Below are 115,343 nucleotides of genomic sequence, written 5' to 3'. Positions count from 1 at the left end.
GGGTTGGGCGTCCGCCCTGCGGCGTACTCACCCACGAAGGTCTCCACGACCTCCTCGGTGAACCGCTCGGCGAAGTCCCACACGTAGAACGGGATGCCGAGGATGTCGGCGGCGCGGCGGGCGTCGCGGGAGTCCTCGATGGTGCAGCAGCCCCGCGCACCCGTGCGGAGCGTGCCGGGCTTCGCCGACAGCGCCAGGTGCACACCCGTCACGTCGTGCCCGGCCTCGACGGCACGCGCCGCCGCCACCGCCGAGTCGACACCTCCGCTCATCGCGGCCAGTACGCGCATGACCTCATGCCTCCTGCTTCTGCTTGCGCATGCCGGCGAGGCCCGCCTGGCGTGCCCTGTCGACGGCCCCGCGCAATTCCCGCGCCAGCGCGTCGACGTCGTCCTGGGTGGATGTGTGGCCCAGCGAGAACCGCAGCGAACCGCGGGCCGCCGAGGCGTCGGCGCCCATCGCGGTGAGCACGTGGCTCGGTTCGGCCACGCCGGCGGTGCACGCCGAACCGGTGGAACACTCGATACCCTTCGCGTCCAGCAGCATCAGCAGGCTGTCGCCCGCGCAGCCGGGGAACGTGAAGTGCGCGATGCCGGGCAGCCGGTCGGCCGAATCGGCGGGAAGGCCGTTCAGCACGGCGTCCGGCACGGCCGTCCGCACGGCGGCGATCAGGTCGTCGCGAAGCTTGACCGTGCGCTCGGCGACCTCGGTGCGGTGCTCGACAGCGACCCGCACGGCCGTGGCGAACGCCTGGATACCGGGGACGTCCAGCGTTCCGGACCGCACCTCACGTTCCTGTCCGCCGCCGTGCAGGAGCGGGACGGCCGGGGTGGACCGGTCCAACAGCAACGCTCCGACGCCGTACGGCCCGCCGATCTTGTGGCCGGTGAGAGTGAGTGCCTGTGCGCCGGATGCGGCGAAGCCGACCTCGACGCCTCCGACGGCCTGGACGGCATCGGTGTGCAGCGGGACGTCGTACTCTGCGCAGACGGCCGCGAGCTCGGCGACCGGGTTGACCGTACCCACCTCGTTGTTGGCCCACATCACGGTCGCGAGGGCGATGTCGGCATGGCCGTGCTCGAACGCGGCCCGCAGTGTCTCGGGGCGGACGCGCCCGTGGTCGTCGACCTCGAGCCAGGTCAGCTCGGCCCCCTCGTGCTCGGCGAGCCAGTGGACGGCGTCCAGCACGGCGTGGTGCTCGACGGCACTGACCAGGATCCGGCGGCGCGCCGGATCGGCGTCCCTCCGTGCCCAGAAGGTGCCCTTGACGGCGAGGTTGTCGCTCTCCGTCCCGCCGCCCGTGAAGATCACCTCGGACGGCCTGGCGTCGAGGGCCTCGGCCACGACCTCCCGGGCCTCCTCGACGACGCGCCGCGCGCGGCGTCCCGAGGAATGCAACGATGACGCGTTGCCCACGGTGGACATCGCGTCAGTCATCGCCGCAATGGCGTCCGGCAACATGGGGGTGGTCGCCGCATGGTCGAGGTAGGTCATCGCCGTTCCAGGGTAGTCGGGCCCTCACGGCGAACGCTGCGGCGTCGGCCACGAGCCGTCGGCCCGCCGTCGCGCACCGGCCAGCACGCCGCCCACCGCGGCCAGCACCGTCAGCGACGCGGCGAGCACCACGACCGGCGTACCGGGGGCGGCCGCGGAGCCGAGCACACCCAGCAGCACCCCGCCGAACCCGATGACCAGCGCCGATGTCACCCAGTCGCCGAGCTGCATGGCCGAGCTGGCGAATCCGCGTTCCGATTCGTCCGCGCGCCGCAGCATCAGGACCTGCACCGACGGGAAGGCCATGCCCATACCCGCCCCGCCGACGATCGCCGCCGCGAACGCCACCCATCCGGGGCATCCCGGGAGCGCGACGCAGCCGAACAGCGCCACGGCGGCGCCGACCAGCGCGAACCCTGCCCGCACCAGCCGGTCACGATCCCAGTGCGGGAACCGCCCTTGCAGCGCCGATCCCAGCGACCAGCTCAGCGCCGTGACGGTCAGGGGCAGCCCGGCCAGGGCGGGACCGTAGCCGTGCACGCCGGTCATCGTCAGGGGCAGGAACGCCTCCATGCCTGCGAACGTGCCGGCCAGTAGCGCCCGTGAACGCACCAGCCCGCCCAGTCCGCCCCGATCGGTGACCGTTCCGGCGGGCAACAGCCGGCGCAGTGCGAGTGCGACCGCGGCCAGTCCCGCCGCGCCGTAGGTGAGCGCGAACCCGGACGGGTGCTGCGAGGCCCAGGTAAGCGCGGCCACTCCCACGGCGGCCGCGACGGCGGCGGGCACGCTCGCCGCGCGTCCGCGCGGCGGCGGACGATAGGCCGCGATGCTGCGCACCACCGGCACCAGCAGGGCGAGCCCGACGAGCACGAGCGGGACCAGTCCGTGGAACACCCATCTCCACCCGACGGTGTCGGTGACCAGTCCGGCCACCGACGGCCCGAGCACGGCGGGCAGTACCCAGGCGGCGGCGTTGGCCGCGTAGATCACCGGGCGTTCGGCGTCGGTGAACACGAGCGCGATCAGCAGCGACGTCGCGACCAGCACGGTTCCCGTTCCGAGGCCCTGCAGGAAGCGCCCCGCCAGCAACACGGCCATGTTCGGCGCGAACCCGGCCGCCAGCAGGCCAACCAGGAACACCAGCGGCCCGCCGAGCAGCGAGGGCGCCGGACCCCGCCGGTCACAGACACGACCGGACAGGACCGTCGCCACCACGCTGGCGACCAGGAACACAGTGAACGGCCACGAGTACAGCGCCCCGCCGCCGAGATCGGCGACCATCGTCGGCATCGCCGTGGCGACTCCGAGGTTCTCGAACGCCATCAACGTGACCAGCAGCAGCACTCCCGCCGTGGTCGTCCGGTGCTCGGGACTCCAGAGCACGCTCGGGCGCCGTGCCCGCCCTTGCCGCAGCTCCGGGGAGCCCGGATACGCAGAGTCCGGATGCGGGGAGCCCTGGTGTGCGGGGTCCGGGCTCTCCGGCTCCGGCGCGGTCGTCGTCATGCCGGCAACGATGCAACCTCGAGCACACTCGAGGTCCAGTGGCGATCTTCCGCGGTCGGGGTCCGGGCCTCGGACCCCGGCGCGGCGGGACCCGGAATCACCGAAATCGCTCGTGCGGCCGCATGCGCCGTCGTAGCCTGCGCGGGTGGACTCCTTCCCCGTCGCGGCGGCGTGCGCCCGCGAAGGCCTCGCCGACCTTCCGGTGCAGCCGTTCCCCACCGGTTCGCTGCCGGTCTTCGCGATCGGCGACGCGCTCGTGCTCAAGGCCTACCCGGCCGACGACGTCGACGAGGCGCTCACGGAACTGGCGGCACTCACGGCGCTGGACGGCGTGCTCGACGTCACGACTCCCCGCGTCGAGGGCGAGGGAGAGCTCGACGAATGGCGCTACGTCCTCATGCGGCGGCTGCCGGGAGTGGATCTCCCGACGGTCTGGCCCACCATGTCCACATCGGATCGCCTCCGGCTGATGCACCGCCTCGGCGCGCTGCTGGCGCAACTCCACGCCGTCCCGCCTCCGGATCTGTGGCCCGCCGACTGGTCGCGGTTCCTGTCCGGCCGCCGCGGTGAGGTGATGGCGCACCAGTCCGGGCTCGGGCTGGCCGCGGACTGGCGCGCGCAGATACCGGAGTTCCTGGACGGCGTCGAGCTGGGCGATCCGGACCCGGTGCTGCTGCACACCGAGGTCATGCCCGAGCACGTGTTCGTCGACCCCGACACGTTCGCTCCCACGGGGCTGCTCGACTTCGAACCCGCGATGCGGGGCGCGCCGGAGTACGAGTTCTCGGCCGTCGGCGTGTTCCTCACCGCGGGCGAGCCGGGGCTGTTGCGGGAGCTGCTGCTCGGGTACGGCTACGGCACGGCCGAACTCGACGAGGATCTGGCACGCCGCCTGCTGGCGTACACGCTGCTGCACCGGTACTCGAACCTGTCGTCGTACCTGCGGCTGCTGCCCGCCCCGGACACCCCGACGCTCCCGGCATTGGCCCGCCGTTGGTTCCTTCCGACCTGAACCCCCCGCCCCCAGGGGCACTTTGGTTGCATTGAGCGCAACCAAAGTGCCCCTGGGGGCGCCCGAGGACCGCAACCCTTCGGCTCGGCGGTTGATCAGCGGGCGCGGGGGTGCGAGGCTCGGATTCGTCCGCAACGGAGCGCGATGCGGCGGCCGACTGCCGCGCGATGAACCTGGAGCTCGCCGATGACCGAGTGCTCGCCGACGATCGAGTGCCCGCCCGTGACCGCACCCGGCGTCACCGCACCCTCGCGCACGACGAGGCGGCCGGCATGACCGAGTATCTCAACGAAACGGTCTTCACCTGGGGTGCGACGCCGCTGAAGTTCGGTGCGGGCGCCGTGGACGAGATCGGCTGGGACCTCGCGCAGCTGGGCGCCCGGCGCGTGCTGATCGTCACCGACCCGGACGTCGCCGCCACCGGCGTGCCGCAGCGCGTCGCCGACGCGGCCAAGGCGGGTGGGCTGACCGTCGAGATCTACGACCGGGTGCACGTCGAGCCGACCGACCGGAGCATCCGTGATGCGATCGACTTCGCCGGCGAGTCCACGTGGGACGGTTTCATCGGCGTCGGCGGCGGTTCGGCCATCGACACGGCCAAAGCCGTCAACCTCTTCACGACGTACCCGGCGGACCTCTACGACTACGTCAACAAGCCGATCGGCCAGGGCAAGGCACCGGAGGGGCCGCTGAAACCGCTCGTCGCGGTGCCGACGACGGCGGGCACCGGCTCCGAGACGACGCCCGTGTGCGTCATGGACTTCCTCGACCTGCAGGTCAAGTCAGGTATCAGCCACTCGCACCTGCGGCCGAACCTCGCCGTGATCGACCCGCTGCTGACCCTGTCGATGCCGCCGGAGGTCACCGCGGCGAGCGGCATGGACGTGTTGTGCCACGCCCTCGAGTCCTACACCGCGCGCCCGTTCCACTCGTTCCCCCGGCACACGCCGGAGACACGGGTGGCCTACAACGGCTCGAATCCCATCTCGGACGCGTGGACCGAACAGGCGCTGCAGCTGCTGGCCCGTTCGTTCCGCAAGGCCGTCCTCAACGGTGGTGACCTCGAAGCGCGTACCGACATGATGCTCGCCGCGACGTTCGCGGGCATGGGCTTCGGCAACGCGGGCGTGCACGTGCCGCACGCCTGCGCGTACCCGATCGCGGGCCGGGTGCGCGAGTACCGGCCCGCGAACTATCCGCAGGACGCCGCCCTCGTGCCGCACGGCGAGTCCGTGTCGCTCACGGCGCCCGCCGCGTTCCGCTTCACCTTCCCCACCGACCCGGGCAAGCACCTGCGCGCCGCCGACATCCTCGATCCGCGCGCGCAGCAGGCCACCACCGACGACCGCGAGCGACTGCCCGCGGCGCTGACGTCGCTGATGCGGGACATCGGCATCCCCAACGGGCTGTCCGGTGTCGGCTACGGCCGCTCCGACATCGGTGCGCTCGTGGCGGGGACGATGCAGCAGCAGCGGTTGCTGGCCGTCGCACCCCGCACCGTGCGGGAGGAGGACGTCGAGGCGGTTCTCACCGAGTCGCTCGAGAATTGGTAGGCCGGGGGCGCCTACGGTGGGCGCCGTGAGCGATCCCGTCAACGAAGCCGCAGCAACGCCCACCGACGCACACCGACCCGGCACGGACCGGTCCGGCACCGGCGCCGCGCCCGCAGGCGCCGACTCGCTCGCCGCCCGGCTCCGTGCCGCGGTCACCGGCGACGTCGAGGCCGATCCGACCGCGCGCGCCGTGTTCAGCATGGACGCGTCGAACTACCGCCACGTCCCGCGTGCCGTCGTGTTCCCGCGCGATGCCGGCGACGTGCGGGCGACCCTGCGCGTCTGCCGGGAACTCGGCGTGCCGATCACGGCGCGCGGAGCGGGCACGAGCATCGCGGGCCAGGCCGTCGGCGAGGGTGTCGTACTCGACCACACGCGGTATATGAACCGCATTCTCGACATCGACCCCGAGGAGCGGACGGCACGGGTGCAGCCCGGCGTGGTGCTCGACACGCTGCGCGCCGAAGCGGCCCGGTACGGGCTCACGTTCGGGCCGGATCCGTCGACGCACAGCCGCTGCACGCTCGGCGGCATGATCGGCAACGACTCGTGCGGTTCGCACTCGGTGGCATGGGGCCGCACGACGCACAACGTCGTCGCACTGGACGTGCTTGCCGCCGACGGCACGCCGATGACGTTCGGCCACGGCGAGGCACCCGACAACGCCCACACCCGGGCGCTGCGGGCGCTCGTCGACGACAACCTGGCCACCATCCGGCAGGGCTTCCCTTCGCTGCCGCGCCGTGTGTCCGGCTACGCGCTGGACCGGCTGCTGCCCGAGAACGGGTTCGACGTCGCCCGCGCACTGGTGGGCAGCGAGGGCACCTGCGCGCTGCTGACCGAGGCGACGGTGCGCCTGGTGCCCGCACCGGCCGTGCGGGTGCTGCTCGTCGCCGGGTACGCCGACGACGTGGCCGCCGCCGACGCGGTCCCCCACGTCCTCCCGCTCGAACCGCTCACGCTGGAGGGCATGGGCTCGGACATGATCGACGCCCTGCTGGTGCGGGGCCGCAGGCCCGCCGCGCTCGACCGGTTGCCCGAGGGCGGCGGCTGGCTGTTCGCCGAGATCGGCGGGAACGACCTCGCCGACGCACGGGCCCGCGCGGAACGGATCGCGGCCACGCTGACGACCGAAACGGGCGCCACGACGTCGATCGCCGACGACCCTGCGGACCAGAAGCAGCTGTGGTCGATCCGCGAGGCCGCTTCCGGCATCGCCACCCGCATCCCGACGCCGGAGGGCAGCGCCGAGGCATGGCCGGGCTGGGAGGACGCCGCGGTGCCGCCGGAGCGGCTCGGCGCCTATCTGCGGGAGTTCCGGCGGTTGCTCGCCGACCACGGGTTGCGCGGCATTCCCTACGGCCATTTCGGCGAGGGCTGTGTCCACGTGCGCATCGACTTCACGCTCACCGACGACGAAGGGCGAGCACGGTTCCGCTCGTTCATGGAGGACGCGGGCGATCTCGTCGTCGCGCACGGGGGTTCGTTGTCCGGCGAGCACGGGGACGGGCATGCCCGTGCGGAACTGCTGCCACGCATGTACTCGCCGGAGGTGCTGCGCCTGTTCGAGGCGTTCAAGGCGATCTGGGACCCCGACGACCTGCTGAATCCGGGTGTGCTGGTGCGCCCGCACGCGATGGACGCCGACCTGCGGTTCGACGGTCCGGTGCGCGAGCTGCCGCTCACGCTGAAGTATCCGCACGACGGGGGCAGTCTCGCCGTCGCGGCGCGCCGCTGTGTCGGTGTCGGCAAGTGCATCGACACCTCGACCGGGGTGATGTGCCCGAGCTACATGGCCACGGGCCGCGAGGAGCACTCCACGCGCGGGCGCGCGCGGATGCTGTCGGAGATGATGCGCGGTGAGACGGTGCCGGACGGCTGGCGTTCCACCGAGGTGCGCGACGCCCTCGACCTCTGCCTGGCGTGCAAGGGATGCCTGTCCGACTGTCCGGTCAATGTGGACATGGCCTCGTACAAGGCGGAGTTCCTCCACCAGCACTACCGGCGCCGCGTCCGGCCCGCGGCGCACTATTCGCTCGGGTTCCTGCCGCTGTGGTCGCGGCTCGCCTCGCTGGCACCGCGAGCGGCCAACGCGGTGCTCGGCTCATCGCGTCTGTCACGGGCGCTGACCCGGCTGGGCGGCATCGCGCCGGAACGCTCGCTGCCCCGCTTCGCGCGCCGCACGTTGCGCCACCGCCTGCGGACCCGCGCCGAAGCCGTGCCGGCCACGTTCACGCGCCCGCGCGTGGTGCTGTGGCCGGACACGTTCACCGACCACTTCTCCCCCGACGTCGGCCTCGCCGCGGCCCACGTACTCGATCACGCGGGTTTCGACGTCGTGCTTCCGCGTTCCTCGGTCTGCTGTGGACTGACGTGGATCTCCACCGGGCAGCTCGGCGTCGCCCGCACGGTGCTGCGGCGGACGCTGAAGGTGCTCGGCCCCGAGATCGCCGCGGGCACGCCGATCGTCGCGCTGGAACCGAGCTGCCTGGCCGTCCTGCGACACGACATCCACGACCTGTTCGACCCCGCCGAGATCGACGGCGGCACCGGCGACGGGATCAACGCACTGACCCTGGCCGAGTTCCTGGAGAAGTACGCGCCCGACGTCGACTTCCCCGAACTCGACTCCGACGGCCCTGTGCCCGCGATCACACAGCAGCACTGCCACCAGCACGCCGTCGCGGGCAACGCCGCCGACCAGCGGGTGCTGGCCAGGGCGGGCATCAACTGCCGCACACTCGACTCCGGCTGCTGCGGACTGGCGGGCAACTTCGGGATGGAGCGCGGCCACTACGACGTCTCCGTGGCCGCCGCGGAGCGGGTGCTCGTCCCCGAGGTGGAGGCCGCGTCCGACGACACACTCGTGCTCGCCGACGGCTTCAGCTGCCGCACCCAGATCGCGGACCTCACCTCCCGGCGGGCACTGCACCTGGCGGAGATCCTCGACCGCGCCCTGCGCGCCCGTCACAGCCGATCGTCCCGTTGACCGGAACGACATCCTTGCCGAAGGTGACCCCCGACTCGGAACGTGAGCCCATGAACGCCATCGACGCCGCCACCGTCGGAGACCTCGCGAAACGCCTGCAGCAGGCTTACGAGACCGGCACCCCGATCGACCCGCTCGTGGCGCAGTGGCCGGACCTGACGATCACCGACGCGTACCGCATCCAGCAGGAACAGGTCCGCGGCTGGGTCGAGGCCGGTGAGATCGTCAAGGGCCACAAGGTCGGCCTGTCCTCGCCCGCGATGCAGCAGCAGATGGGGGTCGACCAGCCGGATTTCGGCCACCTCACGAGTGGCATGTTCCACCTCGAACACCAGCCGATCACGGCACGATTCCTGCAACCGCGCATCGAACCGGAGGTGGCGTTCGTGCTCGGCCGGGAGCTGCGCGGACCGGGCGTCACCACGGCGGACGCGGCAAGGGCGGTCGAGTTCGTGCTGCCCGCGCTGGAGATCGTCGACTCCCGGATCCGGGACTGGCGCATCTCCATCGCCGACACGGTGGCCGACAACGCCTCGTCCGGAGGTGTGGTGCTCGGCACGAAGCCGACTCCGCTGTCGGCCGTCGACCTGCGGCTGATGGGCTGCAGCCTGCAGCGGTCGGGCGAGCTGCTGGCCACCGGCACGGGCGGTGCCGTGCTGGGCTCACCGCTCAACGCCCTCGTGTGGCTGGCCAACACGATCGGGCCGCTGGGCATTGCGCTCGAACCGGGACACGTGGTGCTGCCGGGGACGATGACGCAGGCCTTCTTCGTACATCCGGGCGAGACGGTGGTGGCCCACATGCACGGTCTCGGTGACGTCACGGCGACCTTCGGCCCCTCACCGGCGTGATCGTGGTCCGCACCTGCCGAGATCACCATCGTCGTCGCAGGTCACAGCAGAAATTGCGGAATCAACCAGTTGACTTCCCGGCCGTCAATCCCGCAGTGTTGTATCCCACGAGCGCTCACTGAGAAGTCCCTATAACGGCGATTTCACATTACTGTCATAAGACCGGCTAACCCCGGGATGTTCAGCGCGCGCCGGACGCGGCAGGCGAACCCTGCCCGTGTACGGCGCGTGTCTGCGCACCAGCGCCGTTCGCCACCACGGACTGCGCGCGCCGGCTCATCGGAGAGCCAACCAGGATCCACACAACGGCGTGTGGTCGACGTTTCGGTGCCATGCCCGCCGCCGGAAGGTGGACGGGACGCCATCGACGAGTCCCCTACTGACCATCGCACCACCAGGCCGCACCGTTAGCCGACCGGAACGCCCCGGCCGGCTGGCAGCGCGGCCTGGCTGTGCCGAGCCAAGGAGGGCGGCAAGCCGTGACCCGCCACGCCCCGCGTAAGCCGAACACCGGTCTCTACGACGAGCAGTACGAACACGACGCCTGTGGCGTCGCGTTCGTCGCCGACCTGTCCGGCCGTCCCGACCACGAGATCGTCCGTCAAGCCCTGGTCGCCCTGAGCAACCTCGAACACCGTGGCGCGCGCGGCGCCGAAACCGAAACCGGCGATGGCGCAGGCATCCTGATCCAGATCCCGGACGCGTTCTTCCGCGAGGTCACCGACTTCGAACTGCCCGAACCCGGCACGTACGCCGCAGGCACCGCGTTCCTGCCGACCGACGAGGCCGCACGCGACAAGGCGATGTCGGCCATCGAGCGCATCGCGGCCGAGGAGCACCTCCGCGTGCTCGGCTGGCGCGACCTGCCGGTCCGGGCCGAACACGTCGGCCCGAGCGCCCGCGAGGCGATGCCGTACTTCGCGCAGGTGTTCCTCGGCTCGCAGCGCGACGGGGACCACACCCTGACCGGCCTCGAACTGGAACGGGCCGCCTTCGTCGTGCGCAAGCGCGCCGAGCACCAGCTCGAAGAGTCCGGCGTCTACTTCCCGAGCCTGTCGGCGCGCACGATCGTCTACAAGGGCATGCTCACCGAACCGCAGGTGCCGAAGTTCTTCCCCGACCTGACCGACGAGCGCGTCGTCAGCGCGATCGGCCTCGTGCACTCGCGGTTCTCCACGAACACGTTCCCGTCGTGGCCGCTGGCACACCCGTACCGCTACGTGGCGCACAACGGCGAGATCAACACGCTCAAGGGCAACCGCAACTGGATGGACGCCCGCGAGTCCCAGCTCGACACCGACCTCATCCCCGGGCCGCTGCGCCGGATCTACCCGGTGATCACGCGCGGCGCGAGCGACTCGGCCTCGTTCGACGAGGTGCTCGAGATGCTGCACCTCGGCGGCCGCTCGCTCCCGCACGCGGTGCTGATGATGATCCCGGAGGCCTGGGAGAACCACGCCGAGATGGACCCGGCCCGCCGCGCGTTCTACGAGTTCCACGCCACGATGATGGAGCCGTGGGACGGCCCGGCGCTGGTCTCGTTCACCGACGGCACGCAGATCGGCGCCGTGCTCGACCGGAACGGGCTGCGGCCCGCGCGGTACTGGGTCACCGACGGCGGTCTCGTCGTGCTGGCCAGCGAGGCCGGGGTGCTCGAACTGGACCAGGCGTCGATCGTGCGCAAGGGCAGGCTCGAGCCCGGCCGCATGTTCCTCGTCGACACGGCCGAAGGCCGGATCATCGACGACGAGGAGGTCAAGGGCCAGCTCGCGGCCGAGAATCCCTACGCCGAGTGGCTCGATGCCGGCAGGCTGAAGCTCGACGACCTGCCCGAGCGCGAGCGCGAGGTGCCCACTCATGCCTCGCTCGTGCGCAGGCAGCAGGCGTTCGGCTACACGGCCGAGGAACTGGACGTACTGCTCGAGCCGATGGCCCGCACGGGTGCCGAACCGATCGGGTCGATGGGCAACGACTCCCCGGTCGCCCCGCTCTCGAGCGGCCAGCGCCCGATCTTCGACTACTTCACGCAGCTGTTCGCCCAGGTGACCAACCCGCCGCTCGACGCGATCCGGGAGGAGCTCGTCACGGCGCTGGGCACGCAGCTCGGCTCGGAACCCAACCTCCTCGAAGCGGGTCCCGAGCACGCGCGCAAGATCGTGCTGTCGTTCCCGGTGCTCGACAACGACGACCTGGCGAAGCTCGTCCACGCCAACGACGACGGCAACCTGCCCGAGTACTCCTCGTACACGGTGCACGGCACCTACGAGGTCGCGGGCGGCGGCGAGTCGCTGCAGCGCAGGCTGGACGAGATCCGCGCCGAGGTGTCGGAGGCGATCGCCGACGGTGCGCGGCTGATCGTGCTGTCGGACCGCGGCGTGGACGCCGACCATGCGGCCATCCCGTCGTTGCTGCTGACCGGCGCGGTGCACCACCACCTGGTGCGCGAGAAGAGCCGCACGCAGGTCGGGCTGATCGTCGAGTCCGGTGACGCCCGCGAGGTCCACCACATCGCGCTGCTCATCGGTTACGGCGCCGCGGCGGTCAACCCGTACCTGGCGATGGCCACCGTCGAGGAACTCGCCGAGCAGGGAAGGGTCGCCGGCGTCAGCGCCAAGGAGGCGACGACCAACCTCATCAAGGCGCTCGGCAAGGGTGTCCGCAAGACGATGTCGAAGATCGGTGTGTCCACGGTGGCCTCGTACACCGGTGCGCAGATCTTCGAGGCGATCGGCCTCGGCTCCGATGTCGTCGACACGTGCTTCACCGGCACCACGTCGCGGCTCGGCGGCGTCGGGTTCGACGTGCTGGCCCGCGAGGTCACCGAACGGCACCGGCGCGCCTTCCCCGCCGACGGGGTGCGGCCCAGCCACCGCGAACTCGCCACGGGCGGTGACTACCAGTGGCGCCGCGAGGGCGAACCGCACCTGTTCAACCCGCAGACGGTGTTCAAGCTGCAGCACTCCACGCGGTCGGGCAAGTACGAGATCTTCAAGGAGTACACCAAGTCCGTCGACGAGCAGGCCGAGCAGCTGATGACGCTGCGCGGGTTGTTCAAGTTCAAGGAGGGCGAGCGCCCGCCGGTGCCGATCGAGGAGGTCGAGCCGGTCTCGGAGATCGTGAAGCGGTTCGCCACGGGCGCGATCTCGTACGGGTCCATCTCGGCCGAGGCGCACGAGACCCTCGCGATCGCGATGAACCGGCTGCAGGGCAAGTCCAACACCGGTGAGGGCGGCGAGGACTCGGAACGCCTGTACGACCCCGAGCGCCGCAGCGCGATCAAGCAGGTCGCGAGTGGACGGTTCGGGGTGACGAGCGAGTACCTCGTCAACGCCGACGACATCCAGATCAAGATGGCGCAGGGCGCCAAGCCCGGTGAGGGCGGCCAGCTGCCGGGCGGCAAGGTGTACCCGTGGATCGGCAAGACCCGGCACTCGACGCCGGGCGTCGGGCTCATCTCCCCGCCGCCGCACCACGACATCTACTCGATCGAGGACCTCAAACAGCTGATCCACGATCTGAAGAACGCCAACCCGGCCGCGCGCATCCACGTGAAGCTCGTGTCGGAGGTCGGCGTCGGCACGGTCGCCGCGGGTGTGTCGAAGGCGCACGCCGACGTCGTGCTGATCTCCGGCCACGACGGCGGCACCGGCGCCTCCCCGCTGTCGTCGATCAAGCACGCGGGCGGACCGTGGGAGCTGGGCCTGGCCGAGACGCAGCAGACGCTGCTGTCGAACCGGCTGCGCGACCGGATCGTGGTGCAGACCGACGGTCAGCTCAAGACCGGCCGTGATGTGCTCATCGCCGCGCTGCTGGGTGCCGAGGAGTTCGGCTTCGCCACCGCGCCGCTGGTGGTCTCGGGCTGCATCATGATGCGGGTGTGCCACCTGGACACCTGCCCGGTCGGGGTGGCCACGCAGAACCCCGCGCTGCGGGAGAAGTTCAGCGGCAAGGCCGACTACGTGGTGAACTTCTTCGAGTTCATCGCCCAGGAGGTGCGCGAGTACCTGGCGGCGATGGGCTTCCGCTCGATCGCCGAGGCGGTGGGCCACGCGGAACTGCTCGACACCCGCGACGCCGTCGACCACTGGAAGGCCGAGGGCCTCGACCTGTCGCCGATCTTCGACGTGCCGGACATCGAGCCGGGCGCCGCCCGGCACCAGGTCGTCGAGCAGAACCACGGACTGGACTCCGCGCTCGACAACACGCTGATCCAGCTGTCCGAGGGCGCGCTGCGTTCCGGCGACCATGTGACGCTCGACCTGCCGGTGCGCAACGTCAACCGCACGGTCGGCACCATGCTCGGTCACGAGCTGACGAAGCAGTGGGGCGGCGAGGGCCTTCCCGACGACACGATCGACATCACGTTCACCGGCACGGCCGGGCAGGCGTTCGGGGCGTTCGTGCCGAAGGGCATCACCCTGCGGCTGCTCGGTGACGGCAACGACTACGTCGGCAAGGGCCTGTCGGGTGGGCGCATCACGGTGCGGCCGCCGCACGACTCGCCGATCGTGGCCGAGGACCACATCATCGCGGGCAACGTGATCGGCTACGGCGCCACGGGCGGCGAGCTGTTCCTGCGCGGCAAGGTCGGCGAGCGGTTCTGCGTGCGCAACTCGGGCGCGCTGGCCGTCGTCGAGGGCGTCGGCGACCATGGCTGCGAGTACATGACAGGCGGGCGCGTGATCGTGCTCGGGAGGACGGGCCGTAACTTCGCGGCGGGCATGTCGGGCGGTGTGGCCTACGTGCTCGACCTCGACCCGGTCCGCGTCAACGGTGAGATGGTCGACCTGGACGGTCTCGACGAGGAGGACGTCGAAGTCCTGCTCGACGCCGTCGAGAAGCACTACACCGAGACAGGGTCGGCCGTGGCGCACGCGCTGCTCACCGACTGGGAGTCCGCACTGCCGCGGATCACCAAGGTCATGCCGAAGGACTACAAGCGTGTTCTGCAGGCGCGCGCTCAGGCCGAGCGCGACGGCAGGGACGTGAACGAGGCGATCATGGAGGCGGCTCATGGCTGACAATCGCGGAGTTTACGAAGCGGCAGCGATGGACGCGGACCGGGATGGGCCCCCGCTGTGGCATGTCTTTTCGCCACAGCAGGGGAGGGTGTCCCACAAGACACAGGAGGCGGCTCATGGCTGACCCCAAGGGTTTTCTGAACACGAAGCGGGAGACGCCGAAGTCTCGTCCCGTCGACATCCGGATCAAGGACTGGCGTGAGGTCTACGAGGACTTCGAGCGCACCAAGCTGAAGGACCAGGCGGGCCGCTGCATGGATTGCGGCATCCCGTTCTGTCACCAGGGCTGCCCGCTGGGCAACCTGATTCCGGAGTGGAACACGCTGACGTGGCGCGACGACTGGGCCGACGCGATCGAGCGGCTGCACGCCACGAACAACTTCCCGGAGTTCACCGGAACGCTGTGCCCCGCACCGTGCGAGACGGCGTGCGTGCTCGGCATCAACGACGACCCGGTGACGATCAAACGCGTCGAGATCTCGATCATCGACCGTGCGTGGGAGGAAGGCTGGGTGACGCCGCAGCCGCCGACCACGAAGACGGGTAAGAAGGTCGCGGTCGTCGGCTCGGGCCCGTCGGGCCTGGCTGCCGCCCAGCAGCTGACGCGCGCCGGGCACGACGTCGTCGTGCTCGAGCGGGCCGACGCGATCGGCGGGTTGCTGCGGTACGGCATCCCCGAGTTCAAGATGGAGAAGCACCGCCTCGACCGGCGGCTCGACCAGATGCGCGCGGAGGGCACGGAGTTCCGCACCAACGTGGACGTCGGCGTGGACGTCACCGCGGACGAGCTGCGGTCGCAGTACGACGCGGTGGTGCTGGCCGGCGGTGCGACGGCGTGGCGCGACCTGCCTGCACCCGGCCGTGAGACCACAGGCGTCTACCAGGCGATGGAGTACCTGCCGCCGGCGAACAAGGTGGCGAGCGGCGAGCTGGACGTCTCCCCGATCGACGCCGCGGGCAAGGACGTCATCGTGATCGGCGGCGGCGACACCGGCGCGGACTGCGTGGGTACTGCCCACCGGCAGGGCGCGAACTCGGTGACACAGCTGGAGATCATGCCGAAGCCGCCGGAGTCGCGGTCGGAGGCGCACCCGTGGCCGACGTACCCGATGATCTACCGGGTCTCCTCGGCACACGAGGAGGGCGGCGAGCGGCTGTACTCGGTGAACACCCGCGAGTTCGTCGCCGACGCCGACGGCAACCTGCGGGCGCTGCGGATCGTCGAGGTGCAGCGCGCCGAGAGCGGTGGGTTCGAACCGGTCGAGGGCACCGAGCAGGAGCTGCCCGCACAGCTGGTGCTGCTGGCGATGGGCTTCGTCGGGCCGCAGCAGGCGGGCCTGGTCGAGGACCTGGGCGTCGAGCTGGACGAGCGGGGCAACGTCGCGCGTGACGCGGAGTTCCGGACGAGTCTGGACAACGTGTTCGTGGCCGGTGACATGGGCCGTGGGCAGTCGCTGATCGTGTGGGCGATCGCCGAGGGCCGTTCGGCGGCCGCAGGCGTCGACGCGTACCTCACCGACCGGGACATGCTGCCGTCGCCGATCGCGCCGACGGACCGCCCGATGTCGTAACACCACAGGGTCGACACCCCGCGGCGGGTGGGCGCGGTTCCGGCGGAGCCCGCGCCCACCCGCCGCGCGTGTCCTGCACCCCGTCCCGCGTGTCCTGCGTTCGTGCCCGCGTGTTCTGCACCCGGGATCGCGTGTTGCGGATTCCGGGACCCGTGTTGCGGGTTCCGGGGGTCGTGTTGCGGGTTCCGGGGCCCGTGTTGCCGGTTCCGGGGGTCGTGTTGCTCCCGCCCGTCGGCCGAGCGCCGCGTGCCCGGCCCCCCGTGGTCCTGCAGCTGCCGAACGCCGCCGGGCTGCCGCCCGAGCCCTGCTCACAGGTCTCGACCCGGCCACGGTGGACGCGAGAATGTTCAGCGTTGCTCAACATCCGTGCCACCCGGCGTCCAACGGGGACGGCGAGACTGCGACGTATGTCCCCTTCCGGAGTATCCCGACGTTCCGTCCTGTCCGCCGCCGCGGTCACCCCGGCGGTCGTGGCGGCATCCGGCGCCGTCACCGCGGCGCCGGCACAGGCCGCCCCGCACGGCCACCCGTCCCCCGAGGGCGCCAGGTTCACCGTCGCCGCCCTGCCCGACGTCCAGTACCTCATCGACGAAGGCGGTTCGGACCACGAACCGGTGCGCGAGAGCCTGCGGTGGGCAGTGCGGGAGCGGCGCAACCACAACATCGCGTTCCTCGCCCAGCTCGGCGATCTGACCGAACACGGCACCGAAACCGAGATGCGCATCGCCGACACGCTCTTCCGCACCGGCATCGACGGCAGACTGCCCTACAGCGTGCTGGCGGGTAACCACGACGTCACAGGCGACGACCAGCGCGGCGACACGCCGTACCTGCGCACGTTCGGGCCCGAGCGGTTCGCGAAGTCGGACTCCTACGGCGGTTCGTCCCCTGACGGCTACAACAGCTTCCACACCTTCGAAGGCGGCGGCCGCACGTGGCTGGTGCTCGCCTTCGACTGGCGCGTCTCCGACGCGGGGATCCGGTGGGCGCAGGGTGTTCTCGACCGGCACCCGACGTTGCCGACGATCCTGACGACGCACGACATCGTGTGGGCCGACGAATCCGGCGACGCCACGCTGTCCGAGCACGGCAGGCACCTGTGGGACGGGCTGATCCGCGGCAACGACCAGATCTTCCTCGCGCTGGGCGGGCACTACTGGCCGTGCGGTCGCACGACGCTCACCAACGACGCGGGAAACCCCGTCCACGTGCACATCACGAACTACCAGGACCGCTACTACGGCGGTGCGGGCATGCTGCGGACGTACGCGTTCGACCTCGCCCGCGACCGCATCGACGTCGAGACGTTCTCGCCGTGGCTGCTGGGCAAGAAGGACCGTACGCCGTTGGAGGCCGAGACGGTGGAGCTGACCGGTGACGTCGACCGGTTCAGCATCGAGATTTCGTTCACCGAGCGGTTCGCGGGGTTCGCCCCGCCCGCGAACCCGCCGTCGCGGCCGGCCTCGGAGGTGCTCGTCGCGGGCACGGCGGCGTACTGGCGGTTCGACGACGAGGGGTTCGCCGGCGCGGGCGAGGACGGCGCACCGGTGGCGCATCACGCCGTGGCCCGTGACCTGTCCGGTAACGGCAACGATCTCGTCGCGCAGCGCCTCCACGACGGTCCGGCCGACGTGCTGACGTGGTCGGCCGATCACCACGTCGGCGCGCCCGCCCACGCCGGCGTCCGATTCGACGGTGGCAAGAACCCGGATCGCGGCGCGGTGCTGCACACCCGTTCGGGCGCACCGCTCAACACGGCGACGTTCGAACGTGGCTACACCATCGAAACGTTCTTCCGCCTGCCCGAGCCGTTCGAGGGCGACCACGCGTGGATGGGCATCCTCAGCTGGGAGGGCCGCGCCGGTGACGCGGGCAAGGACGGCGGCTACTCCACCGACGACGCCGTGTGCAGCCTGAACGTGACGAGCGAACGCTTCCTGCAGTACGTCGTCTATCCGACGTCGATCAACGACGACCCGACCTGCTGGAGTCACGCCGTCCCGGTCGGACGGTGGACACACGTCGCGATCGTCAACGACGGCGCCCGCACGGTGGTCTACGTCGACGGGTCGAGGATCACCCGCAACGCGGCGCAGCGGTCGAAGGGCATTTCGACGGTCGGCAAGCCGTTCGCGATCGGCGGCACCCAATCGGGCGGTCGCTTCGGGCAGGGCTTCTACGGTCAGGTGGGCGGTACGCGCATCGTGTCGAGGGCTCTGCCTCCGAAGGATTTCATGCTGCCCGGCTGAGTGCGGCCCCGTGCCACGTGGCCCGCGCCCGCCCCGTGTCCCGTTCGGACGGTGATGCGGTCGCACGGCCGGAATGCGGGCCCTGCGCCGTCGCGTCGGCCCGGACGAGGTGCCGACGACGGGCCAACGACGGGAAACGGCGGCGCTGGTGCGCGGGGTGGCAGCCGTGGGTCAGCGCCTCGTCGGGGTCGTGGCCGGGTGACGCGGGCAGCACAACGGGGTACCGAATGCAGGACACGCGCGTGGACGCAGTCGTGCGGCAGCACGGCGTTGGGGGGTGGTGGTCGGGCGACGGGCGGGCGCAGGACACACGATGGGAAGGGCGAGCGGTGCGGGCCACATCGCGTTGACTTCCCGCGCCGGGCGGGCCTAACCTCGAACGGCTCATGCGATGACGGCTGGAAGCCGGTGAGAACCCGGCACGGTCGCGCCACTGTGATCGGGCGTGTGCTCAGGCAGCACACCCCGTAGTCAGACCCACCGTCATCGCCTCCGCCGCCGATCGGGCCGCGACAAGCCCCAGGAGGTACACGCGATGTCGCAGACGAACGTCGTCTCCGTTCCCCGCCCCACCGCCGTCCGCATTCCGTTGCGGGAGATCGTGCCGTGGGCGGTCTTCACCACCGTGCTGGCGCTACTCGTGCTGCTGTTCGTCACCACCGAGGCGGGCGCCGTCTCGCTGGTGTCGGACGGCCTGGTGCACGAGTTCGTCCACGACGGCCGGCACCTGCTGGCCTTCCCCTGCCACTGATCGGGAGGGGACACATGATGAAGACGTTGCTGGTCCGCGGCATGCTCGCGGGCCTCGCCGCCGGGCTGCTGGCCGCCGTGTTCGCCTTCTTCGTGGGCGAACCATCGGTCGAGAACGCCATCGCGCTCGAGGAATCGCACAGCCACGCCGCACCCCACGACCACGGCTCCGGCTCCGGCTCAGGTGGGGCCGAACCGCACGGCCACAGCGGGGAATCCGGTGCCGCGCCGGAAGCAGGCCATGGCCACGGTGACGACGCGCTCGTCGGCCGCGGCGTGCAGCTCACGCTCGGCCTGCTGACCGGGACGACCGGGTACGCCGTCGCCATGGGCGGACTGCTCGCGATCGCGTTCGCCGTGGCACAGGGCCGCGTCACCACGTTGCGGCCACGGATGTCGGTGACGCTGTTGGCCGCAGGCGGATTCGCGGTCGCGGTGCTGGTGCCGTTCCTGAAGTACCCGGCGAATCCACCGGCGGTGGGCCAGGCCGGCACGATCGAGGATCGCACCGCGCTCTACTTCGGATTCCTGGCACTGTCGGTGGTCACCGCGATGGTGGCGGTCGCCGCGGGCCGGGCCGTCGCCGACCGCATCGGTGCCGCCGGCGGCGGCCTGCTCGGTGTGGGCACGTACGTCACGGTGATGGCCGTGGCCGGGGCACTGCTGCCCGCGGTCGACGAGGTACCCGGCGACTTCCCCGGATCGCTGCTGTGGGACTTCCGGCTCGCCTCGCTCGGCACGCAGGTGGTGCTGTGGTGCGTCCTCGGACTGGTGTTCGCGGTGCTGACCGAGAAGGCACTGGCAGGGAAGACACGGGGGCGTGGCAGCCGTGACGGCCTCGCGGTGACGGTGGGTCAGTGACGCCGAGCCGCGGCGACACCGGCGGTGACGCCCAGCGACACCAGTCCGACGAGCCGCGACAGGCGCACGGATCGTCCCAGGTCGGAAGCGCTCGGCGACGGCCCGTCACCGAGCGTGCCGCGGTTCTCGGCACGCCCGCCGTAGACGTTGGTGCCACCCAGCCGCACCCCGAGCGCGCCCGCGAACGCGGCCTCGACGGGGCCGGCGTTCGGGCTCGGATGCCGGTGGGCGTCGCGGCGCCACGCCCGCACCGCTCCGCCGGGCCGTCCGCCGACGCCGGGTGCGGCGAGGGCGGCGGCGAGTGCCGAGAGCCGCGACGGCACGAGGTTGGCGACGTCGTCGGCCCGGGCAGCCGCCCAGCCGAAACGCTCGTACCGGGTGCTGCGGTGCCCGACCATCGCGTCGAGCGTGTTCAGTGCGCGGTAGCCGAGCAGCCCCGGCAGGCCGGCGATCCCGCCCCACACGAGCGGCGCGACGACCGCGTCCGAGGTGTTCTCGGCGATCGACTCGGTCGCGGCGCGGGCCAGGCCCGTCCCGTCGAGCTCGGTGGCGTCGCGTCCGCACAGGTGCCCGAGCCGGGCACGGGCCGCGGACAGGTCCCCGGACTGCAGGTGCCCTGCCATGACGTCGCCTTCGCGGGCCAGTCCGGTGCCGCCGAGCACGGCCCATGTCGCGGCGGTCGTGACGGCGAACCTGGCCAGCGGGCTGCGCCGGGTGGCGGCCGCCGCGCACGCGCCTGCCGCGGCCGCTCCCCCGGTGCACACCGCTGCGTAGGCGGCACCGCGCAGGCGGGAGTCGGCCCACATGCGGCGTTCGAGAGCGGCCGCCGCGGTGCCGAACAGCGCGACGGGATGTCCCCGGCGGGGATCTCCTGCGAGGACGTCGGCCGCGTACCCGGCGACGATGCCTGCGGCGGTGACAGCTTGAACACGGACCACAGCGCTCACCCTATCGAGTGGTCCAGAATGCCCTGCATGACGAACGATGCGAAGAGGCGCCTCGCCGAGTTCGCGGCGAACCGCCTCGAAGCCGCGGCCTCGGCGCTCCGCGGCCACCGGCAACCGGTGGCCCGGGCCGACGACGCCGTCGGCGGAGGCAGGACGCTCGTGCTCGGCGGTGTCCGTTCGGGCAAGTCGCGCTACGCCGAAGGGCTCGCGAACCGGCATCCCGCGGTGACCTACATCGCCGCCGGGATGCCGCCGAGCGACGACGACCCCGAGTGGAGCGCCCGCGTGGCCGCGCACCGCGAACGCAGGCCGTCACACTGGGCCACGGTGGAGACGGGCGACGTCACGGCCGCATTGCGCCAGGCCGAGTCCCCGGTGCTCATCGACTGCCTCGGCACGTGGCTGACGCGCGTGCTCGACGAGTCCGGGGCGTGGGAACAACGCGAGGGCTGGCAGCAACGCGTGGACGAACGGCTCGGTGCGTTCGCCGACGCGTGGCGGCAGGCCACCGTGCCCGCGATCGCGGTGAGCAACGAGGTCGGCAGCGGTGTCGTGCCCGCGTCGGCGTCGGGGCGCATCTTCCGTGACGTGCTGGGGGCCCTGAACACCGCCGTGGCCACGCATTCCGACGCGGTCCGGCTGATCGTCGCCGGCCGTGTGCTGACGCTGGAATAGGAGAACGCCGTGCAGATCCCCCCACTCGACGACCATGCCCGCGACGAGGCGCTGCAGCAGCTCGACGGCCTGGTCAAACCGGTCGGCGCGCTCGGCAGGCTCGAACACCTGGCCGCGTGGCTGTGCGCCGCCCACAGCCAGGTGCCGCCGCGCCCGCTGGACGACGTGCGCGTCGTGGTGTTCGCGGGCGACCACGGGGTGTCGGCTTCCGGATCGGTGTCGGCGTACCCACGGCATCTGACGGCGGCGATGGTGCGCGTGTTCCTGGCCGGCGAGTCCGGCGTGAACGTCCTCGCCCGCGAGGTGGGCGCGCACGTGCGCGTGCTGGACCTGGCGGTGGACGATCCGCTCGACGACGTGCCCGAACCGGTGCGGCGGCACAAGGTGCGCCGGGGCTCGGGGTCGATCGACGTGGCCGACGCGCTCGAACCCGGTCAGGCGCGGCAGGCGTTCGATGCGGGCACCACGGCCGCCGACACCGAGATCGACGACGGGGCGGACCTGCTCATCCCGGGTGACATGGGCATCGGCAACACGACCATCGCCGCGGCACTCGTGGCGTCGGTACTGGGCCTGCCGGCCGACGACGTGGTCGGCACCGGCACCGGCGTCGACGACGACGGCCGTGCCCGCAAGGTGGCGGTCCTCGACCAGGCTCTCGCGCGCGCGGCCGCCGACGACCCGTTCGCCGCGCTGACCTCGCTGGGCAGTGCGTGTGCGGCGGCGACCGTCGGGTTCCTCGTGCGGGCGGCCGAGCGGAAGGTGCCGGTCGTGCTGGACGGCGTATTCCCGTGCGCAGCCGCGGTCGTGGCGCGGGAGGTCGCGCCCGGTGCCGAGCGGTGGTGGGTCGCCGGGCACCGGTCCACCGAACCTGCGCAAGCGTTTGCGCTCAAGGCGCTCGGCCTGGAACCGATCCTCGACCTGGGCCTGCGACTCGGCGAGGGCAGCGGCGCCGTGCAGGCCGTTCCGGTACTCCGCAACGCCCGCGCCGTGCTCGCCGGCATGGGACGGCTGGCCGACCTTGGCTGAGCACGAGCAGGTGGGCGGCACCGCTCCCGGTTCCGGCGACGATCCGTCACCCGGGCACGCCGCCGGTGACGGCCTGCGCATGGCCTTCGGCACGCTGACGGCGTTGCCGGTGCCCGCACCCCGCACGGTCGACCGCCGCATCGCGGGCGTCGCCATGACGGCGGCACCGCTCGCGGGACTGGCGCTCGCCGTGGGGGCCGGCGTCGTCGTCTGGCTGGGCGGGCTGCTCGGCCTGCCCGCGTTCGCCGTGGCGGCACTGGCGCTCGCGACGACGGCACTGGCGACCCGCGGACTGCACCTCGACGGCCTGGCCGACACCGCGGACGGCCTCGGCGCGTCCTACGACCGCGACCGCGCGCTCGACATCATGCGCCGCGGCGACGCAGGACCGACCGGGGTCGCCACGCTGGTGCTGGTCCTGCTGGCCCAGACCGGCGCGCTGGCGAGCGTGGTGGCCACGGGTGCCGGCGTGACGGGCCTCGTCGTGGCCGTGGTCGCGAGCCGCGTGGTGCTGCCGCTGTGCTGCACCCGGTTCGTCCCGTCGGCGCGGCCGGAGGGTCTGGGTGCCGCCGTGGCCGGAGCGGTTCCGGTGCCGGTCGCCGCGGCGATCGCACTGTCGGTCGCGGCGCTGTCGGTGCTGGCCGGATTCGACCCGGCCGTCGCGTGGTGGCAAGGCCCGGTCGCCGTGCTGACCGGCTGGTGCGCGGCTGGCGTGCTGCTGGCGCGATGCGTGCGCAGGCTCGGCGGCGTCACCGGCGACGTCCTCGGCGCCTGCGTCGAGACCGCCCTCGCCGCAACGCTGGTGATCCTCAGCATCTGACCCGGGACGACACCCGCGTGTCCTGCACTCGACCACGCGCCGCCACCCGGTCCTCCCCACCTGGACGCGGCTCCGACCGCGTCAGCCGTTACCTCGGAGGTCATCGACATGCGTCGTCACCGGCACCGATCATGGTGCCGGGAAGAGAGGTGCAGCGATGACCACGACCGCATCGTCCGAGTTCGACACCGACACCGCCGTCACCGCATCCGGGGACGGCCACTACGCCACGACCGTCTCGGACCGCTGGGCGATACGCGATGGCGTGGCCAACGGCGGATATCTGCTGGCGTTGTGCGTCCGGGCGCTGGGCGAGCAGCTGGCGATGCCCGACCCGCTGGTGGTGTCGGCACACTTCCTGCGGCCCGGCACGCCCGGCCCTGCCGAGATCGCGACCGAGGTCGTGAAACAGGGCCGCCGAACCGCGACCGGCTCTGCCCGGCTGTCCCAACAGGACGGTGCGGTGGTGCTCGCACAGGCGACCTACGCAGACCTCGACGGGGTGTCCGCTCCGGCTGCGGGCAACGGCCCGGTCGCCCCGCACGACTCCGTCGCTCCACACGAATCGGTCGCGTTCAACAACGCCGCGCCCGCGCTGGCCGACCCGGAGACCTGCACGGATCCGCTGACGCTGAGCGAGCAGCCCGGCGCCACCGTCGCCGCGCGCGTCGACTACCGGCTCGATCGGGTCCCCGGTTTCTGGTACGGCACGCCGTCCGGGGAGCCGGTCTCCGAGTTCTGGCTGCGGTTCGCCGACGGGCACGACGCCGACACGACCGCACTCGCCATGCTCGTCGACGCGGCGGCACCGGTCGTGCTGGACCTGGGTGTCGGCGGGTCCTCGACGATCGAGCTGACCGTCCACCTGCGCGCCAGACCGGCACCGGGGTGGCTCGCCTGCCGCGCGTTCACCAGGCACCTGTCCGGCGGCTACCACGAAGAAGACTTCGAGATCTGGGACTCGGCCGGCGTGCTGGTCGCCCAGTCCCGGCAGCTCGCACTCGTGCGGTGACTGCGCCGCCCGGACGCGGCACACCACGGCGCACACACGCGGCAGCGCGGCGTCGGGATGCGGCGGCCGGGCGACGGGTGTGGGTGCAGGAAACGCGGGTGTGGATGCAGAACACGCGGGGCTGGGTGCAGGACATGCGGTTACAGGAGGGCCGCCAAGGCGTCGAGGAAACCGTCCATGTCGGAGCGCACGGCGATGCGCAACCAGTCCGGCCCGAGGCCGGGGAAGGTGTCCGCGCGCCGCACGGCGTAGCCCACCTCGCGCAACGCCAGGCGGATCTTCTCCCCACGCGGCACGCGCACCAGCACGAACGGTGCCCGCGGCGTGCCCGCCACCTCGACGCCGAAGTCCCGCAGCCGCGTGACGAGCCGCTCACGGTCGGAATCGGCCTCGCGGGCCAGCGTCTCGGCCTCGGCGACGGCACCAGGTCTGCTGCACGCCGCCATCGCCACCGCCGCGGGAGTCGACACCGACCACGGCGGCTGCAGCCCGCGCAACCGTTCGACGACCGCAGGCTCGGCCAGCACGTACCCGGCGCGCAGCCCGGCGATGCCCCACGTCTTTGTCAGACTGCGCACCACGGCGACGCCCGGGATCCGTTCCGGAGCAAGGGTTTCCGGTTCACCCGGCACCGCGTCGAGGAACGCCTCGTCGACGACCACCAACCTGCCCGGCCGCACCAGCGCGCGAATCGACGCCGCCGGATGCAGCACCGATGTGGGGTTCGTCGGGTTGCCCACGAACACGAGGTCGGCATCGGCGGGAACCAGCTCGGCGTCGAGCGCGAACCCGCCGGATTCGGGCAACTCGACCCGCGTCACGTCGTGGCCCGCCGCGAGCAACGCGGCCTCCGGCTCGGTGAACTGCGGATGCACCACGACCGGTCTGCATCCGGGCCACGCCCGCGCCAGCAGTGTGAACGCCTCGGCGCCGCCCGCGGTCGGCAGCACGTCGTCGGCCTCGCGGCCGTGCCGCGCCGCGATCGCGTCCCCGGCGCCGGCAACGTCGGGATAGGCCGCCACTGTGGACAGACTGTCGCGCAGCTCGGTCAGCAACCACTCCGGCGGTTGCGGCACCCGGACGTTCACCGCGAGGTCGACGAGGCCGTCGCCGACCTCGCGGTCGCCGTGATGCCACAGGTCGACGTCGCGGACGTGGTTCTCGCCGTCGGCGCGGTCGCCTCCGGTCATGGCCCCGCTCTCCGGTGCACCGCGGCCGCGAACGCCCGCGCCAGCTCGGGATGCCCCGCCCAGTGGACGTGCAGGTAGGACGCGTGCAACGTCGGCGTCGCGAATCCTTCCGGTTCACCGTCCCAGCGCCACGCCGCCGTCTCCCCGGCTCTCGGTTCGACGACAGTGCGATGGAACTCGTGCCCGCGCGCCGTGTCCCCGCGTGCGGCGAGGACGTTGTCACCGGCGGCGGTCGCCGTGCGGTAGCCGAGTGCGCCGCGCCGGGTCATCCGGGCCGTCGCGTCGAGCGCACCGACCATCGGCAACCCGTCCAGCTCGCGGCACAGGTACAGCAGACCGGCGCATTCGGCCACCGCGGGCATACCGTCGGCGACGGCGTCGCCGATCGCGGTGCGTAACGGTTCGTTGGCCGACAGTTCCTCGAGGTGTGCCTCGGGGAATCCGCCGCCGAAGTACATGCCGGCACACTCCGGCGGCAACGCCTCGTCCCGGAGCGGATCGAAGTCCACGACGTCGACGCCGTGGGCGGCGAGCAGTTCCACGGTCTCGGTGTACCGGAAGGTGAAGGCAGCTCCGGCCGCGGCGGCCACCACGGCTCGCGGCCCACTGTGGACCGGACCCGGCGACCACGGGTCGGCGGTCAGCGGCCGCGCCCCCCACGCGACCCGCACCACGGCGTCGAGGTCGACCCCGCCGGCGATCCACTCGGCCAGTTTGGGCAGCAGTTCCCGAGCATCGGTCTCCCGTTCGTCCGCGGGGACGAGGCCGAGGTGCCTGCTCGGCGCGTGGATGTCGTCGCTGCGCCGGAGCGCACCCAGCACGGGAATGCCCGTCGGTGCGAGTGCCCCGCGGATCTCGTCCTCGTGCCGCTGCGAACCGAGCTTGTTGAGGATCACGCCGGCCAGCTCGATGTCCGGGTCGTACCGCGCGAACCCCAGCACCAGCGCGGCCACACTGCGGCTCGCCGCACTCGCGTCGACCACCAGCACGACCGGCGCGTCGACGAGCCGCGCGACGTGCGCCGTCGAGGCGTAGCCGTCGGTGCCGAGCGCACCGTCGAACAAGCCCATCACGCCTTCGATCACCGCGACGTCGGCGCCGCTCGACCCGTGCTGCAACAACGGGACGACGCGGTGTTCACCCTGCAGGAACGGGTCGAGGTTGCGCGCGGACCTCCCGGTGGCCATGGCGTGATAACTCGGGTCGATGAAGTCAGGGCCGACCTTGTGCCCGGACACCGCGGTGCCGCGGGCACGGAGCGCCGCCATCAACCCGGTGGCGACGGTCGTCTTGCCGTGCCCCGAACCGGGCGCGGCGATGACGACGCGGGCTACCACTCGATGCCCCGCTGGCCCTTTTGCCCAGCATCCATCGGGTGCGTGACCTTCGACATCTCGGCGACCAGGTCCGCCGCATCGACGAGCGGCTGCGGCGCGTTGCGCCCGGTGATCACCACGTGTTGCCTGCCGGGCCGGCTGCGCAGCGTCTCCACCACGTCGTCGACGTCGACCCAGCCCCAGTGCAGCGGGTAGGTGAACTCGTCGAGCACGTAGAAGTCGTGCGTCTCCTCACCGAGCCTGCGCTTGATCTCCGCCCAGCCCTCGCGGGCGTTCTCGGCGTGGTCGTCGTCGGTGCCCTTCTTGCGGGACCAGCTCCAGCCCTCGCCCATCTTGTGCCACTCGACGGGCCCGCCCTGACCGGTCTCGCCGAGCGTGCGCAGTGCGTTCTCCTCGCCCACGCGCCACTTGGCCGACTTGACGAACTGGAACACGCCGATGTTCCAACCCTGGTTCCACGCCCGCAACGCCATGCCGAACGCGGCGGTGGACTTGCCCTTCATGGGTCCCGTGTGGACGGCCACGATCGGGCGGTTCCGCCGCTGCCGCGTGGTCAGTCCGTCGTCCGGCACCACGGCCGGCTTCCCCTGCGGCATCAGGCCGCCCTCCGTTTCACCTCGTCGGTCAGCTTCTCCGCGGCCACGTCCCCGACGGCCACGTGCTCGGCGCCGAGCCTGCCCGCGAGGGTCTTCGCCAGGCCGAGCCGCATGCGGCCGGTCTCACAGTCCATGACCACGGCCGACACTCCGGTGCGTGCCAGGCCGTCCGCGGCGGTGTGTGCCCGCTCCAGTGCCTCCGGCCCGCTGGTCGCCCGCCCGTCGGTCACCACGACCAGCAGCGGCCTGCGATCGCCGTCCCGCAGCGCCTCGACCCGCAGCACCTCGGCGGCACGCGTCAACCCTTCGGCCAGCGGGGTCCGCCCACCGGTCGGCAGCTCCTCCAGCCGCGTCGCCGCAACGTCGACGCTGCTCGTCGGCGGCAACGCCACCGCGGCTTCCGACGCCCGGAACGTGACGAGCCCGACCTTGTCCCGGCGCTGATACGCGTCCAGCAGCAGCGACAGGACCGCGGTCTTCACCTCTCGGATGCGGGTTTTCGATCCCATGGACCCGGACGCGTCGACACACAGCAGGACGAGGTTGCCCTCCTTGCCCTCCCGCCGGGCGAAACGCAGGTCACGGGGCAGCACGACGGGTCCGGCACCGTCGGCGCGCGGACCCCGGTGCGGCCGGTGCCGGGCCGCGGCACGCAACGTGGCGACCAGGTGCGGCGATCCGCTCCGCTCGCCGTCGGGACGGACGCCGACGATCCGGCCGCGCTCCCCTTCGGAACGGGAACGCCTGCCGTCGGCACCGGCACCGGTGCCGTCCACGGTGAACAGCTTCGCCCGGTACGGAGTGTCCGTGCCCGCCCGCTGCTCCGCAGGCGGCGCGGCGCCGTCCTCGCTCCCCGCGTCCGCGTCGCCGTGTTGCGGGTTCCGGGGCTCGTGTTGCGGGTTCTCGTCGGGCATTCCCCCGCCGGGGCCGCCGTCGGGCCCGCCACCGGGACCGTCGTCATCCGGCCCACCGCCGTCGGGATCCTCCGGGCCGTCTCCGCCGTCGGGGCCGCTGTCCGGGCCGTCGCCGTCACCGTCGCGATCGGAGCCGTCGGAGTCGTCCTCGGGCGGTTGGGCGTCCTGCAACGCCTGCTCCAACTGCTCGGAGTCGATACCGGGCGCGTCGAACGGGTTGCGCCTGCGCCGATGCGGAAGCGCCAGCCGCGCCGCGACCCGAATGTCCTCTGTAGACACTTCGGTGCGGCCGCACCAGGCGGCGTGCGCGGCGGCGGTGCGGGCCGTGACGATATCGGCCCGCATGCCGTCGACCTCGAACGCGGCGCACACCTCCGCGATCTGCAGGAGTGCACCGTCGGTCAACTCCACCGACGGCAACAGTTTGCGTGCGGCGGCGATCTCGGCGGCCAGGGAGGCGTCGTCGTCGGCATAGCCCGCAGCGAAGGCGTCCGGATCGGATTCGTAGGCGAGCCGCCGTCGCACGACCTCGACCCGCTCGGCGGCGTCGCGGCTCGACGAGACCTCGACGGTCAGCCCGAACCTGTCCAACAGCTGCGGCCGCAGTTCGCCTTCCTCGGGGTTCATCGTTCCGATGAGCACGAACCGGGCGGCGTGCGACACGGACGCGCCCTCCCGTTCCACGGTCACCCGGCCCATCGCCGCCGCGTCGAGCAGCGTGTCGACCAGGTGGTCGTGGAGCAGGTTGACCTCGTCCACGTAGAGCATCCCGCGGTGCGCGCCGGCGAGCAGGCCCGGCTGGAAGTCCGTGACACCGTCCCGCAGCGCGCGTTCCAGGTCGAGCGACCCGACGACCCGCTCCTCCGCGGCGCCGACGGGCAGTTCCACCAGCCGTGCGGGTCGCTGGGACGAGGCGGCCGTCCGGTGTGGACCGTCCGGGCACGAAGGGTCGGGCGCCGCCGGGTCGCACGAGAACCGGCAGTCGTCCACGACGTCCACATCGGGCAGCAGCCCCGCGAGGGCGCGCACCATGGTGGATTTCGCGGTGCCCTTCTCCCCGCGCACCAGCACGCCGCCGATCGACGGTGAGATGGTGCACAACAGGAGCGCCAGGCGCAGTTCGCCCATTCCGACGACTGCCGTGAACGGGTACGGCCGCATGCAGACTCCCTTGCTCGACGGCGGGTTTCCACGCCCACCGGGTTTCGCACCACGCAAGCATTCCCGCGACCACCGAAGCTCTGACTTCCCGGCCTTCCGGCCGGTCACAGTGGCGGGACCGTCCCGGATTCGCACCGGGTTCCACGGCGGCCGCTTCCCGGGCATCATCGCACACGTTCCACCGCCCGCGGGTGTTCGTCGCAACACAACTACCGTGACCAGACGTGACAATCACCGTGGTGGGTATCGGCGCGGACGGCTGGCAGGCACTGCCACCGGCCTCCCGCGCGGAGCTCGAGACGTGCGACGTGCTGCTCGGCGGTCCCCGGCAGCTGGACCTGGTCCCCGACGGCCCCTACGAGAAGCGGCCGTGGCCCAGTCCGCTGCTGCCCGCGCTCGACGACGTGATCGGCGAGCTGGCCGACCGCCGCGTCGGCGTGCTCGCCAGCGGGGATCCGTTGCTGTCGGGCATCGGTGGCACGTTGATCCGCAGGCTCGGCGCCGACGCCGTGCGGATCGTTCCCGCGGTGTCGTCGGTCACCCTCGCCCGCGCGCGGCTGGGCTGGACGGCCGAGGAGACCGACGTCGTCAGTGCCGTCGGCCGCGACGCCCACAGGGTGCTGCGCACGCTGGCCCCCGGCAGGCGGGTGCTCGTGCTCAGCTCCGGCGCCGACACCCCGGGACGCGTCGCGGCCCTGCTGGCCGACCACGGCTTCGGCGACAGCGCCCTGACCGTGCTGGAGAACCTCGGTTCGGCCGAGGAACGCCGCCTCGAGGGCACCGCCCGCGACTGGCCGCACCCACCCGGTGCGCCGCTCAACGTCGTCGCCATCACCTGCTCCGGCTCGGCACACACGCTGCTGGCGGGCCTGCCCGACGAGGCGTTCGACCACGACGGCCAGCTCACCAAACGCGACCTGCGGGCCAGTGCCCTCGCCCGGCTCGCGCCGATGCCCGGCGAACTGCTGTGGGACGTCGGCGCCGGGGCGGGCAGCGTCGCCGTCGAATGGTGCCGCGCGCACCCTGACAACCGGGCAGTCGCCGTCGAATCCCGCCCCGAACGGGCCGAGCGCATCGCCCGCAACGCGGCGAAGCTGGGTGTCCCGGACGTCGAGGTCGTCACCGGCCGCGCACCGGACGCGCTCGCCGGTCTGGACACGCCCGACGCGGTGTTCGTCGGCGGTGGGGTCGCGGGCGCCGGAGTGCTCACCGCCTGCTGGGACGCCCTGCGCCCCGGCGGCAGGCTCGTGGCCCACGGTGTGACGCTCGAGGCCGAGCAGGCACTGGCAGCCCGGTACGCCGACCGCGGCGGCGAACTGACCAGGATCTCCGTCGAACGCGCCGCACCGCTGGGCGGCCTGACCGGGTGGAGCCCCGCCCGCGCTGTAACGCAATGGAGTGTGAGGAAGCCGTGACCGTCCATTTCATCGGTGCCGGACCCGGCGCCGCCGACCTGATCACCGTCCGCGGGCAGCAACTGCTCGCGAGCTGCGGCGTCTGCCTCTACCCGGGCAGCCTCACGCCGACCGACCTGCTCGCCCACTGCCCGGAGGGCGCCACGCTGGTCGACACCGCCGACCTGACGCTCGACGACATCATCGCCGAGCTGGTCGCCGCGCAGGAGGCTGGCCACGACGTCGCGCGGCTGTGTTCCGGGGACCCCGCCGTCTACAGCGCGGTCGCCGAGCAGATGCGCCGCCTCGACGCGGCAGGCGTGCCCTACGACGTCACCCCGGGCGTACCCGCCTTCTCCGCGGCCGCAGCCGTGCTGGGCCGCGAGCTGACGGTGCCGACGGTCGGGCAGAGTCTCGTCCTCACCCGCGCGCAGGCGCGGTCCACGTCGATGCCCGAGGGTGAGCAGCTGGCGACGCTGGGCGCGTCCGGCGCCACGCTGGCCCTGCACCTGGCGGTCAACCGGGTCGAGCAGGTGGTCGACGAACTGCTGCCGCACTACGGGCCGGACTGCCCCGCCGCGGTGGTCGCCAAGGCGACCCAGCCCGGGGAAACGGTGCTGCGCGGAACGCTCGGTGACATCGCGGGCCAGGTCCGCGAGGCCAGACTGAACCGCGCGGCGATGATCTTCGTCGGCAAGGTCCTCGCCGCCGAGAACTTCCCCGACAGCTTCCTCTACTCGGCGGGAAGGGAACGGCACGCACCCGGTGACCCCTACTGCGAGAACGGGGGCCAGCCCCACTGACAGGGCCGCCGCAGGCCGAGATCGTGGAGGACATGACGGGCGACCTGTTGGGCAGTACGTGGCTCCTGCCGTTGCTGGCACTCGCCGTGCTGGCCGACGGCCCGCTGCCGTTCCTGCCCAGCGAACCGGTGCTGCTGTCGTCGGTCGCCGCCGCGGGCGACGCCGGCAGGGTCGTCGCACTCGCCGCGGCGGCCTTCGTGGGATCGCTCGCCGGTGACGCCCTGCTGTACACGCTCGGCAGGTCGTCGCACCGGTTCCTGCGCGGCAGGCGCGACGACACCTGGGTCCGCAGGCAGCTGCACCGGAGGCCGATGCTGACGCTGGTGGCGGTGCGGTTCCTGCCGGGAGGGCGCCTCGTCAGCGTCGCCGCGGCCGGTCGCGTGCGCATTCCGGTGATCCGCTTCGTCCCGGCCACGGTCGTCAGCTCCGCCGTGTGGTGCGGATACATGACGGGCATGGGACTGCTGATCGCACCGGTCACCCGTGGTGATCCGGTGCTGTCGCTGCTCGCCGGGATCTGCATGGCCACGGTCATCGGCGCTGTGGGCGAGTCCGCCCGCCGGATCGTCGCCCGTCGCCGGGCCGCCGCGCCGGCAGCTCCGCTGCCAGCCCGTGCAGCGCTGCCCACTGCTGTGCGCTGAGTTCGCGCGGCAGGGCCGTGGCACGCACCCCGTTGTCGGCGAGCCACCGGTTCACCGCGGCGCGGTCGCCGAATCGGCGCGTCAGGATCTCCCTGATGCCTCGACCGGGTCCGGTGAACACGGCGTGGACCAGCTCGGTGTAACCGCGGCGTTCGGATGCCGGGACCAGCGGGCGGGCGCGGCGGCTGATCGTCAGCAGGCCGCCGTCGACGTCGGGACGCGGGGTGAACGCCGATGCGGGGACCCGCCGGTCGAGCCCGAACTCGAACCACGGCCACCGCTGGGCCGTCATCATCGTGGCCCCGCCGACGCCTGCGCGGCGGCGCGCCACCTCCCACTGGACGAGCAGCACGGCGTCGGTCCAGTGGTCGGCGGCCAGCACGCGGCGCAACATGCCGGTGGTGCGGTGGAACGGGAGGTTGCCGACGATCACGTGCGGCGCACGGGGCAGGGCGAAGCCACCGAAGTCGGCGTGGACGACGCGGGTCCGCGGCGGCTGCCCTCGCTGGTCGGCCGATCGCGGGCGACCCACCGTGTTCCGGAGCCCGGCGACGAGGCGCCCGTCGAGCTCGACCGCGGTGATCTGCCTTCCCAGCGTTTCGAGAGGGAGTGTGACGGCGCCGGCTCCGGGGCCGATCTCGACGATCGGGCCGTCGGTGCGGGCGACGAGGTCGACGATGCGGGCGATCGTGGCCCGGTCGGTGAGGAAGTTCTGGCCGAGTTCGTGTCGGCCGCTGTGACGAGACACGGGTGTTCTCCGGGTGCCGTGGGTGACCCGGGCAGCACAACGTGGGCCGCCCGGCAGGACTGCCGAGGACGGCCGGCGCACGGGGAAGTCGAGCGATACGCCGAGGCCGCCGCTATGCGCGGCGCAGCCTCACGAAGAACGCCACGAAGAAGGCACCTGAACCCATGCGGAACAACGTACGGACGCGCGCCGTGGCGTGTCGACTCGTTTTCCGGTGCTGCAACCGGCGACTCCGCGGAGCACCCACACCGGCGCCGACAGCGGTCCCCCCTGCGGGAACCGGGCGGCAGATCGACCGGCACCGCCGAGCCACCGTCCGACCACCCGAGAACCACGGGTCGACCATGCCGCCACCGCACACTCGGCCCGGCAGAAACCGCAGAGGGAAAGGAACGCATGCGCCCGATCACCCGGCACGCCGCCGCAGCTCTCGGCGCCCTCGCACTCGCAGGCACCACGACGCTCACCGCCCACGCCGACGCGGCGCAGCCGGCTCCGGCCGGCGACGAGGGCGGCTCTCACATCAGTGGCTACTGCCCCTCGGTCGCCAATCCCACGGTCCCCGGCGGCCGGGCTCACTGGGAGCTCGTGTGCGCGGACGGCGGTGTCAACTTCTTCGGCTGGGTCGAGGACACCCTGCCGGACAACACCGACATCTGCGTCGACACGGTTGACAATTGGGGCCTTGTCCGGACGAAGGGCTTCGGGACCAGGGAAAGCTTCAACTACCGCGTGGCCAACACGAACTACGTCGGGTTGGAGCTGAGCCACTGCTGACCCCCTGCGACCCCGTCGAGGCGAATGTCCACCACCCCGAGTAACCACATCCGCCGGGTGGAATTGCCCCCAAGGGCACTTTGGTTGCATTGAGCGCCACCAAAGTGCCCTTGGGGGCATCACCGCACTCACCCGGATGCCCACCCGCCATGCAGGGGTGGTTGCGGAGCGTGTGGGTCAGCCCGCGCGGCCGACGACGGTGCCCGCGCGGTCGATGGCGATCACGTCGACGTGCACCGGCGCGTCGCCGAGCACTTCGACGGCCTGCTGCCGGGCACGTTCCGCGACGAGATCGCCCAGCTCCAGACCGGCCTCCCGCGCCAGTTCCAGCGCGTGCAGCGCCGTGTTCGCCCCGCCGATCGCGGCCGCCACCTCGCCCCGGCCGGCGTCCTCGGCGATCCCCGCCAGCAACCCGAGATCCACCTGCGACCGCTTCGAATGCAGGTCCAGGTGCCCCGCGGCCAGTTTCGACAGTTTCGCGAACCCGCCGGACAGGGTCAGCCGCGGCACCGGATTCCGGCGCAGGTACTTCAGCACCGCGCCCGCGAAATCGCCCATGTCGAGCAGCGCCTCGTCGGGCAGGCCGTACAGCTCCTGCGCGACCCGCTCGGACGTCGACCCGACCGCGCCCGCGACGTGCTCGAGTCCCAGCGCCCGCGCGACGTCGATCCCGCGGCGGATGCTGTCGATCCACGCCGAGCACGAGTACGGCACCACCACACCGGTCGTGCCGAGCACCGACAGGCCACCGACGATGCCGAGCCGGGGATTCCACGTGTGCCGCGCCATCTCCTCACCGCCGTCGATGCCGACCTCGACGACGACGTCGGCGCTGCCGCCGTGCTCGGCGGCCACGCGCTGCACCGCCTCGGTCATCAGCCGCCGAGGCACGGGGTTGATCGCGGCCTCACCGACGTCCAGCGGCAGGCCGGGCAGCGTCACCGTGCCGACGCCCGCCCCCGCACGGAACGTGACCCCGCTGCCCTCCGGCCCCGGCCGTACGGTGGCGATCACCAGGGCGCCGTGCGTGACGTCCGGGTCGTCACCGGCGTCCTTGATCACCCCGGCGCTCGCCTCGCCGCCCGTGAACCGTTCGGTGGCGAGCGCGAACGACGGGCGCCGGTCCTTCGGCAGCCGAACCTCGACCGGGTCGGGGAACTCGCCCGTCAGCAGGGCGGTGTAGGCGGCGGTGGTCGCCGCGGTCGCGCAGGCGCCCGTCGTCCAGCCGTACCGGAGCTCGGTCACACAATCACTCCGTCACGCGCTCGGTTACGTCACACATTCGCCCGGCCGGGTGGCGGGCTCGGTCAGACTGTCCGGTCATGGGAAGTATCGCTCCACGGGTGCTGATCCTCGGCGGCACCTCCGAGGCTCGTGCGCTCGCCGCCGAGCTCGTCGCCCGCGAGGTCCCGGTGACATCGTCCCTCGCGGGCCGGGTGGCCCAGCCCCGCCTCCCTCAGGGGGACGTCCGAGTGGGTGGTTTCGGCGGCCCCGACGGTCTCGCGCGGTGGCTGACCGACCACGGCATCGGTGCCGTCGTCGACGCGACGCACCCGTTCGCGCGGCGGATCTCCGCGTCCGCGGCCACGGCGACCGCCTCGGCCGGCGTACCCGTGCTCCGGCTCGAACGGCCCGGCTGGCAGCCCGGCGACGGCGACGACTGGCACTGGGCCGACACGCTCGCCGACGCGGCTCGGCTGCTGCCCCGGCTCGGCACCAGGGCGCTGCTCACCACCGGCAGGCAGGGCCTCGCCGAGTTCGCCGGTCTCGACATGTGGCTGCTCGCCCGCTGCGTCGACCCGCCGGACGAGACCGACGGTCCCCTCCCCGCCCGGCTCGACGTGACACTGTCACGCGGTCCCTACCGCGTGACCGACGAGGTCGAGCTGCTCCGCAGGCACCGCATCGACGTGCTCGTCACGAAGGACAGCGGCGGTGACATGACCTCGGCGAAGCTCCACGCGGCACGTGAGGAGCGTGTTCCGGTGGTCGTCGTACGCCGTCCACCACGTCCCGAGATGCCCCGTTCGGCCGATGTAAAATCCGCCGTGCGCTGGGTTGTCGACCGCACAGCGGGATAGCCCCGCGGGCGGGCCGCCCGTGCGCTCCCGCTAGCGTGACCTCCGATGCGGCCAGCGATCTCGAATTCGACGGACACATCCGGGCAGCAGCCGGAGCATTCCGGCGCATCCGCCGGATCAACGGGCCCTCGCGCGAACACGCAGAAGAAGTGGCTCGCGACGATCCTGGGACTCGTCGCCGCCCTGTGCGCCGTCGCGTACCCGTTCCTGCCCGTGGTCCAGGACACCGCGCGGATCAGCTGGCCAGCGGGCGGCGACACCGAACAGGTGAACGCCCCGCTCGCCGGCTACTGGGCCCAGGAGTTCACGGCCGACGTGCCGTGCGCGACGGCCCGGTCGGTCGACGACCGGACCGCGGGCGAGACGAACCTGCTGTCGACCGTCCCGCCGGAACGCCTCGAAGACGGCGCCGGCATGCAGCTGCGGGTGAACGACCACACGCTCATCGCGTTCAGCCGCGGTGAGCAGGTGGCGCGCCAACAGCTCCCGGCCGGTGACTGCACCATCTCGGTCTCGTCGACCGCCGAGCACACGAGCATGTCGGTCAACGGCACGCCGGTGTACTCCGAGGACGGTGACGTACGCCCGCGGGTCGTCGGCATCTACTCGTCGATCGAGGCCGCGCAGGACCCGACCGACGGGCTCGGCGTGTCGATCACACCCGACACCCGCTACCAATCGGAACCGACGGTCCTGAAAACCGTCGTGGGTGCCGTGGCCGTGGTGGCACTGCTGGCCTGCCTGTTCGTGGTCAACCGGCTCGACCGCGGCTTCGCACGCCGGGCACCCCGCTGGGCGCCGGTCGGCTGGTGGCGGTTGACGGGCCGCGACGCGGTCGTGATCGGCATGCTCGGGACATGGGTGTTCATCGGCCCGGTCACGGCCGACGACGGCTACATCCTGTCGATGGCCCGGGTGGCCGAGGACGCCGGATATCTCACGAACTATCACCGCTGGTTCGGTGTCGCGGAGGCGCCGTTCGGCTGGTTCTACCACGTCTACGAGCTGATGGCACACGTCAGCACGGTCGCACCGTGGATCAGACTGCCGTCCTTCCTGCTCGGGGTGCTCAGCTGGCTGCTCATCAGCCGCGAGGTGATGCCGCGGCTCGGCAAGGCGGTCCGGTCGAGCCGTGCCGCCGCGTGGGCCGCGGCCACGGTGTTCCTGGTCTGGTGGATGACCTACAACACCGGTACCCGGCCCGAGCCGGTCGCCGCGCTCGGCTCGCTGCTGGCGATCTGCGCCGTCGAACGGGCGCTGGTCACCCGGCGGCTGCTGCCCGTCGGCCTGGGGCTGCTCGCCGCCGCGTTCACCCTGGCCGCCACGCCCACGGGACTCATCGCGGTGGCGCCCTTCCTGGTCGCGGCCAAGCCCCTGTTCCAGCTGCTGCGCCAGCGTGCCCGCGACAACGGGTGGCGGCCGGTGCTGGCGCCGATCGCGGGCGCGGGCCTGCTGGTTCTGGTCGTCGTGTTCGCCGATCAGACGTTCGCGACGGTCCTCGAAGGCACGCGACTGCGGACCGCGGTCGGGCCGAACCTGTCCTGGTTCCAGGAACTGAACCGCTACGAGCTGCTGTTCACCGACTCCGCGGACGGCTCCGCGACCCGCCGGTTCCCGGTGTTGCTCCTTCTGTTGTGTACCGCGGCCTGCCTGGCTGTGTTGTTGCGGCGAAGCCGGATCAAGGGCGCCGCACTCGGGCCGAGCCGCCGCCTCATCGGCACCACCGCGGTGTTCTTCCTGCTCATGGCACTGACGCCGACCAAGTTCACGCACCACTTCGGCGCCTTCGCCGCGGTGGGTGCGGCCATGGCGGCGCTGACGGCGCTGGCGGTCAGCGCCTCGGTGCTGCGGTCGCGGCGCAACCAGGCACTGTTCGTGACGGGGCTGCTCGGCGTGTCCGCGCTGGCACTGACCGGTCCGAACGCCTACTGGTTCATCTCCCGCCTCGGCGTGCCGTGGTGGAACATGCCGCCCCAACTGTTCGGCATCAAGATCGCCACGGTGTTGCTGGTCTGCGCCGCACTGTTCGCGCTGTACGCGTTCGTCGAGAACATCCGTTCGGGACGACCGCAGGCGCCGCAACCGTCGCAACGCCGGATGCTGTTCCGCGGTTCGCTGGCGTTCGTCCTGGTCAGCGGGCTGTTCGTGGCCGCCGAGGTCGGTTCCATGGCCAAGGCCATCCACGAACAACGCGGCACCTACTCGTTCGGCAAGGCGAACATCGAGCACGTGACGGGTTCCAGCTGCGGACTCGGCGACTACGTGATGGTCGAGCGCGACCCCGTGTCGAGCATGCTCACCCGGTTGCCTCCGGGCCGGCAGCGCACCGCCCCGCTCCAGGAACAGCCGGACCGTGACCGGCCGGGGGAACTGCCGCCGCCGCAGCGGGCGAACGGCCCCGTGCAGGAGGGCTTCCACAGCGAACCGCTCAGCGACGGTGACGCACTGGCCGAGCCGCCGCACGGATTCACCCCGGAAACGGTGCCGATGTGGAGCAGCTACAACGAGGCCGCCAACCCGACCGGACAGCTGCGCACCGACTGGTTCGGGCTCGGCGACCGCACCGACGGGGACCAGGTCGCGCTGTCCGCCTACGCGCCGGGCGGCAAGGCCACGCAGGTCGAGCTGGAGTTCGGCAAGCCCACGCCGCAGGGCTTCGAGGTCACCGGCACCGAGACGCTGCTCGACTCCGGCGACGGTGAAGACGAGTGGAAGGACCTGCGGCTGAGCCTCGACAAGGCACCCGACGGGGCGACGGCCGTGCGCGTCGCCGCGGGCGACGACGACCTCACCGAGGACGGCTGGGTCGCCGTGACCGCCCCGCGCGTGCCCACGTTCACCACATTGACCGAACGCGTCGGCGACGCTCCGGTGTACATCGACTGGCCCGCCTCGTTCGTCTACCCGTGCCTGAGCCCGATGAAGATCCGCAACGGCATCTACGAGATGCCCGACTACCGGATCGTCGCCGAACCCCTGGCCCACGAATCGAACATCGCCAGCAGCCAGGGCGGCGGGCCGATCGGCAACCTCGAAGAGGTCGCCGACGACCCCGAGGTGCCGAGCTACGTGAAGGGCAAGCCCAGCCAGGCGTGGGGCTCGCTGTACGAGGTCAGGCCGTACCGCCAGGGCACGGAACCGACGGTCGAGACGGGCGAGCGGACCATGTGGGGCTGGCAGTCACCCGGCCCGGGCCCGCAGCAGCCGGACGGCAACTCCAAGAGCCGCTGAGCACCGGCCGATCGCGGCACGCGCCTCCCGTGGCGCCGCGACCGGCCGGCGGTGCAGCAGTTGGGCACATGCCACGGGAGGCGGACGGCAAGGACCGCCCGTGACCGGCACCGCGTGTGCCGGTCACGGGCGGCTCACCCGTGCCAGGTCAGCAACTCGGAGACGGGATGTCTCCCCGTCGGCACCGCAGAGTTCCCCGACACGGAGTTCCCCGACACGGAGTCGGCGTCGCTCCCGGCGCGGCCCACCGACATCGCGTGCTCGGCGTGCCACGGGCCGTCGACCCCCAGCAGCCGGTCCGCGGCGCGGACGTTGTCGTCGGGGTAGAACGTGGCCAGACACGTGTCGTAACCGAGCGCCGCGGCCGCGACGGTGAGCGACTGAGTGACCCTGCCCAGGTCGAACGGCGTGTCACGAAACCCGTTGTCGCGGGTCAGCAGCACGAGGACCAACGGTGCACCCGCGAGGTGACCCGCATACGCACCGCACCCGGCGAGCTGCCTGCGCACGCCGGCGTCGGCCACCGCGACGAACCGCCACGGTTGCCGGTTCCGTGCCGAACCGGTCCGTCGCGCCACGTCGACCATGCGCTCGACGTCCTCGCGCGGCACCGGATCGGCCGAGAACAGCCGCCGCGACGGCCTGCCCACGAGTGCGCGCAGGCTGTCCACGGAGTCTGGAGCGTCGGACATCCGGTCTCCTGGTGTCAGCCGTAGCTGCGCGGGGTCCAGACGAGCGGCGTGCCGTCGGGCTGGGTGCGCACCCGCGTCCGCGACGAGCCGACGATGAGCACACACCGCATGTCGACCTCGGCGGGGTCGAAGCCGCCCAGCGTCGCCACCCGCACGGCCTCCTCGGCGCCACCGACGTCACGGGCGATCACGACCGGGGTGTCGGCGGCCCGATGCCGCAACAGCACGTCGCGCGCATCCGCCAGCTGCGTCGTGCGGCTCCGCGACGCGGGGTTGTACAGCGCGACGACGAGGTCCGCCCTGCCCGCCGCGTCGAGGCGGCGTTCGATGATGTCCCACGGCTTGAGCCGGTCGGAGAGCGACACCGTCGCGAAGTCGTGCCCCAGCGGGGCGCCCACCCGGGAAGCCGCCGCGTGCGCCGCCGTCACGCCGGGCACGACCCGCACCGCGACGTCGGCGAACTCCTCGGCCTCCGCCTGTTCCAGGACCGCCGAGGCCATGGCGAACACGCCGGGGTCACCCGACGACACAACGGCCACCCGTGCCCCGCCGGCGGCCAGCTGCAACGCCTCGCGGGCGCGGTCGGCCTCCACGCGGTTACCCGAAGCGTGCCGCTGCTGCCCGGCCCGCTGCGGCACCTTCGCCACGTACGGGCCGTAGCCCACGAGATGTTCGGCCTCGCGCAGGGCCTCGTCGGCCTCCGGGGTCAGCCACTCCGGTCCCGCGGGGCCGAGGCCGACGACCACGACGTCACCCCTGGCCGGATCGCTCGTCGGTGCGGGCGCCTCGTCGGCGCCGGCCTTGCGCGAGGCGTAGGCGGGGCTCGGCACCACGGCCAGCGAGAAGTAGGGCACCGTCTCGGGGTCGACGTCGGTGAGTGGTTCGACGCGCTGCACCTGCCAGCTCGCGCGCTCGACGTAGTACGCCTCGTCGAGCCGCCCTGCCTCGGTCAGTGCCTCGTGCACGGTGCCGAACGTGCGCCCGAGTTTGAGCACTGCGGCGGCCTCCGTGTCGGCCAGCCTGCGGGCCAGCTCCGGGGCCGGCAGCGTGCCGGGCAGCAAGGTGAGCACCTCGTCGCGCTGCACCAGCGGGCGGCCGAGCTCGGCCGAGGCGCCGCTGACGGAGGTCACGCCGGGTACGACATGGGCCTCGTAGCGGTCGGCGAGACGCTCGTGCATGTACATGTAGGAGCCGTAGAAGAACGGGTCGCCCTCGCACAACAGGACGACGTCGCGGCCCTCGTCGAGATGCTCCGCGAGGCGTTTCGCGGCGAGCTCGTAGAACTCGGCGATCGCTCCCTCGTAGCCGCCGGGATGGTTCGTCGTCTCCGTGGTGACCGGGTACATGAGGCGCTCTTCGAGCTGCGCGTCACGCAGGTACGGCTCGGCGACCGACCGCGCGATGCTCCGGCCGTGGCGCGCGCAGTGGTACGCGACGACGTCCGCCTCGGAGATCAACCGCGCGGCCTTGACCGTCACCAGTTCCGGATCACCGGGCCCGAGGCCGACGCCGTACAGCACGCCGGTCGCGGAGCTCACAGGATCTCCTCCTTCGTGGCCAGCGCATTGACGGCCGCCACGGCCATCGCGCTGCCACCGCGCCGTCCGCGCACGGCCAGATGCGGCGCCGGACCGCGCGTGATCAGCAGGTCCTTCGACTCGACGGCGCCCACGAACCCGACGGGGACGCCGATGATCGCCGCGGGCTTGCCGACGCCCTCGTTGATCAGCTCCAGCAGCCGGAACAGCGCCGTCGGGGCGTTGCCGATCGCGACGACCGAACCCGGCAACCGGTCCCGCCACAGTTCGAGCGCGGCCGCCGAGCGCGTGTTGTTGAGCTGTTCGGCCAGCCTCGGGACCCGTTCGTCGGAGAGGGTGCAGACGACCTCGTTGTCGGCGGGCAGCCGGTTGCGGGTGATGCCGCTGGCGATCATGTTCGCGTCGCACAGGATCGGCGCGCCCGCCTCGAGCGCCCTGCGGCCCGCGTCCACGAAGTCCAGGCTGTAGGCCAGGTCATCGACGAGATCCGGCATTCCACACGTGTGGATCATCCGTACCGCCACGGTTGCGACGTCGTCCGGCAACACGGCGAGATCGGCCTCCTCTCGGATCGTCGCGAACGAGTGGCGGTAGATCTCCGCTCCGTCGCGGATGTAGTCGATCACTGCTGTCCTTCCCGTGTCGTGCGGTCGGATGGTCACGCGCCCGCCCGTGAGGTCGTCACCGGCGCTGCGCGGACAGGGCCTCGGCGACCCGGTCGAGCCCGACGAACGTACCTCCGACGTGATAGCCACCTTCCGCGGCGACCACGTCGATGTGAGATCCGCCCGGTCTGCCGCACCGCCGCGAACACCCTGCGAAGTGGGCGGCGACCCCGTCGGGGGCCAGCTCCAGCGCGTCCGCGCGCACGTCGGCGTGGGATTTCGCGCACCGCGGAGCCCCGATGCACGCGCTCACCCCGAGTAGCGGATCGTCCGGGTCGACGACGAGATCCGCGTACGCGGCGAGCTCGCCGGGCGACGTGTCGTGGACCACGACGGTGCGCCACGGTGTGACGGTGAGCGCGCGGCCGTCACGGCCGCGACCGGCGAGGTCACGCAGCGTGTCGGCGGACAGTTCCCCGAACCGCGGTGCGGCGACGACGGCGTGGGTGCCCCGCACGGTCCCGACCGGTGCCGGTGGTGCGAATCGCTGCGGGACCGGCTCGATGTCGGTACTCGCATGCGAGCGCAGCGCCTCGACCACGGGTGACGGGTCGATCTCGCGGAGCCGCCACGCCTCGTCGCGGACCTCGTCGAACGCCCGCGCACCCGCGACCAGGGCCGCCGCGGCACGGGAGGCCGGCATGCGCAGGCCGGTGTCGGCACCGGCCACGAGCACGGCGCCGGTGCCGTCCGCCGTCGCTCGCCAGCACAGGTCCGCGTCGGCCGCGACGTCACCGCTGCCGTCGTCGACGGCGAACAGGAACCGGCCCGGCAAGTCGGTCAGCTCGGGTGTGGCGCACACCATCGCGTCGAGATCGCGCACGAGCGGCCGCACGTCGGCGATGCCCGCGGACCTGCCGGCCTGCTCGGTGTCCCCTGCCGCGCGGCCTCCTGACCACAGCCGTGGAGCGAGGCCGGACAACGGTGAACCCAGGATGTTGCGGATGCGCTCGTGGCCCGGCGACGGCAGCAGCCCAGCCCCGGCGAGCCTGCCGACGAGGGCGTCGGCGTCCCGGACCGCGCGCAGCTGCAGGTTCCCGCGGGAGGTGAGGTGCACCCTGCCGTCACCGAGATCCGCGGCACAGGCTGCGATCACCCGTGCCTGCTCCGGTGCCAGCAGGCCGCCGGGCAGCCGGACGCGCGCGAGCGGGCCGTCGGCGGCTTCGTGCGTCGCGACCACCCCGGGGCAGGCGTCCGCGCGCAACCGGGCGACACCGGAGCGGTCACCGGGGCCGTCGGCGGGCGGTGCGTCGGCGGCGGGTGGGGTCGTGGCCATGTGCCCACTGTAGGCAGCCGGGACGACAGCCTCGTCCCTCGCGATGTTTCCCCTGCGACCCGCGGCCGGCGACCTCGGCCGGCGACCTCGGCCGCCGCCGGCCGAGGTCGGCGCGGGAAACGGCGCGTTGCCAACGAAAGCCGGCGGCACTCCCTGCGTGGCGCGAACGGTCCCTTCGCGCCACCTCCCCCAGGTCAGCGCGCTGCGGAGCAATACGTCACCTTGACTCGCCACGCCTGCCCCCGGAGAGTTGGCGGCCGAGGAGGAACTACCTGTGATCTTGCTGCTGTCCACGTCGGACACCGACCTGTTGAGTGCGCGCTCGAGCGGCGCCGACTACCGCCTTGCCAACCCTGCCCGACTCGACCTCGACGAGCTGCCGCGGCTGCTCCATGGAGCGCCGATCGTCGTCGTGCGCATCCTCGGAACCGAGCGCACCTGGGCCGAGGGACTCCGCATCGTGCGCGAGAGCGGCGCGCACGTCGTGGTGCTCGGCGGCGAACAGGCGCCGGACGCGGAGCTGATGGCGCTGTCGACGGTCCCCGTCGGCTCCGCGACCCAGGCGCACACGTATCTCGCCCACGGCGGGCCGGAGAACCTGGCTCAGCTGCACCGTTTCCTCTCCGACACCCTGCTGCTGACCGGCGACGGGTTCGAACCTCCCGCCGAGCAGCCCTCGTGGGGTGTGCTGCCGCGGCCCTCGGGCGGGCCTGCCGACGGTCCGGTCGTGGCGATCCTCTACTACCGCGCGCACCACCTGTCCGGCAACACCGCGTTCGTGCACACGCTGGCCGACCGGGTCGAAGCCGCGGGCGGGCGTCCGCTGCCGATCTACTGCGCGTCGCTGCGCTCGCGCGAACCGGAGATGATGGCCGAGCTCGAACGGGCCGATGCGCTGCTGGTGACCGTGCTGGCCGCGGGCGGCACCCGGCCGTCCGAGGCGGGCGCCGGCGGCGACGACGAGTCGTGGGACGTGGCCGAGCTCGCCGCGCTCGACGTCCCGACGCTGCAGGCGATGTGCCTGACCAGCGATCGCGACACCTGGCTCGACAACGACGAGGGCCTGTCGCCCATGGACGCGGGCAACCAGATGGCCGTGCCCGAGTTCGACGGCAGGCTCATCACCGTGCCGTTCTCGTTCAAGGAACTCGACGAGGACGGTCTGCCCCACTACGTGCCGGACGCCGAGCGCGCCTCGCGCGTCGCGCGCATCGCGCTGGCACACGCCCGCCTTCGCCACACGCCCACCTCCGACCGCAAGATCGCGCTCATGCTGTCGGCGTACCCGACGAAGCACTCGCGCGTCGGCAACGCGGTCGGGCTGGACACGCCCGCGTCCGCCGTCGAACTGCTCCGCCGCATGCGAACCCGGGGATACGACCTGGGGCCGGACGCCTTCCCGGGTGTCGATCCGACCGGTACGGATCAGCCCGACGGCGACGCACTGATCCACGCGCTCATCGAGGCGGGCGGCCAGGACCCGGAATGGCTCACCGAGGAACAGCTCGCCGGCAACCCGATCCGGGTGCCCGCCGCGCGCTACCGGAAGTGGTTCGAGCAGCTGCCCGAGGAACTGCGCGAGGAGATGATCGAGCACTGGGGCCCGCCACCGGGCGAGCTCTACGTCGACGGCGGCTCCGACGGCGACATCGTGCTGGCATCGTTGCAGGCCGGCAACGTCATCCTGATGATCCAGCCGCCGCGCGGCTTCGGGGAGAACCCGGTCGCCATCTACCACAACCCGGATCTGCCGCCGAGCCATCACTACCTGGCCACCTACCGCTGGCTGGAGGAGGAGTTCGGCGCCCACGCCGTGGTGCACCTGGGCAAGCACGGTTCACTGGAGTGGCTGCCGGGGAAAACGGCCGGGCTGTCGTCGTCCTGCGCGCCGGACGCGGTCCTCGGCAACCTGCCGATGATCTACCCGTTCCTCATCAACGACCCCGGTGAGGGTGCGCAGGCGAAACGCAGGGCGCACGCCACGATCATCGACCACCTCGTGCCGCCGATGGCTCGCGCCGAGAGCTACGGCGACATCGCCAAACTGGAACAACTCCTCGACGAGCACGCCAACATCTCGGCGATGGACCCGGCGAAGCTGCCCGCGATCCGCCAGCAGATCTGGACACTGATGCAGGCGGCCAAGCTCGACCACGACCTGGGGCTCGACGAACGGCCGCACGACGCGGAGTTCGACGACATGTTGCTGCACGTCGACGGCTGGCTGTGCGAGGTCAAGGATGCGCAGATCCGCGACGGGTTGCACGTTCTCGGTGCGGCTCCGGCGGGTGAGGCGCGTGTCAACCTCGTGCTGGCGATGCTGCGGGCGAATCAGATGTGGGGTGGCACCCAGGCCGCGGTTCCGGGGCTGCGCAGCGCGCTCGGGCTCGTCGAGGACGCCCCGAAGTCCGATGTGGACCGGATCGAGGCCACCGCTCACGAGCTCGTCGACGCGATGGAGCAGCGCGGCTGGTCGCCCGAGGCCGTCGACGAGGTCTGCACCGCCGTCGGCGAGGACGTGCGGGCCGACGTGGTCCCGGTGCTGCGGTTCGCGGCCGAGGAGATCGTGCCGCGGCTCGCGGGCACGAGCGGCGAACTCGACGCGGTCCTGCACGCGCTCGACGGCGGGTACATCCCGGCGGGCCCGAGCGGCTCACCGCTGCGCGGTCTGGTCAACGTGCTGCCGACCGGGCGCAACTTCTACACGGTCGATCCGAAGGCGATTCCGAGCAGGCTCGCGTGGGAAACGGGCCAGTCGCTCGCCGATTCCCTGTTGAAGCGGTACCGCGCCGACAACGACGACCAGTTCCCCCGCTCGGTGGGGCTGTCGGTGTGGGGGACATCGGCGATGCGCACCTCCGGCGACGATGCCGCGGAGGTGCTCGCGCTGCTGGGTGTCCGGCCGGTGTGGGACGAGGCCTCGCGCCGGGTCACGGGCATCGAGCCGATCCCGCTCGACGAACTCGGCAGGCCGCGGATCGACGTCACGGTGCGCATCAGCGGCTTCTTCCGTGACGCGTTCCCCCACGTGGTGAACCTGCTCGACGACGCGGTCCGCCTCGTGGCGGCGCTGGACGAACCGGAGTCGCAGAACTTCGTCCGCGCCCACGTACGCGCGGACGTGGGCGACCACGGTGACGAACGCCGTGCCACGACCCGGATCTTCGGCTCGAAGCCGGGTTCGTACGGCGCAGGTCTGCTACCGCTGATCGATTCGGGTAACTGGCGTGACGACTCGGATCTGGCGGAGGTCTACGCCGTGTGGGGCGGTTACGCCTACGGCCGCGGCCTCGACGGTGCCGAAGCGCGCCAGGACATGGAGAGCTCCTACCGGCGGATCGCGGTGGCGGCCAAGAACACCGACACCCGCGAACACGACATCGCCGACTCCGACGACTACTTCCAGTACCACGGCGGCATGATCGCCGCGGTACGCGCACTGACCGGCAGTGCGCCCCGCTCGTACATCGGCGACAGCACCAGTCCGGACGCGGTGCGCACCCGGTCGCTGTCGGAGGAGACGACCCGGGTGTTCCGCGCCCGCGTCGTCAATCCCCGCTGGTTGGCGGCGATGCGCCGCCACGGCTACAAGGGCGCGTTCGAACAGGCCGCGACGGTCGACTACCTGTTCGGCTACGACGCCACGGCCGGCGTGGTCGACGACTGGATGTACGAGAAGCTCACCGAGTCGTACGTGCTCGACAAGGAGAATCAGGACTTCCTGGCGCAGGCCAATCCGTGGGCGCTGCGCGGCATCATCGAGCGCCTGAACGAGGCGGCCGACCGCGGCCTGTGGGCCGAACCGGACCCGGACCTGATGTCGGCCATGCAGGAGGTCTACCTCCGGATCGAAGGCGACCTGGAAGACAGGTGAGGCCGTCGCCCGTGGGTGCATGACGGGCCACGTCCGTCATGCACCCACGGCGCGCAGCAGGGGCTCAGGAGCAGACGGCTCCCTTCGCCGCCGTGCCCACCGTTTTCGCGTACTTGGCGAGCACTCCTGTCCGGCGCGGCACCGGGGGCATCTCCCATCCCCGAGCCCTGCTCGCCAGCTCTTCATCGCTCACGCCGACATCGAGGGTGCGGCGCTCCATGTCGAGGGTGATCGGGTCGCCGTCCCGGACGAATGCGATGGGACCGCCGTGCGCGGCCTCCGGTGCCACGTGCCCGATGCACAGTCCGGTGGTCCCACCCGAGAACCGGCCGTCGGTGAGCAGCAGCACGTCCTTGCCGAGCCCCGCACCCTTGATCGCACCGGTCACCGCGAGCATCTCGCGCATACCGGGCCCACCGCGCGGGCCCTCGCCCCGGATCACCACGACATCGCCGGGCTGCAACGAGCCGAGGGCGTCCATCGCGGCCTGTTCGCCGTCGAACACCCTCGCCGTGCCCTCGAACCGGGCCGAGTCGAAGCCCGCGCTCTTCACCACCGCCCCTTCGGGCGCGAGACTGCCGTGCAGGATGGTCAGCCCGCCGGTCGGATGGATGGGTTCGCTGAGTTTACGGATGACGTCGCCGTCCAGCTCGGGCGGCGCCAGCTCGGCGAGGTTCTCGGCGACCGTCCTGCCCGTGACCGTGAGGCAGTCGCCGTGCAGCAGACCCGCGTCGAGCAGCGCCTTCATCACCACGGGCACGCCGCCGACCCGGTCGACGGCGGTCATCACGTGCCGCCCGAACGGCTTGACGTCGGCCAGGTGCGGCACCCGGTCGCCGACCCGCGAGAAGTCGTCGAGTGTCAGCTCCACCTCGGCCTCGTTGGCGATGGCCAGCAGGTGCAGGACCGCGTTCGTCGACCCGCCGAGCGCCATCACCACCGCGATCGCGTTCTCGAACGCCTCACGCGTGAGGATGTCGCGAGCACTGATGCCCTTCTCCAGCAGTCCCACGACGGCCTCGCCGCCGTCCCGTGCGAACCGGTCGCGGCGGCGGTCGACCGAGGGCGGGCTGGCCGATCCCGGCAGCGACATGCCCAGCGCCTCGGCGGCACACGCCATCGTGTTCGCCGTGTACATGCCGCCGCACGCCCCTTCACCGGGGCAGATGGCGCGTTCGACCTTGTCGACCTCCTCCCGTGTGATCAGGCCCCGTGCGCACGCGCCGACGGCCTCGAACGCGTCGATGATCGTCACCTCGCGGCCGTCGACACTGCCGGGCAGAATCGAGCCGGCGTAGAGGAACACCGACGCCACGTCGAGGCGCGCGGCGGCCATGAGCATCCCGGGCAGGCTCTTGTCGCAGCCGGCGAGCAGCACGGCGCCGTCGAGCCGTTCCGCCTCCATCACCGTCTCCACGGAGTCGGCGATGACCTCCCGCGACACGAGCGAGAAGTGCATGCCCTCGTGGCCCATCGAGATGCCGTCCGACACCGAGATGGTGCCGAACTCCATCGGGAACCCTCCGCCGCCGTGCACGCCCTGTTTGCTCGCCTCGGCCAGCCGGTCCAAGGACAGGTTGCAGGGGGTGATCTCGTTCCACGACGACGCGATCCCGATCTGCGGCTTCGCGAAGTCGTCGTCGTCCATGCCGACCGCTCGCAGCATCCCGCGAGCAGCCGCACGTTCCATCCCGTCGGTCACCTCGCGGCTGCGAGGTTTCACGTCATGTTCGGCCATGGGGAGATCCTCCCCCGAATCCGGCCGGACCGGCAGGGCACAATGCCGTGCGTGGTTCAGACGGTGTCCATTCCCCAGAAGATCGCCGACGAGCTCGGCGTCCGCCCCGGTCAGGTCCAGGCGACGGTCGAGCTGCTCGACGGTGGTGCGACCGTGCCGTTCATCGCCCGGTACCGCAAGGAGGTGACCGGCACCCTCGACGACACGCAGCTGCGCACTCTCGAGGAACGCCTGCGCTACCTGCGGGAACTCGAAGAGCGCCGGACGGCCATCCTCGAGTCGATCGACTCGCAGGGCAAGCTCGACGACGAGCTCAGAGCGAACATCATGGCGGCCGACACGAAGGCACGCCTCGAAGACATCTACCTGCCGTACAAGCCGAAGCGCCGCACCAAGGCACAGATCGCGCGGGAGGCGGGACTCGAACCGCTCGCGGACGGCCTGCTCGGCGACCCGACGACCGAGCCGCAGACGGCCGCCGCGGCGTTCGTCGACGCCGAGCAGGGCGTCGCCGACGCGCAGGCGGCACTAGACGGCGCGAAGGCCATCCTCGTGGAGCGGTTCGCCGAGGACGCCGACCTGATCGGTGAGCTGCGCGAGCGCATGTGGAATCAGGGCTGGATGACGTCGAAGGTCCGGGAGGGCAAGGAGACCGAGGGCGCCAAGTTCGCCGACTACTTCGACTTCGCCGAACCGCTCACGAAGCTGCCGTCGCACCGGGTGCTGGCGCTGCTGCGCGGGGAGAAGGAGGAGATCCTCGACCTGTCCACCGAGCCGGAGCAGCCCGCGAACCCGGAGGATCCGCCCCGCACGGGCCCCACCGAATACGAGGTGCGGATCGCCGAACGGTTCGGCGTCGACAACCAGGGCAGGCCCGCCGACAAGTGGTTGTCGGACACGGTGCGCTGGGCGTGGCGCACGAAGATCCTGCTGCACCTGGGCATCGACCTGCGGATGCGGCTGCGGCAGAACGCCGAGGACGAGGCCGTGCGAGTGTTCGCCACGAACCTGCGCGACCTGCTGCTCGCGGCCCCGGCTGGCACGCGCGCCACGATGGGCCTCGACCCCGGCTACCGCACCGGCGTGAAGGTCGCCGTCGTCGGCTCCACCGGAAAGGTCGTCGCGACCGACACGATCTACCCGCACAAGCCGCAGGCCCGCTGGGACGAGGCGATGGCGAAGCTGGAGAAGCTGGCGCGCGAACACGGCGTCGACCTCATCGCGATCGGCAACGGCACCGCATCCCGGGAGACCGACAAGCTCGCGGGCGACCTGGTCAAGGCGAAGCCGGAGCTCGGGCTCACCAAGATCATGGTGTCCGAGGCGGGCGCGTCGGTGTACTCGGCCTCGGCCTACGCCGCGCGGGAGCTGCCGGACCTGGACGTGTCGCTGCGCGGGGCGGTCTCGATCGCGCGGCGCCTGCAGGACCCGCTGGCCGAGCTCGTGAAGATCGACCCGAAGTCCATCGGTGTCGGCCAGTACCAGCACGACCTGTCGGAATCGAAACTGTCCCGCTCGCTGGACGCGGTCGTCGAGGACTGCGTGAACGCGGTCGGGGTGGACCTCAACACGGCGTCGGTGCCACTGCTCGCCAGGGTGTCGGGCATCGGCACGTCGCTCGCGGAGAACATCGTGTCGCACCGCGACTCCACCGGGCAGTTCCGCACGCGGGACGGGCTCAAGGACGTGGCGCGGCTCGGGCCGAAGGCGTTCGAGCAGTGCGCGGGCTTCCTGCGTATCCCCGGTGGTGACGACCCGCTCGACGCCTCCGCCGTGCACCCCGAGGCCTATCCCGTGGTGCGGCGCATCCTCGACGAGACCGGCACGGGCATCCGTGAGCTCATCGGCAACACGCGCGCGCTCGGCGGGGTCAAGGCCGAACGGTTCGTCGACGACACGTTCGGCCTGCCGACCGTCACCGACATCCTCTCCGAGCTGGAGAAGCCGGGGCGGGACCCGCGTCCGGAGTTCACGACCGCGACGTTCGCCGACGGTGTCGAGAAGCTGTCCGACCTGGAGCCGGGGATGCGGCTGGAGGGTGTCGTCACCAACGTGGCAGCGTTCGGCGCGTTCGTCGACGTCGGCGTGCACCAGGACGGCCTGGTGCACGTGTCGGCCATGTCGCACAACTTCGTCAGCGATCCGCGCGAGGTCGTCAAGCCGGGCGATGTGGTGACCGTGAAGGTGCTCGCCGTGGACATCGACCGCAAACGCATCTCGCTGACCCTCCGCCTCGACGACGAGATCACGCCTGCCGGGCAGGACGGCGGCGGACCCCGCGGCGGCAAGCCGCGCGGTGGCGGCGACCGGGGCGGTCGCCAGGGCGGCAAGCAGGGCGGCGGTAAGCAGGGCGGCGGTAAGCAGGGCGGCCGGCAGAACCGCCAGGGCGGTGGCAACCAGGCCGCGGCGGGTGGCGCCATGGCCGACGCTCTCCGCAAGGCCGGTTACCGCGGCTGACAGGCCCGGGCGATCATCCGGTTCTCCCCCGTGTGACCTCGGCGAACACGGTCGTGGCGAGCTAACACGTGGCGAGGCGGGCACACAACGTCGACAATGTCGTAGATCGCGGCGCGAACGTCGTCGGATCACGTGAGGGAGGACCGGATGACGTCGACCGGAGGCATGAGCGCGAACACCCGTGAGCGCCTCCAGCAGGAACTGGATGCGCTGCGGCAACAGCGCGAGTCCCTGGCTCCACGGTTGGGCGAGGATCCGCTGGGCGACAGCGCCGATCAGGCGGATCTGCTGGAGCGCGCCGAGTCGGTGTCGAAACTCGACCGGCGTATCGCCGAGATCACGGACCTGCTGCACGGCGGCCCGTCCGCCGAGCAGCACGAGGGGCTGCTGCCGTCGGGCACGCGGGTGACGCTGAAGTTCAGCGACGGGGACACCGAGGACCTGGTCGTGGTCGGGTTCACGGCCGAGGCGGAGGACGAGCTGTCCAGCCTGACCGCGGACAGCCCGCTCGGCCGCGCCATCGCCGGTCACGCGAAGGGCGACACGATCACCTACCGCACGCCCGGTGGGCAGGTGTCGGCGGAGATCGTCGAGCTCACGCTGCCCGAGTGAGCGCTCGCAGGCACGGGTATCGATGATCCGGCCCGGTTTCCTCCCGCTCTGACGCAGCGGTGGGAAACCGGGCCGGATCTCACGGGCCCGGCCTCGCGCGCCTCAGTCGGCGCAGGTCAGAGTCGCATGCCCCCAGTCGGCGTAGTCCCCGACGGACGTGCCGTCGACGTCCTCGGCGATCAGTTCGACGGTGCCGGCGCCGTCGATGGCCGCGTCGACCGTCACGGCCGGGTCGCCCTGCCGGACCACGCCGCTGCGGTAGACCTCCCGGCCGTCGGCCTCCACGACGAACATGACGTCCCCGGATTCGCCGTCCGGGAAGGGCCGCCGCTGCGAACCCTGCGGGATGTCGTCGTCCAGGCCCGCCTCCGCGGTCAGCCGCGAGCACCGGCCTCCCGAGTAGATCGTGGCCGAGGCCGGGGCGAGCATGCCGAGGCCGTGGTCGTAGGTCTTGCCGTCGATCGTGATCTCTCCGCGGTCGGCGGGCGCCGGGCCGCCGTTGGTGCGGTCACGCTCCACGGGGCCGTGGGTGTTGCTCTCGGCGAGCAGCGGCAGCGAGGAGACACGGGTGTGGCCGCTCGGGGCCTCGGCGACCGCCACGTCCAGCGACCTCTCGGCGACCCGTCGGCCCGCCCGGTCCCGTGCGGCGACGTCGATGCGCGCGGTTCCGGACGTCTCCGGCGCCTGCAGCGTCCAGGTCAGCCGGCTGCGCTCTCCCGACTTGACGGGGCCGAGCGAACGCGTCGTGTCCGACTCGGTCGCCCAGCCGTCCGGCAGGTCCAGCTCGACGGTCGCACCGCCGAGTGCTCCGTTGCCGAGCCGCGCCACCGTCGCCGTGACGTCGACCTGTCGCCTCGGGGCCACCGCTTCGACCGGGGTGTCCACCGTGAGCGTCGTCCGCCCCGCTCCCCGGTCGGCCTTCGGCACGGTCAGCTCGTTGATCACCGTCCCGTTGCGCGCATCGCGCGCCCGGACGACCGCACCGTCGGGACCGGTCGTGACCTGGATGTACTGCCGGTTCAACACCGCCCCGGTGTCGACCGCGGTGAAGCCGTCGGGGTGGCCGCCGGGAACGTGGACCCGGTCGGCCCACCAGTCCTCGCCGATGTCGGCGTGGGTGTGGGAGGAGAAGAGCACCGCCTGCGGGTAGTCACCGAGGATCTCGCGGATCTCCTCCTCCATCAGGTGGTAGCGGCCTGCGTCACCGTCCGACTGCGTGACGGTGTTCGACAGCGGGTAGTGCGTGAAGACGAAGAACGGCTTGCCGGTGCGCCCGTGGGCCGCCACGCGGTCACGGAACCAGTCCAGCTGTTCCTGGCCGATGTGGACGTGATCGTCGAGGTTCTGGTCCTCCCACCACATCAGCTTGTCCGGGCCGATGCCGATCAGTGGGACACCGTTCACGACACGCTCGCCGTACACCTTGTCGGTTCCGGCGAAGTCGAAGTACGTGCCGTAGAGGTCCTCGGGCGTGAAGCCGTTCGGCCAGCTGGGCTGGCACAGCGTCTGCTGGTCGCACCAGGCGGGTGCGTACGCCTCGTGGTTGCCGAACGACGTGAGCAGCGGCTGGTCACGGTCATGCGCGTCCATGGTTTGGCGCACCTCGGAGTATTCCTCGGCGTAGCCGCGATCGACGATGTCGCCGTTGATCACCGTGGCGGACGAGCCGGGTGCGGCTCGTTCGGCGTCGGTGAGGACCGCGTCCCAGTCGTCGATGTGCCCCTGGATGTCGCTGAAGACGTCGAAGGTGGTCGTGCCCGGGGCGCCGGGCCGGTGGCCGGCCGGGGCCGGTCCGGCGGATCGATCGGGTCCGTCGGCCGCGGCGAGACCGGGTTGTGCCAGCAGGCTCGCGCCTGCGACCACGACGAGCGCTGCACGCAGCCGGGACCGGTGTGTGCGGGTTCGGGGAGTGCGTTGCTGGGCCATGTGGTCAGCATGGCTAAGCAACGGGGTCGGTCACCCACATCGAAACGATCTGGTGGCAGCCACCGGGTGAACGGCGAGGTTCGTTCCGATCGACCGGTATGCCCGACCGGCGGACACGGCCGCACCGATGTCGGCGGCGGACCGCGGGCCACCGCCACGACGCCCGTGGGGTCACGCCTCCCTGTCGGACGTCTGCGCGGTGAGCCACCGGTGCAGCCGGGTGGCCAGCCGCGCGGGTTGATCGAGCTGGATCAGGTGGCCCGCGTCGTCGAGGAGTTCCAGTTCGGCGCCCGCGATGGTGGCGGCGAGCCGGTGGGCGCGGTCGACGGGGATCCACGTGTCATCGCGACCCCAGACGACGAGCACGGGCAGGTCGAGGTCGCCGTACCGGGGCTGCACCGCGTCGGTGTAGGCCTGGTCGGCTTCGGCCATCTGCCGGTAGAAGGCCTGCTGTCCGATCTCGCCGAGCCACGGCGCGACAAGCGCGGCGAGGTCGGCTTCGCGCAGCCCGCGGTGACTCGCTCCGCTGATGTAGGTGCGGACGAGGCTCTCGTGGATGTCAGGGGTGAGTGTGGTGAACGCCTCCGGTGTGTCCCGCACCTGCCGGAAGAACTCCGAACCCCAGGGTGCGAGCGCGACGACGTCGACGAGCGCGAGCGAGGCGTAGGCCGATCCGTGCAGCAGGTGCGCCCGCAGCGCCACGGCCCCGCCGTAGTCGTGGGTGACCAGGTGCGGCCGGTCGAGGTTCCAGTACGTGAGCAGGTCGGCGAGCAACTCGCCCTGGACGTCGAGCGACACGGCGTGGTCGGGCAGTTTCGACGACGCCCCGTAGCCCGGCATGTCCCACAGGTAGACGGTGTACTCGGCCGACAGGGCGTCGGCGAAGGGTTCCCACAGCCACGACGACCACGGCGTGCCGTGGCAGAACACGACGGGCGGGCCGCTGCCGCGCGAGGCCCAGCGGACGGTGCGGCCGTGCCAGTCGAACGTCTCGGTCAACTGCATCGGGACTCCTCTCCGAAACCGCGGGCCAACTCGGCGAACGCGGTGTCGAGCACTGTAGCCAGGTCGCTGTCCGGGTCGCCGAGCCAGTGCTCGTACGCGGCGAGCGCGGTTCCGAGCGCGGCGTGGGCGATGGCCTGCGGGGTGAGGTCCGCCCGCTGCCGGCCGGTGCGCTGTGCGGCGAACTCGGCCACCACCTCGCGCCAGTCGGCGTACCGCAGCGTCGAGTGCGCCTGAAGCGCGGGCACCCGCAGGATCAGTTCGAGCCGCCTGCGGTGCCGTTCCGTTTCGGCGGGGGCGACCCGGTTGAAGTCGACGACCACGGCGCGCAGCGACTCCATGACGGGTTCGGCCGGCGGGCGGGCCGCGAACCGTTCGCGCATGTATTCGAGCTGGTCGGTGAACGCGCCCCACACGACGTCGTTCTTCGAGTCGAAGTACCGGAAGAACGTGCGCCTGCCGATGCCCGCGGCCTTCGCGATGTCGTCGACGGTGGTGGCGTCGAAGCCGTCCCGGTCGAACAACCGGAAAGCGACCTTCTCCAGTTCGACCTGACTGGTCGAAGGGCGCCGACCTGGCCGTCCGGGCGAACTTGCCGCGGTACCCACCTGACCCCTTCCATTTGACACCCGGTGTCATTAACGTCGGATGTGCTGTCACACACAACGACGTGAAAGGTAGCGTGCCATGTCCGAGAACCACACGGTCACCACCGCCGAGGCGGACATCGAGGAGGACCTGCTCGTCGAGGAGGTCTCCATCGACGGAATGTGCGGTGTCTACTGAGGCATTCGCCCCGGACCGGCCGTATCGGCTCTCCCCGAGTGTCGCTCTGCGGCCGGAACCGTTCGGGGCGCTCGTCTACGACTTCACCACGCGGAAGCTCTCCTTCCTGAAAACCCGGCTGCTCGTCGACGTCGTGCACGCGCTGGAAGAAGCGCCGGACGCACACGCGGCACTGCGGTCGGCCGAGGTACCCGACGGCCAGCACGGCCAGTACCTCGACGCCCTCGCGGGGCTCGCCTCCGCGGGCACGATCGAAGTCAGAGGTGACTGAATGAAACTCGTCGAGCATTTCCAGCACGGGCTCGACGCACCGATCTGCCTGACGTGGGAACTGACCTACGCCTGCAATCTCTCGTGCGTGCACTGCCTGTCCTCCTCCGGCCGCCGCGACCCTCGGGAACTGTCCACAGCGGAATGCAAGGCCGTCATCGACGACCTGCAGCGGCTGCAGGTCTTCTACATCAACATCGGCGGCGGCGAGCCGACCATCCGCTCGGATTTCTGGGAGATCGTCGAATACGCCGTCGACCACCAGGTCGGCGTGAAGTTCTCCACCAACGGCGTGCGGATCACGCCGGAACGGGCCCGGTGGCTGGCCGAGTCCGACTACGTCGACGTGCAACTGTCGCTCGACGGCGCCACGCCCGAGGTCAACGACCCGGTGCGCGGCGACGGCTCGTTCGACACGACCATGACCGCGATGCGCAACCTGCGCGAGGCGGGTTTCACCGGGTTCAAGATCAGCGTGGTCATGACCCGCCACAACATCGGCCAGCTCGACGAGTTCAAGCGCATCGCCGACGAGTTCGACGCCCAGCTGCGGATCACCCGGCTGCGGCCGTCGGGCCGTGGCGCGGACACGTGGGACGAGCTGCACCCACTGCCGGAGCAGCAGCTCGAGCTCTACGACTGGCTCGTCGCCCACGGCGAGGACGTGCTCACCGGCGACTCGTTCTTCCACCTCAACGCGCTGGGCTCGACCCCGCTGCCCGGGCTGAACCTGTGCGGCGCCGGGCGGGTGGTGTGCCTGATCGACCCGATCGGCGACGTCTACGCCTGCCCGTTCGCCATCCACGACGAGTTCCTCGCGGGCAACGTACGCGACGAGGGCGGTTTCACGTCCGTGTGGCGGGAGTCCGAGCTGTTCAACCGCCTGCGTGAGCCCCAGACCGGCGGGGCGTGCAGTTCGTGTTCGGCCTTCGACACGTGCCAGGGCGGCTGCATGGCTGCGAAGTTCTTCACCGGACTTCCCCTGGACGGCCCCGATCCCGAGTGTGTCAAGGGCAACGGGCAGCGCGCCCTCGAACTCGTCGGGGCGGGTGCGCCGAAACCGACACCGGACAAGGACCACTCCCGTCCCGGCAAGAAGAAGCAGTCGGGCGTGCCGGTCGCGATCGGCTGGGGCCCACCGGAACCCGAGCGCCTGCCGGACCGCGCCTGTGACACCAGTCCGCTCGCCGGCATGCCCTCACCGAAGGAGATGCGCTGATGGCCAGCACGAAGGACTGGTTCGAAACCGTCGCCGAGGCGCGGGAGCGCGCACGCAAGCGGCTTCCGAAACCGGTGTTCCTGGCGTTGCACGCGGGCTCCGAAGCCGGCGGAACGCTGGCCGACAACACGGCGTCGTTCGCCGAACTCGGGTTGCGCCCGCGGATCGCCGACCTGCCTGCCGAACGGGAGCAGGCGACGAGGGTACTCGGCAGCGACATCTCACTGCCGGTGATCGTCTCGCCCACGGGCGTGCAAGCGGTACACCCGGACGGCGAGGTGGCGGTCGCCAAGGGCGCGGCACAGTCGGGCACGGCGATCGGACTGAGCTCGTTCGCCTCCAAGCCCGTCGAAGAGGTCGCCGCGGTCAACGACAACACGCACTTCCAGGTGTACTGGCAGGGCAGCCGCGACGACATGCTCGCACGCATGGACCGTGCCAAGCGGGCGGGCGCGAAGGCGCTGATCGTCACGCTGGACTGGGTGTTCGCGACCGCCCGGGACTGGGGCTCGCCGCCGATTCCGGAGAAGGTGGACGTGGCCACGGCCGTCAAGTTCGCACCGCAGGTGCTGACGCGGCCCGGCTGGCTCGCCACGTACCTGCGTTCGGGTTCGCTGCCGGACCTGACGACCCCGAACATCGTCGGCAAGGGCGAGAAGGGGCCGCCGTTCTTCGGTGCCTACGGCGAGTGGATGGGCACCCCTCCCCCGTCCTGGGATGATCTGGCGTGGCTGCGCAGCCAGTGGGACGGCCCGTTCGTCGTCAAGGGCGTCTACCGGCCCGACGACGCCAAGCGCGCCGTGGACATCGGGGCGAGCGCGATCTCGGTGTCCAACCACGGCGGCAACAACCTCGACTCGACGCCCGCCACCATCCGCACCCTCCCCGGCGTCGCCGACGCCGTCGGCGGGCAGATCGAGGTGTTGCTCGACGGCGGCATCCGGCGCGGCAGCGACGTCGTCAAGGCCCTCGCCCTGGGTGCGAACGCCGTGCTGATCGGCCGCGCCTACCTGTGGGGCCTGGCCGCGGGCGGCGAACGCGGTGTGCACAACGTGCTGGAGATCCTCCGCCAGGGCATCGACAGCACGTTGTACGGACTCGGCAGGAAGTCGGTGCACGATCTGGAACCGAGCGACGTGGTCGTGCCGGACGGCTTCACCCGGGGTATGTGACCCGGCGTGGCCGTTGCGCTGGTCACAGGGGCGGCGCGCGGGATCGGCGCCGCGGTGGTCCGCCGGCTCGCCTCGGCGGGCTGGCGGGTGGTCGCGGTGGACGTGGCCACCGAACCCGGCACCGATCCCGACGCGCTGCCCGACGTCACGTATCCGCTCGGCACCAGGGAACAACTGTCCACTGTGGCCGGCGAATTCCCGGGTGCCGTGGCCGACGTCGCGGCGGACGTGCGCGACGTCGACGCACTGCACTCGGCCGTCGCCACGGCGGAGGCCGAGTTCGGCGGGCTCGACGCCGCGGTGGCGTGCGCCGCGGTGATGGCGGGCGGCACCCCACTGTGGGAGACGACCGACGCGGAATGGTCGGCGCTGTTCGACACGGGCGTGACCGGCGTGGCGAACCTGGCGAGAGCGGCCGTGCCCGCACTGCTGCGGTCGTCGGACGGGCGGTTCGTCGCGCTCGCGTCGTCGGCTGCCCACCACGGCCTGTGGCATCTGGCCGGCTACAACGCGGCCAAGCACGCCGTCGTCGGGCTGATCAAGGGACTGGCGGCCGACCTGCGCGGCACCGGTGTGTGCGCGACGGCCGTCTCGCCCGGTTCGACCCGCACCGACCTCCTCGACGCCACGGCTCGCCTCTACGATCTGGGGAGTATGGACGAGTTCACCGGCCACCAGCTCCACCAGCGGCTCCTCGACCCGGACGAGGTCGCCGCCGTCGTGGCGTTCCTGTGTTCGCCGGAGTCCTCGGCGATCACGGGAACCGTCGTGCACGCCGACGGCGGGTTCCGGCCGTGAAGCCCGGCACGCGGTTCACGCTGGACGTCGCCGCCCGCCGCACCGGTGCCGTCGTGATCGGCGGTTCGCCGCTGCGCCTGGTACGGCTCGGCTCGGCGGGCACGCGGATGCTGGACCGGTGGACCTCCGGCGAGCCGCTCACCGAATCGCCCGGCCAGCTGCGCCTCGCGCGCAAGCTCGTCGACGCGGGCATCCTGCACCCGAGGCCGCCGGCGGGGCCGTCGCCCTCCGACGTCACCGTGGTCGTTCCGGTCAAGGACGACGCCACGCGCGTCGAGCGGTTGCGGGCGGCCACGACCGAGTGCGGCGGGCACGTCGTCGTCGACGACGGCTCGGCCGAGCCCGTGACGGGCGCCGACGTGCGTCACGAGACACCGCGAGGCCCTGCGGCGGCCCGCAACTCGGGCAGCCGCAGGGCGGGCACCGAGTTCGTGGCTTTCCTCGACGCCGACACCGTGCCCGAACCGGGATGGCTCGACGCGCTGCTGCCCCACTTCGGCGATCCGTCCGTGGTGGCCGTCGCGCCCCGCGTGCGCAGCTCGCCCGGCGACGGGCTGCTCGCCAGGTACGAACTAGAACAGTCCAGTTTGGACCTCGGTGCGAAACCGGCCCCGGTCCGCCCGATGAGCAAGGTCAGCTACGTGCCGACGGCGGCGCTCGTGGTGCGCCGCGGAGCGCTGACCGCCGCCGGCGGCTTCGACGAACAGCTGCGCTACGGCGAGGACGTCGACCTCGTGTGGCGACTCCTCGACATCGGCGGAGTGCGGTACGAGCCCGCCTCGGTGGTGCGGCACGAGCCCCGTCCGACGGTGCGCTCGTGGCTGCGGCAACGGTTCGACTACGGCACGTCGGCGGCCCCGCTGTCCCAGCGGCACCCGGAACGGCTCGCCCCGGCACGGGTGTCCGCGGTGACGACGGCGGCCTGGGCACTGGCGGCCGTGGGGCGGCCACTTCCCGCCGCAGCCGTGGCCGCCGGCGCGACCGCCCTGCTGGCGCGGCGATTGTCGACGTCCACACGCGACGTGCCGCATTCCGAGGTGGTCCGCCTCGCCGCCCGCGGCCAGTTGGGCGCGGGCCGACTGTTGGCCGCCGCGTCCCGGCGCGTGTGGTGGCCGCTGCTGCTGCCGACCCGGCGTGGCCGCCGGGTGCTGGCGGCGGCGTATCTGCCGTTCGCCGCACAGACCGGATCTCCGGGACGGTTGGCGCTGCGCATCGCCGACGACGTGGCCTACGGCGCCGGCGTGTGGACCGGATGCGTGCGGCACCGCACGGCCACTCCCCTGTTGCCGCAGTTCACCGAGCGGCCGTTCGCCCAGGGCCGGGGCCGGTGACCGACCCGGGCTCCGGCTCCGCGTTCGGCTCCGGCTCCAGTACCGGCTCCGGACACGACCCGGACGGCGGTACCGGAGCCGAACTCGGCCGGGCGGCCTGGCCCGAGGTCGGCGCGTCGGTACTGGCCGTGCCGCTCGGCGCGACCGAACAGCACGGGCCGCACCTTCCCCTGGACACCGACACGACCGTCGCCGCGCACCTGGCACGCAGGCTCGCCGCGCGCGTGCCGGACGTCGTCGTCGCGCCGGCGGTGCCGTACGGCGCGAGCGGCGAACACGCGGGATTCCCTGGCACGCTGTCGATCGGCACACAGGCCCTCGAACACCTCCTCGTGGAGCTGGGCCGATCGGCGGACCGGTTCCGCGGCGTCGTGTTCGTCAACGGCCACGGCGGCAACACCGAAGCGCTGCGGGCCGCGGTGCGGCTGTTGCGCGAGGAGGGACGGCACATCCTCGCCTGGGCGCCGTCGGGACCGGCGGACGACAGTCATGCCGGCCGCACCGAGACGTCGGCGATGCTGCACCTGCGGCCGGGCGACGTGCGCCTCGACGTAGCGGCGGCAGGCACCACCGCACCGCTCCCGGAGCTGCTAGGTGCGCTGCGCGACGGCGGCGTGGGCGCCGTGAGCCCGAACGGCGTACTCGGCGACCCGACCGGCGCCTCGGCAACCGAAGGGCGGCGGCTCCTCGACGAGTGGACCGAGCAGCTGACCTCCGCCGTCCGCGCCTGGCTGGGTCACGAGTCCTGATCCAGCGCCGCGGCCGGAACACCACCGTCGAGCTCCGAGGCACGCGTCAGCAGCCGGGTGGCCACGTGCTGCAGGTTGTCGCCCAGTGCGCGCAGCCCCTCGGCCGGCAGCTCCCCACCGTCCTGGTGAGCGCACAGTTCGACGACGGCCTCACCGAGCCGCGTGTTCACCGCGGAGAGGTGGACGAGTAGCTCTCGGTCACGACGGATCATCCCGCCCCCGTTTCTCCCGTGCGTGTTCCCGCACTGCCTGCGTCGCTGCCACGACACTACCAGCGCGGAACGACGCGGTGCAGCGCGGCGTGAATCTCTCGGGTGACACCGAGGTTTGCACCGGATGCGACGATCACCCTTACGAGGGAAGCGACGCCGCTCCGGCACGATCGGCCCGGCGGACACGACCTTCGGCGCAGGCAGCGCGGTGACACGGCGCGGGTGACCACGGCGCAGCGGAGACACTGCGGGGCTGAGACACGGCGCAGCGGAGACGGCGCGGCCGAGACGGCGAAGCGGAGGCACGGCGAGGTGAGGGCACAGTGAGCGCAGAACCCGACGACGCGCTGCGCGCGATCGAGGAGAGCCTGGACAAGCCGTCCGCGGCCCGGATCTACGACTACTTCATCGGCGGTGAGACGAACTACGCGATCGACCGCGCCTTCGCGGAGAAGGCGCGTGAACGCATCCCGCAGCTCGGCGACTACTGCCGTACCAGCAGGCAGTTCCTCGGCCGCACGGTCCGCTGGTGCGCCGCCGAGGCGGGCGTGCGCCAGTTCGTCGACCTGGGTTCGGGCCTGCCGACCGTGGGCAACGTCCACGAGGTCGCCGACGAGGCGCGGCCGCAGCACGACACGCGCGTCGTGTACACCGACAACGAGCCGATCGCGCTCACCCACTCGGAGATGCTGCTGGCCGACACCGCCGACAGCGACCGGCACGTGGCGATCGCCGCCGACGTGATGCAGCCCGACGAACTCTGGTCGCGCGTCATGGCCACCGGCCTGATCGACCGCGACGAGCCCGTCGTGATGCTGGTCAACGCGGTGCTGCACTTCCTCAAGGACGACGCCGACCCTGACCGGCTGCTCGACTTCTACCGCAGGCAGCTTCCGGCCGGCTCACTGCTCGTGCTCTCGCAGATGACCAACGAGAACCCGGCGAGCGAGGCCGAGCGCACGGCTCTCGACGACCTCGTGGACTACTACGAGAACACGACGAACCCCGGCCAGCTGCGCACGTCCGAGGAGTTCGCCCGGTTCTTCGGGGACTTCGCACTCGTCGACCCGGGTCTCGTCTATGCGCCCGCGTGGCGGCCCGACGAGGACACGCTGTTCGCGCAGGTTCCGTCGGCGTCGCGCGTCCTCGGCGGTGTGGCCCGCAAACCCGTCTGACGGCCACCCTCCGCGTGTCCTGCACCCGCGCGCCCGTGTTGCAGATCCCGGGGGCCGTGTTGCAGGTTCCGGGGACCGTGTTGCCGATTCCAGAGGGCTGACGCCACACGGCCGTGACCCGGGGTGCAGAACCGCGTGTCGGCCGCCCCGTTCCTCCGAGCGCATGACTCGCAGTGGCAGGTCACGGTGTTCGGAGCCATGATCGGGGTATGCACTCCAGCGGTGCCGCCGATCCGACCGGGTCAGAAAACGCCGGGTACCACGCCCACAGTGGGTATACCCGGCGTGTGACGGCTCTGCGTGACGACCTGAAGGCACTGCCCGCGGGCACGCCGGTGCGACTGGCCAAACGCACGTCGAACCTCTTCCGCCCGCGTGCCCTGGCCGATGCCGGCCTCGACGTGTCGACGTTCGACCACGTGCTGTCGGTCGACCCGGATGCCCGGACGGCAGACGTCGAGGGCATGGTCACCTACGAGCAGCTCGTCGACGCCACGCTGCCGCACGGGCTGGTGCCCCTCGTGGTGCCGCAGCTGAAGACGATCACGCTCGGCGGCGCCGTCACGGGGCTGGGGATCGAATCGTCGTCGTTCCGCGCAGGCATGCCCCACGAGTCGGTCCTGGAGATGGACATCCTCACCGGTGACGGCGACATCGTCACCGCCACCCCCGGCGGCGAGCACAGCGACCTGTTCTTCGCGTTCCCCAATTCCTACGGCACGCTCGGCTACGCACTGCGGCTCCGCATCGAGCTCACACCGGTGCGTCCCTACGTCCGGCTCGACCACGTCCGCTTCTCCGATCCCGGCCGGTTCTTCGACCGCCTCGCCCGCGCCTGCCGCGACGGCGAGGCGGATTTCGTCGACGGCACCGTCTTCGCGCCCGGCGAGCTGTATCTGACGCTCGCCTCGATGGAAGGGGAACCCGGCCGGGTCAGCGACTACACGTGGCTCGACATCTACTACCGCTCCATCCGCGAGCGCCCCGTCGACCACCTGCCGGTGCGCGACTACCTGTGGCGCTGGGACACCGACTGGTTCTGGTGCTCCCGCGCGCTGGGTGCGCAGAACCGGCTGGTGCGGCTACTCGCTGGCCCCCGGCTACTGCGGTCCGATGTGTACTGGAAGGTCGTGAACGTCGAACGGCGGCACGGCTGGCTCGCCCGCGTCTCACGACTGCTCGGCAGGCCCGAACGTGAACCGGTGATGCAGGACGTCGAAGTCCCGATAGGCAAGGCCGGGAAGTTTCTCTCCTTCCTGCACCGGGAAATCCCCATCAGTCCGATCTGGATCTGCCCGCTGCGGCAACGCGACGGCAGGCGCTGGCCGCTGTACGAACTGGACCCCGACGAGCTGTACGTCAACTTCGGCTTCTGGGGCACGGCTCCGCTCGCACCCGGCGAATCCCAGGGCGCCCACAACCGGCGCATCGAGGAGATCGTCACGGCGCTCGGCGGGCGCAAGTCGCTGTACTCGGAGAGCTTCTACGACCCCGACACGTTCTGGCGGCTCTACAACGGGCCCGCATACCGGGCCGTCAAGCAGCGGTACGACCCCGGCGGACGGCTGCTCGACCTCTACGCGAAGTGCGTGCAAGCGAGGTGATCACACGATGGTGGCGACACGTCCCCTCTCCACGGCGCCCACGTCCACGCATCCGCGGGAACGCGGCGCCACGTCCGGCCCCGGTGGCGGCCTGCCGCTGAGTGCGCTGCTGACCCGGCTGCTCGGCGACAACCCGCCGGTGACGGTGACCGCGTACGACGGCACCGTGGTCGGCGACCCCGACGCGGCGCCGCGCATCCACATCCGCACCCCGGCGGCGCTGAGCTACGTGCTGACGGCTCCGAACGAGCTGGGCATGGCGCGCGCGTACGTCACGGGCACGCTCGACATCACCGGCGACGTGTACGCGGTACTGCGGGCGATCGACGAGGTGTCGCCGAGCATGGCCGACAAGGCGTGGCTGGCACGTGCCATGGCCGGGTACGCGCGCGAGCTGCTGCGGCCGGTGCCGATCCCGGCCGAGGAAGCTCCGTCACGGGCACGCCGTGTGCTGCACGGATTGCGGCATTCGAAGGCACGCGACAGCGTCGCGATCGCGCGGCACTACGACGTGTCCAACCGGTTCTACGAACGGGTACTCGGACCGTCGATGGCCTACACCTGCGCCTGTTTCCCCGAGGCCGCGTCGACGCTGGAGGAGGCGCAGTTCCACAAGTTCGACCTCGTGTGCCGCAAGCTCGGACTGCGCCCCGGCATGCGGCTGCTCGACGTCGGCTGCGGCTGGGGCGGCATGGTCGCCCACGCAGCCGAACATTACCGCGTGACCGCGCTCGGGGTGACGCTGTCGCGGCAGCAGGCCGAGTGGGCGCAGCGCGACCTCGCGGTACGGGGCCTCGCGGGTCGTGCCGAGGTGCGGCACCTGGACTATCGCGACGTCACCGAGACCGGGTTCGACGCGGTGTCGTCGATCGGGCTGACCGAGCACATCGGCGCGCGGGCGCTGCCGTCGTACTTCCGGTTCCTGTCGTCGAAGGTGCGTCCCGGCGGGCGACTGCTCAACCACTGCATCGTGCGGCCGCACACCTACGACTCGCATCGCACGGGGCCGTTCATCGACCGCTACGTCTTCCCCGACGGCGAACTCGAGGGCGTCGGCACGATCGTGTCGGCGATGCAGGACAACGGGTTCGAGGTGCGGCACGCCGAGAACCTGCGGGAACACTACGGCCGCACCCTCGCCGCCTGGTGCCGCAACCTCGACGCCCATTGGGACGAGGCGGTCGCCGAGTCCGGTGTGCAACGTGCCCGGGTGTGGGCGCTGTACATGGCGGCCTCGCGGCTGGCGTTCGAACGGCACCGGCTGGAGCTGCAGCAGGTGCTGGGCGTGAAGGTCGGAGAGCGCGGCGACGCTGCGATGCCGCTACGTCCGGATTGGGGTGTGTGAACCGTGCGCATACCTGCGCCCGCGGCCGACCGCGCCGACCATGCTTCCGCGTTCCGCGCGGTCACCGCCGTGTCACAGGCGCGTACACCGCGCGAATGGACACGCATCGTGTTCGAGGGTGCGCCCACCCCGCTGGCCGTGTTCGTCCGGTTCGGTTGGCGGAACGTTCTCCGGTTCCGGCTCAGCGACTCTCCCGCGTCGGTGGCGGGTTGGCGTCTCGCGGATGCCGACGAGGATTCGGCGGTTCTCGAAGCCCACTCACCGCTGCTCGAGGCGCGCAACGTGGCTTTCGTCGACGACGACGGTGTCACCTGGGCGACGTACGTGCGGTTCCACGGCCGCGTCGGACGCGCCGTGTGGGCGATCGCGGCGCGTCTGCACCACGTCGTGCTGCCGTATCTCCTGCGCCGTGCCGTGCGGCGAACCGAACGTTCGCTCCGCCTTGGCGGAGTGAACGCGACGTCGGTGACGTCCGCTACCGTGCGGGCGTGATCGAGCATCTCAGCATTCCCACGTCCGCAGGCGATTTCGACGCGATCGCCGCGGGTCCGCAGGACGGCCGTCCGGTGTTGCTGCTGCACGGGTTCCCCGAGGCCGCTGTGGAATGGGAACACCAGGTCGCGCGCCTCGGCGCCGAGGGATACCGCGCCGTGGCGCCCGACCAGCGCGGCTATTCGCCCGGTGTGCGGCCGACCGACGTCGCCGACTACGACATGGACCATCTGGTCGACGACGTCGTCGCGATGGCGGGCGCACTCGGCTGGTCACGGTTCGACCTGGTGGGACACGACTGGGGCGGTGCCGTCGCCTGGTGGACCGCCGACCGGCACCCCGACCGGCTGCGCACGCTCACCGCGGTGTCGACGCCGCATCCTCGTGCGCTGGGCGACGCGCTCCGCACCGACGAGGACCAGGCGATGCGCTCGCAGTACATGCGTGACTGGCGCAGCTCCGACACCGAGAAGCGCATGCTCGCCGACGGCGGCGAGCCGCTGCGCCGTATGTTCGAGTGGAAGGTTCCGCGAGGCCGGGTGGACGACTACCTCGCACGGTTGTCCGAACCGGGCGCCCTGACCGCCGCGTTGAACTGGTACCGGGCCGGCAGCCCGAAGGCGGCGATCGAGGCGGTGACGGTGCCGACCCTGTACGTCTGGAGCACCGAGGACGTCGCGTTCGGCTCGACGGCGGCGCTGGCGACCGAGCAGTGGGCCCACGGGCCGTACGAGTTCCAGATGCTCGAAGACGTCACGCACTGGGTCCCCGAGGAGGCCCCGGAACAGCTGACCGCACTGTTGCTGGACCACCTCCACCGGCACTGAGCCACACCCCGCGGGGACGCAGCGCTGCTCCCGGCTGCGACCTGAGCACACGCCGGGGCCGCCACCCGGGTGATACCGCCCGATTATCACCCGGTCGGGACCGGTTCCCGTCGGTTGCACCCTTGCGCGACCCAACCCCGACGCCGAAAATTCGAATCTCATTCACGTTTTGCCGGCGGACGGGTGAGCGGATGACGAAACGCGTGTTGGTCCTGGTCACGACGCTGCTTCTCGGTGCGTCGTTGCTCACGGCCCCTGCCGGCGCGAGCCCGTCCGAAGGGAAGGATGCCGTGCACGCAGCCGAGCCGTATCTCGTGGGACGCGGCATCGCCGACGCGACGGGCGAGATCGCCGAGGTCGGCCTGATGGGCTACGGCCGCATCGATCAGCAGGCAGCCGGTCTGCACAACCGCCAGCGTTCGCGCGCGTTCGTCATCGCCGACAGGGAGACGGGCCGGCGCGTGCTGCTGATCGTCGTGGACGCACCGATGATCTTCAACAGCGTGCGCCAGGAAGTGCTGCGCAGGCTGGCGGAGCGCTACGGCGACACCTACACCGAGCGCAACGTCATGCTGACCGCCACACACTCGCACGCCGCCCCGGGTGGCCATTCGCACCACCTGCTGTACAACCTGACCACGCTGGGTTTCCACCGGAAGACGTTCGAGGCGGTCACGTCCGGCATCGTCGAATCGGCCGATCGCGCCCATGCCGATCTCGCACCCGCGTCGCTCACGCTCACCCATGACGAGCTCACCGGCGCGAGCGCCAACCGTTCACGCGCGGCGTTCGAGCGCAACCCCGACCGTGACAAGGCCCATTTCCCCGACGCGGTCGACCCGCAGACCTCGCTGCTGCGGATCGAACGCGACGGCAGGCCCGTCGGCGCGATCAACTGGTTCCCGGTCCACGCGACGAGCATGTCCGGCGACAACCGTCTCGTCAGCTCCGACAACAAGGGATACGCCGCCTATCGCTGGGAACGGCAGGACGCGGGCGTCGACTACCGCGGCGATCGCTCGCCGTCGTTCGTCTCGGCGTTCGCCCAGACCAACGCGGGCGATCTAACACCCAACCTCGACCTGACCCCGCCGACTACGCCCGAGGACTTCGGCCGCACGACCGCCAACGGCGAGCGACAGTATCGTGCCGCGAAACGCCAGCTGACCGCGGCCGGCACGGACCTCGCGGGCGGGGTCGATGCGCGGCTCGTCCACGTCGATCTCTCCGATGTGGAGGTTCGCCCCGAGTTCACCGGCGACGGCCGGACGCACCGCACCTGCTCACCGGCGGTCGGTGCGGCCATGGCTGCGGGCAGCCTGGAGGACGGGCCGGGCTTCCCCGGATTCGACGAGGGCGAGAATCCGTTGTGGGACAAGGTTTCCCACGCCGTGCTGTACCGCGCATCGCCGAAGCTGAAGGAATGTCAGGCACCGAAGGGCGTGTTCGCGCCGGTCGGGGCCATGAACAAGGTCTATCCGTGGGTGCAGGAGATCGTGCCGGTGCAGCTGGTGCGTATCGGCGACCTGTACCTCATCGGCATGCCCGGCGAGGTGACGGTCACGGCAGGCCTGCGGCTGCGGCGGACGGTCGCCGAGACCGTGGGTGCCGACCTGCGCGACGTCCTCGTCGCGGGCTATGCCAACTCCTACTTCCACTACCTGACCACGCCGGAGGAGTACGACGCCCAGCACTACGAGGGCGGCAGCACCCTGTTCGGCCGGTGGCAGCTGCCGGCCTTGCAGCAGACCGCGCACGGTCTCGCGACGGCGATGCGCGACGGCCGTGACGTGCCGCCCGGCGAGCAGCCCGCGGATCTGTCGGGCAAGCAGTTCCGGCTCCAGCCCGGTGTCGTGCTCGACACGCCTCCGATCGGTACACGGTTCGGCGACGTGCTGACCCAGCCCGCCACGGCCTACTCCGCGGGGGAGCAGGTGTCCGCGGCGTTCGCCGGTGCCCACCCGAGCAACGACCTGCACCGTGGGGGCACGTACCTGGAGGTGCAGCGCTGGGACGGCCGCGCGTGGCGGACGGTTGCCGACGACGGCGACTGGTCGACCACGTTGCACTGGAAACGCCGCGGCCTGTCGTCGTCCCGCGTCACGATCACGTGGCGGCCGCCCGCCGGCACCACCGGCCCCCACCGGATCCGCTACCGCGGGGACGCCAAGAACACCCTCGGCCGCATCACCCCGATCACGGGCGTGACGAGGGAGTTCACGATCCACTGACCCGTACGCCGTGTTGCGCTTTCCGGGGACCGTGTTGCGGATTCCGGCGGCCGTGTTGTGGATCCCGGGGACCGCCGGGAAGCCGGTCCCGGGAAGCGCACCCTTGCTCCGCCTCGGCGCACCGTGGCAGCGCACTCGATCGAATGCGCCGTATGGCTGTTGTCGCCGCCCGCTCCTGGACCTTCGGCACCCCGTGCCATAACGTCCTGCCCAGGGCGCCGTAGTCAACGACGACACGGAGATGACCATGGGCAGGTTCGACGACAAGGTCGCGTTCATCACCGGTGCAGCACGCGGTCAGGGCCGGAGCCACGCGGTGGCCCTCGCCGAGGAAGGCGCCGACATCATCGCCATCGACACGACGGCGAAGGTCGACAGCATCCCCTATCCCCTCGCCACGGCGGACGACCTCGACGAGACGGTACGGCTCGTGGAACGAACCGGGCGGCGGATCGTCGCGCGGGACGCCGACGTACGCGATTCGCAGGCACTCGCGGCCGCGGTGAACGCCGGGGTCGACCGATTCGGCCGGCTCGACATCGTCCTGGCCAATGCCGGGATCTTCGGGCACGGGCCGTCCCTCGAGATGACCGACGAGGCGTGGCAGGACACGATCGACATCAACCTGACGGGTGTGTGGAAGACGCTGAAGGCGGCCGTGCCACACATCATCGACGGCGGCCGCGGCGGGTCCGTCGTCATCACGAGTTCGGTCGCCGGCGTCCAGGCGAACGCGAACACGGCGCACTACGCCTCGTCCAAGGCCGGGCTGATCATGTTGATGAAGGTCATGGCGAAGGAGTTGGCACCGCACAACATCCGCGTCAACACCGTGCACCCCACGGCGGTCGCGACCGACATGATCCTCCGTGAGTCGCTGTACCGGTTGTTCGCACCCGACGTCGAGAATCCGACGCGCGCCGACTTCGAGGCCGCCGCCCAGGACCTCAACGCCCTTCCCGTCGTCGCCCTCCAGCCCGAGGACGTCACCGACCAGGTGCTGCACCTGGTGTCCGACAAGGGCAGGTACATCACCGGATCCATGCAGATGGTCGAGGCCGGTACCGACCTGTAGTCGGGCGGCGGCGAGCGGTCCGGTCGGCAGGCGGCACACCGGCCGACCGGACCGCAGAACACGCGTGTCCGACTGCAGAACACGCGGTCAGCGGCCGGGGAGGAACTCCTGCAGTTTCGTCTTCGCTCCCTGCATCAGGACGTGCCACGTGTTGGGGTCGCCCTTGGCGAGCGCCTCGGCGGTCGAGGTCATCTGCTCGAGCGTGGCGTGCGGCGGGATCGGCGGCACTTCGGGGTCGCACCGCACGTCGAGAAGCGCCGGCCCCCTCCCGCCGAGCACGCGGTCCCACGCGGGGCCGAGCTGCTCCGGATCGTCGATGGCGACGGTGTCGAAACCGAGCGCCGCGGCGAACGCCGCGTACGACATTCCGGGCAGTGTCTGCGATTCCTCGAACTTCGGCGCCCCGCCCATCGCGCGCAGTTCCCACGTGACCTGGTTCAGATCGTCGTTGTGGAACACGCAGACGACGAGCCGCTGGTCGTCCCACTGCTCGCGGTACCGCGCGATGGTCAGCAGTTCGGCGAGGCCGTTCATCTGCATGGCGCCGTCGCCGACGAGTGCGACCACGGGCCGGTCCGGGTGGGCGAACTTCGCCCCGATCGCGTAAGGCACCCCCGCGCCCATCGTGGCGAGCGTGCCGGACAGGGACGCCCGCATCCGCCCGCGGATGCGCAGGTTGCGCGCGAACCAGTTGGTCGACGATCCGGAGTCGGCCGTGATGATCGCGTCCTCGGGCAGCCGCGCCGACAGCTCGTGCACCACGCGCTGCGGGTTCACCGGTTCGGCGCTCAGCATGGCCTGCTGCCGCATCGTGTCCCACCACTCGGACACGCTCGACTCGATGCCCGAACGCCACGACGCCGCGTTCTTGCGTTGCAGCTGCGGCAGCAGCGCCCGCAGGGTGGCCTTCGCCTCGCCCGCGAGATTCACCTCGGTGGGATAGCGCATCCCGAGCACACCGGCGTCCACGTCGATCTGCACCGCCCTGGCCTGCCCGAACTGGGGCAGGAACTGGCTGTAGGGCATGTTCGAGCCGACGATCAGCAGGGTGTCGCAGTCGCGCATCAGTTCGTACGTCGGCCGGGTCCCGAGCAGTCCGATCGATCCGGTGACGTACGGCAGTTCGTCGGAGAGCACGTCCTTGCCGAGCAGCGCCTTCGCCACGCCTGCGCCCGTCAGTTCGGCGACCTGGCTCACCTCGTGTGCCGCGTTGCGGGCGCCCTGGCCCACCAGTATCGCCACCCGCTCACCCGAGTTGAGGACCTCTGCGGCGCGCGCCACCTCGTCCTCCGGCGGCAGGACGACGGAACGCGGGGTGCTCGGCGGTGCCGAGGGCACGTGTTTGAACTCGTGCTGCGGCGGACTGTAGGTCTGTTCCTGCAGGTCGTTCGGCATGATCACGGCTGTGACGGTGCGCTGTCCCCATGCGGTGCGCAGGGCCCGGTCGAGTGCGTTCGGCAGCTGCTCCGCGGTGTTGACCTCCACCAGGTAGGCCGAGGCGACATCGGCCAGCAACGCCTGCAGGTCCACCTCCTGCTGGTAGCTGCCGCCCATCGCGGTCCGCGCCGTCTGCCCGACGATCGCGACGACCGGCACGTGGTCGAGCTTGGCGTCGTACAGCCCGTTGAGCAGGTGGATGGCGCCCGGCCCCGACGTGGCCAGGCACACGCCCACGTTGCCGCTGAACTTGGCGTAGCCCACCGCGGAGAACGCGGACATCTCCTCGTGGCGCGACTGCACGAACCGCGGCCGGTTGCCTGCCTCGCCGAAGGCCGCCACGATGCCGTTGATCCCGTCACCGGGGTAGCCGAACACCTGCTCGACGTCCCATTCGCGCAGCCGCCGCAACACCTGGTCGCCGACCGTTTCCGCCATCACGTCTCCCGTTCTCGACTCCTGTCGGCCGTCACGGGGCTACCCACGGGGCGCCGCGGCAACCCGGCCGTACGATGGGGCGCGTGAAGCACATCCACGCGGGCAAGGTCAGGGATCTGTACAACGACGACGGCGACATCCTGCTGGTCGCCTCCGACCGGATCTCGGTCTACGACGTGACGCTGCCGACCCCGATCCCGGACAAGGGCGCGCTGCTGACACAGCTGTCGCGCTGGTGGTTCGAGCGATTCTCGGAACTGGTGCCGAACCACGTGCTGTCGGCGACCGACGTCCCGGAGGAGTTCGCGGGCCGGGCGCTGCGGTGCAAGCCGCTGACGATGGTCAAGGTCGAGTGCATCGCCCGCGGGTACCTGTCCGGTTCCGGTCTGAAGGAGTACCGCGAGCGCGGCACCGTTTCGGGGGTGGCCCTGCCGGACGGCCTCGTCGAAGGCAGCAGGTTGCCGGAGCCGATCTTCACGCCGACGACGAAGGCCGACGCGGGCCACGACGAGGCCATCACGTTCGACGACGTCGTCGCGCAGGAGGGCGGCGAGACGGCCGAGCGCCTGCGAGCAGTGACGTTGGAGCTGTACCGCGCGGGTGCCGAGCACGCCGCCGGACGCGGCATCATCGTCGCCGACACCAAGGTCGAGTTCGGCTGGGACGCCGACGGCACGCTGACCCTGGGCGACGAGGTCCTGACGTCGGACTCGTCCCGGTTCTGGCCCGCCGACGAGTGGGAGCCGGGGCGCACGCAGCACGCGTTCGACAAGCAGTTCGTGCGCGACTGGGCCACGTCCACCGGCTGGGACAAGACCCCGCCGGGGCCCGAGGTTCCCGCCGACGTCGTCGCGTCGACCCGCGCCCGTTACGTCGAGGCCTACGAGCGCATCACCGGCGAGACCTGGCAGGCGTAGCCGGGACTCCCCGCCCGGCGTGATCGTATGCCGGGCGGGACCGATTCCCGTGCCGGGCGCCTAGCCGGCGTCGTTGTCGTCCGCGGGCTTCGCCGATCCGCCCCAACCCTGCACGTGCGCGAACGCCGCGACGACCAGCACGATCGCAGCCAGCAGCACGAGGCCGAAGTTCAGCGTCACGAGACCGAGCACGATGAGCACGCCGGCGAACATGTCGAGGCCCCGGCGCATCACCCGGCCACCCGCCCAGCGCCGGGGCGGCCCACCCCGGCCGAACGCACGCGCCAGCTCGGGATCGTCGTCTCGCAGTTTGCCGCCGATGCGCTCGAGCTCTTCCCGTTCGCGACGACTCAGCATGGCGAACCCCCTCGCTCGTCTCGTCCGCGTCCTGCGCCCGATTACCCGTCGCCGTGCGGCACTAATCCCGCCGACACGCCGAATTCGGCGGGGCCACGCGCGGCAGGCACCGGACCGGCAGGTACCGGAGACGGCACGGCGTTGGCGGACGGTGCTGAGGGGCCGTGTCGGGCACTCGCGGGCACGGCATCGTCCGCACAGCCGATAGCCCGGCGGAATTCGGGGTCGTATCGTGATGGCAGACGAGGGCCGACAGCCCCCGGGGACCGCGCACCTCCCCCTAGTTGCGGACCCCGGACGAGGAGAACGCCCGGCACGCCACCTCTCGGCAGGCGTGCCGGGCGTTCCACGTCTCCACTCCTGCCGGACCGGGCGACGGGCGTGCCGGCCGGTCAGCCGCCGTGGTCGAAGCGGACGAACCGGACCTCACGGCCGAGGGCGCGGAAGTCGTCGTCGCTGCCGTCGACGCGGTAGCCCATGACGCGTGCCAGCCGGGCGGCGATCTTCGGATGCTTACCCGCGTATTCGGACATCAGCTCGACGCCGGTCTCGACGTCGAGCGGTACCGCAGTGGCGGCCGTCCGCAATCGTCCACTCTGGATGGTCACCGACGGGTTCTCGAGGACGTTGCGATACCAGGCCGCCTTCGTCCCGAATCCCGAGCACGCGGTGGTCGAACCGGTGTCGCTGGTCACGACCTCCAGCACGACCTCCCGCTTCAGCCCGCTCCGCCTGCCGGTGTGCACCAGGTACAGGAACCGCCGGCCCAACAGCGCGCCGAGCCCCCATCGGTACAGCACGATCGGGGCCCGCGCGAGTGTCCGCTGCCGCCCGCTGGGCGGCCCGGCATCGGTGATCCGTTCCACGAACGGCACCCTACGCCGCCGGTACCCTGGACTCATGAAGCGTCCCGACTCGCCGTTGCCGCAGCGCAACGGGCTCGACGCCGCGCGGCTGCGGCTGCCCGTCGACGGGACCTGGGCGACCGTGCGCGATCATCTGGTGCAGCGGCTGCACCGGCTGGAACCCGCGTACATCGATGACATGCTCGCCGCGGGCAGGTTCGTCACGACCGCGGGGGCGGTCACCGTGGACACGCCGTACGTCCCGGGTGACTTCGTGTGGTTCCACCGCGATCTGCCCGACGAAGTTCCGGTGCCGTTCGACATCGGCATCGTGTACCGCGACGACGACCTCGTGGTGGCCGACAAGCCGCACTTCCTCGCGACGATCCCCCGCGGCAAACACGTCATGCAGACCGCGCTGGTGCGGCTGCGCGACGAGCTGGGCCTGCCCGAGCTGAGTCCGGTGCACCGGCTCGACCGCGTGACCGCGGGGCTGCTGATGTTCACCGTGCGGCGGGAACTGCGCGGCCCGTATCAGAACCTGTTCCGCGACCGCGTCGTGCACAAGGAGTACGAGGCGATCGCACCGCACGACCCGGAGCTCACGCTGCCGCGCACAGTGCGCAGCCGGATCGTCAAACGCCGCGAGGTCGTCACCGCGGAAGAGGTACCGGGCGAGCCGAACGCCGAGACCTACGTCGAACTCGTCGACACCCGTGACGGCCTCGGCCGCTACCGACTCGTCCCCGCCACGGGGCGCACCCACCAGCTCCGGGTGCACCTGGCCTCACTCGGTGTGCCCATCGTGGGCGACTCGTTCTACCCGGTGACCTACGAGACCGCCCTCGACGACTTCCGCAACCCGTTGCAGTTGCTGGCGAAGGTCCTCGAGTTCACCGACCCGCTCACCGGGCGGCGGCGCCGGTTCGAGAGCATCCGCACGCTGTCGGCCTGGCAGGGCTGAGCACGAGGCCGCAACACGGCCCCCGGAGAACGCAACACGGCCCCCGCAATCCGCAACACGGGCTCCCGAAGGTGCAACACGGCGCGTGCGGGAGGCCGGATCAGTCGCGTTCGATGCGGTGACCGATGACCTCGGGACCGGGGTGCGCGGCGCCGGAACCGTCGCGGCGGTCGTCGACCTCGGGCAGTTCCACCGCGTCGCCCTTCCGGGAACTGCCCGCAGGCCTCGGCCCGATCCACGCCACCCGAATGGCGTCCTCGCCCTTCAGCAACCGGTGCACGCGCACACCCGCGGTCGCCCGGCCCTTCGCCGGGTACTCGGCGAAGGGCGTCACCTTGACGGTCTCGCCCGTGGCCGTGACGACGAGTGGTTCGCCGTGCTCGTCGTCGTCCGTGCGCAGGGCCCCGAAGAACACCACCTCGGCGCCGGCGGTCAGCTTCACACCCGCCATGCCGCCTCCCTTGAGGCCCTGTGGCCGCACCAGCGAGGCGGAGTACCGCAACAGCGACGCCGCCGACGTCACGAACGCGAGCTCCTCGTCGCCGTCGGCCAGCCACGCGGCGCCGACCACCTCGTCGCCTTCCTTGAGGTTGATGACCTCGAACTCCTCCGACCGCACGGGCCAGTCGGGGGCACACACCTTCACCACGCCGGCCTTCGTGCCGAGCGCCAGGCCGGGCGAGTCACCGACGTGATCGCCGACCGGTGCGAGCCCGACGATCCGCTCCCCCTTGGCCAACGGCACGAGTTCCTTCGCCGACATCCCGCCGCGCAGCGACACCGTGCCGCTCTGTTCCGGCAGCACGGGCAGCGGCAGCACGTCCACCTTGAACGCGCGGCCCGCGCTGGTCACCAGGAGCACCTGACCACGTGCCGACGTGGCGGCGACGGCCTGCACCGCGTCGTGTTTGACGCGGCCGTTGCGGCGACGACTCTCCTGCGCCTCCTCGGATTCCGCGGCGGTGCGGGCGACGAGGCCGGTGGCCGACAGCACCACGTGGCACGGGTCGTCGGCGACCTCCAACGGCCCTGCCGGCTTGGACGCGGCCAGCACCTCCTTGAGGTCGCCGTCGATCAGCGCGCTGCGGCGCTCGGTCGGGAAGTCCTTGGCGATCTTCGCGAGCTCGGCCGAGACGACCTTCTTCAGTTCCTTCTCGTCGTCCAGGATCTTCGACAGCTCCGCGATCTCCTCACGCAGCTTCGCGTCCTCCTGTTCGAGATCGAGCTTGTCGTACTTGGTGAGCCGCCGGAGCGGGGTGTCCAGAATGTACGTGGCCTGGATCTCGGTGAGCTCGAACCGCTTCATCAGGCCCTCCTTGGCTGCCTGTGCGTTCTCGCTCTGCCGGATGAGCCTGATGACCTTGTCGATGTCGACGAGCGCCTTGAGCAGGCCCTCCACCAGATGCAGCCGCTCTTCCCGCTTGCGCCTGCGGTAGCGCGTGCGGCGGGTGACGACGTCGTAGCGGTGCTGCAGGAACACCTCGAGCAGCGGTTTGAGGCCGAGTGTCTGCGGTTTGCCGTCGACGAGCACGAGGTTGTTGATGCCGAACGACTGCTCCAGCGGGGTCAGCCGGTACAGGTCGGCCAGCAGCGCCTGCGGGTTGACACCGACCTTGCACTCGATGACCAGCCGCGTGCCGTTCTCGCGGTCGGTGAGGTCTTTGACGTCGGCGATGCCGGTCAGCCGCTTGGTCTTGTTCACCTCGTCGGTGATGCGTTCGATGACCTTCTCGGGGCCGACGCCGTACGGCAGTTCCGTCACGGTGATGCCCTGCCGCCTGCTGCCCTCGACAGGGCCGGTCTCGACGGTCGCGCGCATCCGTACGACGCCGCGGCCCGTCTCGTAGGCCTTGCGCACCTGGTCCAGGCCGAGCACCTGCCCACCGGTCGGCAGGTCGGGCCCTGGTACGAACTCCATCAGCTTGTCGAGTGAGGCGTTCGGGTGGTTGATCAACCAGCGTGCGGCGGCGATGACCTCGCTGAGGTTGTGCGGGATCATGTTCGTCGCCATGCCGACCGCGATGCCGGACGTGCCGTTGACCAGCAGGTTCGGGAAGGACGCGGGCAGCACCGACGGTTCGAGCAGCTCGCCGTCGTAGTTCGGCCGCATGTCGACGGTCTCTTCGCCGAGTTCGCCGACGAGCAACATCGCCTCGGGCGACATGCGCGCCTCGGTGTAACGCGAAGCTGCCGGTCCGTCGTCCGGGCTTCCGAAGTTGCCGTGCCCGTCGACCAGCGGGACGTTCATGGAGAAGTCCTGGGCCAGGCGCACCATCGCGTCGTAGATCGCGACGTCGCCGTGCGGGTGGTACCGGCCCATCACGTCGCCGACCACACGCGAGGACTTCACGTATGCGTGGCTGGGCCGGTAGCCGTTCTCGTTCATGGAGAACAGGATCCGGCGGTGCACCGGTTTGAGGCCGTCCCGCGCGTCGGGGAGGGCCCTGGAGTGGATGACCGAGTAGGCGTACTCCAGGTACGAGTCCTCGATCTCGGCGGTCAGCGAGTTGTCGTAGACCTGGGCGCCGGCCTGGTCGAACGCGGCCGGATCGACGCGGGTGGTCGGATTCTTACGGCGTGCCATGGTGTCTCCGGCTCCTGGTTCGTGCGCTGGCTTCGGCGGGTACGGGTACGGGCGCGGCGAATGCGGGGGTGATCGCGCCGTCAGATGTCGATCGCGGCCTGGTCGACCCGTTCGGACGACGAGACGAGCCAGTTGCGGCGGGGTTCGACCTTCTCGCCCATGAGGAGTTCGAGGGCCGCCTCGGCGGCCTCGGCGTCGTCGAGAGTGATGCGGCGGACAGCGCGGGTCGCGGGGTTCATCGTCGTCTCCCACAACTCGTCGGCGTCCATCTCGCCGAGCCCCTTGAAGCGCGGCACGGGCTTCTTGATCGTCTTGCCCTTCGCCTCGAGTTCGGCGACCTTCTCCTGCATCTCGCGCTCGGTGAAGGTGTAGTGCGTCTCCTCGCTGCGGCCCTTGGTGACGACCTTGTGCAGCGGCGGCATCGCGGCGTAGAGCCTGCCCTCGTCGACGACGGGCCGCATGTAGCGGGCGAACAACGTGATCAGCAGGGTGCGGATGTGCGAACCGTCCACATCGGCGTCGGCCATGATGATGATGCGGCCGTAGCGCAGCGCCGACATGTCGAACGTCCGCCCGGTTCCCGCGCCGAGGACCTGGACAATGTTGGAGATCTCGGCGTTCTTCAGCGCGTCGCCGAGACCGGCCTTCTGCACGTTGAGGATCTTCCCGCGCAACGGCAGCAGTGCCTGGTACTCCGACACCCGCGCACTGCGGGCTGAGCCGAGTGCGCTGTCGCCCTCCACGAGGAACAGCTCACTGCGTGCGATGCCGGTCGCGCGGCAGTCGACGAGTTTCGGCGGCATGGCGGCGCCCTCGAGCGCGGTCTTCCGCCGCGCCGCGTCCTTCTGCTGCTTCTGCGCGATCCGCACCCGGGAGGCGTCGACGATCTTCTGCAGCACCGTCTTGGCCTCGGACTTGGTCCGGCGGTTGTCGGTCCAGGCGCGGATCTCCTTGTCGACAATGCCCTGGATCACCTTGGTGATGCCGGCGGTCGACAGCTCGTCCTTCGTCTGCGACGTGAACTGCGGCTCCGGGATGCGCACGTGGACGACCGCGGTCATGCCCTCGGTGATGTCGTCGAGGGTCGGCGGGTCCTCCTTCGGCTTGAGCAGCCCCCGGGTCCGCGAGATCGCCTCCTGCAGCGACTTCGTCAGCGCCCGGTCGAAGCCCTTCCGGTGCGTACCGCCGTGCACGTTGCGGATGGTGTTGGTGAAGCACTCGATGGTGCGCTCGTAGCCGGTTCCCCACCGCAGCGCGACGTCGACCTCGGCACGGCGTTCCACATTGGACTGCATCACGCCGTTCTCGTCGGCGGCGTTCTCCTTGTAGGTGCCCTCACCGGAGATCGTGATCGTCCCGGACACCGCACGGTCGCCGGTCGGGGCGAGGTACTCGACCATGTCGGCGAGACCGTTCGGATAGTGGAACGTCTCCTCCTCGATCGTCCCGACCTCGCCGTCGGTGGCGGTGCGCAGCACGTAGGTGACGCCGGGCACGAGGAACGCGGTGTGCTGCAGCTTGGTGCGCACCTGCTCGACGTCGAGCGCCGCTCCCTGCTCGAAGTACCGCGCGTCGTACCAGTAACGGATCGTCGTGCCGGTGGACTCGCCGCGCTTCATCTTCCGCGCGACACGCAACCCCGACTGCGGCGTGAACTTCGCCTTCGGCCCCGCACCGTCGAACACCCCGGCGACACCACGTGCGAAGGACATCTCGTGGACCTTGCCCGCCCGTCGCACCTGCACGTCGAACCGCAGCGACAGGGCGTTCACCGCCGACGCGCCGACGCCGTGGAGACCGCCCGAGGCCTTGTAACCGGAGCCGCCGAACTTGCCGCCGGCGTGCAGCCGGGTCAGCACCAGCTCGACGCCCGAGATCCCCGACTTGGCGTGGTTGTCGGTGGGGATCCCGCGGCCGTTGTCGTCCACCTCGACGCTGCCGTCGGCGTGCAACGTGACGACGACGCGGTCGGCGTGCCCCGCCACGCCCTCGTCGGTGCAGTTGTCGACGATCTCGGCGAACAGATGGTTCACGCCGCGGCTGTCGGTGGACCCGATGTACATGCCGGGCCGCTTCCGCACCGCTTCCAGTCCCTCGAGGTGGGTCAGATCGTCGGCGCCGTACAGGGTCTCGGCCGAAGCAGTCACAGGGTCGTCTCTCCCGGTCTCGTGATGCGATGGCGGCTTCCGCGCACCCACGGGCAGGCCGCCTCGTGCGGGGCGTCGGCGCCGGGCCTGGTTCGCTGGACCCGACGGGAAGGCACCGTACTGCAGGATATCCGCACGGTCGGACATTCCGGGGCACCCGTCGGAACGTCGTCGCGGCGACGGCGTTCGCGATGTGACTCAGATCATTCCTCGCCGCCGTCTGCCGGTGACACGGCGAACTCGGCACGGACGCCCAGCAGCCGCACCGGGCGGTCGAAGTCGAACCGTGCCAGCACGGTCAGCGCAGCCCGTTCGAGCGCGTCACCCACAGCCGTGCGCTCCGGCTTCACCGGAGGCTCCTGCTCGCCCTCGTGCACCCCCTGAGGCCCCGACAGCTCGGCAGAATCCGGCTGCGACTGCGGCCTCCGCGACTCCGGCGCCGGCTTCGGCGTCCGCGACTCGTCCCGGCCCTGCGATGCGCCCGCGGCCGGGTCGAGCGGCTCGGGCAGCGTCGTGCTGCGGGTCCGCGTGACGAACGGCGCGAACCGCACCTTGACGGCCACGCGTGCGACGGGCCGCCCCTCCGCGATCACGTCGTGGGCGACCCGCCGCGCGAGCTCACGCACCGCCGCGTCGGCTGCCTCGCGGCCGGTGAGGTTCTCCTGGAACGTCGTCTCCCTGCTGCGTGACTTCGCCACGTAGGGGGTGGCCGTGACCTCGCGGTCGCCCCAGCCGTGAGCCAGCACGCGGAAGAACGGTCCCATCGTCGGCCCGAACCGTGCCGCCAGCCGATCACGGTCGGCATCGGCCAGCTCACCGACCGTCGTGATGCCGAGCTCGGCGAGCTTGCCCACCGTGCGGCTGCCGATACCCCACAGCGCATCCGGGGGCCGATGGGCCATCACGGGCAGCCAGTCCGCCTGGGTGAGCCGGTGGATTCCGCCCGGTTTGGCGAATCCGGTCGCGGTCTTCGCCCGCAGTTTGTTGTCGCCGATCCCCACCGATGATTCCAACCCGCAACGCTGTCTCACAATGTCGCGGACGCGCCGGGCGAGATCTTCCGGATCCTCGGTGTCGGCTCCGAGGAACGCTTCGTCCCAGCCCGCCACCTCCACGACGACCGGCAGTTCCCGCAATGCCGCCATGACGCGTTCCGACACTTCCTCGTAGGCAGGCGAGTCGGACGGCAGGAATACCGCGTCGGGGCATTTCCGCTGTGCCGTGCGCAACGGCATTCCGGAGTGCACACCGAACGCGCGAGCCTCGTACGACGCCGTCGCGACGACACCGCGCTGCGCAGGGTCGCCCTTTCCGCCGACGACGACGGGCTTGCCCTGCAGCTCAGGGTGGCGCGCGATCTCGACGGCCGCGATGAACTGATCGAGATCGACGTGCAGTATCCAGTCCACATCGCTCAGTATGCGTCACGGCCGGGGCCGTGACCGCCTCGACCGCCTCTCGTTTCGGAGAATCCTCCCGTTTCGGAAACGCACTCCCCGGATGTAATGCAAATGTGGCGCACGCGGCACGTGACGGACGTCGCGCCGGAGAGGACGTTGAACTTGGAACAAAGCTCGTCCCCGCAACCGTTGGACAAAGTGTTCGCCCGTTCTCGTGCCTCCGTTTCCGGCCACTCCGGATGAGACGCGAGGGCACTCGCGTGCCCGATCCCGGACGACGGATTCCCACCGGCGGTGCCGGGAACGGCCGGCCCACACCGGCCGGCGGCCGACGCGAATCGGCGAGCACACGATCCGAGTTCGATCACTACCGAACCGCGCCGCGAAAGGAGGGCGCCCGCACCATGGAACAAATCGACCGAACACAGGGCCTCGAGTGGGTGCACGACGCCGCCTGCCGCGACGAGGACCCGGAATTGTTCTTCCCCGTGTCCGACATGGGCCCGGGCTCACAGCAGGCCGCGCAGGCCAAGGCCGTCTGCGCACGCTGCCCCGTCCGTGACCGCTGCCTGTCGTACGCGCTGGACGGCGGCCTCGACTTCGGGATCTTCGGCGGCCTCACCCAGGAGGAACGCCGCGAGCTCGTACGTCGCCGACGTGCGGGTTCCACGCCGCAGGCGGCGTGACGCCGGTGGGTGTCGGGCGGTGGTCCCCCGGCATCGCCCGACACCCACCGGCCCTCTTCGAACACCCGCGCTCCCCGGCGCCCGACCCGACCGCTCGACCCGAACTGCCTCGACCCGGCTGCCCCGACCAGCCGGTCGGCCGGTTCTCCGCGACGCACGACGGCCACGTCCGAACGACTGCGGACAAGCTCCTCGGCCGGCCCCGCCCTACCCCGGCACGGACGGGCTGTGACACACACCCCGATGTCACAGCCCGTCCACCCGCACCGTCCGGCTGCGCCGTTCTGCCTCCCGGTGACGCCTCCCTGTGACACCCGCCATTCGCGACACCTCGGCATGCACAGTCCCTCGACATGCACAGCGCCGCGGCATGCACAGCGCCGCGGCATGCACAGCGCCGCGGCATGCACAGCGCCGCGGCATGCACAGCGCCGCGGCATGCACAGCGCCGTGGCATTGACAGCCCCGGCATCCACAGCCTCGCGGCATTCGCACGCAGGCATTCACGTCCGGGCATACGGCGACATTCCGGCGTGCAGCCCCTCGTGACCCCTTCGCGGTGAGCGCACTCGGCCCGCAGTCCTGCGTCATCGTCCGGCCCCACCCGATACGTGATGCTTTCGAGTCGTTTCGTCGACCGGCCTGGAATGTCCGTAGCTGCCCGGTTCGCCATGCATACCTGCATGCATAAGTTATGTGCCTGTATTCCCTGGACCGGCCGTACGCTGTGTCATCAGCCACAGCAGAGCACGCGGAGCTATTCATAACATATACATATCAACCTGGGTGATGTTCGATAACTAAAATGCCCTACCGTGGGGAATCCGAAGTGGCAACGGACAAGTCAAGCCCAGGCACTGGGGTCGGCCACGCTGACGGTGTGCGAGCTCGCCGCTGCTGGCGGCACTCCCACCATCACCGGCGAAACCCACCCCCGGCGTCCGGCAAACCGGAAGGGGAACGCGTGACACTGCAGGCCGCAGAACAGGACGGGTCGGCACCGGAGGGCCACGGTGCCTTCTCCGCGGCGACGGGTCGCAGCCTCGAAGGCGACAACGCCAAGCCGAATTACCTGGAGTACCAGCGCGAACTGATCCGGCCGTACGCCGGACGCTCCGTGCTCGAGATCGGCGCGGGCGACGGCGAGTTCGTCTCCGGCTACCACGACGCCGAGCGTTACGTCGTCACCGACGTCGACCCGGACGCGGTGCGGCAGATGAAGTCGCGCTTCGCCGACCGCTCCGACGTCGAGGTGCAGCAGTTCGACGGCGACGGCAACGGCCGCCTCGACAACCCGGTCGAGACGCTGCTGGCGATCAACGTGCTCGAGCACATCGAGGACGACGCCGGCGCACTGCGCAGCCTGTCGAAGTCCGTGGCACCGGGTGGCAAGGTCATCATGTTCGTGCCGGGATACCAGCAGCTGTACGGCGAGTTCGACCGCATGGTCGGCCACTACCGCCGCTACACCCCGCGCACGCTGGCCACCGCAGCGCGCCGCGCCGGACTGTCGCCGGAGGTCTCCAAGCCCGTCAACTTCCTCGGTGCCTTCGCCTGGTGGGCCGCGGTCCGCAAGGGCGGCACGGGCTCGCCGAACCCGAAGCTGGTGTCGATGTACGACCGCTTCGTCGTGCCCGTCACGAAGACGATCGAGAAGAACGTGCGCGTGCCGTTCGGGCAGTCGATCCTGCTCGTGGCACGCACCCCGGTCGCCTGAGGTCCGGGCCCCGTTCGCCGCAGCCCGCGGCGCCCCGGCATCGGGGCGCCGCACCGGCGCGGCAGCTCGCCAACGGCGCGACCTCCGGCGCCGCAACTTCACAGCGGCGCATTCACGGCGACACAACTTTCACAGCGGCACAACTTCACGGCGGCACAACTTCACAGCGACACAACGGAAAACGCGATCGCCCGCTGCTACCGTTCGTGGCAGGGCCCGGCGCAGCCGGCGCTGTCAGTGAGTGACCGGGAGGGCACACCGCGGATGGAGATCCTGACCGTCGACACGCCGTCGCTCGGCGATCGCAGTTACCTCGTGCACGACGGATGGGTGGCGTTCGCCGTCGATCCGCAGCGCGACATCGACCGCATGCTCGCGTTGCTGGAGGACCGCGGTGTCCGCCTGGCGGCCGTGTTCGAGACTCACATCCACAACGACTACGTGACGGGCGGACTGGCCCTTGCCCGGTTGACCGGGGCGTCCTACCACGTCAACGCGGCCGACCCGGTGTCCTTCGAGCGCACGCCGATCTCGGACGGCGACGTCGTCGAAGTCGGCTCGATGCGGGTGCGCGCGCTGGCGACCCCGGGACACACGTTCACGCACCTGTCGTACGCCGCGACCCGTGAGGGTGACCGCCCCGTGGTGTTCACGGGCGGTTCGCTGCTGTTCGGCTCGACCGGCAGACCGGACCTGCTCGGGCGGGAGCACACCGAGGACCTCGCACACGCCCAGCACGCCTCGGCGCACCGGCTGGCGACCGAGCTGCCCGACGACACACAGGTCCTGCCGACCCACGGTTTCGGCAGTTTCTGCTCTGCGACGCCGACGTCCGGCGATGCGTCGACGATCGGCCACGAGAAGCGCGTCAACCCGGCGCTGACCGTCGACGAACGTTCCTACGTCGAGACGCTGATCGCCGGGCTGGACGTGTATCCGGCGTACTACGCGCACATGGAGCCCGCCAATCTGGCCGGCCCTTCCGAACCCGACCTGAGTCCCCCGCACCGCGCCGACGCCGGCGAGCTGCGGCGCCGCATCGACGCCGGCGAATGGGTCGTCGACCTGCGCACCCGCACGGCGTTCGCCGCCGGTCACGTCGCGGGCACGCTCAACTTCGGCATCGACGGCGCGTTCGCGACCTATCTGGGCTGGCTGTTGCCGTGGGGCACGCCGCTGACACTGCTCGGCGAGACGCCCGAGCAGATCGCCGAGGCGCAGCGGGAACTCGTCCGCATCGGCATCGACCGGCTCGAAGCCGCCGCGACCGGCAACGTCCGGGAATGGGCGTTCGGCAGTGAGCTGCGTTCGTTCGAGACCGCGTGCTTCGCCGACCTGGCCCAGGTCCGGCACCACCGGCGAGTGACCGTGCTGGACGTGCGGCGCCGGTCCGAATGGGACGAAGGGCATCTCGACGACGCGGTGCACATTCCGCTGCACGAGCTGCTGGGACGGATGGACGAGGTCCCCGTGGGCGAGGTGTGGGTGCACTGCAAGTCCGGCTACCGGGCGGGTATCGCCGCCTCGCTGCTGGCCGCGGCAGGCAAGCGGGTCGTGTCGATCAACGACGATTTCGCCGCGGCCGCCTGAACCCACAGCCACCGCCGCGGGTTCAGGCGCTCGTCCTCGGATGCCGCCGCTACAGCTCGCGCAGCGCCGCGCACGCCACGGCCACATAGGCCGCATCGGGCGCGCGATAGGCCACCGGGGCCCAGCGGTCGTCCGTGACCTGGGTGCCGTCGGTTCCGACACAGCTGTAGGTGCCGCCGACCTCGTACGGCCCGCAGGGGTCGACCCCGCCCGCGTTGCTGCAGGTCGTGTAGTTGTCGCAGGTCAATGTGGTCAGCGCCGTCGCACTCAGGTGCGGGCCGCTGCGTACGTTCAGTCTGCACTCGTTCGCCGTGTTTGCGTGCACCAGCGCGGGTTCGCCGCCCGGGCCGCTTCCGGGCGCGGTGTCGCCTCCAGGCGCGGTGTCGCGCGCGGTGTCGCCTCCAGACACAGTGCCGGCTCCGGACACTGTGTCGACTCCGGGACCTGTGTCGACTCCGGGTGCTGGGGCCGCGGTTGCCGTTCCCGCGGTCAGACCGCCCATCGCGACCGCACACACCAGGGTCACGGCCGCCCGCACCGATCGTCTCGTCACGTCCACTCCTCCTCGTCGACACCCGCGGGTGCCGGTCCGGCGCGCGGGCTCGGTGATCAACTGTCATGGTGGATATCGGCCGCCGCGGCAGGCCTCTCGATCGCCGGACCGGCTGGTCCCACCGGTTTACGGCCCGGTGTACGAGTGGTATGCCCCAGCGCCGCTCCGACTCCGATCGTGAAAGCAGGAAGTCCAGTGCCGACTCGATCCAGCGACGACACCGAATCCGTCACCGACGACCGCTCCTCCGAGCGGGTCACCGTGCTCGGCCTGATCGCGGATCCGGACATGCCGCAGACGATCGCCGAGCACCTGGCCGACACGTTGCCCGAGGAACTGGACGGGGAATGGCGCTTCGAGGTGGACGCCGATCCGGTCACGGCGACGCTCGAGGGAACCGCGGAGATCCTCGACCAGACCGCGCACAAGTGCGACTCGCACGGGTGGACCTACGCCATCTGCATCACCGACCTTCCGGTGCGCTCCGAGGAAGGCCCGGTCGTTGCGGACATCGATCACGATCGCGGCGTCGGTGTCGTGTCGGTTCCGGGCATGGGCGGCCTGCAGACCCGCAGGCGGGTCCACCAGGTGATCCGGCAGGTGCTCGACGAGCTCCGCGGCGATCACGGACAACGGGACGAACCGGGCGGGGTGCGCGAACATCGCCGGCACGGCCTCAGCGGTCGCGCGATCGGTGTGCTGGCGCCGATTCGCCGCAAGGCGATCGAAACGGAGGACAGCTACCTCGACGTGCGGTACGTGACGCCGGGCAAGCGCGGCAAGTTGCGGCTGCTGTCGGGCATGGTGCGTACCAACCGGCCGTGGCGCCTCGTGTTCGGCCTGTCGCGCGCGCTGGCGGCCGCGGTGGCGACGAGCGCGTTCGGGCTGTCGTCGAGCACCATCTGGATGGTCGGCGATCAGCTGAACACCGGGTTCAAGGTGCTGACGACGGCGACGGCGATCGCGGCCCTCGTGGCATGGCTGATCGCGGCGCACAACCTGTGGGAGAAACGCGGCGACACGCGCTCGGATCCGGAGCTGGCGCGGCTGTACAACGCCTCGACGCTGCTGACGCTGATCATCGGCGTGGTCGTGCTGCTGGTGATCCTGTTCGTCGTGAACTTCGTGCTGGCGTGGCTGATCCTGCCGGCATCACTGCTGACGAGCATGCTCGGCAGCGAAACCGATGTCGGCACGTATCTGGCCGTGGCATGGGCGTTCACGACGCTCGGCGGGATCGCGGGCGCGCTGGGATCGAGTCTGGAGACCGACCAGGCCGTGCGGCAGGCGGCTTACGGTTACCGGGAGAGCCGCAGGCGCGCCGAGTACCAGGAACACGAACAGGGCTCCGGCGGCGACTGAAACCGGCGACGACCGAGCAGGTGGCGGGCCGTGACGTGAAACGGCCCGCCACAGGGAATCCCCTGCGGCGGGCCGTTTCGGAGTGTCAGGCCGGAATCAGGCCGTGACGTCGAACCGGTCGAGGTTCATGACCTTGTCCCACGCCGCGACGAAGTCCGCGGCGAACTTCTGCTTCGCGTCGTCGGCGGCGTACACCTCGGCCAACGCACGCAGCTCGGAGTTCGAACCGAACAGCAGGTCCACGCGGCTGGCGGTCCACTTGGTCTCGCCGGTGGCGCGGTCCTTGCCGGCGAACTCCTCGGCGGCGTCGGTCGTGGGCTCCCACTCGGTGCTCATGTCGAGCAGGTTGACGAAGAAGTCGTTGGTCAGCGCCTCCGGCTTCGACGTCAGCACACCGCTGCTGGAGCCCTGGTAGTTGGCGCCCAGCACCCGCAGGCCGCCGAGCAGCACGGTCATCTCCGGTGCGGAGAGCGTGAGCAGGTTCGCCCTGTCGATCAGCGCGTACTCGGCGGGCAGCGGGTTGCCCTTGCCGAAGTAGTTGCGGAACCCGTCGTTGCGCGGCTCCAGGTGCGAGAACGACTCGACGTCGGTCTGCTCGGCCGTGGCGTCACCGCGGCCCGGCGTGAACGGCACCGTGACGTCGACGCCTGCGGCCTTGGCGGCCTTCTCGACGCCCACGACACCGGCCAGGACGACGACGTCGGCGAACGAGACGGGCCGGCCGAACGAGGTCTGGACCTCCTCCAGCTTCTTCAGCACCGGCTTGAGCTTCTCCGGCTCGTTGACCTCGAAGTTGACCTGCGGCTCGAGGCGGATCCGGCCACCGTTCGCACCGCCGCGCTTGTCGCTGCCGCGGAACGTGGACGCGGCGGCCCACGCGGTGGAGACCAGTTCCGACACCGAGAGGCCGGTGTCGGCGATCTTGCCCTTGAGTTCGGCCACGTCGGCCTCGCTCGGCACGTACTCCGGCTTCGGGATCGGGTCCTGCCAGAGCAGGTCCTCCGCCGGGACCTCGGGGCCGACGTAGCGGTCCTTCGGGCCCATGTCGCGGTGGGTCAGCTTGAACCATGCGCGGGCGAAGGCGTCGGCGAACTCGTCCGGGTTCTCCATGAACCGGCGGGAGATCGGCTCGTAGATCGGGTCGACCTTCAGCGACAGGTCCGTGGTGAGCATGCTCGGCTGGCGGTTGAGCTCACCGGTCTCCGGGTCGGGCACCGTGTTGTTGGCCATCCCGTTCGTGGGACGCCACTGCCAGCCGCCGCCCGGGCCCTCGTAGACCTCCCACTCGTAGGCGAAGAGGTTGTGGAAGAACCAGCCGCTCCACTGGGTCGGCGTCGGGCTCCAGGTGACCTCGAGGCCACTGGTGATGGCGTCGCGGCCGACACCGGTGCCGTGGCTGTTCTTCCAGCCGAGGCCCTGCGCCTCCAGCGGGGCGGCCTCGGGGTCGGGACCGTTGTTGGAGTCGGGGGCGGCGCCGTGGGTCTTGCCGAACGTGTGCCCACCGGCGATGAGGGCGACGGTCTCCTCGTCGTTCATCGCCATGCGGCCGAATGTCTCGCGGATGTCGCGCGCGGCGGCGACCGGGTCCGGCTTGCCCTCCGGCCCCTCCGGGTTGACGTAGATGAGACCCATGTGCGTGGCGCCGAGCGGCTGCTCGAGCTCGCGGTTCTCCTCACCACCGGAGATCCGCTGGTCGCTGCCGAGCCACGTGGTCTCGGAACCCCAGTAGACGTCGGTGTCCGGCTCCCACGCGTCGACCCGGCCACCTGCGAAACCGAAGGTCTTCAGGCCCATCGTCTCCAGGGCCACGTTACCCGTGAGAACCATCAGGTCGGCCCACGAGATCTTCTTGCCGTACTTCTTCTTGACCGGCCACAGCAGCCGGCGGGCCTTGTCGAGGCTGACGTTGTCCGGCCAGCTGTTCAGCGGAGCGAACCGCTGCTGGCCGCCGTCGGCACCACCGCGGCCGTCGCTGACCCGGTAGGTGCCCGCACTGTGCCAGGCCATCCGGATCATCAGCGGGCCGTAGTTGCCGAAGTCGGCGGGCCACCAGTCCTGCGAGTCGGTGAGGACGTCGGCGATGTCCTTCTTGACCGCCGACAGGTCGAGGGACTCGAACTCCGTGGCGTAGTCGAAGTCCTGGTCCATCGGGTCGGACACCGGCTGGTTCTTGGCCAGGATCTTCAGGTTGAGCTTGTTCGGCCACCACACCGTGTTGCTGTCACCCTGAGTCGGGTGCGGCAGACCCTGGTCGTGCAGGACGGGGCAGCCGCCCGCGGCCGCTTCGGTGCTCTCGGACAATGGAAATCCCTTCAGGTGGATCAGCGTGGATCAGGAACTAACTGCGGAACAGTCGGGGCACACGCCCCAATAGATGATCTCGGCCTCGTCGATGGTGAAGCCGTGGTCGTCGGAGGCCTCCAGGCACGGAGCCTCGCCGACGGCACAGTCGATGTCGGCGATCCGGCCGCAGGAGCGGCACACGACGTGGTGATGGTTGTCCCCGACACGCGTCTCGTACCGCGCGACGGAACCCATGGGCTGAATACGCCGGACGAGTCCGGAGGCCGTCAACGCGCGCAGCACGTCGTAGACAGCCTGATGGGAGACCTCACCGAGTTCCTCACGCACGTGTCCGATGACGGAATCGGTGTCGGCGTGGGGATGTTCGTGCACCACGGACAGCACCGCCACCCGCGGACGGGTGACACGCAGGGAGGCCCCGCGCAGCAGCTGTTCGAGATCCGTGGTCGTAGGCACGGCGGCCAGTCTGCCGGAAAATCTTGAATGAATCAAGAATGACTTACGCGCTCTCACCCGGACGGGAATCCGCCCTGGTCAGCGCCCCGTGACGGCCGGTGAGCCGCGCGGCGCACCGCGGGTCAGCTGCCGACCGCGTGCACACCCCCGTCGGCCCACACCATCGAGCCCGTCGTCGTCGGCAGCCAATCGGACAGGACCGCACACACCGACTTCGCCACGCCGGTGCCGTCGACGGTATCCCAGCCGAGCGGCGCCTTACGGTCCCAGTCGGCGTCCAGCTCGGCGAATCCGGGGATCGACTTCGCCGCCATGGTCCGCAACGGCCCCGAGGCGACCAGATTGACGCGCACCCCGGACGGTCCGAGGTCCCTCGCCAGATATCGGGTCACCGACTCGAGCGCCGCCTTCGCCACGCCCATCCAGTCGTAGTCCGGCCACGCAACCCTGGCGTCGAAGTCCATCCCCACGACGGAACTCCCGCGCGACAACAGCGGCAACAGGGCGACGGCGAGGGACTTCATCGAGTAGGCCGAGACGTGGAGACTCGGTGCGACGTCGTTCCACTCCGTCGCCAGGAAGTCACCGAAACAGGCTTCCGGGGCGAACGCGATCGAGTGGACCACTCCGTCGAGGCCGTCGACGTGCTCGCGCACGCGCCCCGGCAACGCGGCCAGATCCGAAGGGTCGGTGACGTCCAGTTCGACGACCGGCGCGGGCTGCGGCAACCGGGCGGCGATCCGTTCCACGAGCGACATCCGCCCGTAGCCGGTCAGCACGAGCTGCGCGCCCTGCTGTTGCGCGACCCGAGCGACCTGGTACGCGATCGAGGTCTCGGTGATCACTCCCGTGATCAGGATCCGCTTGCCAGCCAGCAGCCCCGTGTCCGCACTCATGCGCTCTCGGCCTCCCACCGCCGCACGACGAGCACCGCGTTCCGGCCGCCGAAGCCGAAGGAGTTGCTCATCGCGATCCTCGTGTCGTGGCGCTGCGGCGCTGCGGGCACGAAGTTCATCTCGGGATCCAGCGGACGTTCGCAGTTGATCGTCGGCGGCACGACGCCGTCCCGCATCGCCAGCATGCAGGCGATCAGCTCCACCGCACCGCTCGCGCCGATCATGTGCCCGGTCATCGACTTCGTCGAGCTCACCGGGATGCGCGGAGCGTGCTCGCCGTACACCTCACGGATCGCGGCCACCTCCCGCTCGTCCCCCACCGGCGTGCTGGTGCCGTGCGCATTGATGTAGTCCACGTCGGCAGGCGCGATGCCGGCGTCGTCCAGCGCGCCCCGCATCGCGGCCTTGGCACCCTCCGCCTCGGGGTGCGGCGCGGTCCAGTGGTGAGCGTCCGAGGTCGAGGCATATCCGACGACCTCACCGAGAATGTGCGCACCCCGCCGCATCGCGTGCTCGGCCTCTTCGAGCACGACCGCGCCCGCGCCCGCGCTCATCACGAAACCGTCGCGCTCCTCGTCGAAGGGGCGGGAGGCCCGTTGCGGGTCGTCGTTGCGGGTCGACAGCGCCTTCGCGTTCCCGCTCGCAGCGAGATCGATGCGCGTGATGCAGTTGTCGGCGCCGCCCGCGATGGCCGCGTCGACGATGCCGAGCTGGATCCACCGTGCCGCCTCACCCACCGAGTCGCTGCCGGTGGCACACGCGGTGCTCAGTGCCCGCGTCGGCCCTTTCACACCGAACTGCATGCTGATCTCACCCACCGGGTTGTCGATCGCACCGGCCACCTGTGCGAACGGGCTGATGCGGCGCGGGCCCTTGTCCCGCAGAATCTCCGGCAGGCTCTGGTTGTACAGATTGGCACCGTAACCACTGCCCATGAGCACCCCGGCGCGCGGCGCCAACCGGTCGTCGATCGTCAGCTTCGACGATTCGACGGCCTGGATCGCCGCGCACAGCGCGTACTGCGCGTACAGGTCCATCCGCCTGCTGACGTTGCGGGCGATGTAGGTGTCCGGGTCGAAGTCCCGCACCTCGCCGGCGACCTGCGACTGCAGATCGCCGACCTCCAGCGACTGGACCGGGCCGACACCCGACCGGCCGGCCAGCATGGCCGACCACGTCGCCTCCACGTCCGGTGCGAGCGGTGTGATCGCGCCGTGTCCGGTGACGACCACGCGCCGGCGAAGTCTCCGAATTTCCTCAAGCATCGCGGTGCCCTTCGCTGTTCGGTGCCGGTTCAGGCGGGATCCGGTGCTGTGAAGTCACCTTCGATGTCGGAGATGCCCGGCGGAGCGTCACTCAGCTCCACCGCGACATGGACAACGGAAACCGTACCGGCTGCGGTGTGTTCGTATGCCTTCGTCAACGCCGCGTCGAGCGCGGCCTCGTCGGTGACGGCCACCTGGTGGACGTCGCGTTCCTCGGCGGCGTTCCGCGCGAGGCCGCCTGGTTCGACGTCGCCGGGGTCGATGAACGAGAACCGCTCACCGGCGCGCCCGTGCGCGCCCAGCTGCGACTGCAACCAGCCGTATCCGCCGTTGCAGATCACCACGATCAGCACGGCCAGCCCTTCCTTCACGAAAGTGGCCAGTTCGCTTCGCATCATCGCGAACGCGCCGTCACCGACGAACGCGACGACCGGCCTTCCGTCCGCTGCGAGGAACACGCCCCCCGAGCCCGCAGCGCCGAAGCCGAGACTCGTCTGCTCGGACGGCACGACGGAGCCACCCTCGGCGGCGCACGTGTAGTACGGGAAGATGTAGGACCACATGTCCTGCAGTCCGTTCTCCTGCACGAGGACACGATCACGCGGGACGACACTGTCCACAGCGGACAACAACCGGCTCACCCGCACGGTGCCGGGGGCCGGTACGCCGGATGCGGGGACCTCGGCGTCCGAGTGAAGCCGGCGGCGGGTCTCGGCGATCCGCTCCTGCCACGTCTCGTCCCGTTCGGCGGTGTCCAGCGCAGGCAGCCACTCCCGCACGACATCGCGGACGTCTCCCGTCACCCGGTGCCCGTCCCAGTCGGCGGAGAACCCGTCCACGTCGACGTTGACCTGGACGACCGGGGGCATGTCGGCGACGTCCGGCCAGCCGAAGGTCGCCGTCTCCTCCAGCCTGCTGCCCAGCGTGACCACGAGGTCGGCGTCCCGCCACAGCGGCGCCGCCGCCGGCCGCAGGTACAGACCGGACAGGCCGAGGAAACGCTCGTCGTCCTCGTCGAAGCACCCGCGCCCCGACGCGGTACTGAACACCGCCGCGCCCAGGCTCGCGGCGAACCGTTCCACGGCACCGTCGGGATTGCGGTGCCGCGTGCCGCCGCCGACCAGCAGGATCGGCCGCCGGGCACGGCGAACGGCCGCGACCGCCGGGCTGCGCTCGTCGAATCGCACCCCCGCAGGTGGTTCGACGGCGGTCTGCCACGGACGGTCACGGGTGATCCGCTCGGTCAACAGCTGTTCCGGCAGTTCCAGGTACACCGGGCCGGCAGGCGGCCCCTGCGCGCGACGCCACGCCTTCTCGAGCGCCGGCACCAGTCGTGCCGAGCTGTCCACCCGCTCCGACCAGCCGACCACGGGACCGAGCACCGACATCTGATCCAGCTCCTGGAACGCGGTGCCGCTACGGCGGTCGGTCGCGGTGCCCGTTCCGATCACGAGCAGCGGCGCTCCGCTGAATCTGGCCTCGAGCACACCCGTCATCGCGTTCGTCGCCGCAGGGCCCTTGCCGACGACGCACACGCCCGGCGACCCCGCCTGCAGCGCGTAACCGGTGGCCATGAACGCCGCGTTGCGCTGGTCCCGGCACACGACCAGCCGCGGTGAATCCGCCTCCAGGGCATCGAGCAGCGTGAGGTCGTCGGAGGGTAGACCGGTCATCACCTCGGCCCCCGCGGTGCGGAGGAAGTCGACGACCGCGTGCCAGGCACCGTCGTAGGTCGCGGATCGCGATCCGGTCCGGCCGGTCATGCCGTCACCTCCAACGGTTCCGGCATCGTGAAGCCGGAGGTCGCGAAGTCGTCGGCGACCTTGGGGGTCACCACCGCGGTCGGCATGACGTTGTTGGTGATCCGCGCGAACATGTTCCGCGGACCGACGATCACCACGCGGCGTGCCCCGCTGGACCGCATCCCGTCCACCACCGTGGACCAGCGGACCGGTGTCACCCAACCGTCGAGAAGGTCGGTCATGACGGCGGTTCCGTCGGTGAGCAGGCCTCCGGTGACGTCGGACAGCATCGGGACGGTCGGCGCCCGCCAGCTGTAATGGCGGTACACCTCCTCCTCCAGCCGGGCGCGGAGCGGTCCGACGGACGAACAGTGTTCCGAACGGTTCATCAGATAGAAGGGGAAACCGCCCTGCCGACGAACACGCTCCCGCAGCACTTCGAGGTCGGAGAGCGGACCGGACACGGCGTGCACCGTGTTGTCCAGATAGATCGACACCTCCACGTCGCGCCCCGCTGCGCGGAACTCGGCGACGAGCTCGTCGACCGCGTCCGAGTCCATGCGGTAGAAGAAGAAGCACCCGAGCGGCTCCGGCTGCGACTCGAAGTAGTCGACCTCGACCGTGGTGCTCCGCTGGATCAGGGTGAGGACGTCCTCATAGGACAAGGCGCCGGTGTGGACGGCGGCCGCGAGCGCGCCGAAACTCTGACCGCCCGACACCACCGGCCGGAGGTCGAGGTTCGCGGTCGTCCAGTCCGCCAGCGCGAGGGTCAGCGCCATGAAGCCGACCTCGAACACTTCCCAGTCGTAGACGTCGGCCTTCTCGTAGGCATCGAGGACCGAGTAGCCGACGACGTCGTCGGCTACTCGGATACGTTTCTGCGCGAACTCGTTCTCGCGCAGAAACGTCTCGACGGCGGAGAATTTCGTCGGGACGAGGCCCGGAAAGTACATCGCGTCGGACACCGACACAGCCTCCAGTAATAGTCGCTTCCGGAGGCGCACTCCGGTCACAACCGGTCCAGTAACTCCTGCTTCTTGCGTCGGAACTCGGCGTCGTCGAGCAGACCGGCCTCGTGGAGCGATCCCAGTTCACGAATGGCGTTCGCGATCTCGTCGACCGATGTCGCCAGGCGGGATTCCTGCGGTCCGGCATCGAGAGCGGTCCTCCGACCGTCACTCAACGCCCCGGACGAAACGGGCGCCGCATGGCGCCTAATGCCGGCAAGAAGTGATGCACCGAATGGTAGAGAGTCCGCGACGGTGCCACAACCCAAACCGAAAAGAACGGTCGTGGGATCCTCCTCCGCGGGCGGTCTGTCCGCGGATTCGCCCCGCACGCGCACGGACAACTGTCCGCTGAACGCGCCCGGTCGCACCCACTCGACGCCGTCGAGGTCGGCCAGCGGGTACGTCCGGTCACCGCCGGACCGCTTCTCCGGCGTCGCATCGGCGTTCCACCGCAGGTGCAGGTTGTCGGCGTCGAGATGGGCGTCGGCGTCGAAGCACCGCAGGTGCAACGGCGGCGGTTCCGCATCCAGCAGCAAACCGTTCGATTCGGACCGGGTAGTGGCATGCTGCTCGGCCAGGAGCCGGATGTGCTCGGCGTAGTAGTCCGCGAGATCGGACTGACCGCGGTCCAGCTCGAGACGGTAGAGCTCCGAGTCCTCGGCGAGCTGTCCGGCGGCGACCTCGGTGTAGGGATCCGCGCCCGGATGCAAGCGCAGGGCCAGTACCGGAGCACCGTCGCCGTGCATGACTCCCGCCCGCGCGATCGCCGCGAGCGGTACCGAACGCTGTCCGATACGTCGCAACAGCCGCGGAATCCCACTGCTGCTGGAGTAGACGATCTCGATGCGGTCCGCGAGGAACGTCCAGGTCGCGTTCCTGCCCGGCAATTCGGGGTCGAGTCCCATACTCACGGCCCTACCGTTGTTCGCTGTGTCCGGTCACCGAGTTCGCGGTGTCCGGTTCGTCCGGACGACGTGGACCGCGTCAGTTGCCCTCGACCTGATCCTTCTCCTTGTCCTTCGACCCGAACAGCATCCAACCACCGGTGATGACCAGCTCGGCAGCGCCGAGGATCGCCAGCACGAGACCGACCTTCGTCAAGGTGACCACCGGCGTCTCGACGCCTTCCGTGGTCAACCAGAGCACCAGGCCCACGATCAACATTCCGGCACCGATGAACAACGACTTCACGTTGGCACTCATTACATCCTCCATTAACGCTCGACGGCCGCTCTGTGCGCGGCAATCTATCGTGTCAGTGATCCGATCATGATCGGCTGTGTCGGCTGCGCGTCGTCGAACCGTGGCCGTTTCAACCGGTGCAACGGGCGGACGAAGAACAGCACGACGGCTATCAGCAGATAGCAACATCCAATTACCACGAACGTGGTTCGCGTGCCCGCCGCTCCCAGCAGCCAGGTGAGCATCGCGACGCCGACCGGGCCGGGGCCGGACACGATCGTCGTGACGATGCTCGTCACCGAGCCGAAGATGCGCTCGGGTACGCGTTCCTGCAGGACTTGCAGATACAGCAGGTCGATCGGGCTGATCATAATACCGCCGACGACCATGATCGCCAGCGCCGCCACGACGTGGACCTGCACGGTGAGCAGCAGCAGCATCGCGGCGAAACCGAGGTATGCCGCCAAATACGTGGCCCGTCGCGGCAGACGCGCGCCGACGACGCCGTAGGTGATCGTCCCGATGAGCGACCCGATCCCGAAAGCACTGACCAGGCCGCCGTACCACGCCGCGTCGTCCAGGATGTCCGAGGCATAGCCGGTCAGCCCGATGGTTCCGACGGCACTGTCCAGGGTCGCGAGGATCGTGGTCGTGATGATGAGTGACAGCAGCAGTTTGTCGTAGCGGAAGAAGCGCACCGCCACGACGAACTGCTGCCGGTAGGTCCGCAGATCGGCGGCGGTCCGTCCCTTCTCCGCCGCCGCACTTCCCGGAACGGCCAGGAAAACGATGACGATCACCGCCGCGAGCGCGCCCGCGGCCGCGTCGACGACGAGCACCCACGGGCTGCCGAAGGCCGCGACGATGCCACCGGCGACCATCGGGCCGAAGATCGTCGCGAGCGCATTCATCGACCGCAGCGTGGCGTTGGCGCTCTCCAGTGAATGACCGGCCTGTTTGGCCAGTGTCGGGAGCAGCCCGAACGTCGCGACCCTGCCGGGTTCGTCGGCCGAGTTGCGCAGGAACGAGACGCCGAGCAACAGCCACGGAGCAAGCACCCCGGCCACGAACAACGCGTACGTGAGCGCGGTCAGGGCGGTCCCGACGACGATGGAGAAGATCCAGGAGACCCGCAGCCCCGCACGGTCGATGAGCGGGCCGGCGACGACGCCAGTGATGATGGAGCCGACCATCGACACGGTGACGATCCACCCGGTGAGCGCGAGGTCGCCGGTGCTGTCGAGCACGAAGATCGGGAACCCGGCGGCGCCGATGGCGTTGCCCGCCAGGTTGATCGCGAAGGCGATCTGCATCGCGATGTACGCACCGCGCCGGTGCGGGGTGCGGTGCCTGCCGCCGTACTCGACTCCCCTGCGCGCACCGCTGGCGTCGATGCGATGGCCGGTGACCGCGAAGTCCGCGAGGATGTGCGACACCGGCCGTCGCCCGTCCGCCGGTCGGTGCCGGCCGGTACGAGCCGAGCCACCCGACGACGAGGTCGCCTGAGTCAAGCCACTCCTCCGACTTCCACCACCCGCACGGGCACAAGAGTCCGGTGTGGACGCCCGATTCCCTCGGGTGTCCACACCGGCGCTGATCCGTTGCCGGGGAGGCCGAGACCTCCCCGGCAACGGCGGTATCAGTCACGGTCGATACGGCCCGAACGGTGCGTGCCGACCGGAGGCTGCCCGGAGACAGCGGCGTTCTCCCGGTTCCGCGATCACACAACGCCACCACCGATCACGTGCTGATTCCTACTTCCCACAGTGCACTTCATCGCGAAGTGCTCGACTGGAGAAACACCTCAGCAGTTGTTGCTGACGGTGCTGCCGGGAAGCTGCGCCTCGGCAGCCGAGGTCTCCAGGGCCTGAAGGTCCAGAACAGCCATGCTAATCACCTTTCTAGTGTTTTCGACAAGTTTCCCGCCCCGTGCGGGCGGATCTACCGGAGAACTTTTCAGCAGTTGTTGCTGACGGTGCTGCCCGGAAGCTGCGCCTCGGCAGCCGAGGTCTCCAGGGCCTGAAGGTCCAGAACAGCCATGCTAATCACCTTTCTAGTGTTTTCGACAAGTTTCCCGCCCCGTGCGGGCGGATCTACCGGAGAACTTTTCAGCAGTTGTTGCTGACGGTGCTGCCGGGAAGCTGCGCCTCGGCGGCCGAGGTCTCCAGGGCCTGAAGGTCCAGAACAGCCATGCTAATCACCTTTCTGATATTTCCCAGCCGGACGACCCGTCGGACCCACTGGTGGCCCGGAGTTCATACGGACAGGAAGGGAAGAAGCGGAACATTCTCGTCCGCCACGGAGGCCGCGGCGACCAAGACTCCCGCATTACCAGTTGCGAAATCCATGGACAAGCGGGAACATCCGTCACCGGGAAAAGAAACATGTCCACGATAGGCAAGCGCATGCCAACTCAAACGTTCGAGGTGGCTTTCCGTCTGCCTGGAATCAATTGTACCCGTACGACCGCGGTCGAGTCGAGCATTTACGCCCATTAGTCCGGCGCGTCCGTGGAAGAGATTTGCGTCCATGACGAAGTCGCTGTGACAGCCCGCGGCGAGCGGCCCCAGTGCCGCTTCGAGTTCGCCGTCGTCGACGCGGCGCAGAATGTCGTCGACCACGAGCGCGATTCCGGCAGATCCGACGTCGAGATACGGCAGCCGCCGGAATCCGCCGTCAACCTGCCAGGTCCCGTCCTCGTCGGCCACGCACAAGCGCAGGTCCCGGCGCACGGCAGCGATCGCCGTGTCGAGCCAGCCCTTGTCACCGGTGGCCTCGAACAACCGCAGGAAGAACAGCGCAGGTCCGGACCAGCCCCGGATGAGGCCGCCGTGTGTTCCGGCGTCCGCTGCGCGGCCGAGCCTGCCGGGCGGCTTGTCGACGCCGTGCGCGCGCCCGTCGGCCACGGCTTCCTCCAGTCGCAGGGCGATGCGGAGCGCGTCGGACAGCCGGTCACCGCTGCGGCCGCTTGCGGCCGAGCCGTACTTGCCGTGCAGATGAAGCAGGTTCAGCCCCACCCCGGCCAGGCCACTCAGGTAGCTCACGTCGCGCATCTGCTCGACGGATGCCGCCGCACGGTCGATCAGTGCGGCCGCCGCGTCCCGGTGGCCGAGCTCGTCGAGCACGTACGCGATGCCGTGGGCGCCGTCCAGGAACCCCGGCGCGGCCACGGGTTCGTCGGCCCGTGCGAGCAGCCACTGCCGGTACCGGTCGTCGACCTCGTAGCCCGTCACGTGCAGCGACCACAGGACGCCGGCGGCACCGTAGGCGAAACAGGATCCTCCCGTGACGAACTGCTCGGTGTCTCCGGGGAAGAGCCGGTCGGTCCGGTCCGGTTCCGCGCTGGCCACCATCGCCGCGGCGACCGAATCGCGCCAACGACGTTCGGCGGGGGCCGGGGTGTCCCGCGGCAACGCGGCGACCTCCGGCGCCGGTGCGGCCTTCGCCGTCGCCGCACCGGTGACCGACGCGGCGAAATCGGCGGGCAGGTCGAACAGCTCGCAGGCGACCGTGACCAGCGCATCGAGTTTGGCCGGTGCGATCGCGAGCACACTCGTCAACGGCAGGTAGAACCACAGCCGGAGGATCGCGAGCGCGTTGCGGTCGATGTCCTCGTCGAGGGCCGTGGCCGTCGTGAATCCGGCGTGCCCCATGCGCTGCGTCCTGCCGGCACCCGCCTCGAACGCGGCCTCGAAGTCGACGAGGCCCACCTCGTCGTTCTCGTCGACGATGACGTTGGCCGGATGGAGGTCGGCGAACACGACGCCGCGTTCGTGGATCCGTTCGATCAGACGCGTCACGTTGGCGTGGATGCGCTCGGCCCGCCGCACGTAGGCGGCGCGTTCGACGGCCCCGCTTGCCGCGCCGATCAGCGGGTAGTGCCGCGCGAGCCACTGCTGCAGCGTCACGCCGGGCACACGGTCCATCGCCACGAACCGGTGCTCCCACACGGTGGTCACCTCGTGCACCGCGGGAACACCGTCGATGCCTGCCAGTCGCCGCAACGCCCAGACCTCGTGGTCCATCCGGCCGACGGCATCGGTGTCGGCGTCGCTCAGACCGGCGTGCGGCCGTGCCTCCTTGAGCACGAGTTCCCTGTCATCGGTGGCACTGTCGTCCGTGTCACCGACGTCGGTGGCACTGTCGTCGGTACCCCGCTCGGCCACGTAGACACCGCCGCCGTTCGAGAAGTGCAGCGCCTCGACGACGCGATAGTCCAACGTCGCACCGGTCGCACTCCGCCGCTCCAGACTCGGCCGGAGCACGTCCGGCACCGGGACCCAGTCGGGAATCGTGAACACCGGCTTCCGCTCGTCCGGCACGAGTGTTCCGTCCGGCCGCTCGATCGCCAGTACCCGCTCACCCTCCTCGGTCACGCAGAAGCGTTTCGCGAAGCCGCCGTAACGGACGTAGAGCGGACCGTTGCCGAACCGCAGGTCGCTGAGGATGTACGGGCCGGCGTTACCCGAGAGCGCGGCGTCCAGCTCGTCGAGACACGTCCTCAGCTGGTGCTCGTCGACCGGGTAGATCGTGACGACCTTCCCGCTCGCGGCACGCGGTGCGTACTTGAGGCTGAAGGCCCGGACCAGATTGCGGCCGCCGAGGAACTTGAACGTGATGTCGTTGCGGAAGCAGTGTTCGGCTGCCACCCGGACCGCCTCGTCGGCATTGTCCGGCGTCGCGCTGATGTGGATCTTCCATCCCTGCGGGGGAAGCCGTACGGACTCCGGTCGCAGCGACACCCAGCCGTCGGAACCACCCCGGCTCCATCCCTCCGGCGGAGCCTCCGTGGCCAGCGGGAAAGCCGTTCCGTCCGGCCGCCATCGGGCCGGATCCTCGAAGAACACGGGATCTGCGAGCGTGTACAGCTGCGCGAGCGGGTTCATCGGATGTCCTTCCGCCGGAGTCAGTACGGCCGTACGCGGGCGATACGGTCACCGAAGCTGGTCAGTGAGGTCGGCGGGTCCGAAGCGAGGTACTTCGCGAGCGCTTCCTGCGCCTGCCGCTTGTCCTCCTCGGGGACGAGATCCTCCACGGGGAACTGGTCGGCGTGCGCTGCGGCGCCCTCGTAGAACTCGTCGCGCAGGATCGACCACACCGTGCGGTCGTGGTACATGCCGTCCATGAAGTAGTAGTCGCGCAGCACGCCTTCGAGCACGAATCCGCCCTTGGTGAGGATCGCCAGCGTGTGCTTGTTGTACGACGCGGTGCTGAACTCCACCCGGTGCGCGTTGAGTTCGTGGAACAGGAAGTCGACGAGTTGCCCGAGCGCATCGGCACCCGCGCCGCCGTTCCATTTCTCGGGGTCACCGATCGCGCCCCCGATCACGTAGGACCCTGCGGTACCCGACGTCCGGTAGTTCACGACCCCGACCGGGGCTCCGTCGTCGGTCACGACCATCAGGTAGCGCACCTTGCCGCTCTCGTTGAGTTCGCGCACGGCATCCGCGGTCACCACCTCGTGGGTGTCCCCCGTCAGCGCGCTCGTGGGCGAGAGCGGGCGAAGCCACGATTCGACCAACTCGTAGTCGCTTTCTCCGGGAAAACGGAGGACGCACATTTTTCTCACCATCGGAAAACCCCCATGCCGGTCACCTCGCGCCGTTTCGGACACCATTTCCGGTGTGTTGTCGTCGTTACGAGGGCGTCAACCTGAATGCACGAACCGATCGCACGACGCGTACTGCCCGGCAAGGCCGGACACACTTCACGGTCGTGCGTTATGAGGTTCTTCCCCGGCTTCGTCGCCGAAGATTGCCACGACAAATCGTCGAAGGTAGTCGCCCCTGGCGCGCACCTCGAAGCTCCCCAGCTGTGCGCGTTCGGTCCACATCGGGCAATGGTCCCGGTTCGAATCCGAGCGATGGCCGCACGCAGCCCCCTCGCGAGGCAGCCTGCGCCGCCCGCAAATCAGTGCGATGTCGGCGAGACTGCCGGGACCCCCGGCGGGTGTCAACCGAATCCCGGGACACCACCGACTTTCGGATGACCACCTCGGGACCGGCGGCTCGTTCAGCTCACAACGCCTTAACGGGCGGCACGACCGGACCGGGTCACGGCGACACGACACCCCGTTCGTCGACACCGTCGGTAGCTCCACGGATTCCCTACTGCAAACTTCTCGTCAAACGTTCACACGTCAGAGCTAAAGCAGCACTACCTTCGATCACGTTCGGTTCACATCGGCCTTTCGTTGCGCTCCCCGCGGCGGAAGGCGACACGGCATCGTCCAGTTCTCCTTCGAGCGCGTTCGGCCACGACCTGTTCGTCCGTCCGGCGACCCGTTCCCACGCGTCGTCGACGTCCGACACCGCTCGCCTTCCACACTGGAGGACTGACTTGAACCGCTGGAGCACCCTGCTCGTGGACGAAGCACGGCTCGGCGACCTGGCCGCGCTGCCGTCCTCGGACGTCCTGCGGCACGCCGATCTGGTGGCCGGCCGCAAGCCCAAACCCGTTGAGCTGTACCAAAGGTGGGAACGACAGCAGTGGTCGGCCGAGGACATCTCCCTCGGTACGGACCACGAGATGCTCGCCGACCCGCGCGTGCCGCAGGGCGTGCGGACGATGATCGAGAACGCCATCGCCACGTTCATCATCGGCGAGTGGACGGGCCTCGACATGCTCGGCCCGATCCTCACCGGCTCCCCCGACGAGGAGTACTCGCTCTTCCTCGGGACGCAGATCGCCGACGAGACGCGTCACACCCGGGCGGTCTTCCGCCTCGGCGAGGAAGTCATGGGCATGAGCGAGAACCCCCGCGCCATGCTCACCGAAGCCTGGAACCTCAGCACCCCGGCGCACGCCGAGCTCAGCATGCTCGAAGCGGACATCGTGCGGGGACTGCACGAACGCCCGATGAACTACGGCCAGTGGCTGCAGGCCGTGACGCTGTTCCATCTCATCACCGAGGGAGTGCTGGCGCTCGTGGGACAGCGGGTGCTCGTCCACGCGCTGCGCGACATCGACCTGTTCAACGGCATCAAGACGGCGTTCACGGCGATGTGCCGCGACGAGTCACGGCATGTCGGGTTCGGCCTGCACGCGCTGCGCACCGGCGTCAACGAGGGCTACGGCGACCAGATCAACGAGGTGCTGGAGAAGGCCGTGCCACTGGCACTGCGGCTGGACAACGAGTTCGAGGGCATCGCCGTCGACTTCCGCGGGATGAGCGTCGACATCCTGCGCAAGCACCTGTCGCTGATCGGGACCGATCCGGCGTTCATCGACCACCTGCTGCGCGAGTACTCCGCCGATGTCACCCCGGCTCGCTGACCCGGCCGCCCGTCCGGCACCGGGCGGGCGCACCGACGCAGGCTGCGTGCGCGAACGCCGCGGCCGTCCGCATCCAGGAGCACCCATGGACTCCACCAAACCGAGAATCATCACGCCCGGCGGTGTGCTGACCGCGGCCGACATCGAGCGGCGCGGCGCGGCGATGGCCCGGCGGCTGCGCGAACACGGGTTCCGCGCGGGCGACCGGGTCGGGCTGTCGGGCGCCAACTCCCCCGACTTCGTCGTCGCCCTGCTCACGCTGATGCACCTCGACGCCAGCATCATGCTGCTCGACGACCAGTCGACCGACGAAGCCAGGAGCAGTGCGCTCACGAAGGCTTCGGCGACGTGGCTGCTCTGCGACGACACGGCGGCGGCCCGGCCTTCCGAACCGGTACGGGCGCTCGGCCTGCGCGAACTGACCGCCGAGGACCGGACGGCAGCGGAACCGGCGTTGCAGCTCGACCTCGCCTCGTGGAGCACGCGGCAGGACGCGCTGATCGTCTGGTCGTCGGGAACGACGGGCAGTCCGACCGGCGTGGTCAGATCGGGCGGCAGCGTGCTGGCGAACATTCACCGCTCGCAACGGCGGATGCGATACACGGCCGACGACGTGCTGCTGCCGCTCCTGCCGTTCTCGCACCAGTACGGACTCTCACTGGTCCTGCTCTGGTGGTTGACCGAAGCCTGCCTGATCGTCGTTCCGCCCACGCGCCTCGACCGGGCGCTCGAAGCCATCGAGGGGCTGAACGTGACGGTCGTGGACGGAGCGCCCTCGACCTACCACAGCATCCTCCGCATGCTCGAACGCAAGCCCGTGGCACCGGAGGCGCTCGCCTCGGTGCGCATGTGGTGCGTCGGCGGCGCTCCGCTGGGGGTCACGCTCGCCACCGAGTTCCGCGAGGTCATCGGCGCGCCGCTGTTGGACGGCTACGGTTCCAGCGAGGCGGGCAACATCGCGCTGGCCTCCGTGGACGATCCGACGTTGCTCGGCACACCGCTGGACGGCATCGAGATCGACATCCTCGGCGAGGACGGCGCGCCGTTGCCGCAGGGCGAGGTCGGCGAACTACTGGTGCGGACCCCCGATCTCATGACCGCGCTGCTGGCCGACGACGGCACGTTGCGCCACGTGGACCGCTCGTCCTACCGCACGGGTGACGTCGGCTATCTCGACGAGCGCGGCAACGTCGCCGTGCTGGGCCGCAAGGGTGCCGTGCACCGGCACGGGCACACGCTGTATCCCGAGGCGCTGGCACGCAAGGCCGAAGCGTGCGGAGCGCCGGTGGAGGTCGTCGCCGTCGAGGACACCCGGCGCGGCTGTCAACTCGTGTTCGCCGTCGCGGACGACTCGCGCCGCGATCCGCGGATGTGGCGGCGGCTGCTGCACGACCGGCTCGCCGTCCACGAACGCCCCAACAAAGTCGTCGTCGTTCCCGCCTTCCCTCGCAACAGAAACGGAAAGGTAGACATGAACCAGCTCCGTACGACCGTGGCGAAAGCCTCGGACAACGCGGCCGCGTCGAACTCCCCGGTCGCGCTCGCCCGTGAGAACGACACCGGGGTGCCGCTGGCCGACCGCGCACCGGCGTTGCGTGCGGTCGAGAACTACCTCAGGACGCATCGCGAGGAGATTCTCGCGATCCTGACCGAGGTGTCCAACCACAAGACTGCCGAGGGCGAGTTGGACACCGCGATCGAGACACTCAGCGGTGCGCTCGAGGAGGTGTCGACGTATCGGCCGCCGCGCATCGGCTCCACCGCGGTGTTCATGCCGTCGAACATCCCGCTCTACTCGTACGTGCTCTACCTGCTGGTGCCCGCGCTCTACAGCGAGCGGGTGGTGTTCCGGCCGTCCAGTCACATCAACAAACAGTTGATCCGGCTGCACGAACTGCTCGAACCCCACCACGGGCTGCCGCTCCAGCTCTCGGCCAGCACGCAGCGCGATTTCGTCGAGGGCCCCGTCACCGAGGCCGACCTGGTGATCTTCACGGGAACCTACGCCAACGCCGAGAAGATCCGTACGAAACTCGACGACGAGCAGCTGTTCGTCTACTTCGGCCAGGGCATCAATCCGTTCATCGTCGGCCAGAACGCCGACGTCGACAGGGCGGTCACCGACGCCGTCGAGATCCGCCTGCTGAACTCGGGGCAGGACTGCTTCGGACCGGACGTGCTGTTCGTGCACGAGTCCGTCTCGGAGCGGTTCCTCGAACTGCTCACCAAGCGGCTCGACGACCTCGTCTTCGGCACCAACGCGGACCCGCACGCCGACTACGGCCCGATGCACTACGAGCAGGCGTTCGGGTTCGCGCTCGACCACCTGCACCGCCATGCGGGCGACATCGTCCACGGCGGGCACGCCGAGCTCGCCACCCGTGAGCTGCAGCCGACCGTGCTGCTGCGCGACATCGGCGGCAAACCGAACTGCGAGGAACTGTTCGCGCCGATCTTCAACGTGCTGCGGTACTCCACGCAGGACGAGCTGCACGAGTTCCTGGCGTCACCGTTCTTCGAGGAGCGGGCCATGGGCGCGATGGTGTACGGCGACCTGCCGGAGACCGTGCGGCTCCTGCAGAAGCGGCACGAGGTCTGCGTCAACACCACTCTGCTGCACACCGACAACGGCAATGCGCCGTTCGGTGGCAGGGGCATGGTCGCCAACTACGTCGCCCACCGGGGCAAGCGCAGCGCGGAGCCGCTGCTCGCGTCGAAGGCGGTGGCCGATTACCTGAAGCCGGCCGAGTGACCACGGGCGGTGCCGGCTCACCCCCGAAGCGAGCCGGCACCGCCCCGGTCGTTCAGTGCCTCCAACGTGCCCCTCGGGGCACGTTGGAGGCACTGAACGCCCCTGAGGTGCCCTGGGGGCGCGGGAGGCGTGACCCGGCGCACGTCACCGGGAGTTCCGAGAGCGCACGCTCGTAGTTAGGGTAGGCACAGTTTACCGGCCTCCCTCGAAAGGGCGTACCCATGAGTCGTGCCGCTCGGCCTCAGCGGGCTCTGTTCGTCGTACTCCTCGCGGGCGTGTTCGCGGTCCTGACCGGCTGCACCACGACCGGCGCCGACGGCGAGCCCGGTGGCGGCGAGCAGCAGCTCAACCCGCAGGCCGACAGCTCGCAGTTCCCGGTCACGATCCCCACCAAGTTCGGCGACGTGACCATCGACGAGCCGCCGCAACGCGTCGTGGCGCTCGGCTGGACCGACGCCGAGGTCGCGATGGCGCTCGGCGTGCAACCGGTCGGCGCGGCCGACTGGCTCGAGGTCGGCGGCAACGGCCTCGGCCCCTGGTCGCAGCAGAAGTACGACCGGCCACCGGAGAAGCTGGGCACGCTCGAGGTGAACATGGAGAAGGTCGCCGGACTGAACCCCGACCTCATCCTCGACACCCGATCCAGTGGCGAACGTGCACGGCACGACCGACTCACCGAGATCGGCGTTCCCGTCGTCAGCCTTCCCGAAGGCGCCGACGACTACCTCACGACGTGGCAGCAACAGCTCGACATGATCGGCACGGCGCTCGGCAGGCAGGACGAGGCCGAGCAGCTCCGGAAGGACCTGAACGCGAAGTTCGACCGCGTCGCCGCCGAGCACCCCGAGTTCAGGGGCAAGGAGATGGTGCTGGCCTCACGACTGCCCGACGCGTGGGGCGCCTACCTCGACGGCGACGGCCGGGTCGAGTTCATGCAACGGCTCGGGTTCGTCAACTCGCCGCGCATCGAACGCCAGCCCGGCGGCCGCGGGTTCAGCGTCCCCGTCTCCGACGAACGTCTCGACCTGCTCGACGCCGACCTGACCGCGGTGTTCCTCATCGGCACCGACCCCGAGGACGTCACCGGCGACCCGCTGTACCGGGCGATCCCTTCGGTCGAGAAGGGCAACGACCTCGTGCTGAGCGACCAGGACATCTCACTGGCGTTCTCCAGTAATTCGGTGGTCGGCCTGTCCTGGGCACTCGACGAGGTCGTGCCGCTGCTCGCGGACACGCTCGGCGACTGACCGCTCACCGGTGACCGTGCGCAACCCACTCGGCATCGGCGCGCTGCTGCTGGCTGCGTGCGCGCTCAGCCTCGCGGTCGGCACCAAGAACATCCCGGTGACGACCGTGTTCGACGCGCTCACGGCGTTCGATCCGGATCGGGTCGACCACCTGATCGTCACCGAACGCCGCGTGCCCCGGACCGTGGCGGGACTGCTCGTCGGCGCGGCACTCGGACTGGCGGGCACTCTCATCCAAGGAGTCACCCGCAATCCGCTGGCGGACCCGGGCATCTTCGGTGTCAACGCGGGCGCCGCACTGTTCGTGGTCCTGGGGATCGCCGTGTTCGGCGTGACGAGCCTGACCGGGTACGTGTGGTTCGGGTTCGCGGGTGCCGCGGCGGCCTCCGCGGTGGTCTACGTCATCGGCTCGCTCGGCCGGGGTGGTGCCTCCCCGTTGAAGCTGGCACTCACGGGTGCGGCCCTGACCGCGGCGCTCAGCTCGTTGCAGAGCGCCGTGCTGCTGACCGACCCCGCCACGCACGACCGGTTCCGGTTCTGGCAGGTGGGCACGCTCGCCGGCCGCGACCCGGAAGTCGTGGGGCAGGCGTTGCCGTTCCTCGCGGCCGGGATCGCCGGGGCGCTGCTGCTCGGCAAAGTCCTCAACGGACTGTCACTCGGGGACGACGTCGCGCGTTCGTTCGGGCAGAACACGACGGCCGACCGCGTGTGGTGCGGCCTCGCTGTCGTCGTGCTCGCCGGTGCCGCGACGGCCCTGGCCGGGCCGATCACGTTCCTCGGGCTCGCGGTGCCGCACCTCGCCCGCATGCTCGCCGGTCCCGACTACCGGCGGATCCTGCCACTGTCGATGCTGATCGCACCGGTTCTGCTGCTCGTCGCGGACGTGCTCGGCCGGGTCGCCGCACGGCCCGGCGAGGTGCAGGCCGGCGTCGTGACGGCCCTGCTCGGCGCCCCCGTGCTGGTGGTGCTCGTGCGACGGCGGAAGCCGGCCCGGTTATGACCCGGGCGACCACACCCACCGCCGCCGGGCGGAACAGCGGGGCGACGTCCGACGACGTGGCCCTGGTCTCGCACGCCCGCCGCCGGGAACGCGCGCGGGCGATCACCGTGGCGACGGGGCTCGCACTCGCCGTCACCGCGATGCTGCTCGCCGCACTCGCCGTCGGCGACTTCCGGATCGGCATCCCCGATCTGCTGGCCAGGCTCACCGGTCAGCAGGTCGGTGCGCTGCAACCGCGGATCGACTACGTGCTGTTCGACCTGCGCCTGCCACGTGCGGTGACCGGGATCCTCGTGGGAATCGCGTTCGGCCTGGCGGGCTCGCTGTTCCAGCGACTGCTCCGGAATCCACTGGCCAGTCCCGACGTCCTCGGCGTCTCGGCCGGTGCCAGCGCCGCCGCCGTACTGGCCATCGTCGCCTTCGGCGCGAGCGGGTTCGCCGTGTCGGCGGGTGCGTTCACCGGCGCCGTCGCAGCATCCGCGCTGATCTACGCGCTCGCATGGCAACGCGGCATCAGCGGCTACCGGCTCGTGCTGATCGGCATCGGCGTCAACGCGGCACTGCTGGCCGCGGTGTCGTTCCTCATGACACGCGCCGACATGACCGACGCACAGCAAGCGCTCCTGTGGCGCACGGGCAGCCTGTACGACAGTTCGTGGGACCACGTCACGGCGCTGCTGGGCTGTCTCGCCGTCCTGGTGCCCGCGGCGCTGCTGCTCGCGCGGGCACTGCCGCGGCTGCAGCTCGGCGACGACTCGGCGCGCGGGCTCGGCCTGCCCGTCGAACGCACCAGGCTGGCACTGCTGCTGGTGGCGACCGGGTTGATCGGGGTCGGCACCGCGGCGGCCGGGCCGGTCGCGTTCGTGGCGTTCCTGTCGGGGCCCATCGCGTCCCGGCTGCTCGGCGGTGCCCGCCCGGGCGTGGCGGTGGCGGCACTCGTGGGCGCGCTGGTGACGCTGAGTTCCGACTTCGCGGCCCAGCACCTGTTCGGCGATCAGCAGTTCCCCGTCGGCGTCGTGACCGGTGCCGTCGGCGCGCCGTACCTGTTGTGGCTGCTGGCGAAAAGCAATCACGCCGGACACGGCGAATGATGGAGGAGGCCATGGCAGGCGAATCCGCAGCAGAACCCGCCGTCGCCACGACGGCGGATTCCGGCGGCCCGCAGCGGTCCACTGTGCACACCGAACGGATCAGCCTCGGTTACGGCGATCGCCGGGTCGTCGACGACCTGTCGGTGACCATCCCACCGGGGAGGATCACGGTCATCGTGGGCCCCAACGCCTGCGGCAAATCGACCCTGTTGCGCGGCATGGCACGGCTGCTGCGGCCCACGTCCGGCGCCGCGTGTCTCGACGGCAAGAGCATCCACTCCCTGTCCAGCCGCGACGTCGCACGGCAACTCGGAATCCTGCCGCAGTCGCCGTCGGCCCCGGAAAGCATCAGCGTCACCGACCTCGTCGGCCGTGGCCGGTCACCGCACCAGGGCTGGTTCGGCCGCTGGTCGGACGCCGACGAGCAGGCCGTCGCCGACGCCATGCGCGCGACGGGCACCCTCGACCTGGCCGACCGCGCCGTCGACGAGCTCTCCGGCGGGCAACGCCAGCGCGTGTGGATCGCCATGGCGCTCGCGCAGCGCACCGGGGTGCTGCTGCTCGACGAGCCGACGACGTTCCTCGACCTCACCCACCAGGTAGAGGTGCTCGACCTGCTCGCCGACCTGAACCGCACCGAGGGCACGACGATCGTGGCCGTGCTGCACGATCTGAACCTCGCGTGCCGCTACGCCGACCACCTCGTCGTGCTGTCCGAGGGCAGGCTGATCGCCGAGGGCATGCCGCGGGAGGTGGTCACCGAGGCGCTCGTGCGGGATGTCTTCGCACTGCCGAGCCGAGTGATCGACGACCCGGTCTCGGCCACCCCGCTCATCGTGCCGATCGGCAGGCACCACACCTCCGCGCTCCCCACGGGAGCGGCCGCTGCCGGTTCGACTGCTCCCGGTTCGACTGCTCCCGGCACGGCTGCTGCCGGCACGGCCGTGTCGTCGGAGGCCGAGCTGCGGGAGGTCGTCGAGGAGCCGGTCCCGCTGATCGCCGACAAGGCGGCACCGGCCATCGACGACGAGTCCCGGCGGTTCCTCGAAGCCGCCCCGCTGTTCCTGCTGGCGTCGGCGGCCGACGACGGCACGGTGGACGTGTCCCCACGCGGCGACGAGCACGGCAGTGTGATCGTGCTGGACGAGTACACCGTCGCGTTCGCCGACCGGCCCGGCAACCGCCGGGTCGACAGCATGCGCAACATCCTCCGCAATCCGCGCGTGGCGATGGTGTTCCTCGTCCCGGGCACCGACCACACCCTGCGGGTCAACGGCACCGCCGCGATCGTCCGCGACGCCGAGCTCCTCGAGCGGCTCGCGGTGAAGGGATCGCCGCCCGACCTGGCGGTGGTGGTCACGGTGTCCGAACTCTTCGTCCACTGCGGACGCGCGTTCAACCGGTCGAAGTTGTGGGATCCCGACACCTGGCCGGAGCAGGGTTCCCTCCCGACAGCGGGAACCCTGCTCAAAGCCCACACCGCGCTGCGGGACGCACTGCGCGGCTCGGAGAGCGACGACACCTGACCTCTCAAGCACCGTGTTGCGGATTCCCGGGGCCGTGTTGCGGATCCCGGGCACCGTGTTGCGGATTCCCGGGGCCGTGTTGCGGATTCCCGGGGCGGTGTGGGTGGCCGTGAGGCCACACACCGCCTTCAGCGGCGCGGTTCCCAGCGAAACATCTTCCCCGCCAGGTTGGCCGCTACGAACACCCAGGCGAGGGTCGGGGCGAGCAGGATCAGTGATTCCGACAGCGCCGCCCCGCCGTTCCAGGCGTTCAGCATCAACTCGGTCGCCGCGCCACCGGGCAGCAACCGTTTGACCAGTTCCAGGTCCTCGGTGCCGGTGAGCCCGATCCAGCTCGCCACGACGATGACGCCGAGGGCGACCGGCAGGGTCGTGACCTGCGCGTGTTCGGGCGAGTTCGTCATACCCGCGGTCGCCAGGGCGAATCCCACCAGCATGGCGAGCGTCGAGGCGACCCCCACGACGAGGAGCACGACGTCCGCGGGCCCGCCTGCGACGACGCCGAGAACGATGAGGACGCCCGTCACCTGGACGGTCGCGAGCACGGTGACCGGGAGCAACAGTCCGCCGAGGATGCCGCCGTCGCCGAGCGCCGTCGACCGGAGCCGTTTGAGGAACAGGTTCTGTCTGCGCGAGGCGAGCGTGGTCACCGCCGTCGTGTAGAGGCCGAAGGCGCCGACCGTGAACACCACGACCGCGGCGATGTAGCCGAGACTGCCGATGTCGGCGAAGATCTCGTGGCGGTAGATGAAGAACGCGCTGACGGCGATGGGCATGATGAAGCTGGTCACCAGCACGAGCCGGTTGCGGAAGAGCTGGACGAGTTCGCCGTAGGCGATGCCGAACATGAGTACTCCCTCGGTGAGAAGATCGCGGAGCCGACGCGGCCGCCGGATCAGTTGATGGCGCGGAACACGTCGTCGAGACGGGTGGGGCCTGCCTCCAGTCCGACGAGGTCGACGCCGTGGTCCTCGGCCCAGCCGAGCAGCGTGTACAGGTCCTTCTGGACGCGGTGGGTCTCCACGCGGAACGTCCCGTCGACCTGTCGCTCCACGTGCAGCGGCAACGCAGGGACCCCGGCGAGCGGGCGGGCCGGTAGACCGAAGCTGATCACGCCCGGCAACGCGCCCGTCAGCTCGGCGACCGTGCCTTCCCGGTGGAACACGCCCTGGTGCATCAGCCCGATCCGGTCGGCCCGCTGCTGGGCCTCCTCGAGGTAATGCGTGGTGAGCACCACCGTGGTGCCGCCCTCACGCAGCCGGTCGACGGCGTCCCAGAGCTCGTCGCGGGACTGGATGTCCAGACCGGTCGTCGGCTCGTCGAGCACGATGAGCTCGGGGGTGCCGTACACGGCGGTGGCGAAGTCGAGCCTGCGCTTCTCGCCACCGGAGAGCTGGGAGACCCTGGTGCGTTCCTTCCGGCTGAGCCCGACCAGGTCGACGACCCGGTCGACGTCGTCGTCCCGCCCGGTCAGCGCACCGATGATGCGGACCGACTCCGCGACGGTGAGGTCCGGGGAGAACCCGCTCTCCTGCAGCATGATGCCCATGCGCGGCCGCACCGTGTCCCTGTCTCGCGGACTGCTGCCGAAGACGCGCACGGTGCCCGACGCGGGCGGCCGGTGCCCTTCGATCACCTCCAGCGCCGAGGTCTTGCCCGCACCGTTGGTGCCGAGCAGCGCGTAGAACTCGCCGCGCCGCACCTGGAAGGTGAGGTCCTTGACCGCGTGGAACTCGCCGTAGACGAGGTTGAGCCGCTCGACGTCGATGACCGGGGTGTCGTCTGTACTGTTCATGGCGTCGATTCCACGCCGCGAGGGGCCGCGTGGGCAGTGTCGCGGCGTCACGAGTCCGGCATGACATTTCCCAGTACGCACCCATGACGTGGTGTCACTAGCGGCGGTACTCGCAGCACGGAATGCTGGGGTACGGATCTGCCCGCTCCTTGCCGACGAGGACCAGTGACGACCACCGACGACCGGACCGACGCACAGACCCGGCTGCGCAAGATCAACCTCACCGTGTTGATGCCGCCGGTCCTGGGTGTCGGCATTCTGCTCATCATCGTCGACACCGACACGTGGCTCGACCGGGCCGTACTCGCCGTCGGTGTCGCGACGGCGGCGTACGCGTTCGTGCAGTGGGCCCGTGGGGGCATCCTCCGGGTCGCCGTGCCATGCCTCGCGCTGACGGCAGGCGTGTGGCTCTACGGTGCGCTGGCCTCCGACATGCGCACGGCGTTCTTCCCACTCCTCGTGGTGGGGCCGTTCGTCGTGTCGCGGCTGCCGCGCCGGCGTATCGCCGCGACGGTGGCACTCACCGTCGGCGGCGCGGCGATCGGGGCGCTGCGCCTGCTCGTGACCCCCGGAGACGTACCGGGAGTCCTGCTGGCCGACGTCGCCATCCCCGGCGGCCTGCTGTTGCTGGGGTCCTTGGCCGAGTTTCCCAACAAACGCTTCTACGACGTCGTATCGGACCTCGAACGGGCGCGGTACCGGGAGGCCGAGCTCGCCGTCGCCGGGGAACGTGTGCGGTTCGCCAGCGACCTCCACGACATCCAGGGCCACACCCTGCACGTCGTCAAGCTCAAGGCCGCACTCGCGCGCAGGCTCGTGGCCACCGATCCCGCCAGGGCCGAGAGCGAACTGCAGGAGATCCACGACCTGGTGGGCGAGACGATCACCCGCACCAAGGAGCTCGCCCACGCCCAGCGGCGGCTGAACCTGACGGCCGAGCTGGAGAACGCGAAGAACCTGTTCGAAGCGGCGGGGATCGCCGTCGACATCGACCGCAGCGAGGACCCCGCTCCCGGCGTGAGCGAACTGCTCGGCCAGGTGCTGCGCGAAACCACGACGAACATCCTCCGGCACGCCCAGGCCGACCGGGTGCACATCACGTTGGCGGCCTCGGGCATCACGATCGTCAACGACGGCGCACCGGACACCCGGCCGGTCCTCAGTGGACTGGCGGCGCTCACCGATCGCATCGCCGACGCAGGTGGTGCGCTGACGGTGCGACAACGGGGCGGACGGTTCGTCACCGCCGCCGAGTTCGGCACCGCCGCCGCGCCCACGACCGCGCCCACGACGGGAACCGGTATCGGCGAGGAGGGATCGGCGTGACGACCGTGGTGCTGGCCGACGACGAGGCGTTGCTGCGGAAGGCGATGGCGGCCCTGCTGCCGATGGAGGGCGACATCACCGTGCTCACCGAGGCCGCCGACGGCGAGGCCGCGGTACAGGAGACGCTGCGGCACCGGCCGGACGTACTCGTGATCGACCTGGAGATGCCGGGTGTGGACGGCCTCGGTGCGGTCTCGCGGATCCGCGAGACCGCACCGAGGCAGGTGATCCTCATGCTCACCCGGCACGCACGGCCCGGCGTGCTGCGGAAGGCGCTCAAGCTCGGGGTGCAAGGGTTCGTCAGCAAGTCGGCCGAACCTGCGCACATCGCGTCGGTGGTCGCGACGCTCCACGGCGGGAAGCGCTGGATCGACCCGGACGTGTCCGCGCTCGCCGTCGTCGACGACTGCCCGCTCACCGACAGGGAGGTCGACGTGCTGCGGGCGACGAGCGAGGGCTACTCGGTGGCCGACATCGCGAGACAACTGCACCTGGCCGAGGGCACCGTCCGCAACTACCTGTCCACGACGATGCAGAAGACCCAGACCCGCACCCGGCACGACGCGGCGAGGTACGCCCGCAACCGGGACTGGTTGTGACCGGAACTGGCTGTGACCGCGGCGGGTGGCGGGCGCCGGCGGCCAACCCGCGCTGCCGTCAGTGCAGCGGGGTCACCGGGGCGGTCCACATGCCGGTGAGCGCATCGATCAGCCCGTGGGCGGCCGCATCCCACGACTCTGCCGACGGCTCGGTACCGTCGGCCAGCGCGCGCTCGCGGTCCGCGACGGTGTGCACCATGAGGGTGCGCGCCATCTCGGCGCGCTGCTGCCGCACGCTCCGGGGAAGCTGCGGCAGGCAGGCGTCCAACCCGGTTCGGATCTCGTTCAGCGCCGGTGAGTTCAGCGCCTCCTCGGTGATCATCGCCGCGAAGGCGGGTTCGGTTGCGGCCTGCGCCGCGAACCGGGCGAACCACGTCGGCGACCCCGAGTCGGCGAGGTGCCGGGTCGTGGGCAGGACCAGGGCGGCCACCCAGTCGCGGACCGTCACCGAGCCGCGTACCTGAGCCAGTGTCTCCTCCCGCAGGTGTTCGACCCGTTGGTGCCGGTCGCGCACGATGGCGCGAACGAGGTCGGCCTTGCCGCCGAAGTGGTAGCCGACCGCCGTGTTGTTGCCCTGCCCGGCCGCTTCGCTGACCTGCCGGTT

At 70.7% G+C, this 115,343-nt stretch carries 92 protein-coding genes and 1 riboswitch (2 of these 93 only partly in view); of the genes, 50 read left to right on the top strand and 42 right to left on the bottom strand.

Annotated elements, in window-relative coordinates; genetic code table 11:
* The 3 genes in view from mnmA to LY12_RS01430 are tightly spaced (at most 24 nt apart) and all read right to left on the bottom strand, a layout consistent with a single transcriptional unit that may run on beyond the window.
* Positions 1–290, bottom strand: the start of a protein-coding gene (gene mnmA, locus LY12_RS01440) for a tRNA 2-thiouridine(34) synthase MnmA (protein WP_253852786.1). 802 nt of this gene lie to the left of the window's left edge; only the first 290 of its 1,092 coding nucleotides appear in the window; the start codon lies at positions 288–290; the stop codon falls past the left edge of the window.
* Between the two features lie 4 nt (positions 291–294).
* The gene (locus LY12_RS01435) at positions 295–1,494 is read right to left on the bottom strand and encodes a cysteine desulfurase family protein (protein WP_253852785.1); all 1,200 of its coding nucleotides are present in this window, start codon (positions 1,492–1,494) and stop codon (positions 295–297) included.
* Positions 1,495–1,518: 24 nt separating this feature from the next.
* Complete coding sequence (locus LY12_RS01430) at positions 1,519–2,997, bottom strand: MFS transporter (RefSeq protein WP_301301737.1); 1,479 nt, start codon at positions 2,995–2,997, stop codon at positions 1,519–1,521.
* Between the two features lie 145 nt (positions 2,998–3,142).
* Here LY12_RS01430 and LY12_RS01425 point away from each other — a divergent pair, with 145 nt between their 5' ends.
* From LY12_RS01425 to LY12_RS01385, 9 genes are all read left to right on the top strand, one after another.
* Positions 3,143–4,009 (top strand): phosphotransferase family protein, encoded by an 867-nt coding sequence (locus LY12_RS01425; protein WP_253852784.1) that lies wholly within the window; start codon positions 3,143–3,145, stop codon positions 4,007–4,009.
* A gap of 272 nt (positions 4,010–4,281) precedes the next feature.
* Positions 4,282–5,562, top strand: coding sequence for a hydroxyacid-oxoacid transhydrogenase (locus tag LY12_RS01420; RefSeq protein WP_253854793.1), 1,281 nt, complete (start codon positions 4,282–4,284; stop codon positions 5,560–5,562).
* Between the two features lie 25 nt (positions 5,563–5,587).
* A complete protein-coding gene (locus tag LY12_RS01415; protein WP_372493415.1) occupies positions 5,588–8,551 on the top strand; it encodes an FAD-binding and (Fe-S)-binding domain-containing protein in 2,964 nt (987 codons plus the stop codon).
* A 50-nt stretch (positions 8,552–8,601) separates the two neighbouring features.
* Complete coding sequence (locus LY12_RS01410) at positions 8,602–9,402, top strand: 2-keto-4-pentenoate hydratase (protein WP_253852782.1); 801 nt, start codon at positions 8,602–8,604, stop codon at positions 9,400–9,402.
* A gap of 479 nt (positions 9,403–9,881) precedes the next feature.
* Positions 9,882–14,423 (top strand): glutamate synthase large subunit, encoded by a 4,542-nt coding sequence (gene gltB, locus LY12_RS01405; RefSeq protein WP_253852777.1) that lies wholly within the window; start codon positions 9,882–9,884, stop codon positions 14,421–14,423.
* A 116-nt stretch (positions 14,424–14,539) separates the two neighbouring features.
* On the top strand, positions 14,540–15,994 hold the full coding sequence (locus tag LY12_RS01400) for a glutamate synthase subunit beta (protein WP_253852775.1): 1,455 nt from the start codon (positions 14,540–14,542) through the stop codon (positions 15,992–15,994).
* A gap of 407 nt (positions 15,995–16,401) precedes the next feature.
* Positions 16,402–18,243 carry a LamG-like jellyroll fold domain-containing protein gene (locus tag LY12_RS01395; RefSeq protein ID WP_253852770.1) on the top strand — a complete coding sequence of 614 codons (1,842 nt, stop codon included), beginning with the start codon at positions 16,402–16,404 and terminating at the stop codon, positions 18,241–18,243.
* A 535-nt stretch (positions 18,244–18,778) separates the two neighbouring features.
* A complete protein-coding gene (locus LY12_RS01390; RefSeq protein ID WP_183778674.1) occupies positions 18,779–18,994 on the top strand; it encodes a CbtB domain-containing protein in 216 nt (71 codons plus the stop codon).
* 14 nt (positions 18,995–19,008) lie between these two features.
* On the top strand, positions 19,009–19,854 hold the full coding sequence (locus LY12_RS01385) for a CbtA family protein (RefSeq protein ID WP_253852768.1): 846 nt from the start codon (positions 19,009–19,011) through the stop codon (positions 19,852–19,854).
* Here the strand turns inward: LY12_RS01385 and LY12_RS01380 are convergent.
* The gene (locus tag LY12_RS01380) at positions 19,848–20,792 is read right to left on the bottom strand and encodes a cobalamin biosynthesis protein (protein WP_253852767.1); all 945 of its coding nucleotides are present in this window, start codon (positions 20,790–20,792) and stop codon (positions 19,848–19,850) included. The genes LY12_RS01385 and LY12_RS01380 overlap by 7 nt on opposite strands.
* A 36-nt stretch (positions 20,793–20,828) precedes the next feature.
* On the opposite strand from LY12_RS01380, the gene LY12_RS01375 reads away from it, so the two are divergent.
* From LY12_RS01375 to LY12_RS01360, 4 genes are all read left to right on the top strand, one after another.
* Positions 20,829–21,476, top strand: coding sequence for a bifunctional adenosylcobinamide kinase/adenosylcobinamide-phosphate guanylyltransferase (locus LY12_RS01375; RefSeq protein WP_253852765.1), 648 nt, complete (start codon positions 20,829–20,831; stop codon positions 21,474–21,476).
* 9 nt (positions 21,477–21,485) lie between these two features.
* On the top strand, positions 21,486–22,505 hold the full coding sequence (cobT, locus tag LY12_RS01370) for a nicotinate-nucleotide--dimethylbenzimidazole phosphoribosyltransferase (protein WP_253852762.1): 1,020 nt from the start codon (positions 21,486–21,488) through the stop codon (positions 22,503–22,505).
* A gap of 79 nt (positions 22,506–22,584) precedes the next feature.
* On the top strand, positions 22,585–23,325 hold the full coding sequence (locus tag LY12_RS01365; RefSeq protein ID WP_253854789.1) for an adenosylcobinamide-GDP ribazoletransferase: 741 nt from the start codon (positions 22,585–22,587) through the stop codon (positions 23,323–23,325).
* Between the two features lie 157 nt (positions 23,326–23,482).
* The gene (locus LY12_RS01360) at positions 23,483–24,337 is read left to right on the top strand and encodes a thioesterase family protein (protein ID WP_253852760.1); all 855 of its coding nucleotides are present in this window, start codon (positions 23,483–23,485) and stop codon (positions 24,335–24,337) included.
* A gap of 140 nt (positions 24,338–24,477) precedes the next feature.
* On the opposite strand, the gene cobC is transcribed toward LY12_RS01360, so the two are convergent.
* The 4 genes from cobC to LY12_RS01340 are packed head-to-tail and all read right to left on the bottom strand — an operon-like array spanning position 24,478 to position 29,535.
* Positions 24,478–25,527: an Rv2231c family histidinol phosphate aminotransferase CobC gene (cobC, locus tag LY12_RS01355; RefSeq protein ID WP_253852758.1), complete on the bottom strand. Its 1,050-nt coding sequence runs from the start codon at positions 25,525–25,527 to the stop codon at positions 24,478–24,480.
* Entirely contained in the window at positions 25,524–26,864 is a 1,341-nt protein-coding gene (locus LY12_RS01350) for a cobyrinic acid a,c-diamide synthase CobB (RefSeq protein ID WP_253852755.1), read from the bottom strand. The genes cobC and LY12_RS01350 overlap by 4 nt, the downstream gene beginning before the upstream one ends.
* A complete protein-coding gene (gene cobO / locus LY12_RS01345) occupies positions 26,858–27,460 on the bottom strand; it encodes a cob(I)yrinic acid a,c-diamide adenosyltransferase (RefSeq protein ID WP_253852754.1) in 603 nt (200 codons plus the stop codon). The genes LY12_RS01350 and cobO overlap by 7 nt, the downstream gene beginning before the upstream one ends.
* A complete protein-coding gene (locus LY12_RS01340; RefSeq protein ID WP_253852753.1) occupies positions 27,460–29,535 on the bottom strand; it encodes a putative cobaltochelatase in 2,076 nt (691 codons plus the stop codon). Before LY12_RS01340 ends, cobO begins: the two co-directional genes overlap by 1 nt.
* 65 nt (positions 29,536–29,600) lie before the next feature.
* Positions 29,601–29,689, bottom strand: a riboswitch (adenosylcobalamin (AdoCbl) riboswitch).
* A gap of 70 nt (positions 29,690–29,759) precedes the next feature.
* Between LY12_RS01340 and cbiE the strand changes: the two genes are divergently transcribed.
* Genes cbiE through LY12_RS01325 form a run of 3 tightly spaced genes read left to right on the top strand, consistent with a single transcriptional unit; the run spans position 29,760 to position 32,373 of the window.
* On the top strand, positions 29,760–30,950 hold the full coding sequence (cbiE, locus tag LY12_RS01335; RefSeq protein WP_253852750.1) for a precorrin-6y C5,15-methyltransferase (decarboxylating) subunit CbiE: 1,191 nt from the start codon (positions 29,760–29,762) through the stop codon (positions 30,948–30,950).
* Complete coding sequence (gene cobM / locus LY12_RS01330) at positions 30,947–31,732, top strand: precorrin-4 C(11)-methyltransferase (RefSeq protein ID WP_253852749.1); 786 nt, start codon at positions 30,947–30,949, stop codon at positions 31,730–31,732. The genes cbiE and cobM overlap by 4 nt, the downstream gene beginning before the upstream one ends.
* Before the next feature lie 32 nt (positions 31,733–31,764).
* Positions 31,765–32,373: a DedA family protein gene (locus LY12_RS01325; RefSeq protein WP_253852747.1), complete on the top strand. Its 609-nt coding sequence runs from the start codon at positions 31,765–31,767 to the stop codon at positions 32,371–32,373.
* On the opposite strand, the gene erm is transcribed toward LY12_RS01325, so the two are convergent.
* The gene (gene erm / locus LY12_RS01320) at positions 32,264–33,121 is read right to left on the bottom strand and encodes a 23S ribosomal RNA methyltransferase Erm (protein WP_308292048.1); all 858 of its coding nucleotides are present in this window, start codon (positions 33,119–33,121) and stop codon (positions 32,264–32,266) included. The two genes, LY12_RS01325 and erm, sit on opposite strands and share 110 nt — an antisense overlap.
* A 396-nt stretch (positions 33,122–33,517) precedes the next feature.
* On the opposite strand from erm, the gene LY12_RS01315 reads away from it, so the two are divergent.
* Positions 33,518–33,898, top strand: a complete 381-nt coding sequence (locus LY12_RS01315; protein WP_253852745.1) for a hypothetical protein — start codon at positions 33,518–33,520, stop codon at positions 33,896–33,898.
* A 177-nt stretch (positions 33,899–34,075) separates the two neighbouring features.
* On the opposite strand, the gene LY12_RS01310 is transcribed toward LY12_RS01315, so the two are convergent.
* Complete coding sequence (locus LY12_RS01310) at positions 34,076–35,143, bottom strand: cobalt-precorrin-5B (C(1))-methyltransferase (protein WP_253852743.1); 1,068 nt, start codon at positions 35,141–35,143, stop codon at positions 34,076–34,078.
* A 77-nt stretch (positions 35,144–35,220) separates the two neighbouring features.
* Between LY12_RS01310 and LY12_RS01305 the strand changes: the two genes are divergently transcribed.
* Entirely contained in the window at positions 35,221–35,979 is a 759-nt protein-coding gene (locus LY12_RS01305) for a cobalt-precorrin-6A reductase (RefSeq protein ID WP_253852741.1), read from the top strand.
* 45 nt (positions 35,980–36,024) lie between these two features.
* A complete protein-coding gene (locus tag LY12_RS01300) occupies positions 36,025–39,210 on the top strand; it encodes an arabinosyltransferase domain-containing protein (protein ID WP_253852739.1) in 3,186 nt (1,061 codons plus the stop codon).
* A gap of 134 nt (positions 39,211–39,344) precedes the next feature.
* Here the strand turns inward: LY12_RS01300 and LY12_RS01295 are convergent, their stop codons facing one another.
* The 4 genes from LY12_RS01295 to LY12_RS01280 are packed head-to-tail and all read right to left on the bottom strand — an operon-like array spanning position 39,345 to position 43,381.
* Positions 39,345–39,902: a nitroreductase family protein gene (locus LY12_RS01295; protein WP_253852738.1), complete on the bottom strand. Its 558-nt coding sequence runs from the start codon at positions 39,900–39,902 to the stop codon at positions 39,345–39,347.
* A 14-nt stretch (positions 39,903–39,916) separates the two neighbouring features.
* Positions 39,917–41,440 carry a precorrin-2 C(20)-methyltransferase gene (locus tag LY12_RS01290; RefSeq protein ID WP_253852737.1) on the bottom strand — a complete coding sequence of 508 codons (1,524 nt, stop codon included), beginning with the start codon at positions 41,438–41,440 and terminating at the stop codon, positions 39,917–39,919.
* The gene (locus tag LY12_RS01285) at positions 41,437–42,066 is read right to left on the bottom strand and encodes a precorrin-8X methylmutase (RefSeq protein ID WP_253852736.1); all 630 of its coding nucleotides are present in this window, start codon (positions 42,064–42,066) and stop codon (positions 41,437–41,439) included. The genes LY12_RS01290 and LY12_RS01285 overlap by 4 nt, the downstream gene beginning before the upstream one ends.
* 55 nt (positions 42,067–42,121) lie before the next feature.
* The gene (locus LY12_RS01280) at positions 42,122–43,381 is read right to left on the bottom strand and encodes a ferredoxin-like domain-containing protein (RefSeq protein WP_253852734.1); all 1,260 of its coding nucleotides are present in this window, start codon (positions 43,379–43,381) and stop codon (positions 42,122–42,124) included.
* Positions 43,382–43,655: 274 nt separating this feature from the next.
* Here LY12_RS01280 and cobN point away from each other — a divergent pair, with 274 nt between their 5' ends.
* Entirely contained in the window at positions 43,656–47,255 is a 3,600-nt protein-coding gene (gene cobN, locus LY12_RS01275; protein WP_253852732.1) for a cobaltochelatase subunit CobN, read from the top strand.
* Between the two features lie 64 nt (positions 47,256–47,319).
* On the opposite strand, the gene ilvD is transcribed toward cobN, so the two are convergent.
* Positions 47,320–48,993 (bottom strand): dihydroxy-acid dehydratase, encoded by a 1,674-nt coding sequence (gene ilvD / locus LY12_RS01270; protein WP_253852730.1) that lies wholly within the window; start codon positions 48,991–48,993, stop codon positions 47,320–47,322.
* Between the two features lie 42 nt (positions 48,994–49,035).
* Here ilvD and LY12_RS01265 point away from each other — a divergent pair, with 42 nt between their 5' ends.
* Together LY12_RS01265 and LY12_RS01260 are read left to right on the top strand one after the other, a co-directional pair.
* Positions 49,036–51,450, top strand: a complete 2,415-nt coding sequence (locus tag LY12_RS01265; RefSeq protein ID WP_253854787.1) for a Tex family protein — start codon at positions 49,036–49,038, stop codon at positions 51,448–51,450.
* A 147-nt stretch (positions 51,451–51,597) separates the two neighbouring features.
* Positions 51,598–52,062, top strand: coding sequence for a GreA/GreB family elongation factor (locus tag LY12_RS01260; RefSeq protein ID WP_253852728.1), 465 nt, complete (start codon positions 51,598–51,600; stop codon positions 52,060–52,062).
* Positions 52,063–52,164: 102 nt separating this feature from the next.
* On the opposite strand, the gene LY12_RS01255 is transcribed toward LY12_RS01260, so the two are convergent.
* From LY12_RS01255 to mftR, 3 genes are all read right to left on the bottom strand, one after another.
* Positions 52,165–53,988 (bottom strand): NPCBM/NEW2 domain-containing protein, encoded by a 1,824-nt coding sequence (locus LY12_RS01255; RefSeq protein ID WP_253852726.1) that lies wholly within the window; start codon positions 53,986–53,988, stop codon positions 52,165–52,167.
* Between the two features lie 171 nt (positions 53,989–54,159).
* Positions 54,160–54,993, bottom strand: coding sequence for an alpha/beta fold hydrolase (locus LY12_RS01250; protein ID WP_253852724.1), 834 nt, complete (start codon positions 54,991–54,993; stop codon positions 54,160–54,162).
* Positions 54,984–55,598, bottom strand: a complete 615-nt coding sequence (gene mftR, locus LY12_RS01245; protein ID WP_253852722.1) for a mycofactocin system transcriptional regulator MftR — start codon at positions 55,596–55,598, stop codon at positions 54,984–54,986. Before mftR ends, LY12_RS01250 begins: the two co-directional genes overlap by 10 nt.
* A gap of 79 nt (positions 55,599–55,677) precedes the next feature.
* Here mftR and mftA point away from each other — a divergent pair, with 79 nt between their 5' ends.
* Genes mftA through mftE form a run of 7 tightly spaced genes read left to right on the top strand, consistent with a single transcriptional unit; the run spans position 55,678 to position 61,315 of the window.
* On the top strand, positions 55,678–55,776 hold the full coding sequence (gene mftA / locus LY12_RS01240) for a mycofactocin precursor MftA (RefSeq protein ID WP_183655698.1): 99 nt from the start codon (positions 55,678–55,680) through the stop codon (positions 55,774–55,776).
* On the top strand, positions 55,766–56,047 hold the full coding sequence (gene mftB / locus LY12_RS01235; protein ID WP_253852718.1) for a mycofactocin biosynthesis chaperone MftB: 282 nt from the start codon (positions 55,766–55,768) through the stop codon (positions 56,045–56,047). Before mftA ends, mftB begins: the two co-directional genes overlap by 11 nt.
* A complete protein-coding gene (gene mftC, locus LY12_RS01230) occupies positions 56,048–57,265 on the top strand; it encodes a mycofactocin radical SAM maturase (RefSeq protein ID WP_253852715.1) in 1,218 nt (405 codons plus the stop codon). It begins immediately after the preceding gene.
* Positions 57,265–58,437: a pre-mycofactocin synthase MftD gene (gene mftD / locus LY12_RS01225; protein ID WP_253852709.1), complete on the top strand. Its 1,173-nt coding sequence runs from the start codon at positions 57,265–57,267 to the stop codon at positions 58,435–58,437. Before mftC ends, mftD begins: the two co-directional genes overlap by 1 nt.
* A 6-nt stretch (positions 58,438–58,443) precedes the next feature.
* Entirely contained in the window at positions 58,444–59,235 is a 792-nt protein-coding gene (locus tag LY12_RS01220) for a mycofactocin-coupled SDR family oxidoreductase (RefSeq protein ID WP_253852700.1), read from the top strand.
* Positions 59,232–60,566, top strand: coding sequence for a mycofactocin biosynthesis glycosyltransferase MftF (mftF, locus tag LY12_RS01215; RefSeq protein ID WP_253852698.1), 1,335 nt, complete (start codon positions 59,232–59,234; stop codon positions 60,564–60,566). The genes LY12_RS01220 and mftF overlap by 4 nt, the downstream gene beginning before the upstream one ends.
* Positions 60,563–61,315, top strand: a complete 753-nt coding sequence (gene mftE / locus LY12_RS01210; RefSeq protein WP_308292047.1) for a mycofactocin biosynthesis peptidyl-dipeptidase MftE — start codon at positions 60,563–60,565, stop codon at positions 61,313–61,315. Before mftF ends, mftE begins: the two co-directional genes overlap by 4 nt.
* Here mftE and LY12_RS01205 read toward each other — a convergent pair.
* A complete protein-coding gene (locus LY12_RS01205) occupies positions 61,303–61,527 on the bottom strand; it encodes a hypothetical protein (RefSeq protein ID WP_253852681.1) in 225 nt (74 codons plus the stop codon). The genes mftE and LY12_RS01205 overlap by 13 nt on opposite strands.
* A gap of 323 nt (positions 61,528–61,850) precedes the next feature.
* Between LY12_RS01205 and LY12_RS01200 the strand changes: the two genes are divergently transcribed.
* From LY12_RS01200 to LY12_RS01170, 7 genes are all read left to right on the top strand, one after another.
* Positions 61,851–62,702 (top strand): SAM-dependent methyltransferase, encoded by an 852-nt coding sequence (locus tag LY12_RS01200; protein ID WP_253852679.1) that lies wholly within the window; start codon positions 61,851–61,853, stop codon positions 62,700–62,702.
* Between the two features lie 209 nt (positions 62,703–62,911).
* A complete protein-coding gene (locus LY12_RS01195; RefSeq protein ID WP_253852678.1) occupies positions 62,912–64,306 on the top strand; it encodes an FAD-binding oxidoreductase in 1,395 nt (464 codons plus the stop codon).
* 7 nt (positions 64,307–64,313) lie between these two features.
* Positions 64,314–65,651 (top strand): SAM-dependent methyltransferase, encoded by a 1,338-nt coding sequence (locus tag LY12_RS01190; protein ID WP_253852677.1) that lies wholly within the window; start codon positions 64,314–64,316, stop codon positions 65,649–65,651.
* A 3-nt stretch (positions 65,652–65,654) separates the two neighbouring features.
* Entirely contained in the window at positions 65,655–66,143 is a 489-nt protein-coding gene (locus tag LY12_RS01185) for a DUF2867 domain-containing protein (protein WP_253852676.1), read from the top strand.
* Positions 66,140–66,970: an alpha/beta fold hydrolase gene (locus LY12_RS01180; protein ID WP_253852675.1), complete on the top strand. Its 831-nt coding sequence runs from the start codon at positions 66,140–66,142 to the stop codon at positions 66,968–66,970. The genes LY12_RS01185 and LY12_RS01180 overlap by 4 nt, the downstream gene beginning before the upstream one ends.
* Before the next feature lie 191 nt (positions 66,971–67,161).
* Positions 67,162–69,201 carry a neutral/alkaline ceramidase gene (locus LY12_RS01175; RefSeq protein ID WP_253852674.1) on the top strand — a complete coding sequence of 680 codons (2,040 nt, stop codon included), beginning with the start codon at positions 67,162–67,164 and terminating at the stop codon, positions 69,199–69,201.
* Between the two features lie 247 nt (positions 69,202–69,448).
* Positions 69,449–70,276: a mycofactocin-coupled SDR family oxidoreductase gene (locus tag LY12_RS01170; protein WP_253852673.1), complete on the top strand. Its 828-nt coding sequence runs from the start codon at positions 69,449–69,451 to the stop codon at positions 70,274–70,276.
* Between the two features lie 87 nt (positions 70,277–70,363).
* On the opposite strand, the gene LY12_RS01165 is transcribed toward LY12_RS01170, so the two are convergent.
* Positions 70,364–72,151: a thiamine pyrophosphate-requiring protein gene (locus tag LY12_RS01165; protein ID WP_253852672.1), complete on the bottom strand. Its 1,788-nt coding sequence runs from the start codon at positions 72,149–72,151 to the stop codon at positions 70,364–70,366.
* Between the two features lie 74 nt (positions 72,152–72,225).
* Between LY12_RS01165 and LY12_RS01160 the strand changes: the two genes are divergently transcribed.
* On the top strand, positions 72,226–73,068 hold the full coding sequence (locus LY12_RS01160; protein WP_253852671.1) for a phosphoribosylaminoimidazolesuccinocarboxamide synthase: 843 nt from the start codon (positions 72,226–72,228) through the stop codon (positions 73,066–73,068).
* 60 nt (positions 73,069–73,128) lie between these two features.
* Here LY12_RS01160 and LY12_RS01155 read toward each other — a convergent pair whose 3' ends face one another.
* Both LY12_RS01155 and LY12_RS01150 read right to left on the bottom strand, forming a co-directional pair.
* A complete protein-coding gene (locus LY12_RS01155) occupies positions 73,129–73,425 on the bottom strand; it encodes a DUF3040 domain-containing protein (RefSeq protein ID WP_253852670.1) in 297 nt (98 codons plus the stop codon).
* 392 nt (positions 73,426–73,817) lie between these two features.
* On the bottom strand, positions 73,818–74,291 hold the full coding sequence (locus LY12_RS01150; protein WP_253852669.1) for a nitroreductase family deazaflavin-dependent oxidoreductase: 474 nt from the start codon (positions 74,289–74,291) through the stop codon (positions 73,818–73,820).
* Between the two features lie 34 nt (positions 74,292–74,325).
* Here LY12_RS01150 and LY12_RS01145 point away from each other — a divergent pair, with 34 nt between their 5' ends.
* Positions 74,326–75,234 (top strand): pseudouridine synthase, encoded by a 909-nt coding sequence (locus tag LY12_RS01145; RefSeq protein ID WP_253852668.1) that lies wholly within the window; start codon positions 74,326–74,328, stop codon positions 75,232–75,234.
* Between the two features lie 100 nt (positions 75,235–75,334).
* Here LY12_RS01145 and LY12_RS01140 read toward each other — a convergent pair whose 3' ends face one another.
* The 3 genes from LY12_RS01140 to LY12_RS01130 all read right to left on the bottom strand — a co-directional run bounded on the left by LY12_RS01140 (position 75,335) and on the right by LY12_RS01130 (position 81,383).
* A complete protein-coding gene (locus LY12_RS01140; RefSeq protein WP_253852667.1) occupies positions 75,335–77,818 on the bottom strand; it encodes a DNA gyrase/topoisomerase IV subunit A in 2,484 nt (827 codons plus the stop codon).
* Between the two features lie 80 nt (positions 77,819–77,898).
* Entirely contained in the window at positions 77,899–79,965 is a 2,067-nt protein-coding gene (locus LY12_RS01135) for a DNA gyrase/topoisomerase IV subunit B (RefSeq protein WP_253852666.1), read from the bottom strand.
* 203 nt (positions 79,966–80,168) lie between these two features.
* Positions 80,169–81,383, bottom strand: a complete 1,215-nt coding sequence (locus LY12_RS01130) for a DNA polymerase IV (RefSeq protein WP_253854783.1) — start codon at positions 81,381–81,383, stop codon at positions 80,169–80,171.
* 386 nt (positions 81,384–81,769) lie between these two features.
* On the opposite strand from LY12_RS01130, the gene LY12_RS01125 reads away from it, so the two are divergent.
* The 3 genes from LY12_RS01125 to LY12_RS01115 all read left to right on the top strand — a co-directional run bounded on the left by LY12_RS01125 (position 81,770) and on the right by LY12_RS01115 (position 85,358).
* Positions 81,770–82,051, top strand: coding sequence for a WhiB family transcriptional regulator (locus LY12_RS01125; RefSeq protein ID WP_253852665.1), 282 nt, complete (start codon positions 81,770–81,772; stop codon positions 82,049–82,051).
* A gap of 964 nt (positions 82,052–83,015) precedes the next feature.
* On the top strand, positions 83,016–83,768 hold the full coding sequence (locus LY12_RS01120) for a class I SAM-dependent methyltransferase (RefSeq protein WP_253852664.1): 753 nt from the start codon (positions 83,016–83,018) through the stop codon (positions 83,766–83,768).
* A 264-nt stretch (positions 83,769–84,032) separates the two neighbouring features.
* Positions 84,033–85,358, top strand: a complete 1,326-nt coding sequence (locus LY12_RS01115) for an MBL fold metallo-hydrolase (RefSeq protein ID WP_253852663.1) — start codon at positions 84,033–84,035, stop codon at positions 85,356–85,358.
* A 49-nt stretch (positions 85,359–85,407) separates the two neighbouring features.
* Here the strand turns inward: LY12_RS01115 and LY12_RS01110 are convergent, their stop codons facing one another.
* Positions 85,408–85,767 (bottom strand): hypothetical protein, encoded by a 360-nt coding sequence (locus tag LY12_RS01110; RefSeq protein WP_253852662.1) that lies wholly within the window; start codon positions 85,765–85,767, stop codon positions 85,408–85,410.
* A gap of 339 nt (positions 85,768–86,106) precedes the next feature.
* Between LY12_RS01110 and LY12_RS01105 the strand changes: the two genes are divergently transcribed.
* A complete protein-coding gene (locus LY12_RS01105; RefSeq protein ID WP_253852661.1) occupies positions 86,107–87,273 on the top strand; it encodes a hypothetical protein in 1,167 nt (388 codons plus the stop codon).
* Between the two features lie 96 nt (positions 87,274–87,369).
* On the opposite strand, the gene katG is transcribed toward LY12_RS01105, so the two are convergent.
* The 13 genes from katG to LY12_RS01040 form a co-directional block, all read right to left on the bottom strand.
* Complete coding sequence (katG, locus tag LY12_RS01100) at positions 87,370–89,574, bottom strand: catalase/peroxidase HPI (RefSeq protein ID WP_253852660.1); 2,205 nt, start codon at positions 89,572–89,574, stop codon at positions 87,370–87,372.
* Between the two features lie 30 nt (positions 89,575–89,604).
* Positions 89,605–90,033, bottom strand: a complete 429-nt coding sequence (locus LY12_RS01095; RefSeq protein WP_253852659.1) for a Fur family transcriptional regulator — start codon at positions 90,031–90,033, stop codon at positions 89,605–89,607.
* Between the two features lie 122 nt (positions 90,034–90,155).
* On the bottom strand, positions 90,156–90,929 hold the full coding sequence (gene fabI / locus LY12_RS01090; RefSeq protein ID WP_253852658.1) for an enoyl-ACP reductase FabI: 774 nt from the start codon (positions 90,927–90,929) through the stop codon (positions 90,156–90,158).
* On the bottom strand, positions 90,926–92,194 hold the full coding sequence (gene fabF / locus LY12_RS01085) for a beta-ketoacyl-ACP synthase II (RefSeq protein ID WP_253852657.1): 1,269 nt from the start codon (positions 92,192–92,194) through the stop codon (positions 90,926–90,928). Before fabF ends, fabI begins: the two co-directional genes overlap by 4 nt.
* A 29-nt stretch (positions 92,195–92,223) precedes the next feature.
* Entirely contained in the window at positions 92,224–93,957 is a 1,734-nt protein-coding gene (locus LY12_RS01080; RefSeq protein ID WP_253852656.1) for a thiamine pyrophosphate-binding protein, read from the bottom strand.
* The gene (locus tag LY12_RS01075) at positions 93,954–94,901 is read right to left on the bottom strand and encodes a hypothetical protein (protein ID WP_253852655.1); all 948 of its coding nucleotides are present in this window, start codon (positions 94,899–94,901) and stop codon (positions 93,954–93,956) included. Before LY12_RS01075 ends, LY12_RS01080 begins: the two co-directional genes overlap by 4 nt.
* Positions 94,902–94,945: 44 nt before the next feature.
* Positions 94,946–95,851 carry a DUF4429 domain-containing protein gene (locus LY12_RS01070; protein ID WP_253854781.1) on the bottom strand — a complete coding sequence of 302 codons (906 nt, stop codon included), beginning with the start codon at positions 95,849–95,851 and terminating at the stop codon, positions 94,946–94,948.
* A 79-nt stretch (positions 95,852–95,930) separates the two neighbouring features.
* On the bottom strand, positions 95,931–96,149 hold the full coding sequence (locus LY12_RS01065) for a DUF5708 family protein (RefSeq protein ID WP_253852654.1): 219 nt from the start codon (positions 96,147–96,149) through the stop codon (positions 95,931–95,933).
* A gap of 44 nt (positions 96,150–96,193) precedes the next feature.
* The gene (locus tag LY12_RS01060; protein ID WP_253852653.1) at positions 96,194–97,639 is read right to left on the bottom strand and encodes an MFS transporter; all 1,446 of its coding nucleotides are present in this window, start codon (positions 97,637–97,639) and stop codon (positions 96,194–96,196) included.
* Positions 97,640–97,932: 293 nt separating this feature from the next.
* The gene (locus tag LY12_RS01055; RefSeq protein WP_221212622.1) at positions 97,933–98,025 is read right to left on the bottom strand and encodes a class III lanthipeptide; all 93 of its coding nucleotides are present in this window, start codon (positions 98,023–98,025) and stop codon (positions 97,933–97,935) included.
* Positions 98,026–98,236: 211 nt separating this feature from the next.
* Positions 98,237–98,320, bottom strand: coding sequence for a class III lanthipeptide (locus LY12_RS01050; protein ID WP_253854779.1), 84 nt, complete (start codon positions 98,318–98,320; stop codon positions 98,237–98,239).
* Positions 98,321–98,383: 63 nt separating this feature from the next.
* Complete coding sequence (lanKC, locus tag LY12_RS01045) at positions 98,384–101,014, bottom strand: class III lanthionine synthetase LanKC (protein ID WP_253852652.1); 2,631 nt, start codon at positions 101,012–101,014, stop codon at positions 98,384–98,386.
* 20 nt (positions 101,015–101,034) lie between these two features.
* A complete protein-coding gene (locus LY12_RS01040; protein WP_253852651.1) occupies positions 101,035–101,688 on the bottom strand; it encodes a GNAT family N-acetyltransferase in 654 nt (217 codons plus the stop codon).
* Between the two features lie 779 nt (positions 101,689–102,467).
* Between LY12_RS01040 and LY12_RS01035 the strand changes: the two genes are divergently transcribed.
* The 6 genes from LY12_RS01035 (at position 102,468) to LY12_RS26020 (ending at position 111,019) form a co-directional block, all read left to right on the top strand.
* The gene (locus LY12_RS01035) at positions 102,468–103,403 is read left to right on the top strand and encodes a ribonucleotide-diphosphate reductase subunit beta (protein ID WP_253852650.1); all 936 of its coding nucleotides are present in this window, start codon (positions 102,468–102,470) and stop codon (positions 103,401–103,403) included.
* 85 nt (positions 103,404–103,488) lie between these two features.
* A complete protein-coding gene (locus LY12_RS01030; protein ID WP_253852649.1) occupies positions 103,489–106,155 on the top strand; it encodes an aldehyde dehydrogenase family protein in 2,667 nt (888 codons plus the stop codon).
* Positions 106,156–106,376: 221 nt separating this feature from the next.
* Positions 106,377–107,402 (top strand): iron-siderophore ABC transporter substrate-binding protein, encoded by a 1,026-nt coding sequence (locus tag LY12_RS01025; protein WP_253852648.1) that lies wholly within the window; start codon positions 106,377–106,379, stop codon positions 107,400–107,402.
* A 10-nt stretch (positions 107,403–107,412) separates the two neighbouring features.
* Entirely contained in the window at positions 107,413–108,402 is a 990-nt protein-coding gene (locus tag LY12_RS01020; RefSeq protein WP_253852647.1) for a FecCD family ABC transporter permease, read from the top strand.
* Positions 108,399–109,493: a FecCD family ABC transporter permease gene (locus tag LY12_RS01015; RefSeq protein WP_253852646.1), complete on the top strand. Its 1,095-nt coding sequence runs from the start codon at positions 108,399–108,401 to the stop codon at positions 109,491–109,493. Before LY12_RS01020 ends, LY12_RS01015 begins: the two co-directional genes overlap by 4 nt.
* An 11-nt stretch (positions 109,494–109,504) precedes the next feature.
* Positions 109,505–111,019, top strand: a complete 1,515-nt coding sequence (locus tag LY12_RS26020) for an MSMEG_1061 family FMN-dependent PPOX-type flavoprotein (RefSeq protein WP_308292046.1) — start codon at positions 109,505–109,507, stop codon at positions 111,017–111,019.
* A gap of 128 nt (positions 111,020–111,147) precedes the next feature.
* Here the strand turns inward: LY12_RS26020 and LY12_RS01000 are convergent, their stop codons facing one another.
* Both LY12_RS01000 and LY12_RS00995 read right to left on the bottom strand, forming a co-directional pair.
* Entirely contained in the window at positions 111,148–111,867 is a 720-nt protein-coding gene (locus LY12_RS01000) for an ABC transporter permease (RefSeq protein WP_253852645.1), read from the bottom strand.
* A 47-nt stretch (positions 111,868–111,914) separates the two neighbouring features.
* The gene (locus LY12_RS00995; protein ID WP_253852644.1) at positions 111,915–112,814 is read right to left on the bottom strand and encodes an ABC transporter ATP-binding protein; all 900 of its coding nucleotides are present in this window, start codon (positions 112,812–112,814) and stop codon (positions 111,915–111,917) included.
* A gap of 165 nt (positions 112,815–112,979) precedes the next feature.
* Between LY12_RS00995 and LY12_RS00990 the strand changes: the two genes are divergently transcribed.
* Together LY12_RS00990 and LY12_RS00985 are read left to right on the top strand one after the other, a co-directional pair.
* Complete coding sequence (locus LY12_RS00990; protein ID WP_308292045.1) at positions 112,980–114,140, top strand: sensor histidine kinase; 1,161 nt, start codon at positions 112,980–112,982, stop codon at positions 114,138–114,140.
* Positions 114,137–114,739 (top strand): response regulator transcription factor, encoded by a 603-nt coding sequence (locus LY12_RS00985; protein WP_253852643.1) that lies wholly within the window; start codon positions 114,137–114,139, stop codon positions 114,737–114,739. Before LY12_RS00990 ends, LY12_RS00985 begins: the two co-directional genes overlap by 4 nt.
* A 58-nt stretch (positions 114,740–114,797) precedes the next feature.
* On the opposite strand, the gene LY12_RS00980 is transcribed toward LY12_RS00985, so the two are convergent.
* Positions 114,798–115,343, bottom strand: partial view of a TetR/AcrR family transcriptional regulator gene (locus LY12_RS00980; protein WP_253852642.1) — the 3' portion only. Its footprint extends 108 nt past the window's final position; 546 of the gene's 654 nt are visible here — the last part of the coding sequence; its start codon lies beyond the right edge, outside the window — the gene reads right to left on this strand; it ends in the stop codon at positions 114,798–114,800.

The organism is Prauserella alba, assembly GCF_024171735.1.
GTDB classification, from domain to species: domain Bacteria; phylum Actinomycetota; class Actinomycetes; order Mycobacteriales; family Pseudonocardiaceae; genus Prauserella; species Prauserella alba.
This window is presented reverse-complemented; position numbering and strand designations above follow the sequence as displayed.

Excerpts from the sequence above, each read along its gene's own strand:
- LY12_RS01435 (WP_253852785.1), bottom strand. The coding sequence starts at position 1,494 with ATGACCTACCTCGACCATGCGGCGACCACCCCCATGTTGCCGGACGCC.
- LY12_RS01430 (WP_301301737.1), bottom strand. The coding sequence starts at position 2,997 with ATGACGACGACCGCGCCGGAGCCGGAGAGCCCGGACCCCGCACACCAG.
- LY12_RS01420 (WP_253854793.1), top strand. The coding sequence starts at position 4,282 with ATGACCGAGTATCTCAACGAAACGGTCTTCACCTGGGGTGCGACGCCG.
- LY12_RS01410 (WP_253852782.1), top strand. The coding sequence starts at position 8,602 with ATGAACGCCATCGACGCCGCCACCGTCGGAGACCTCGCGAAACGCCTG.
- LY12_RS01400 (WP_253852775.1), top strand. The coding sequence starts at position 14,540 with ATGGCTGACCCCAAGGGTTTTCTGAACACGAAGCGGGAGACGCCGAAG.
- LY12_RS01395 (WP_253852770.1), top strand. The coding sequence starts at position 16,402 with ATGTCCCCTTCCGGAGTATCCCGACGTTCCGTCCTGTCCGCCGCCGCG.
- LY12_RS01390 (WP_183778674.1), top strand. The coding sequence starts at position 18,779 with ATGTCGCAGACGAACGTCGTCTCCGTTCCCCGCCCCACCGCCGTCCGC.
- LY12_RS01385 (WP_253852768.1), top strand. The coding sequence starts at position 19,009 with ATGATGAAGACGTTGCTGGTCCGCGGCATGCTCGCGGGCCTCGCCGCC.
- LY12_RS01375 (WP_253852765.1), top strand. The coding sequence starts at position 20,829 with ATGACGAACGATGCGAAGAGGCGCCTCGCCGAGTTCGCGGCGAACCGC.
- LY12_RS01365 (WP_253854789.1), top strand. The coding sequence starts at position 22,585 with ATGGCCTTCGGCACGCTGACGGCGTTGCCGGTGCCCGCACCCCGCACG.
- LY12_RS01360 (WP_253852760.1), top strand. The coding sequence starts at position 23,483 with ATGACCACGACCGCATCGTCCGAGTTCGACACCGACACCGCCGTCACC.
- cobC (WP_253852758.1), bottom strand. The coding sequence starts at position 25,527 with ATGACCGGAGGCGACCGCGCCGACGGCGAGAACCACGTCCGCGACGTC.
- cobO (WP_253852754.1), bottom strand. The coding sequence starts at position 27,460 with ATGCCGCAGGGGAAGCCGGCCGTGGTGCCGGACGACGGACTGACCACG.
- LY12_RS01340 (WP_253852753.1), bottom strand. The coding sequence starts at position 29,535 with ATGCGGCCGTACCCGTTCACGGCAGTCGTCGGAATGGGCGAACTGCGC.
- LY12_RS01325 (WP_253852747.1), top strand. The coding sequence starts at position 31,765 with ATGACGGGCGACCTGTTGGGCAGTACGTGGCTCCTGCCGTTGCTGGCA.
- LY12_RS01315 (WP_253852745.1), top strand. The coding sequence starts at position 33,518 with ATGCGCCCGATCACCCGGCACGCCGCCGCAGCTCTCGGCGCCCTCGCA.
- LY12_RS01305 (WP_253852741.1), top strand. The coding sequence starts at position 35,221 with ATGGGAAGTATCGCTCCACGGGTGCTGATCCTCGGCGGCACCTCCGAG.
- LY12_RS01300 (WP_253852739.1), top strand. The coding sequence starts at position 36,025 with ATGCGGCCAGCGATCTCGAATTCGACGGACACATCCGGGCAGCAGCCG.
- LY12_RS01295 (WP_253852738.1), bottom strand. The coding sequence starts at position 39,902 with ATGTCCGACGCTCCAGACTCCGTGGACAGCCTGCGCGCACTCGTGGGC.
- LY12_RS01280 (WP_253852734.1), bottom strand. The coding sequence starts at position 43,381 with ATGGCCACGACCCCACCCGCCGCCGACGCACCGCCCGCCGACGGCCCC.
- ilvD (WP_253852730.1), bottom strand. The coding sequence starts at position 48,993 with ATGGCCGAACATGACGTGAAACCTCGCAGCCGCGAGGTGACCGACGGG.
- LY12_RS01265 (WP_253854787.1), top strand. The coding sequence starts at position 49,036 with ATGCCGTGCGTGGTTCAGACGGTGTCCATTCCCCAGAAGATCGCCGAC.
- LY12_RS01260 (WP_253852728.1), top strand. The coding sequence starts at position 51,598 with ATGACGTCGACCGGAGGCATGAGCGCGAACACCCGTGAGCGCCTCCAG.
- LY12_RS01255 (WP_253852726.1), bottom strand. The coding sequence starts at position 53,988 with ATGGCCCAGCAACGCACTCCCCGAACCCGCACACACCGGTCCCGGCTG.
- LY12_RS01250 (WP_253852724.1), bottom strand. The coding sequence starts at position 54,993 with ATGCAGTTGACCGAGACGTTCGACTGGCACGGCCGCACCGTCCGCTGG.
- mftA (WP_183655698.1), top strand. The coding sequence starts at position 55,678 with ATGTCCGAGAACCACACGGTCACCACCGCCGAGGCGGACATCGAGGAG.
- mftC (WP_253852715.1), top strand. The coding sequence starts at position 56,048 with ATGAAACTCGTCGAGCATTTCCAGCACGGGCTCGACGCACCGATCTGC.
- mftD (WP_253852709.1), top strand. The coding sequence starts at position 57,265 with ATGGCCAGCACGAAGGACTGGTTCGAAACCGTCGCCGAGGCGCGGGAG.
- LY12_RS01205 (WP_253852681.1), bottom strand. The coding sequence starts at position 61,527 with ATGATCCGTCGTGACCGAGAGCTACTCGTCCACCTCTCCGCGGTGAAC.
- LY12_RS01195 (WP_253852678.1), top strand. The coding sequence starts at position 62,912 with ATGCACTCCAGCGGTGCCGCCGATCCGACCGGGTCAGAAAACGCCGGG.
- LY12_RS01190 (WP_253852677.1), top strand. The coding sequence starts at position 64,314 with ATGGTGGCGACACGTCCCCTCTCCACGGCGCCCACGTCCACGCATCCG.
- LY12_RS01175 (WP_253852674.1), top strand. The coding sequence starts at position 67,162 with ATGACGAAACGCGTGTTGGTCCTGGTCACGACGCTGCTTCTCGGTGCG.
- LY12_RS01170 (WP_253852673.1), top strand. The coding sequence starts at position 69,449 with ATGGGCAGGTTCGACGACAAGGTCGCGTTCATCACCGGTGCAGCACGC.
- LY12_RS01165 (WP_253852672.1), bottom strand. The coding sequence starts at position 72,151 with ATGGCGGAAACGGTCGGCGACCAGGTGTTGCGGCGGCTGCGCGAATGG.
- LY12_RS01160 (WP_253852671.1), top strand. The coding sequence starts at position 72,226 with ATGGGGCGCGTGAAGCACATCCACGCGGGCAAGGTCAGGGATCTGTAC.
- LY12_RS01155 (WP_253852670.1), bottom strand. The coding sequence starts at position 73,425 with ATGCTGAGTCGTCGCGAACGGGAAGAGCTCGAGCGCATCGGCGGCAAA.
- LY12_RS01145 (WP_253852668.1), top strand. The coding sequence starts at position 74,326 with ATGAAGCGTCCCGACTCGCCGTTGCCGCAGCGCAACGGGCTCGACGCC.
- LY12_RS01140 (WP_253852667.1), bottom strand. The coding sequence starts at position 77,818 with ATGGCACGCCGTAAGAATCCGACCACCCGCGTCGATCCGGCCGCGTTC.
- LY12_RS01125 (WP_253852665.1), top strand. The coding sequence starts at position 81,770 with ATGGAACAAATCGACCGAACACAGGGCCTCGAGTGGGTGCACGACGCC.
- LY12_RS01115 (WP_253852663.1), top strand. The coding sequence starts at position 84,033 with ATGGAGATCCTGACCGTCGACACGCCGTCGCTCGGCGATCGCAGTTAC.
- fabI (WP_253852658.1), bottom strand. The coding sequence starts at position 90,929 with ATGAGTGCGGACACGGGGCTGCTGGCTGGCAAGCGGATCCTGATCACG.
- fabF (WP_253852657.1), bottom strand. The coding sequence starts at position 92,194 with ATGCTTGAGGAAATTCGGAGACTTCGCCGGCGCGTGGTCGTCACCGGA.
- LY12_RS01080 (WP_253852656.1), bottom strand. The coding sequence starts at position 93,957 with ATGACCGGCCGGACCGGATCGCGATCCGCGACCTACGACGGTGCCTGG.
- LY12_RS01070 (WP_253854781.1), bottom strand. The coding sequence starts at position 95,851 with ATGGGACTCGACCCCGAATTGCCGGGCAGGAACGCGACCTGGACGTTC.
- LY12_RS01065 (WP_253852654.1), bottom strand. The coding sequence starts at position 96,149 with ATGAGTGCCAACGTGAAGTCGTTGTTCATCGGTGCCGGAATGTTGATC.
- LY12_RS01050 (WP_253854779.1), bottom strand. The coding sequence starts at position 98,320 with ATGGCTGTTCTGGACCTTCAGGCCCTGGAGACCTCGGCCGCCGAGGCG.
- lanKC (WP_253852652.1), bottom strand. The coding sequence starts at position 101,014 with ATGAACCCGCTCGCGCAGCTGTACACGCTCGCAGATCCCGTGTTCTTC.
- LY12_RS01040 (WP_253852651.1), bottom strand. The coding sequence starts at position 101,688 with ATGTGCGTCCTCCGTTTTCCCGGAGAAAGCGACTACGAGTTGGTCGAA.
- LY12_RS01030 (WP_253852649.1), top strand. The coding sequence starts at position 103,489 with ATGGACTCCACCAAACCGAGAATCATCACGCCCGGCGGTGTGCTGACC.
- LY12_RS01025 (WP_253852648.1), top strand. The coding sequence starts at position 106,377 with ATGAGTCGTGCCGCTCGGCCTCAGCGGGCTCTGTTCGTCGTACTCCTC.
- LY12_RS01015 (WP_253852646.1), top strand. The coding sequence starts at position 108,399 with ATGACCCGGGCGACCACACCCACCGCCGCCGGGCGGAACAGCGGGGCG.
- LY12_RS26020 (WP_308292046.1), top strand. The coding sequence starts at position 109,505 with ATGGCAGGCGAATCCGCAGCAGAACCCGCCGTCGCCACGACGGCGGAT.
- LY12_RS01000 (WP_253852645.1), bottom strand. The coding sequence starts at position 111,867 with ATGTTCGGCATCGCCTACGGCGAACTCGTCCAGCTCTTCCGCAACCGG.
- LY12_RS00995 (WP_253852644.1), bottom strand. The coding sequence starts at position 112,814 with ATGAACAGTACAGACGACACCCCGGTCATCGACGTCGAGCGGCTCAAC.